92 protein-coding genes, 1 tRNA gene and 1 pseudogene (2 of these 94 only partly in view) are annotated in these 115343 nt (G+C 63.3%); 31 read left to right on the top strand and 63 right to left on the bottom strand.

All coding sequences use genetic code 11. The features are described from left to right. From BUQ73_RS21795 to BUQ73_RS21805, 3 genes are all read right to left on the bottom strand, one after another. Positions 1–1068, bottom strand: partial view of a TonB-dependent siderophore receptor gene (locus tag BUQ73_RS21795; RefSeq protein ID WP_079229638.1) — the start only. Its footprint begins 1362 nt before the window's first position; 1068 of the gene's 2430 nt are visible here — the first part of the coding sequence; the start codon lies at positions 1066–1068; the stop codon falls past the left edge of the window. 107 nt (positions 1069–1175) lie between these two features. After that, positions 1176–2138: a FecR family protein gene (locus BUQ73_RS21800; protein ID WP_079229639.1), complete on the bottom strand. Its 963-nt coding sequence runs from the start codon at positions 2136–2138 to the stop codon at positions 1176–1178. 20 nt (positions 2139–2158) lie between these two features. Further along, positions 2159–2644, bottom strand: coding sequence for a sigma-70 family RNA polymerase sigma factor (locus BUQ73_RS21805; protein WP_079229640.1), 486 nt, complete (start codon positions 2642–2644; stop codon positions 2159–2161). Positions 2645–3149: 505 nt separating this feature from the next. Here BUQ73_RS21805 and BUQ73_RS21810 point away from each other — a divergent pair. Next, positions 3150–4313 (top strand): type III PLP-dependent enzyme, encoded by a 1164-nt coding sequence (locus BUQ73_RS21810; protein ID WP_025337787.1) that lies wholly within the window; start codon positions 3150–3152, stop codon positions 4311–4313. Positions 4314–4502: 189 nt separating this feature from the next. Here the strand turns inward: BUQ73_RS21810 and BUQ73_RS21815 are convergent, their stop codons facing one another. Together BUQ73_RS21815 and BUQ73_RS21820 are read right to left on the bottom strand one after the other, a co-directional pair. Next, on the bottom strand, positions 4503–5270 hold the full coding sequence (locus BUQ73_RS21815) for a tetratricopeptide repeat protein (RefSeq protein ID WP_079229641.1): 768 nt from the start codon (positions 5268–5270) through the stop codon (positions 4503–4505). Between the two features lie 3 nt (positions 5271–5273). Then, on the bottom strand, positions 5274–5954 hold the full coding sequence (locus tag BUQ73_RS21820) for a Fe2+-dependent dioxygenase (RefSeq protein WP_079229642.1): 681 nt from the start codon (positions 5952–5954) through the stop codon (positions 5274–5276). A gap of 222 nt (positions 5955–6176) precedes the next feature. Between BUQ73_RS21820 and BUQ73_RS21825 the strand changes: the two genes are divergently transcribed. Next, the gene (locus BUQ73_RS21825) at positions 6177–8480 is read left to right on the top strand and encodes a TonB-dependent receptor (RefSeq protein WP_079229643.1); all 2304 of its coding nucleotides are present in this window, start codon (positions 6177–6179) and stop codon (positions 8478–8480) included. A gap of 102 nt (positions 8481–8582) precedes the next feature. Then, complete coding sequence (locus BUQ73_RS21830) at positions 8583–11138, top strand: PepSY domain-containing protein (RefSeq protein ID WP_079229644.1); 2556 nt, start codon at positions 8583–8585, stop codon at positions 11136–11138. A gap of 150 nt (positions 11139–11288) precedes the next feature. On the opposite strand, the gene BUQ73_RS21835 is transcribed toward BUQ73_RS21830, so the two are convergent. From BUQ73_RS21835 to trmJ, 21 genes are all read right to left on the bottom strand, one after another. Next, complete coding sequence (locus BUQ73_RS21835) at positions 11289–12080, bottom strand: amidohydrolase (protein ID WP_027920267.1); 792 nt, start codon at positions 12078–12080, stop codon at positions 11289–11291. Further along, positions 12068–13216, bottom strand: a complete 1149-nt coding sequence (locus BUQ73_RS21840; RefSeq protein WP_079229645.1) for a pyridoxal phosphate-dependent aminotransferase — start codon at positions 13214–13216, stop codon at positions 12068–12070. Before BUQ73_RS21840 ends, BUQ73_RS21835 begins: the two co-directional genes overlap by 13 nt. Before the next feature lie 211 nt (positions 13217–13427). Next, a complete protein-coding gene (gene der, locus BUQ73_RS21845; RefSeq protein ID WP_079229646.1) occupies positions 13428–14891 on the bottom strand; it encodes a ribosome biogenesis GTPase Der in 1464 nt (487 codons plus the stop codon). Positions 14892–15007: 116 nt separating this feature from the next. After that, on the bottom strand, positions 15008–16150 hold the full coding sequence (gene bamB / locus BUQ73_RS21850) for an outer membrane protein assembly factor BamB (RefSeq protein ID WP_079229647.1): 1143 nt from the start codon (positions 16148–16150) through the stop codon (positions 15008–15010). Continuing rightward, positions 16151–16792: a tetratricopeptide repeat protein gene (locus tag BUQ73_RS21855; protein WP_079229648.1), complete on the bottom strand. Its 642-nt coding sequence runs from the start codon at positions 16790–16792 to the stop codon at positions 16151–16153. It lies immediately after the preceding gene. Between the two features lie 39 nt (positions 16793–16831). Further along, the gene (gene hisS, locus BUQ73_RS21860; protein ID WP_079229649.1) at positions 16832–18121 is read right to left on the bottom strand and encodes a histidine--tRNA ligase; all 1290 of its coding nucleotides are present in this window, start codon (positions 18119–18121) and stop codon (positions 16832–16834) included. Positions 18122–18145: 24 nt separating this feature from the next. Then, complete coding sequence (gene ispG, locus BUQ73_RS21865) at positions 18146–19255, bottom strand: flavodoxin-dependent (E)-4-hydroxy-3-methylbut-2-enyl-diphosphate synthase (protein WP_027920273.1); 1110 nt, start codon at positions 19253–19255, stop codon at positions 18146–18148. 3 nt (positions 19256–19258) lie between these two features. Further along, positions 19259–20281 (bottom strand): RodZ domain-containing protein, encoded by a 1023-nt coding sequence (locus BUQ73_RS21870; protein ID WP_079229650.1) that lies wholly within the window; start codon positions 20279–20281, stop codon positions 19259–19261. Continuing rightward, entirely contained in the window at positions 20278–21039 is a 762-nt protein-coding gene (pilW, locus tag BUQ73_RS21875) for a type IV pilus biogenesis/stability protein PilW (protein ID WP_027920275.1), read from the bottom strand. The genes BUQ73_RS21870 and pilW overlap by 4 nt, the downstream gene beginning before the upstream one ends. A 13-nt stretch (positions 21040–21052) precedes the next feature. Then, on the bottom strand, positions 21053–22198 hold the full coding sequence (gene rlmN / locus BUQ73_RS21880) for a 23S rRNA (adenine(2503)-C(2))-methyltransferase RlmN (RefSeq protein WP_079229651.1): 1146 nt from the start codon (positions 22196–22198) through the stop codon (positions 21053–21055). Between the two features lie 28 nt (positions 22199–22226). Continuing rightward, positions 22227–22652 (bottom strand): nucleoside-diphosphate kinase, encoded by a 426-nt coding sequence (gene ndk, locus BUQ73_RS21885; RefSeq protein WP_008092560.1) that lies wholly within the window; start codon positions 22650–22652, stop codon positions 22227–22229. Positions 22653–22742: 90 nt separating this feature from the next. Then, positions 22743–22943: a Fe-S cluster assembly protein IscX gene (iscX, locus tag BUQ73_RS21890; RefSeq protein WP_027920277.1), complete on the bottom strand. Its 201-nt coding sequence runs from the start codon at positions 22941–22943 to the stop codon at positions 22743–22745. 10 nt (positions 22944–22953) lie between these two features. Beyond that, complete coding sequence (gene fdx, locus BUQ73_RS21895) at positions 22954–23295, bottom strand: ISC system 2Fe-2S type ferredoxin (RefSeq protein ID WP_027920278.1); 342 nt, start codon at positions 23293–23295, stop codon at positions 22954–22956. A gap of 3 nt (positions 23296–23298) precedes the next feature. After that, positions 23299–25161, bottom strand: a complete 1863-nt coding sequence (hscA, locus tag BUQ73_RS21900) for a Fe-S protein assembly chaperone HscA (protein ID WP_079229652.1) — start codon at positions 25159–25161, stop codon at positions 23299–23301. Between the two features lie 42 nt (positions 25162–25203). After that, positions 25204–25725 (bottom strand): co-chaperone HscB, encoded by a 522-nt coding sequence (gene hscB / locus BUQ73_RS21905; RefSeq protein ID WP_027920280.1) that lies wholly within the window; start codon positions 25723–25725, stop codon positions 25204–25206. 8 nt (positions 25726–25733) lie between these two features. Beyond that, complete coding sequence (gene iscA, locus BUQ73_RS21910; RefSeq protein ID WP_027920281.1) at positions 25734–26057, bottom strand: iron-sulfur cluster assembly protein IscA; 324 nt, start codon at positions 26055–26057, stop codon at positions 25734–25736. A 35-nt stretch (positions 26058–26092) separates the two neighbouring features. Next, on the bottom strand, positions 26093–26479 hold the full coding sequence (gene iscU / locus BUQ73_RS21915) for a Fe-S cluster assembly scaffold IscU (RefSeq protein ID WP_007929523.1): 387 nt from the start codon (positions 26477–26479) through the stop codon (positions 26093–26095). A 46-nt stretch (positions 26480–26525) separates the two neighbouring features. Beyond that, positions 26526–27740: an IscS subfamily cysteine desulfurase gene (locus BUQ73_RS21920; protein WP_027920282.1), complete on the bottom strand. Its 1215-nt coding sequence runs from the start codon at positions 27738–27740 to the stop codon at positions 26526–26528. Positions 27741–27784: 44 nt separating this feature from the next. Next, on the bottom strand, positions 27785–28276 hold the full coding sequence (iscR, locus tag BUQ73_RS21925) for a Fe-S cluster assembly transcriptional regulator IscR (RefSeq protein ID WP_008092572.1): 492 nt from the start codon (positions 28274–28276) through the stop codon (positions 27785–27787). A gap of 179 nt (positions 28277–28455) precedes the next feature. Further along, a complete protein-coding gene (gene cysE, locus BUQ73_RS21930; protein WP_079229653.1) occupies positions 28456–29241 on the bottom strand; it encodes a serine O-acetyltransferase in 786 nt (261 codons plus the stop codon). A gap of 3 nt (positions 29242–29244) precedes the next feature. Further along, positions 29245–30015: a tRNA (cytosine(32)/uridine(32)-2'-O)-methyltransferase TrmJ gene (trmJ, locus tag BUQ73_RS21935; protein WP_079230606.1), complete on the bottom strand. Its 771-nt coding sequence runs from the start codon at positions 30013–30015 to the stop codon at positions 29245–29247. A gap of 151 nt (positions 30016–30166) precedes the next feature. Here trmJ and suhB point away from each other — a divergent pair, with 151 nt between their 5' ends. Next, a complete protein-coding gene (gene suhB, locus BUQ73_RS21940; RefSeq protein WP_016393981.1) occupies positions 30167–30985 on the top strand; it encodes an inositol-phosphate phosphatase in 819 nt (272 codons plus the stop codon). Between the two features lie 96 nt (positions 30986–31081). Here suhB and BUQ73_RS21945 read toward each other — a convergent pair whose 3' ends face one another. From BUQ73_RS21945 to queA, 6 genes are all read right to left on the bottom strand, one after another. Then, positions 31082–31624: a glycine zipper 2TM domain-containing protein gene (locus BUQ73_RS21945; RefSeq protein WP_079229654.1), complete on the bottom strand. Its 543-nt coding sequence runs from the start codon at positions 31622–31624 to the stop codon at positions 31082–31084. Positions 31625–31743: 119 nt separating this feature from the next. Then, positions 31744–32652 carry a protein translocase subunit SecF gene (gene secF / locus BUQ73_RS21950; protein ID WP_079229655.1) on the bottom strand — a complete coding sequence of 303 codons (909 nt, stop codon included), beginning with the start codon at positions 32650–32652 and terminating at the stop codon, positions 31744–31746. Between the two features lie 10 nt (positions 32653–32662). Next, entirely contained in the window at positions 32663–34525 is a 1863-nt protein-coding gene (secD, locus tag BUQ73_RS21955) for a protein translocase subunit SecD (protein WP_060485345.1), read from the bottom strand. A 64-nt stretch (positions 34526–34589) separates the two neighbouring features. Further along, positions 34590–34925, bottom strand: coding sequence for a preprotein translocase subunit YajC (yajC, locus tag BUQ73_RS21960; protein WP_027920288.1), 336 nt, complete (start codon positions 34923–34925; stop codon positions 34590–34592). A 42-nt stretch (positions 34926–34967) separates the two neighbouring features. Further along, positions 34968–36083 (bottom strand): tRNA guanosine(34) transglycosylase Tgt, encoded by a 1116-nt coding sequence (gene tgt / locus BUQ73_RS21965; RefSeq protein ID WP_162144435.1) that lies wholly within the window; start codon positions 36081–36083, stop codon positions 34968–34970. Positions 36084–36097: 14 nt separating this feature from the next. Then, positions 36098–37147, bottom strand: a complete 1050-nt coding sequence (gene queA, locus BUQ73_RS21970; protein ID WP_079229656.1) for a tRNA preQ1(34) S-adenosylmethionine ribosyltransferase-isomerase QueA — start codon at positions 37145–37147, stop codon at positions 36098–36100. A 108-nt stretch (positions 37148–37255) separates the two neighbouring features. Between queA and BUQ73_RS21975 the strand changes: the two genes are divergently transcribed. The 3 genes from BUQ73_RS21975 (at position 37256) to BUQ73_RS21985 (ending at position 38883) form a co-directional block, all read left to right on the top strand. Further along, positions 37256–37340 (top strand) — tRNA-Leu (locus tag BUQ73_RS21975). A gap of 337 nt (positions 37341–37677) precedes the next feature. Continuing rightward, positions 37678–38325 carry a trypsin-like peptidase domain-containing protein gene (locus BUQ73_RS21980; RefSeq protein ID WP_027920290.1) on the top strand — a complete coding sequence of 216 codons (648 nt, stop codon included), beginning with the start codon at positions 37678–37680 and terminating at the stop codon, positions 38323–38325. 78 nt (positions 38326–38403) lie between these two features. Next, on the top strand, positions 38404–38883 hold the full coding sequence (locus BUQ73_RS21985; RefSeq protein WP_079229657.1) for a GNAT family N-acetyltransferase: 480 nt from the start codon (positions 38404–38406) through the stop codon (positions 38881–38883). Positions 38884–38886: 3 nt separating this feature from the next. Here the strand turns inward: BUQ73_RS21985 and BUQ73_RS21990 are convergent, their stop codons facing one another. Both BUQ73_RS21990 and BUQ73_RS21995 read right to left on the bottom strand, forming a co-directional pair. After that, positions 38887–39183: an addiction module antidote protein gene (locus tag BUQ73_RS21990; RefSeq protein WP_079229658.1), complete on the bottom strand. Its 297-nt coding sequence runs from the start codon at positions 39181–39183 to the stop codon at positions 38887–38889. After that, positions 39180–39476: a type II toxin-antitoxin system RelE/ParE family toxin gene (locus BUQ73_RS21995; RefSeq protein ID WP_079229659.1), complete on the bottom strand. Its 297-nt coding sequence runs from the start codon at positions 39474–39476 to the stop codon at positions 39180–39182. The genes BUQ73_RS21990 and BUQ73_RS21995 overlap by 4 nt, the downstream gene beginning before the upstream one ends. A 225-nt stretch (positions 39477–39701) precedes the next feature. Between BUQ73_RS21995 and BUQ73_RS22000 the strand changes: the two genes are divergently transcribed. Further along, on the top strand, positions 39702–40592 hold the full coding sequence (locus BUQ73_RS22000) for a bestrophin family protein (protein ID WP_079229660.1): 891 nt from the start codon (positions 39702–39704) through the stop codon (positions 40590–40592). A gap of 30 nt (positions 40593–40622) precedes the next feature. On the opposite strand, the gene phnE is transcribed toward BUQ73_RS22000, so the two are convergent. Genes phnE through BUQ73_RS22020 form a run of 4 tightly spaced genes read right to left on the bottom strand, consistent with a single transcriptional unit; the run spans position 40623 to position 43856 of the window. Further along, positions 40623–41390 (bottom strand): phosphonate ABC transporter, permease protein PhnE, encoded by a 768-nt coding sequence (gene phnE / locus BUQ73_RS22005; RefSeq protein ID WP_079229661.1) that lies wholly within the window; start codon positions 41388–41390, stop codon positions 40623–40625. Continuing rightward, entirely contained in the window at positions 41387–42214 is an 828-nt protein-coding gene (locus BUQ73_RS22010) for a PhnE/PtxC family ABC transporter permease (RefSeq protein ID WP_079229662.1), read from the bottom strand. The genes phnE and BUQ73_RS22010 overlap by 4 nt, the downstream gene beginning before the upstream one ends. Then, on the bottom strand, positions 42208–43005 hold the full coding sequence (locus BUQ73_RS22015) for a phosphonate ABC transporter ATP-binding protein (RefSeq protein ID WP_079229663.1): 798 nt from the start codon (positions 43003–43005) through the stop codon (positions 42208–42210). The genes BUQ73_RS22010 and BUQ73_RS22015 overlap by 7 nt, the downstream gene beginning before the upstream one ends. Further along, the gene (locus BUQ73_RS22020; protein ID WP_079229664.1) at positions 43002–43856 is read right to left on the bottom strand and encodes a putative selenate ABC transporter substrate-binding protein; all 855 of its coding nucleotides are present in this window, start codon (positions 43854–43856) and stop codon (positions 43002–43004) included. The genes BUQ73_RS22015 and BUQ73_RS22020 overlap by 4 nt, the downstream gene beginning before the upstream one ends. Before the next feature lie 126 nt (positions 43857–43982). Between BUQ73_RS22020 and selD the strand changes: the two genes are divergently transcribed. Then, positions 43983–45017 carry a selenide, water dikinase SelD gene (gene selD / locus BUQ73_RS22025; protein WP_079229665.1) on the top strand — a complete coding sequence of 345 codons (1035 nt, stop codon included), beginning with the start codon at positions 43983–43985 and terminating at the stop codon, positions 45015–45017. Continuing rightward, on the top strand, positions 45017–46138 hold the full coding sequence (gene mnmH / locus BUQ73_RS22030) for a tRNA 2-selenouridine(34) synthase MnmH (protein ID WP_079229666.1): 1122 nt from the start codon (positions 45017–45019) through the stop codon (positions 46136–46138). Before selD ends, mnmH begins: the two co-directional genes overlap by 1 nt. Positions 46139–46292: 154 nt before the next feature. Here the strand turns inward: mnmH and BUQ73_RS22035 are convergent, their stop codons facing one another. From BUQ73_RS22035 to hmpA, 15 genes are all read right to left on the bottom strand, one after another. Beyond that, positions 46293–48797: a TonB-dependent siderophore receptor gene (locus BUQ73_RS22035; RefSeq protein WP_079229667.1), complete on the bottom strand. Its 2505-nt coding sequence runs from the start codon at positions 48795–48797 to the stop codon at positions 46293–46295. 81 nt (positions 48798–48878) lie between these two features. After that, a complete protein-coding gene (locus BUQ73_RS22040) occupies positions 48879–49841 on the bottom strand; it encodes a FecR family protein (RefSeq protein WP_079229668.1) in 963 nt (320 codons plus the stop codon). Continuing rightward, positions 49838–50365: a sigma-70 family RNA polymerase sigma factor gene (locus tag BUQ73_RS22045; RefSeq protein ID WP_079230607.1), complete on the bottom strand. Its 528-nt coding sequence runs from the start codon at positions 50363–50365 to the stop codon at positions 49838–49840. Before BUQ73_RS22045 ends, BUQ73_RS22040 begins: the two co-directional genes overlap by 4 nt. 147 nt (positions 50366–50512) lie before the next feature. Further along, entirely contained in the window at positions 50513–50893 is a 381-nt protein-coding gene (locus BUQ73_RS22050) for a lysozyme inhibitor LprI family protein (protein WP_079230608.1), read from the bottom strand. Between the two features lie 11 nt (positions 50894–50904). Next, a complete protein-coding gene (locus BUQ73_RS22055) occupies positions 50905–51444 on the bottom strand; it encodes a hypothetical protein (protein ID WP_079229669.1) in 540 nt (179 codons plus the stop codon). A gap of 11 nt (positions 51445–51455) precedes the next feature. Beyond that, positions 51456–52019, bottom strand: coding sequence for a GNAT family N-acetyltransferase (locus BUQ73_RS22060; RefSeq protein WP_079229670.1), 564 nt, complete (start codon positions 52017–52019; stop codon positions 51456–51458). Between the two features lie 362 nt (positions 52020–52381). Continuing rightward, on the bottom strand, positions 52382–52765 hold the full coding sequence (locus BUQ73_RS22065) for a YkgJ family cysteine cluster protein (protein WP_079229671.1): 384 nt from the start codon (positions 52763–52765) through the stop codon (positions 52382–52384). Positions 52766–52915: 150 nt separating this feature from the next. Continuing rightward, positions 52916–54124: an alanine transaminase gene (gene alaC / locus BUQ73_RS22070; protein ID WP_079229672.1), complete on the bottom strand. Its 1209-nt coding sequence runs from the start codon at positions 54122–54124 to the stop codon at positions 52916–52918. A 337-nt stretch (positions 54125–54461) separates the two neighbouring features. Continuing rightward, a complete protein-coding gene (cyoE, locus tag BUQ73_RS22075) occupies positions 54462–55349 on the bottom strand; it encodes a heme o synthase (protein WP_079229673.1) in 888 nt (295 codons plus the stop codon). An 11-nt stretch (positions 55350–55360) separates the two neighbouring features. Next, complete coding sequence (gene cyoD, locus BUQ73_RS22080) at positions 55361–55693, bottom strand: cytochrome o ubiquinol oxidase subunit IV (protein ID WP_027920307.1); 333 nt, start codon at positions 55691–55693, stop codon at positions 55361–55363. Continuing rightward, positions 55693–56316, bottom strand: a complete 624-nt coding sequence (cyoC, locus tag BUQ73_RS22085; RefSeq protein ID WP_027920308.1) for a cytochrome o ubiquinol oxidase subunit III — start codon at positions 56314–56316, stop codon at positions 55693–55695. The genes cyoD and cyoC overlap by 1 nt, the downstream gene beginning before the upstream one ends. Positions 56317–56319: 3 nt before the next feature. Then, positions 56320–58338, bottom strand: a complete 2019-nt coding sequence (gene cyoB / locus BUQ73_RS22090; RefSeq protein ID WP_027920309.1) for a cytochrome o ubiquinol oxidase subunit I — start codon at positions 58336–58338, stop codon at positions 56320–56322. Positions 58339–58341: 3 nt separating this feature from the next. Then, complete coding sequence (cyoA, locus tag BUQ73_RS22095; RefSeq protein ID WP_027920310.1) at positions 58342–59286, bottom strand: ubiquinol oxidase subunit II; 945 nt, start codon at positions 59284–59286, stop codon at positions 58342–58344. A 558-nt stretch (positions 59287–59844) separates the two neighbouring features. Then, positions 59845–60351: a disulfide bond formation protein B gene (locus tag BUQ73_RS22105; protein WP_060486057.1), complete on the bottom strand. Its 507-nt coding sequence runs from the start codon at positions 60349–60351 to the stop codon at positions 59845–59847. Positions 60352–60664: 313 nt separating this feature from the next. Further along, the gene (gene hmpA, locus BUQ73_RS22110; protein ID WP_079229674.1) at positions 60665–61843 is read right to left on the bottom strand and encodes an NO-inducible flavohemoprotein; all 1179 of its coding nucleotides are present in this window, start codon (positions 61841–61843) and stop codon (positions 60665–60667) included. A gap of 155 nt (positions 61844–61998) precedes the next feature. Between hmpA and norR the strand changes: the two genes are divergently transcribed. From norR to BUQ73_RS22185, 15 genes are all read left to right on the top strand, one after another. After that, positions 61999–63552: a nitric oxide reductase transcriptional regulator NorR gene (gene norR / locus BUQ73_RS22115; RefSeq protein ID WP_079229675.1), complete on the top strand. Its 1554-nt coding sequence runs from the start codon at positions 61999–62001 to the stop codon at positions 63550–63552. 194 nt (positions 63553–63746) lie between these two features. Next, positions 63747–75776: a BapA/Bap/LapF family large adhesin gene (locus tag BUQ73_RS22120; protein WP_079229676.1), complete on the top strand. Its 12030-nt coding sequence runs from the start codon at positions 63747–63749 to the stop codon at positions 75774–75776. Positions 75777–75839: 63 nt separating this feature from the next. After that, a complete protein-coding gene (locus BUQ73_RS22125; RefSeq protein ID WP_079229677.1) occupies positions 75840–77273 on the top strand; it encodes a TolC family outer membrane protein in 1434 nt (477 codons plus the stop codon). Beyond that, the gene (locus BUQ73_RS22130; RefSeq protein ID WP_079229678.1) at positions 77270–79438 is read left to right on the top strand and encodes a type I secretion system permease/ATPase; all 2169 of its coding nucleotides are present in this window, start codon (positions 77270–77272) and stop codon (positions 79436–79438) included. The genes BUQ73_RS22125 and BUQ73_RS22130 overlap by 4 nt, the downstream gene beginning before the upstream one ends. Next, positions 79435–80619, top strand: coding sequence for an HlyD family type I secretion periplasmic adaptor subunit (locus tag BUQ73_RS22135; RefSeq protein WP_079229679.1), 1185 nt, complete (start codon positions 79435–79437; stop codon positions 80617–80619). The genes BUQ73_RS22130 and BUQ73_RS22135 overlap by 4 nt, the downstream gene beginning before the upstream one ends. Positions 80620–80840: 221 nt before the next feature. Next, positions 80841–81740, top strand: coding sequence for a chemotaxis protein (locus tag BUQ73_RS22140; protein WP_079229680.1), 900 nt, complete (start codon positions 80841–80843; stop codon positions 81738–81740). Positions 81741–81838: 98 nt separating this feature from the next. Beyond that, positions 81839–82150: a hypothetical protein gene (locus BUQ73_RS22145; protein WP_079229681.1), complete on the top strand. Its 312-nt coding sequence runs from the start codon at positions 81839–81841 to the stop codon at positions 82148–82150. Then, positions 82147–82881, top strand: coding sequence for a YkgJ family cysteine cluster protein (locus BUQ73_RS22150; protein ID WP_079229682.1), 735 nt, complete (start codon positions 82147–82149; stop codon positions 82879–82881). Before BUQ73_RS22145 ends, BUQ73_RS22150 begins: the two co-directional genes overlap by 4 nt. A gap of 473 nt (positions 82882–83354) precedes the next feature. After that, a complete protein-coding gene (locus BUQ73_RS22155; RefSeq protein WP_079229683.1) occupies positions 83355–84518 on the top strand; it encodes an efflux RND transporter periplasmic adaptor subunit in 1164 nt (387 codons plus the stop codon). After that, positions 84515–87607 carry a multidrug efflux RND transporter permease subunit gene (locus BUQ73_RS22160; protein ID WP_079229684.1) on the top strand — a complete coding sequence of 1031 codons (3093 nt, stop codon included), beginning with the start codon at positions 84515–84517 and terminating at the stop codon, positions 87605–87607. Before BUQ73_RS22155 ends, BUQ73_RS22160 begins: the two co-directional genes overlap by 4 nt. Before the next feature lie 9 nt (positions 87608–87616). Beyond that, a complete protein-coding gene (locus BUQ73_RS22165; RefSeq protein ID WP_079229685.1) occupies positions 87617–88291 on the top strand; it encodes a heavy metal response regulator transcription factor in 675 nt (224 codons plus the stop codon). Beyond that, a complete protein-coding gene (locus BUQ73_RS22170) occupies positions 88266–89660 on the top strand; it encodes a heavy metal sensor histidine kinase (RefSeq protein ID WP_079229686.1) in 1395 nt (464 codons plus the stop codon). The genes BUQ73_RS22165 and BUQ73_RS22170 overlap by 26 nt, the downstream gene beginning before the upstream one ends. Before the next feature lie 334 nt (positions 89661–89994). Continuing rightward, positions 89995–90216, top strand: coding sequence for a hypothetical protein (locus BUQ73_RS22175; protein ID WP_060512429.1), 222 nt, complete (start codon positions 89995–89997; stop codon positions 90214–90216). 204 nt (positions 90217–90420) lie between these two features. Beyond that, the gene (locus BUQ73_RS22180; RefSeq protein ID WP_079229687.1) at positions 90421–91752 is read left to right on the top strand and encodes an OprD family porin; all 1332 of its coding nucleotides are present in this window, start codon (positions 90421–90423) and stop codon (positions 91750–91752) included. A 202-nt stretch (positions 91753–91954) separates the two neighbouring features. Further along, positions 91955–93451 carry a sensor domain-containing diguanylate cyclase gene (locus BUQ73_RS22185; protein ID WP_079229688.1) on the top strand — a complete coding sequence of 499 codons (1497 nt, stop codon included), beginning with the start codon at positions 91955–91957 and terminating at the stop codon, positions 93449–93451. On the opposite strand, the gene BUQ73_RS22190 is transcribed toward BUQ73_RS22185, so the two are convergent. After that, a complete protein-coding gene (locus BUQ73_RS22190; RefSeq protein WP_079229689.1) occupies positions 93448–93924 on the bottom strand; it encodes a ferritin-like domain-containing protein in 477 nt (158 codons plus the stop codon). The genes BUQ73_RS22185 and BUQ73_RS22190 overlap by 4 nt on opposite strands. Before the next feature lie 202 nt (positions 93925–94126). On the opposite strand from BUQ73_RS22190, the gene BUQ73_RS22195 reads away from it, so the two are divergent. Further along, the gene (locus tag BUQ73_RS22195; protein WP_079229690.1) at positions 94127–94348 is read left to right on the top strand and encodes a DUF3820 family protein; all 222 of its coding nucleotides are present in this window, start codon (positions 94127–94129) and stop codon (positions 94346–94348) included. A gap of 104 nt (positions 94349–94452) precedes the next feature. Here BUQ73_RS22195 and BUQ73_RS22200 read toward each other — a convergent pair whose 3' ends face one another. Genes BUQ73_RS22200 through ptsP form a run of 3 tightly spaced genes read right to left on the bottom strand, consistent with a single transcriptional unit; the run spans position 94453 to position 99980 of the window. Beyond that, on the bottom strand, positions 94453–96183 hold the full coding sequence (locus BUQ73_RS22200; protein WP_079229691.1) for a PTS fructose-like transporter subunit IIB: 1731 nt from the start codon (positions 96181–96183) through the stop codon (positions 94453–94455). Then, positions 96180–97127, bottom strand: a complete 948-nt coding sequence (gene pfkB / locus BUQ73_RS22205; RefSeq protein WP_079229692.1) for a 1-phosphofructokinase — start codon at positions 97125–97127, stop codon at positions 96180–96182. The genes BUQ73_RS22200 and pfkB overlap by 4 nt, the downstream gene beginning before the upstream one ends. Beyond that, entirely contained in the window at positions 97128–99980 is a 2853-nt protein-coding gene (ptsP, locus tag BUQ73_RS22210) for a phosphoenolpyruvate--protein phosphotransferase (RefSeq protein WP_079229693.1), read from the bottom strand. Between the two features lie 297 nt (positions 99981–100277). Here ptsP and cra point away from each other — a divergent pair, with 297 nt between their 5' ends. The 3 genes from cra (at position 100278) to BUQ73_RS22225 (ending at position 106795) form a co-directional block, all read left to right on the top strand. After that, positions 100278–101273 carry a catabolite repressor/activator gene (gene cra, locus BUQ73_RS22215; RefSeq protein WP_079229694.1) on the top strand — a complete coding sequence of 332 codons (996 nt, stop codon included), beginning with the start codon at positions 100278–100280 and terminating at the stop codon, positions 101271–101273. 2 nt (positions 101274–101275) lie between these two features. Then, positions 101276–102052, top strand: a complete 777-nt coding sequence (locus BUQ73_RS22220) for a TatD family hydrolase (protein WP_079229695.1) — start codon at positions 101276–101278, stop codon at positions 102050–102052. 90 nt (positions 102053–102142) lie between these two features. Continuing rightward, the gene (locus BUQ73_RS22225) at positions 102143–106795 is read left to right on the top strand and encodes a hypothetical protein (protein ID WP_079229696.1); all 4653 of its coding nucleotides are present in this window, start codon (positions 102143–102145) and stop codon (positions 106793–106795) included. Positions 106796–106859: 64 nt separating this feature from the next. Here BUQ73_RS22225 and BUQ73_RS29025 read toward each other — a convergent pair whose 3' ends face one another. The 5 genes and pseudogenes from BUQ73_RS29025 to BUQ73_RS22245 form a co-directional block, all read right to left on the bottom strand. Further along, a complete protein-coding gene (locus BUQ73_RS29025) occupies positions 106860–107789 on the bottom strand; it encodes a methyl-accepting chemotaxis protein (RefSeq protein WP_416171833.1) in 930 nt (309 codons plus the stop codon). After that, positions 107766–108839 (bottom strand): annotated as a pseudogene (locus BUQ73_RS29030) (methyl-accepting chemotaxis protein); the annotation flags it as partial. The gene BUQ73_RS29025 and the pseudogene BUQ73_RS29030, both read right to left, overlap by 24 nt. Before the next feature lie 280 nt (positions 108840–109119). Further along, positions 109120–109950: a regulatory signaling modulator protein AmpE gene (ampE, locus tag BUQ73_RS22235; protein ID WP_079229698.1), complete on the bottom strand. Its 831-nt coding sequence runs from the start codon at positions 109948–109950 to the stop codon at positions 109120–109122. Then, positions 109947–110519 carry a 1,6-anhydro-N-acetylmuramyl-L-alanine amidase AmpD gene (gene ampD / locus BUQ73_RS22240; RefSeq protein WP_079229699.1) on the bottom strand — a complete coding sequence of 191 codons (573 nt, stop codon included), beginning with the start codon at positions 110517–110519 and terminating at the stop codon, positions 109947–109949. The genes ampE and ampD overlap by 4 nt, the downstream gene beginning before the upstream one ends. A gap of 89 nt (positions 110520–110608) precedes the next feature. After that, on the bottom strand, positions 110609–112753 hold the full coding sequence (locus BUQ73_RS22245; RefSeq protein ID WP_079229700.1) for a DUF1631 domain-containing protein: 2145 nt from the start codon (positions 112751–112753) through the stop codon (positions 110609–110611). Positions 112754–112997: 244 nt separating this feature from the next. Here BUQ73_RS22245 and nadC point away from each other — a divergent pair, with 244 nt between their 5' ends. Next, complete coding sequence (gene nadC, locus BUQ73_RS22250) at positions 112998–113846, top strand: carboxylating nicotinate-nucleotide diphosphorylase (protein WP_079229701.1); 849 nt, start codon at positions 112998–113000, stop codon at positions 113844–113846. A 55-nt stretch (positions 113847–113901) separates the two neighbouring features. Here the strand turns inward: nadC and trxB are convergent, their stop codons facing one another. Further along, positions 113902–114864: a thioredoxin-disulfide reductase gene (gene trxB / locus BUQ73_RS22255; protein ID WP_008097075.1), complete on the bottom strand. Its 963-nt coding sequence runs from the start codon at positions 114862–114864 to the stop codon at positions 113902–113904. Between the two features lie 311 nt (positions 114865–115175). On the opposite strand from trxB, the gene cysZ reads away from it, so the two are divergent. Continuing rightward, on the top strand, positions 115176–115343 hold the 5' portion of the coding sequence (gene cysZ, locus BUQ73_RS22260; RefSeq protein ID WP_079229702.1) for a sulfate transporter CysZ. The gene runs 597 nt beyond the window's last position; 168 of the gene's 765 nt are visible here — the first part of the coding sequence; its start codon is at positions 115176–115178; its stop codon lies off the right edge, out of view.

Here is a 115343-nt window from a genome sequence, read left to right on the forward strand (position 1 = left end):
GGCCTGGGTCAGGCCGCCGGGCATGTCGGCACGGCCATCGTAGTAGTGAAAGTTGAGCCAGAACTCATCAACGTCGGTCGGCGCCCAGTGAGTCTTGAGGATGACGTCGTCGATGTCGTTGCCATTGTTGCTTTCGCGATAGCCATTGCCGTTCACGCCGGTGTACAGCAAGGCCACGCCCATGCCGTTGTCGGCAGTACCGCCGACGAAGGCAGACTCGGTGTGTTTCCAGCCGCCGTGCTGGGAAGTTTCCAGCGTGGTGGACAGTTCAGCCGAAGCCTTTTCGGGAATCGCGCGGGTGACGAAGTTGATCACCCCGCCGACGTTCTGCGGGCCATAGCGCACCGAGCCTGCACCGCGCACCACATCAATGCTGTCGAGGTTACCCGAGGAGATCGGTGCCATCGACAGCTGCGGCTGGCCATACGGCGCAAAAGCCGCAGGAATGCCATCGATCAGCACGGTCGAGCGCGGCGACAGGCGCGAGGTCAGGCCACGCACGCCAACGTTCAGCGACAGGTCACTGCCACCGGTACCGTTGCTGTCCTGCACCTGTACGCCAGGGATACCGCGCAGCACGTCGCGCACGTTCATCGCACCCTTCTCCACCATCGCCTCGCGGCGCACCACGGTGCGCGCGCCCGGGTGGTTCTGCACCACGGCCTGGTCGGCATCGCCAAGCCAGTCACCGACCACCTTCACGTCGGTGGGCGCCAGCTCCAGGCTGCCGGTGGTGAGCGTGCCGGCCGGCTGGGCCGGCTTCACCACTACCGTGTCTTCGGACTTCTCATAGGTCAGCCCGCTGCCCTGCAGCAATTGCTGCAGGGCTTGCTCGGGCGCCAGGTTGCCGGACACTGCCGGGGCCTGCTTGCCGGCTACCAGTTCAGGGCTGAAGAACAGTTGCAGATTGGTCTGCTGGCCAAGTTGGCTCAGCGCCGAGGCCAATGGTTGGGCCTGGATCTGGATCGCACTGCCGGCCTGCTCGGCCTGGGCGTTGACGGCTGCGGTGCTGACCGCCAGGGCCAGCGCCAGTGCGCTCAGGCGTGGAAAAGGTTTGTTGTTGTTCACGTCGTCGAAACATCCTGAAGAAGGAATAAACGCCAACTGCATGCAAATCGAAATGCTTGGCAGTTGCAGCTGGCGGGGAAGACGAACGAGCGGAAAAAAACCTGAATCTATTTCGCGATTATTTCGCGGGAGCCGTCTTCGTGGGCCTTGATCGCCACTGGCAGGATGCTCGGCAAGGCGCGCAGCAGAGCGTCTGTGTCGTCGATGCTGAAGGTGCTGGACAGGCGCATCTGGGCAACCTTGCCAGGTGCCACGCGCAGTGGCTGAGCACGGTAGCGCGACACTTCGGCCACCACTTCGGCAAGGCTGGCGTTGTCGAACACCAGCTTGCCCTGGCGCCAGGCAGTCAGTGTGGCGGCGTTGACCGCATAAGGCGCGGCAACCTGGCCGTGCGCATCAATGTAAGAGCCCTGGCCTGCGCCCAGCTGTGCCAACGAAGTATCGCTGCCCTGAACACGCACCGAGCCCTGCTCGACCGCCACCCGGGTAGCGGCCGGGTCCAGGCGCACATCGAAGCGGGTGCCGGTCACGGTCACGTTGCCTTGGGCGGTCTGGACCACGAACGGGCGGCTGCTGTCGTGGGCGACGATGAACATCGCCTCACCTGCGTTCAACTGAATGTGTCGGCGGCCTGGGCTGAAATCGACTTGCAGCTGGGTGGCGCCGTTGAGCTCAAGGTGCGAGCCATCTGGCAGCTCGACCTGGCGACGCTCGCCGAGGGCAGTCTGCAGGCTGCCCTGGTGATTGAGTTGCTGGTAGTGCCAGCCCGTCCAGCCCAGCCCCAGCGCCACCAGCGCCACACAAGCCGCCAGCGCCTGGCGCAACAGGCGCCGCCGCGGCAACTGGCGCACCGGGTCCGGCTCGCACAGCGCTTCGAGGCGCTGGCGCGGGATCAACTCTGCCGCGCTCCACACCGCGGCCAAGGCATCGTACTCGGCACGATGGCTGGGGTGGGCGGCAAGCCACGCACGTAGCTGCTTTTGCAGCGCGGCATCGCGCGGCGCGTCCTGCATGCGGACGAACCATGCGGCCGCCTGCTCACGGACGGTCTCGGAACCGTGCTGTTTCATGGGAAAGGTCTCCTGACTCATCATGCCGACACATCCAGGTGCTCACGCAGATGCCGGAGCGTGCGAATCATATACTTTTCGACCATGTTCTTGGTCAAACCCATGCGCTCGGCGATCTCGGCCTGGCTCAGCCCTTCGAGCTTCTGCCAGATGAACACCCGGCGGCAGTTCAGCGGCAACTCGGCCAGCGCCCGCTCGACGCTGTCGGCCAGTTCCAGGGCGTGTACGTAGGCTTCCGGATCGTCGCTGGCGGCCACGCCTTCGTCGAAGGCTTCCAGCGCCAGCGCCTGCCGCCGGTCCTCACGGCGGAAACCGTCCACGGCGATGTTGCGGGCGGTCTGGTGAAGGTAGGCACGTGGCTGCTCGACCTGCTCGCGCGGGTTTTCCAGCACCCTTACAAAGGCATCGTGGGTGAGGTCCTCGGCCTGCTGACGACTGCGCAGCTTGCGCGTCCAGGTGCCGATCAGCTCATGGTAGTGGTCGAGGAAGCCTTTGTGTCCGGACACGTTCGGGGTCGTCAGGGAGGCGGATGAGGGTGCGAATAGTAATGTTTCTCATCAAAACCAGCAAATCCGCCAGTCGGTAACAAAAAATTTATGACTGATTTCATGTACGCGAGTACCAGGAAATGTGGCCATAAATATGAACACCTCTAGCCCCTTTGCGGGTAAACCCGCTCCCACAGAAAATGTAAAAACCCTGTGGGAGCGGGTTTACCCGCGAAGGGGCCAACACGCTCCATTCCACAATTTTTTACGCTTGAAACACTGTGGGGAACATCAGGCGGTCATGTGAGTCGGTTATTCAACGGGTAGGGTGCCGATCCACGACGATCGCACCCGGATTGCCTGTTGATTCTGCATTCTTCACGCCCTAAAGTGCGCGCCGAACGTCCATGCTGGAAACGATCCATCCGGCTCAAGTACTGAGTAGGCGAACCAAAGTGGGGATACGGAGGACGTTCAGTTTGCAGCCACTTAATCTTTCAGTTTGCCCATGGAGTCCCTGAGCATGTCGATCCAGGTCGAAGACTATTTCGCGCGTGACACCTTCCAGAAAATGAAGGCGTTCGCCGACAAGCAGGAAACCCCGTTCGTACTTATCGACACCCAGATGATCAGCCAGGCCTATGACGACCTGCGCGCCGGTTTCGAGTTCGCCAAGGTGTACTACGCGGTCAAGGCCAACCCGGCCGTCGAGATCATCGACCTGCTCAAAGAGAAAGGTTCGAGCTTCGACATCGCCTCGATCTACGAACTGGACAAGGTCCTGGGTCGTGGTGTCAGCGCCGACCGCATCAGCTACGGCAACACCATCAAGAAGTCCAAGGACATCCGCTACTTCTACGAGAAGGGCGTGCGCCTGTACGCCACCGACTCGGAAGCCGACCTGCGCAACATCGCCAAGGCCGCGCCGGGCTCGAAGGTGTACGTGCGTATCCTCACCGAAGGCTCGACCACTGCCGACTGGCCTCTGTCGCGCAAGTTCGGCTGCCAGACCGACATGGCCATGGACCTGCTGATCCTTGCCCGTGACCTGGGCCTGGTGCCATACGGCATCTCCTTCCACGTTGGCTCCCAGCAGCGCGACATCAGCGTATGGGACGCGGCCATCGCCAAGGTCAAGGTGATCTTCGAGCGCCTGAAAGAAGAAGACGGCATCGAGCTGAAGCTGATCAACATGGGTGGCGGCTTCCCGGCCAACTACATCACCCGTACCAACAGCCTCGAGACCTACGCCGAAGAGATCATCCGCTTCCTCAAGGAAGACTTCGGTGACGACCTGCCGGAAATCATCCTCGAACCAGGCCGTTCGCTGATCGCCAACGCCGGTATCCTGGTCAGTGAAGTGGTGCTGGTCGCGCGCAAGTCGCGCACCGCTGTCGAGCGCTGGATCTACACCGACGTGGGCAAGTTCTCCGGCCTGATCGAAACCATGGACGAAGCCATCAAGTTCCCGATCTGGACCGAGAAAAAAGGCGAAGCCGAAGAAGTGGTCATCGCCGGCCCGACCTGTGACAGCGCCGACATCATGTACGAGAACTACAAGTACGGCCTGCCGCTGAACCTGGCCATCGGTGACCGCCTGTACTGGCTGTCGACAGGCGCCTACACCACCAGCTACAGCGCTGTGGAATTCAACGGCTTCCCGCCGCTGAAGGCTTACTACCTGTAACGCGAAACGGGGCCGAAAGGCCCCGTTTTCGTTTGTGCTCTGCTTAAAGCCTCTGTACCCCCTGTAGGAGCGGCCTTGTGTCGCGAAAGGGCTGCGAAGCAGCCCCAGGATCTCAGCTTAAAGTCACAAATTGCCGGTGCTGCTTCGCAGCCCATTCGCGACACAAGGCCGCTCCTACGCCTGACGGTGTCAACCGGTCAGAATGGAGCGGTCTTCGCGCCTTTCGATCTCTTCGGCATACCGCGCCACGAAGGCCATCAACACCGGCCCCGCGCCCTGCAAGGTAACCAACGCAGCGCGCAGGAAGTTCATGTTCCCCTCTACTCTCGCCTGCTCTAGCCACTGCCCAGCCTCGGCCAGTTGCCCACGCTCAACCAGCACCATCGCCAGGCTGAACATCCCGCGAAAATCCCCCGCCTCGGCCGAACGCCTATACCAACGTACCGCCCGCACCGGGCTCGGCGCGGTGGCGATGCCATGCTCCAGGTAGCGCCCATACAGGTTCATCGACTTGGCATGGCCCATTTGCGCGGCCTTCTCGTAACAGGTCAGCGCCTGGGCCTGATTGGCCGGCAGCCCGCGCCCGGTGGCCAGCAGGTTGCCCAGGTTGTACATCCCCCAATCCAGCCCGGCGTCAGCCGCCAGAGCATAGTGAATGGCCGACTGCGCCAGGTTCACCTCGCCACCCCAACCATGTTCCAGGCAACGACCGAGCATGTTGTGCGCCATGGCACTGCCGCCCTGTGCGGCAATACCGAACCAGCGCCGGGCAACATCGGCATCCTGCTCGATGCCACGGCCATCGAGCAAAATCTGCCCGAGCAGCAACTGCGCCTCGACCATGCCCTCCCCCGCCGCCGCCAGAATCGCCTGGGCCGCCTTGCCGGGGCTGTGTTCCAGCATGGCCTGCAGGCCGGCAGCATCCACCACTTCTTCACGACGCAGTTGATAAGACATGGCTCAGACCTCGGCCCAGCGGCGCAGCAGGTTATGGTAGGTACCGGTCAGTTGCAGCAACGACGGATGGTCCGGCACGTCGGCAGTGAGTTGCTGGATGGCATTGTCCATCTCGAACAGCAGTGCCCGCTGGCTGTCCTCGCGCACCAGGCTCTGGGTCCAGAAGAACGCTGCGTAACGCACGCCACGGGTCACCGGGTTGACCTTGTGCAGGCTGGTGCCGGGGTAAAGCACCAGATCACCGGCTGCCAGCTTGACCTGTTGCACACCATAGGTGTCCTGGATCACCAGCTCGCCGCCATCGTAGCTGTCCGGGTCGCTGAGGAACAGCGTCGAAGACAGGTCGGTGCGCACTCGCTCCGCACTGCCCTTGGGCTGGCGCAGGGCATTGTCGATGTGGAAACCGAAATTGCCGCCCTCGCGGTAGCAGTTGATCAGAGGCGGGAACACCTTGTGCGGCAAAGCCGCCGACATGAACCGCGGGGTTTGCCACAAGCGGTCGATCAACGCGCTGCCAATTTCCTTGGCCAGCGGGTGCCCTTCCGGCAACTGCAGGTTGTGCTTGGCCTTCGCCGACTGGTAACCGGCAGTGACCTTGCCGTCGGCCCAGTCGGTCTGCTCCAGCGCCTCGCGGATACGGGCCAGTTCATCGGTGTCGAACAACCCTGGAATATGAAGCAGCATGGCGGCGGCACCGTTAAGATCTGTAAAGGCGTCAATGATATTGATTCCCTTTTACGCTACACAAGCCCTGCTTGTGCCTTAGACGATTCAGCGTCAGTAAAACGTAAAGAGAATTTGTAAAGATTGTAAATTCTTAGCGAATGGTAACGAGTCTCAATTGTGCCTTACAAATCCTTACATTAACATCCGCGGCCTTAACACCCTTGGGGAAGGCCTACAACAATGCGTCACGTACCATCTGCAGTGAGCTCACCACGCCTGATCGTCTCGGCCATCGGGGTCGCCCTGAGCGCTTCCGGCGCCTACGCCGCCGACCCGGCCACCAGCAATGCCGTCACCCTCGACGCTACCAGCGTCAATGGCAAGGCAGAGCAGGCCAGCACCGATTACAAGGTCGAAAAGGCCTCCTCGCAGAAGTACACCGCACCGTTGGTGGACACCCCGCGTTCGGTCACCGTAATCCCGCAGCAAGTGATCAAGGACACCAATGCCCTGACCCTGCAGGACGCCCTGCGCACCGTACCTGGCATCACCTTCGGTGCCGGTGAAGGCGGTAACCCGCAAGGCGACCGCCCGTTCATCCGCGGCTTCGACGCCCAGGGCGACACCTACCTGGACGGCGTGCGCGACACCGGCGCCCAGACCCGCGAAATTTTCGCCATCGAATCCGTTGAAGTGGCCAAGGGCCCGAACTCGGCCATCGGCGGCCGTGGCGCCGCCGGCGGCACCATCAACCTGGTGAGCAAGCGCGCACACCTGGGCAACTCGCTCGACGGCGCCTGGACCTGGGGCAGCGACCAGACCCAGCGCTACACCTTCGATGGCAACTACCAGTTCAGCGACACCGTTGCCGGCCGCCTGAACCTGATGACCCACGAAAGCAACGTCGCCGGCCGCGACAAGGTCAACTACGACCGCTGGGGTATTGCCCCATCGCTGGCCTTCGGCCTGGGCACCGCGACCCGCGTCAACCTCGACTACTACCACCTGGAAAGTGACGACCTGCCAGACTCGGGCATTCCGTACAGCATCCCGACTGCTGGCAGCGCCGCGCGTACCTCTGCTCACCCGAGCAAGCCAAACGACGGTGGCGACAGCGACAACTTCTACGGCCTGACCGACCGCGACTTCCGCAAGAGCCGCGTCGATATCGCCACGTTCGCCATCGAGCACGACCTGACCGACTCGCTGACCATCAAGAACACCTTCCGTCACGGCAACAGCATGCAGGACTACATCCTGACCCAGCCCGACGACAGCAAGGGTAACGTCAACAATGGCAGCGTCTGGCGCCGCGCCAACACCCGCGTTGGCAACACCGCCACCACCACCAACCAGACCGACCTGTATGGTGATTTCTACCTGGGCGGCATGAAGAACAGCTTCTCCACCGGTATCGAGCTGAGCCGTGAAGAAAGCGACCGTGAAACCTACGACGTCGACACCAACACCAAAGGTTCGACTGCAACCACCTGCAACCCTGGCTTGATCGGTGCCAACAGCGGCTACAACTGCACTTCGCTGGGCAACCCGAACCCGGATGATCCGTGGAACGGTGCCATCTCGCGCAACTACGCTGGCACCAACACCAAGAGCAACACCCGGGCCATCTACGTGTTCGATACCCTCGAACTGTCGCCACAGTGGCTGCTGAACATGGGCCTGCGCTACGACCACTTCGACACTCAGTACCGTGGCTACAACGCCAACGGCAGCACTGCGGTGAACAGCAAGGGCATCGCCTCCAAAGGCAAGGACACCAGCGAGTTCGTCACCGGCCAGCTGGGCCTGGTATGGAAGCCGGCCGACAACGGCAGCATCTACGTTTCCTACGCCACCTCCGCCACCCCACCCGGTGCGATGCTCGGTGAAGGCATGGAAGGCAACCCCCTGGGTAACACCACCGATCGCAGCGGCAACCTGCTGAGCAGCGACATGGAGCCGGAAGAAACCACCAACTACGAAATCGGCACCAAGTGGGACCTGCTCAACGAGCGCCTGTCCCTGGCCGCTGCGCTGTTCCGCACCGAGAAGGAAAATGCCCGCGTCCAGGTGAACACCACCACCTACGAAAACGTCGGCGAAACCCGCGTGCAGGGCATCGAGCTGTCGGCCAGCGGCAAGATCACCGACAAGTGGCAGGTATTCGCCGGCTACACCTACATGGAAGCGCGCCAGATCGACGGCGGCCCGCTGGGCAAGGCCAACGATGGCAACCAGCTGCCGAATACGCCGAACAACAGCGCCAGCCTGTGGACAACCTACTCGATCACGCCGAAGCTGACCGTCGGTGGCGGCGCCTTCTATGTGGATGACGTGTACGGCAGCGTGGCCAACACCACCATGGTCGACAGCTACGTACGCTACGACGCCATGGCCGCCTACAAGCTGACCAAGAACGTCGACCTGCAGCTGAACGTGCAGAACCTGACCAACGAGGTGTATTACGACAAGGCCTTCTCCACCCACTTCGCCAACCAGGCGGCCGGGCGGACGGCATTGCTGACCACCAGCGTCCACTTCTAACGAAACACCGCCGAGCCCCGTTCATACCTGTGAGCGGGGCTTTTGCGTATCAAGGCATAATGCACGCCGCGCGGTCTGTGGCAGCTACACAAGGTGAGAGATGTGGTGAAGAAGACGCTGTTCCAACTGCACTGGTTCTTTGGCATCACCGCTGGCCTGGTGCTGGCCTTGATGGGCATCACCGGGGCGCTGTACTCGTTCCAGGAAGAGCTGCTGCGCGCCTTCAACGCCGATGTGCTCAAGGTCGAGGTGCGTGCCGAGGGCGTGCTGCCACCGGGTGAGCTGGTGCGCCGGGTCGAAGCCGAGCAAGGCGACAAGGTGTCGATGCTGTGGGTGGACGTACGCGAAGGCAACGCCGCGCGGGTGTTCTTCACCCCGCCACCGGGTGAACGCCGCGGCGCGCTGCGCTACGCCGACCCGTACACCGGCGAGCTCAAGGGCGAGGCGGCCGGGCAGGGCTTCTTCAACCTGATGCTGACCCTGCACCGCTTCCTGGCCATGGGCGATACGGGCCGGCAGATCACCGGTGCCTGTACCCTGATGCTGGTGTTCTTCTGCCTGTCCGGCCTGTACCTGCGCTGGCCGCGCAAGGCCCTGAACTGGCGCACCTGGCTGACCCTCGACTGGGCCAAGAAAGGCCGCGCCTTCAATTGGGACCTGCACGCCGTGGCCGGTACCTGGTGCCTGCTGTTCTACCTCCTGTTCGCACTGACCGGGCTGTTCTGGTCCTACGAATGGTACCGTTCGGGCCTGAACAAACTGCTGTCTGACGAACCCACTGCCGGGCAGCAGCAGAAGCGTGGCGAAGGCCGTGGCCGCCATGGGCCACCCAAGGTCGACAAGAATGCGCCGCCACTGGTGGTCGACTACGACGCCATCTGGGCCAACCTCAAGGACGTTGCCGGCCCGAGCCTGGCCATGTACAACCTGCGCCTGCCACCTGCGGGCGGCCAGCCGGCCAACCTGTTCTACCTGCTCGAAGACGCCGCTCACCCACGCGCGTTCAACACCCTGGTGCTCGACCCGGCAACTGGCCAGGTCAAGAGCCAGGACCGCTACACCGACAAGTCCTTCAAGGCGCAGCTGCTGCAGAGCGTCTACGCCCTGCACGTCGGCGAATACTTCGGCCTGCCGGGGCGCATCATCGTCACCATCGCCAGCCTGACCATGCCGCTGTTCTTCGTCACCGGCTGGCTGCTGTACCTCGACCGCCGACGCAAGAAGCGCCAGGTACGCGCCGCCCGCAGCAACGTCGACGGCAACCAGGCCAGAGGCGACAGCTGGCTGATCGGCTTCGCCAGCCAGAGCGGCCTTGCCGAACAACTGGCCTGGCAGAGCGCCGGGCAGTTGCAGGCCGCCGGCTTGCCTGTACAGGTACGCGCCCTGGCCGATCTGGGCGAAGAGGACTTGCGCCAGACCCGCCGTGCCCTGTTCGTGGTCAGCACCTTCGGCGACGGTGAGGCGCCCGACAGTGCCCGTGGCTTCGAGCGCAAGGTCCTCGGCCAGCCGTGGGCGCTGAACAACCTCAGCTACGCCCTGCTCGCCCTGGGCGACCGCCAGTACCCGCACTTCTGTGGTTTTGCCCGGCGCCTGCAGGCCTGGCTGGGTGATCGTGGTGCCAGCAGCGCGTTCAGCCCCGTGGAAGTGGACAATGCCGACCAGGCCGCACTGCAGCAGTGGCAGCAGGAGCTGGCGCAACTGACCGGCGCTCAACCGGTAAGCGCCTGGCAGCCGCCGAGTTTCGGCAACTGGACGCTGGTGCAACGCGAACTGCTCAACCCAGGCAGCCAAGGTCAACCGGTCTACCTGCTGGGCCTGCGGCCTGAGCAACCGGCCAGCTGGGAAGCCGGTGACCTGGTGGAAATCCTGCCTCTCAACGGCCAGTCACGGATCGATGCGTTCCTCCACGGTATGGCACTGGACGCCAAGGCCAGCGTGCACGTCGACGGCCTGCAGGAAAGCTTGAGCCAGGCACTGGCTGGCCGCCAGCTGCCGAGCCGTCGCGATCATCTGCTTGGCTTGCAGCCGCAGGCATTGGTCGATGCGTTGGTGCCAATCGGCAGCCGCGAATACTCGATTGCCTCGATTGCCAGCGATGGCGTACTGGAACTGATCGTGCGCCAGGAGCGCCATGCCGATGGCAACCTCGGCCTGGGGTCCGGCTGGCTGACCGAGTACCTGCCACTCAATGGCACCTTGAACCTGCGCCTGCGCCGCAACAGTGGCTTCCACCTGCCCGAGGCCGCCGCCCCGATGATCCTGATCGGCAACGGCACCGGCCTGGCTGGCCTGCGCAGCCTGATCCGGGCCCGGATCAATGCGGGCGAGCAGCGCAACTGGTTGCTGTTCGGCGAGCGTAACCGGGCAAATGACCTGCTGTGTGGCGCCGAGCTGCAAGGCTGGCTCGACAACGGCGACCTGGCACGGCTGGACCTTGCGTTCTCGCGGGATCAGGCCGAAAAAGTGTATGTGCAGGATGTGTTGCTGCAGCACGCCGAGGAATTCAAGCGCTGGGTGGCGGACGGGGCTTGTGTGTATGTCTGCGGCAGCCTGCAAGGGATGGCTGCGGGGGTGGATGCGGCGCTCAATGGCATGCTCGGGGAAGACGCTGTGCAGCAGCTGATCGAGGATGGGCGGTATCGGCGGGATGTGTACTAAATAGCAGCACTGATCTTTGTGGGAGCGGCCTTGCGTCGCGAAAGGGCTGCAAAGCAGCCCCTGGATTTCAGCACATCTGCAAATATTGATGGGGCCGCTTTGCGGCCCTTTCGCGACGCAAGGCCGCTCCCACAATGGGCCAGTCTGGGTTCAATGCAGCTCGAAGGTATCGGCATCCAGGTTGGCCGGGAACTTGGTCCGGTAGGCCGCCAGTTCCACCGCACTCAACACCGCAGTAAACACCCCGTCCGCCTCCCCTGCACTGAGCAGGCTCTCACCCTGGAAGTCCAGCACCTGGCTGTCCCCGGAATAGGCAAAGCCCTTGCCATCGGTGCCCACTCGGTTCACTGCAGCCACATAGCACAGGTTCTCGATACCCCGCGCCGGCAGCAGCCGGTTCCAGTGCTGGCGGCGTGCCGCTGGCCAGTTGGCGGTGTACAGCAACAGGTCGGTGTCCTGGGCATCACAACTCCACACCGGGAAGCGCAGGTCGTAGCAGATCAGCGGGCGCACCCGCCACCCCTTGACCTCGAACTGCACCTGGCGCTCACCCGGGGTGTAGTGCTTGTGCTCACCCGCCATGCGGAACAGGTGGCGCTTGTCGTAGTGCAGGATCTCGCCATCCGGCCGCGCCCACAGCAAGCGGTTGCGGTGGCTGCCGTCGGCGGCCTGGATGATCACGCTGCCGGTAATCACGGCATCAATGCGCTTGGCCTGGGCCTTCAGCCATTTGTACGTCGGCCCGTTCTCGGGCTCGCAGAGGGTTTCCGACTGCATGGAAAAACCCGTGGTGAACATCTCCGGCAGGACCACCAGGTCGGCGCCACGGGCCTGGTCAAGCAGCACCTCGAAATGCGCGTAGTTGGCCTCACGGTCATGCCACGCCAAGGTGGTCTGGACCAGGGCGACTTTCAGGTTGGGCAGTGCACTCAGATCGCGCATAGTTTTTCCGCTGCCTGACGCAGCGTCTCCTCACGTTTGGCAAAGCACAGGCGCACCAGGCGTTGCTCGGGGATAGGTTGCTGGTAGAACACCGACACCGGAATGGTCGCCACACCGTGCTCGCGGGTGAGCCACAGGGCCATGTCGACATCGTTCAGGTCCGGGCGGATCTGCGAGTAGTCCACCAGCTGGAAATAGGTGCCCGCCGTGCGGGTAAAGCTGAAACGCGAGCTCTCCAGCAGGTCGCAGAACAGGTCGCGCTTGGCCTGGTAGAAAGCCGGCAGCTCATCGATGTGCTCCGGGTGCTCGGCCATGAAATCGGCCAATGCGCACTGCAGGGGCGTAACGCCACAGAAGTTGACGTACTGGTGCACCTTGCGCAGTTCGGCGCTCAAGGCCGGTGGGGCGATCACATAGCCGGTTTTCCAGCCGGTGACGTGGTAGGTCTTGCCGAACGAGCTGATGACGAACGCCCGCTGGTAGAGCTGCTCATGGGCCAGCACGCTGGCATGGCGCACGCCGTCATAGACCAGGTGCTCGTAGACTTCGTCGCTGATCAGGTAGATGTCGCGGTCGGCGATCAGCCGGGCCAGCTGCTCGAGGTCTTCACGGGTAATCAGCGCGCCACTGGGGTTGTGTGGCGAGTTGAGGATCACCATCCGCGTGCGCGGGCTCAGAGCATCGCTGAACTTCTGCCAGTCGATACGGAAGTCGCCGTCGCTCAGTTGCACATGCACACAACGCCCGCCCGCCAGCTCCACGGAGGGCTCGTAACTGTCGTAGCAGGGATCGAAGACGATCACCTCGTCACCGGGGTGGATCACCGCCTGGATGGCACAGAAGATCGCTTCGGTGGCGCCTGGGGTGATGGTCACTTCCTGGTCGGCATCGACTTGGGCGCCATACAGCCGGGCGACCTTGGCTGCCACCTGCTGGCGCAGGGCCGGCAGGCCGGTCATCGGCGAGTACTGGTTATGCCCGGCGGCCACGTGCCGGCCGACTGCATCGAGCAGCGCCTGCGGGCCGTTGAAGTCGGGGAAACCCTGGGACAGGTTGAGCGCGCCGGTCTGCACGGCGAGCTGGGACATGGTGGTGAAGATGGTCGTGCCGACATTCGGCAGTTTGCTGCGGATCATGGAGCCCTCTTTCCTGGGGTGTATCCGGCACGGGGTGGAGTCCGAGCATAGCGGATCGAGCGGTCAGGAAAAAGGTTGAAACAATAGGGGGATTGCGCTGGATCAAGAGGCCCATTCGCGGGTAAACCCGCTCCCACAGGTACTGCACTGAGCTCAGGAGCAGCGCTATCCCTGTGGGAGCGGGTTTACCCGCTAAGAAGTCGACTCGGAATCAGCGCTTGTCGCGGCGCTTCTTCTCGGCCTTCTTGTGGTGCGACATCAGGCGGCGCTTCTTGTTGACCTGGCGATCGGTGAGGGTGTTCTTCTTGCCCTCGTACGGGTTCTCACCGCCCTTGTACTCGATGCGGATCGGCGTACCGACCAGCTTCAGCACACGGCGGTAGGTGTTTTCCAGGTAACGCGAATAAGATTTCGGAATCTTCTCGGTCTGGTTGCCGTGGATCACGATCAGCGGCGGGTTGGCACCACCGAGGTGGGCGTAGCGCAGCTTGATGCGGCGGCCATTGACCAGCGGTGGCTGGTGCTCGCTGACGGCATCTTCGAGGATTTGCGTCAGGCGGCTGGTCGGCCAGCGGGTGACCGCCGACTTGAACGCAGCCTGTACCGACTTGTACAGGTGGCCGACGCCGGTACCGTGCAAGGCGGAGATGAAGTGGATGTCGGCGAAGTCGACGAAGAACAGCCGGCGCTCCAGCTCGGTCTTCACGTAGTCACGCTCGCCCGACTCCATGCCATCCCACTTGTTCAGGGCGATGACGATGGCGCGGCCGGCTTCCAGGGCGAAGCCCAGCAGGTTGAGGTCGTGGTCGACCACACCTTCGCGGGCATCCATGACAAAGATCACCACGTTGGCGTCCTTGATCGCCTGCAAGGTCTTCACCACCGAGAACTTTTCGACTTCCTCGTGGATCTTGCCGCGCTTGCGCACACCGGCGGTGTCGATGAAGGTGTACTTCTCGCCATCACGCTCGAACGGGATGTAGATACTGTCTCGGGTAGTACCCGGCTGGTCGTACACCACCACGCGCTCTTCGCCGAGCATACGGTTGACCAGGGTCGACTTGCCCACGTTCGGGCGGCCGATGATGGCGATCTTGATGCCATCCTTCTCGCTCGGGCCTGGGATACGTACCGCTTCCTCGCCTTCGGCGACTTCGGCGTCGAGCGCTTCCTCGACCTGGTCACGCGGGATGTGACCGAGCACCGACTCCATCAACGCGTTGATGCCACGGCCCTGGGAACCGGCCACCGGAATGGCGTTGCCCATGCCCAGCGGCGAGAACTCGGCGCGAGCGACGTCGGCGTCGATGTTGTCGATCTTGTTGGCCACCAGGATCGCCGACTTGTTGCGCTTGCGCAGGTGCTCGGCAATCATCTGGTCGGCAGCGGTCATGCCGGCGCGGGCGTCGACCAGGAACAGCACATAGTCGGCTTCTTCGATGGCCATGAGCGACTGCTCGGCCATCTTCTCGTCCATGCCCACCTCGTCACCGGTGATACCGCCGGTGTCGATGAGGATGAAGGAACGACCCTGCCAGCTGGCATCACCATACTGTCGGTCACGGGTCAAACCCGACAAGTCACCGACGATGGCATCGCGGGTCTTGGTCAGGCGGTTGAACATGGTGGATTTGCCGACGTTCGGGCGGCCCACCAGGGCGATTACGGGAACCATGCGGCTCTCCACTCTTGAATTCTTGAAAATGCAAAGGCCGCTGCAAGGCAGCGGCCGGAGTTCGGGCGGCGTGTCCTACGCCGCGGCCTGAAGCCGCCAAGGCTTCAAGCATAGCTTCAGCGGATGGTCAGTGCCTCGAGCTTGCCGCTGTTGCCAAAGACGTAGATGGTGTCGCCGACCACAAGTGGGCGGGCACGCAGGCCATCGCTGTCGATACGCTCACGGCCGACGAAGCGGCCATCGACCTGGCTGAGCAGGTGCAGGTAACCCTCGAAGTCGCCTACAGCCACGTAGCTGGAGAACACTTCAGGCGCCGTCAACTGACGACGGGCCATCGAGTCGTTGCTCCACAGGGCGCTGGAAGAGCGCTCGTCGACACTTTCAACGGTGCCGGTGGCTTCACTGACATAGACGTTGCCGTAACCCTGGGCGACACCCACGTAGCTGGAGGCATCACGCTGCCACAGCACACGGCCGCTTTCCAGGTCCAGGCCCGCGACGCGGCCCTGGTAGGTGCTGACGTACAGGGTACCACCGGACAGCAGCAGGCCGCCGTCGATATCGACCACGCGGTCCAGCTCGGAACGGCCCTGCGGGATGGCCACGCGGCTTTCCCACACCGGTACGCCGTTGTTGATGTCCACCGCTACCACCTTGCCGGTGGACAGGCCGGCGACAGCCAGGCGGTTGGTGGCGATCGGCGCGCCGGTGCCACGCAGGGTCAGCACGGCCGGGGTGTTTTCGTAGATCCAGCGGCGGTCGCCAGTGGCGGCATCCAGGCCGATCAGGCGGTCGTCCTGGGTCTGCACCACCACAACGTCACCGTTGTTGGCAGGCGGAGCCAGCACTTCACTGGTGACGCGCGCCTTCCAGCGCTCTTCACCGGTGCTGGAATCCAGGGCGATCACTTCGCCCTTGAGGGTGCCGAGCATGACCAGGCCGTAGCCGACACCGACCGCGCCGGAAACCGGCTTGTCCAGGTCCTTTTTCCACACCACGTCACCGGTGATGCGGTCGAGGGCGAAGACTTCGCCGTTGACGTCGGAGGCGTAGATACGGTCGTTCTCGATCGCCGGTACCAGGGTGTTGTAGGTTTCGCCCTGGCCGTCACCGATCGAACGGCTCCACTGCTTCTTCAGCACCACTTCCTCGGTGAACTTGGTCAGCTCGGCCGGAGGCAGTTCCTTCTTGCTGTTGCTGCTGCAACCTGCGGCCAGCACGGCCAGGCTCAGCACTGCTGCTTGTTTCCAACCGATCACTTACGCGTCCCCTTTGGCCAGGTCATCCAGCTTCAGTTGCAGGCCACCGACCGCTGCTTCGTCAGACAGCGCGGCCTTGGCTTTTTCGTAGGCACTGTGGGCATCGTCGCCGCGACCCAGTTGCACCAGCAGGTCACCCTTCAACTCTTCACGGCTGGCCAGGAACGCCTTGTCAGCGTCGCCGTCGAGCAGCTTGAGGGCCTCTTCGGCCTTGTTCTGGGCGGCGAGCACGCGTGCCAGGCGCTGGCGCGAGATTTCACCCAGGGTGACGTCGGCCGGCTTGTCCAGCACGCTTTTCAGCTCGGCAGCGGCGCCGTCGAGCTTGCCGCTCTCGACCGCGACCTTGGCCACGAACAGGCTGCCGTACTGGGCGTACGCAGTACCGCCGAACTCGCTCTTGAGCTTGCCGGCCAGTTCCGCGACCTTTGTCGCGTCCGGCTGGCCGTTCGGCGTCAGGCTGGTCTCAAGCAAAGCCTGATACAGCTGCGAGGCACCTTGCGACTGGTTGCTCTGGTATTTGTGCCAGGTGTTCCAGCCCAGCACCACCACGCCCGCCAGCAGCGCGCCAGTCAGCAGCGGCTTGCCGTTGCGGTTCCACCAGTCCTTGACCCCTGCCAGGTCATCATCATCGGTACTCGACACCCCAATACTCCTTTTCGCCTATTCGCTTGTTGAACCGCGTTACGCCTGAGCGATCGCGGTTTCCAGGTGCTCAGCCAGAGCATCCCAGGCAATGTTCTGTTGTTCGCCCTGACCACGCAGGGGCTTCACGCCGATCTCTTGCTTGGCCAGTTCGTCGTCGCCAAGGATCAGCGCGAACAGCGCGCCGCTCTTGTCGGCCTTCTTGAATTGGCTCTTGAAGCTGCCGCCACCGGCGTTGACCGCCAGGCGCAGGCCCGGCAGGCGATCACGCAGGCCTTCGGACAGGCGCAGGCCGGCCAGCTCTGCCTGCTCGCCAAAGGCGCACAGGTAGACGTCGATGGTGCGGTTGATCGACTCGGGGACCTTGCCGAGGGTTTCCAGCAGCAGGATCAGGCGCTCGATACCCATGGCGAAACCGACGCCAGTGGTCGGCTTGCCGCCCATCTGCTCGACCAGGCCATCATAACGGCCGCCGGCGCAGACGGTGCCCTGGGCGCCGAGCTTGTCGGTGACCCACTCGAACACGGTCTTGCTGTAGTAGTCCAGGCCACGGACCAGCTTGGTGTTGATCACGAACGGGATGCCGGCGGCGTCGAGGCGAGCCTTGAGGCCCTCGAAGTGCACGCGGGAATCTTCGTCCAGGTAGTCTTCCAGCTTCGGTGCGCCGACCAGCACCGCCTGGGTGCCCTGGTCCTTGCTGTCGAGGATGCGCAGCGGGTTGCTCTTGAGGCGGCGCTGGCTGTCTTCGTCGAGCTGTTCCAGGCGCGCCGAGAGGAACTCGACCAGCGCGTCACGGTAGCGGGCACGGGCTTCGCTGGTGCCCAGGCTGTTGAGCTCGAGCTTGACCGCGTCCTGGATGCCCAGCAGGCCCCACAGGCGCCAGGTCAGCATGATCAGCTCGGCGTCGATATCCGGGCCGTCCAGGTTGAACACTTCCACGCCAATCTGGTGGAACTGGCGATAGCGGCCCTTCTGCGGGCGTTCATGGCGGAACATCTGGCCGATGTACCAGAGTTTCTGCACCTGGCCGTTGCCGGTGATGCCGTGCTCCAGCACGGCGCGCACGCAGGCGGCGGTGCCTTCCGGGCGCAAGGTGAGCGAATCGCCGTTGCGGTCCTCGAAGGTGTACATCTCTTTTTCGACGATGTCGGTGACTTCACCAATCGAGCGCTTGAACAGCTCGGTGAACTCGACGATCGGCGTGCGGATCTGGCTGTACCCGTAGGTGTCCAGCAGGCCGGCGACGGTGCCTTCGAAGTAGCGCCAAAGCGGCGACTGCTCTGGCAGGATGTCGTTCATGCCACGGATGGCTTGCAGCGATTTGCTCACGAAAAGTCCTTACGAATCTGTGTGTCAGCTGCGGGCGATCAGCGCCGCGTCAGCCTCGACCTTTTCGGCCGCTTTCTGGCGGATGAGCTTTTCCAGCTCATCGACCAGGTTGTCATTGGTCAGTTTCTGCGCCGGCTTGCCGTCGATGTAGACCAAGTTCGGCGTACCACCGGTAAGCCCCACGTGGGACTCCTTGGCTTCACCAGGGCCGTTGACCACGCAACCGATCACCGCCACGTCCAGCGGCACCAGCAGGTCTTCCAGGCGACCTTCCAGCTCGTTCATGGTCTTGACCACATCGAAGTTCTGCCGCGAGCAGCTCGGGCAGGCGATGAAGTTGATGCCACGCGAACGCAGGTGCAGGGACTTGAGGATGTCGTAGCCGACCTTCACTTCCTCGACCGGGTCGGCCGCCAGCGAGATACGGATGGTATCGCCAATGCCTTCGGCCAGCAGCATACCGAGGCCGACAGCGGATTTCACCGTCCCCGAGCGCAGGCCACCGGCTTCGGTGATGCCCAGGTGCAGCGGCTGGATGATCTGCTTGGCCAGCAGGCGGTAGGCTTCGACGGCCATGAACACGTCGGAGGCCTTGACGCTGACCTTGAAGTCCTGGAAGTCCAGGCGGTCGAGGTGCTCGACGTGACGCAGGGCCGATTCGACCAGCGCGGCCGGTGTCGGCTCGCCGTACTTCTTCTGCAGGTCCTTTTCCAGCGAACCTGCGTTGACGCCGATGCGGATCGGGATACCGCGGTCGCGAGCCGCATCGACCACCGCGCGCACACGGTCTTCACGGCCGATGTTGCCCGGGTTGATGCGCAGGCAATCGACGCCAAGCTCAGCCACACGCAGGGCGATCTTGTAGTCGAAATGGATATCGGCAACCAGCGGTACGCTGACCAGCTGCTTGATCTTGCCGAACGCCTCGGCGGCGTCCATGTCTGGTACCGAGACACGCACGATGTCGACGCCGGCATCGACCAGGCGCTGGATCTGCGCCACGGTGGCCATCACATCGTTGGTGTCGGTGTTGGTCATGCTCTGCACCGCGATGGGGGCATCACCACCCACCGGCACATTGCCGACCCAGATTTTGCGGGATTCGCGACGTTTGATCGGAGATTCGCCGTGCATGACTTACTGTCCCAACTTCAGGCGAGCGGTCTCGCCACTGGTGAACGGGGCAACATCGACGGCCTGGCCGTTGTAGCTGACCTGGGCGCCACGGGCAAAGCCCAGACGGACCGCGAATGGCGGCTTGCCGGTCAACTCGAGGTTGTCCCCCTTGCGCTTGATGGCGCTGAACAGCACCTTGCCGTTGCCATCGGACACCTGGGTCCAGCAATCGGCGGTGAACTGGATTGCAACCTTGGCGCTGCCGGCCGGCACGGCCGCGGGGGCGGCAGGCTCGGCGGCGGCAACGGCTGGCACGCTGGCAACGGGTGCGGCCGGTGCCACCGGTGCGGCAGGGGCCGGAGCTGGCGCGGCAGCATGAGCCGGTGCCTGCTGAACCGGAGCCTGCTGAACCGGAGCAGGAGCAGTGGCGGCCGGAGCGGCTTCGCTGGTGGTTTCGGCAGCCGCCTCGGCGGGGGCCTGTTCCAGCGGCAGCGGCGCGCTCTCCGGCTGCTGGCCTGCCGTCACGGCCTGGTCTTCTGGCTCATCCAGCGGGTGGATCTGGGTGGTGCCATCGGCGCTTTCGACTTCCACATGCTCGAGGGCGATCTTGGCCAGGTCCTTGCCTTTCATGCTGCCCTGGTCCTGCCACCAGATGAAGCTGCCGCCTACCACGGCGACCAGCAGCAACAGGGTGACACCGCGCATGATGTTGTGCGACAGCCGCACCGGCTCTTCGATACGCCCCAGCGAATGCACTTCGCTGCCTTTGGCGTGGGTGCCGGTGTACTGGTCGAAGGCTTCGACCAGCGGTGCCTGGTCCATGTCCATCAATTTGGCGTAGGCGCGGATATACCCACGAGCGAAAGTGTGCCCGGGCAGCTTGTCGAAGGCGCCGGTTTCCACGTGGTTCAGCGAACTTACGGTGAGGTTGAGCTTGCGGGCCACCTCGGCTTGCGACCACTCGCGTTTCTCGCGGGCCTGGCGCAACAGCTCACCGGGGTTCTGGCCAGTCGCTGCTGCTACTTCGGGATGCGCGGCTTTCATCGTTGCTCCGACAGGTATTGCTGATATTCCGGCGTACCGGGATAAAGTCGTTGTAATTGCTGGCCCAGATCGGCCAGGGTGCCCTGCTCGTCGAATACCCGGGCAAGGCGGCTGCCCAACAGAAGGCTACGGGCGTTGTGATCGCTCAACTGGCTGAAACGATCGTAGTAGTCACGGGCCGGCACATAATGCCTGTTTTCGTAGGACAACTCAGCCATTTCGAGCAACGCTCTGGGCTGGCGCCGGTCAAGTTGCAAGGCCTTGGTGAGGTACGCCTGTGCCTGGTCGCGGTCGTCGAGCCTCAGGGCCGTCAGGCCAAGGTTCTCGTATACCCGCGAACGTTCAGGATACAGGGTATCGGCACTGGCAAGGCGAAACATCTGCTCGGCTTCGGCAAAACGTTGCTGAGCATATAGGAAACTGCCGTAATTGTTGCGAATTCGCGTGTCGCCCGGGCGGGAAGCCAGCGCTTTCTTGAAGTGCGCCTCGGCAAGGGCAGGCTCACCTTCGGCCTGGAACACCAGGGCCAGAGCCGTGTGGGCGTCGGCATCCCCGGCATCCAGCGCCAGGGCCTTGCCCAACGGGACCTTGGCGTGTTGGGTCAAACCTTGTTGCAAATAACCCAGGCCAAGCTGCGTGTATGCACGCCCTGCCTCCGTTCGCCCCTGGCGGTTGGCCAGGGGGTCGCTCGCGCCGCCCGACACGCAGCCGGCCAGCAGCGAAAGCGCAAGGATCGACAGCGCGGCGCGCAGGCTCATGGCAGGGCCGGGCTCAGTGGCGCACGGCGCTGTCTTGCAGCTCGGCGTCAGCGGACAGCTGGCGGACGGCGATGTAGCGCTCGCTGCGGCGGGTGCGGTCGTTGACCTGACCGACCAGCTGACCACAGGCGGCGTCGATGTCCTCGCCACGGGTGGTACGGGTGGTGACGTTGAAACCACCGTGGTGCAGCAGGTCCTGGAAACGGCGGATCGCGTTGTTGCTCGGCCGCTCGTAGCCCGAATGCGGGAACGGGTTGAACGGGATCAGGTTGATCTTGCACGGTACGTCGCGCAGCAGTTCGATCATCTGTGCCGCATGCTCAGGCTGGTCGTTGACGTCCTTGAGCAGGGTGTACTCGATGGTCAGCACACGCTTGCCACCCAGGGTCGACATGTAGCCCATGCACGATTCGAGCAGCATCTTCAGCGGGTACTTCTTGTTGATCGGTACCAGCTGGTTGCGCAGTTCGTCGTTCGGCGCGTGCAGCGACAGCGCCAGGGACACGTCGATGTGCTTGGCCAGTTCGTCGATCATCGGCACCACGCCCGAGGTGGACAGGGTGACGCGGCGCTTGGAAATGCCATAGCCAAGATCTTCCATCATGATCTTCATCGCGGCGATGACATTGTCGAAATTCAGCAGGGGCTCGCCCATGCCCATCATCACCACGTTGGTAATCGCGCGGTCGATCTTGGCAGGGACAGTCCCGAAGGATTTGTTCGCAAGCCACACCTGGCCGATCACTTCGGCGGCGGTGAGGTTGCTGTTGAAGCCTTGCTTGCCGGTGGAGCAGAAACTGCAATCCAGGGCGCAGCCGGCTTGCGACGAGACGCAGAGCGTACCGCGGTCGTCGGTGGGGATGTAGACGGTCTCGACGCAGCTGCCGGAGGCAACGCGGACCACCCACTTGCGGGTACCGTCGGCGGAAATGTCTTCACTGACCACTTCCGGGCCCCGAATTTCGGCAACGGCCTCAAGCTTCTCGCGCAGGACCTTGCCGACGTTGGTCATGGCAGCGAAATCGTCGACGCCAAAATGGTGAATCCACTTCATCACCTGGCCAGCGCGAAAGCGCTTCTCCCCGATCGAGTCGAAGAACTGTTCCATTTCCTGCAGGGTCAGCCCCAACAGGTTGATTTTGCCGGTAGATGTCGTCATGGATTCACCTTCACCCTTAAGCTTTCGCTTAGCGAGTGGTTACCTCGGTAGCAGCGAAGAAGTAAGCGATTTCGCGAGCAGCAGCAGCTTCGGAGTCCGAACCGTGAACGGCGTTGGCGTCGATCGACTCAGCGAAGTCAGCACGGATGGTGCCGGCAGCAGCTTCTTTAGGGTTGGTAGCGCCCATCAGCTCACGGTTCAGAGCGATGGCGTTTTCGCCTTCCAGAACCTGAACAACGACCGGACCGGAAGTCATGAAGGCAACCAGGTCACCGAAGAAGCCACGAGCGCTGTGCTCGGCGTAGAAGCCTTCGGCTTCGGCTTTGGACAGTTGCTTGATTTTCGAGGCAACGATTTTCAGGCCAGCTTCTTCGAAGCGGGTGGTGATCTTGCCGATTACGTTCTTGGCAACGGCGTCAGGCTTGATGATCGAGAAAGTACGTTGAACAGCCATGGAAAACTCCAGAATATTGAGTGTTACGAAAAATTAAACCCGCGAATTATACGCGGGTTCCAGGGGATTGCCTAACCTGCAGCGTCACGCTTAGTCGGCTTCTTCGATCCAGGCCGCCTGGATGGCCTCGAGCACTTTCTCACCGCCACGTGACGGATCGTCGCTGAACTCTGGCAAGGCCAGCACCCAACGGTGCAGATCGACGAAATTCACATATTTAGGATCGACGTCCGGCTTGCTTTCTGCAAGCTGGATGGCGATCTCAAGTACATCAATCCATTTCAGGCTCATCGGGCAAACCTCAGTGCGGCGCTTCGGCAGCGTGGTTGAGCGTATATTTGGGCAGCTCGATGGTGAGATCGTCCTCACCGACGATCACCTGGCAAGCAAGGCGCGATTGCGCCTCCAGGCCCCAGGCCTTGTCCAGCATATCCTCTTCCAGCTCATCGGCTTCCTCGAGCGAGTCGAAGCCTTCGCGCACGATGCAGTGGCAGGTGGTGCAGGCACACACGCCGCCGCACGCGCTTTCCATCTCGATGTGGTGCTCGTGGGCCAGTTCCAGGATGTTGGTCCCTGGCTCCACCTCTACCACCAGCCCGTCCGGGCAGAACTTCTCGTGCGGCAGGAAAATCACCTGGGGCATCGGTTACTCCTCGATCTCATTCAGGTTGCGCCCGGCCAGTGCGGCTTTGACCGTCGAATCAAGGCGACGGGCGGCAAAAGCATCGGTCACCTGCGACAGACGCTTGGTCTGTTGCTCGATGGCCGCGCCATCGGTGCCGCTGAGCAAATCACGCAATTCTTGCATCTGGTACTCGATGGCCACCCGCTCATCTTCGCTGAGCAGGCGCTCACCGTCGGCGTCCAGGGCACCTTGCACCGCTTCGAGCAGGCGTTCGCCGTCGACCTGGTGCTCGCGCAGCTGGCGCGCCTGCTTGTCGGAGCCTGCGTGCTCGAAGGAATCCTTGAGCATACGAGCGATCTCGCCGTCGGTCAGGCCATAGGATGGCTTGACCTGGATGCTGGCTTCAACGCCCGAACCCAGCTCGCGGGCAGCAACGCTGAGCAGGCCGTCGGCATCGACCTGGAAGGTGACGCGAATCTTCGCGGCGCCGGCAACCATGGCCGGAATGCCACGCAGCTCGAAGCGCGCCAGGGAGCGGCAGTCGCTGATCAGCTCGCGCTCACCCTGCAGGACGTGGATCATCATGGCCGACTGGCCATCTTTGTAAGTGGTGAATTCCTGGGCGCGGGCCACCGGAATGGTGGTGTTGCGCGGGATCACCTTCTCCATCAGCCCGCCCATGGTTTCAAGGCCCAAGGACAGCGGGATGACGTCGAGCAGCAGCAGTTCGCCACCTTCGCGGCGATTGCCGGCCAAGGTGTCGGCCTGGATCGCGGCGCCTATGGCCACGACCTGGTCCGGGTCGATCGAGGTCAGCGGAGTGCGGCCAAACAGCGCGCCTACGGCTTCACGCACACGAGGCACGCGGGTCGAACCACCGACCATCACTACTGCCCCCACCTCTTCCAGCTCGACACCGCTATCGCGCACGGCGCGACGGCAGGCTTTCAAGCTGCGGGCAACCAGGGGCTCGATCATGGCCTCGAAGGCGGTGCGGCTCAGCTCGCCCTGCCAGGCACCATGGCTGACACTGACGCTATCAACATCGGTCAGGGCCTCTTTGGCAGCGCAAGCGGCCTGCAGCAACTGGCGCTGGGTGGCCGGGTCGAGATCAGCGGACAGGCCAGCCTGTTCGATGATCCAACCCGCGATGGCGTGGTCGAAATCATCGCCGCCCAGGGCAGTATCGCCACCGGTAGCCAACACTTCGAACACACCGGCGGTCAGGCGCAGAATGGAAATGTCGAAGGTACCGCCACCCAGGTCATAGATGGCCACCAGGCCTTCGGCGTTCTGATCCAGACCATAAGCTACGGCAGCGGCGGTCGGCTCATTGAGCAGGCGCAGCACGCTCAGGCCGGCCAGGCGCGCGGCATCTTTGGTGGCCTGACGCTGTGCGTCGTCGAAATAGGCCGGCACGGTAATTACCGCGCCTACCAATTCACCACCGAGGGTGGCTTCGGCGCGCTCGCGCAGCACCTTGAGGATGTCGGCGGACACTTCCACCGGGCTTTTCGGCCCTTGGATGGTGTCGATGAATGGCATGTGCGACTCGCCGCCGATGAAGCGGTACGGCAGTTGCTCACCGAGCTGCTTGACGTCTGCCAGGCCACGCCCCATCAGGCGCTTGACCGAGAGAACGGTGTTCAGCGGGTCGCTGGAGGCCGCTTCACGCGCGGCCAGGCCGACTTCGTTGTGGCCAGCCAGGTAACGCACCGCCGACGGCAGAATGACGTTGCCCTGCGCATCAGGCAGGGGCTCGCTGCGACCGCTGCGTACGGCAGCGACCAGAGAATTGGTGGTACCCAGGTCGATCCCCACCGCCAGGCGACGCTGGTGCGGCTGAGGGCTTTGACCGGGTTCGGCGATCTGCAGTAGGGCCATGCTTATCTGAATACCTTAGGCGTCATCACGGGCGACACCGGGTTAATCGTCGAGGCGCTCTTCGAGTTGGCGCACTTCTTGGGCGAGCTTGTCGAGGAACTGCATGCGGCGCATCAGGCGCTCGGCCTTGTCGCGCTCGGCAGGCACATCCCAGCAGGCGGCGAAATCCTCGTTCAGCGTGTCCTGAGCGGCCTTCAGGCGCTTCTTGAACACGGCCACGCCATCGAGGTCGGCTTCGTCCTGCAGCTCTTCCAGCTCTTCGCGCCACTGCATCTGCTGCAACAGGAAGTCAGGGTCATGGACCGTGACCTCCTGGGGCACTTCGTGGCCACCGATTGCCAGCAGATAGCGGGCACGGCGCGGCGCACTGCGCAGGGTCTGGTAGGCGTCGTTGAGGGCCGCGGACTTTTCCAGCGCTACCCGCTGCTCGCGCTCGGAAGCGTCGGCGAAGCGGTCCGGATGGACCTCACGGGCCAGCTCGCGATAGCGAGTGGCCAGTTTATCGAGGTCTAGGCGGAAACAGGGCTGGAGGTCAAACAGAGCGAAATGACAAGGAGTACCCACGGCCAGCCTCAGACGTTGAAGCTTTCGCCGCAGCCACACTCACCGCGCACGTTGGGGTTGTTGAACTTGAAGCCTTCGTTCAACCCTTCCTTGACGAAGTCCAGCTCGGTGCCGTCGAGGTAGACCAGGCTCTTGGGATCAATGATCACCTTGACGCCATGGTTCTCGAATACCTCGTCTTCTTCGGCCAGCTCGTCGACGAACTCCAGCACGTAGGCCAGGCCCGAGCAGCCGGTGGTGCGCACGCCCAGGCGAATGCCCTCACCCTTGCCGCGCCCGTCGAGGGAGCGGCGAATGTGGTTGGCGGCGGCTTCTGTCATGCTGATAGCCATCGGAACTCCTTGACTCTTACCTTGCAACGGGCGGCTTAGATCAAGCCTTTCTTCTGCTTGTAGTCGCGAACGGCTGCCTTGATGGCATCTTCGGCGAGTACCGAGCAGTGGATCTTAACTGGCGGCAACGCCAGTTCTTCCGCCAGCTGGGTGTTCTTGATGGTTTCGGCTTCGTCCAGGGTCTTGCCCTTCATCCACTCGGTGGCGAGGGAGCTGGAGGCGATGGCCGAACCGCAGCCGTAGGTCTTGAACTTGGCGTCTTCGATGATGCCTTGCTCGTTGACCTTGATCTGCAGACGCATCACGTCACCGCACGCAGGGGCGCCGACCATGCCGGTACCGACATCCGGGTCTTCGGCGTTCATCTTGCCGACGTTGCGTGGGTTTTCGTAGTGGTCGATGACCTTTTCACTGTATGCCATGGTGCAATTCCTTCCTCATCAGGGAGCCGCTCTTGCCGGCGACTGCTTAGTGGGCGGCCCACTCGATCTTGGAGATGTCAACGCCGTCTTTGTACATGTCCCACAGCGGCGACAGCTCACGCAGTTTGTTAACGGCCATGCAGACTTGCTGCGCGGCATAGTCGACTTCTTCTTCAGTGGTGAAGCGGCCGAAGGAGAAGCGGATCGAGCTGTGCGCCAGCTCGTCGTTGCGGCCCAGAGCGCGCAGTACGTACGACGGCTCGAGCGAAGCGGAGGTACAGGCCGAACCGGACGACACGGCGATGTCCTTCAGGGACATCAGCAGCGACTCGCCTTCGACGTAGTTGAAGCTCAGGTTCAGGTTGTGTGGCACGCGGGCAGTCTTGCTGCCGTTGACGTACAGCTCTTCGAGGTCCGAAACCTGCTTGAAGAAGCGGTCGCTCAGTGCCTTGATGCGCACGTTCTCGGCGGCCATTTCCTGCTTGGCGATGGCGAAAGCTTCGCCCATGCCGACGATCTGGTGGGTCGGCAGGGTGCCCGAACGCATGCCGCGCTCATGGCCACCGCCGTGAATGATGGCTTCCAGGCGCACACGCGGCTTGCGGCTGACGTACAGCGCGCCGATACCTTTAGGGCCGTAGACCTTGTGCGCAGAGAACGACATCAGGTCGACCTTCAGCTTCTGCAGGTCGATTTCGACCTTGCCGGCCGACTGGGCGGCGTCGACGTGGAACAGTACGCCGCGCGAACGGGTCAGTTCACCGATGGCGGCGATGTCGTTGATCGAGCCGACTTCGTTGTTCACGTGCATCAGCGAGACCAGGATGGTGTCGTCGCGCAGGGCGGCTTCGACCATGGCCGGGGTGACGATGCCGTCTTCGCCCGGCTCCAGGTAGGTGACTTCGAAACCTTCACGCTCGAGCTGGCGAGCGGTATCCAGGACCGCCTTGTGCTCGATCTTGGAGGTGATGATGTGCTTGCCCTTGGTCTGATAGAAGTGCGCCACGCCTTTCAGGGCGAGGTTGTCGGACTCGGTGGCACCGCTGGTCCAGACGATTTCGCGCGGGTCGGCGTTGATCAGCTCGGCAACCTGACGGCGGCCGTTCTCGACCGCTTCTTCGGCCTTCCAGCCGAATACGTGGGAACGCGAGGCCGGGTTACCGAAGTTGCCGTCGACCAGCAGGCAGTCGGCCATCTTCTGGGCGACACGAGGGTCGACCGGCGTGGTAGCGGAGTAATCGAGGTAGATCGGCAACTTCATGGGTATCTCCTATCAGGCGGTGGCGTCGCTCGTCACTGCAAAGGTCAGTCGACGGCGGACGTCTCAATCTTGTCCAGCTGGGCGGTACGGCCTGCGACACGCCGCAGGTCCTGGCGCTGGGCGACTTCCTGCACCTCACGGCGCATGACGAGGTCGGCCAGGCTGATGCCGCTGAGGAATTCGTGGATCTGCTGGCTGAGGTCGCACCACAAGTGGTGGGTCAGGCAGGTGTCACCGGCATGGCAATCCCCGAGGCCCTGGCAACGGGTGGCGTCGACCGATTCGTTGACCGCGTCGATGACCTGGGCCACCTGGATGGTTTCCATGCCGCGCGACAGCTGGTAGCCACCGCCCGGACCGCGCACGCTGGAGACCAGACTGCTGCGGCGCAGCTTGGCGAACAGCTGTTCCAGATAAGAGAGGGAAATGCCCTGGCGCTCGGAAATGTCGGCCAAAGACACCGGCCCATGCTGCGCGTGCAGTGCCAGGTCGAGCATGGCAGTGACGGCGTATCGGCCTTTGGTAGTCAGTCGCATGGCTAATGGGTACCACGGGAGTTACGGGATGTGTGCGAGTATGCGATTCCCGAGCATTTAAGTCAACTATTAGACCTACTGCTTTAGTCGGGTTTGCATCAGGGAGGCGGGCGCGATTGTAGCAGCAAAGGGGCGTGAGCACACGCCCCATATGTCAGTACGACTTCAGCGCGGCGCAATCAATGCGACTGAGTGTCGCGCTGGGCAGCCTGGCTTTCGACCGCGAAGTCATCCTCCGGCAGCTTCGGCAGCTCCTTGGCGCAGTAGTCACTGCCCATCTTGGTCAGTGCCCCGCACATGCCCTCCAGGCGCTCGTCGACGGCCTGCAGGTGGTCGAGCATCTGGCCGATGGCGCGAGCCACCGGGTCAGGCATGTCGCCACTGACGCCATAGGCATCGAAGCCGATCTTTTCGGCCATGGCCTTGCGCTTGGCCTCGACTTCGCTGTCTTCGCTCTTGACGATGATCCGCCCCGGGATACCCACTGCAGTGGCACCCGCCGGCACCGCCTTGGTCACCACCGCATTGGAGCCGATCTTGGCCCCGGCACCGACAGTGAACGGACCGAGCACCTTGGCGCCCGCCCCCACCACTACACCGTTCTCCAAAGTCGGGTGACGCTTGCCTTTGTTCCAGCTGGTGCCACCCAGGGTCACGCCCTGATAAAGGGTGACATCGTCGCCGATCTCGGCGGTTTCGCCAATGACGATACCCATGCCGTGGTCAATGAAGAAGCGCCGACCAATGGTCGCACCGGGGTGGATCTCGATACCGGTCAGCCAACGACCGAAGTTCGACACCAACCGTGCCAGCCACTTGAAATCGCGCTTCCACAGGGCATTGCCCAGCCGGTGCAACCAGATGGCGTGCATGCCGGGGTAGCAGGTCAGCACCTCGAAGGCGTTGCGCGCCGCCGGGTCTCGATGGAATACGCTCTGGATATCTTCACGCAGACGTTCGAACATCTGTCAGTCCTTCCTTTTATGCGGCTCGCCCCGGACGACCTTCTGGGTCTCGGTGAGGATGCCGCGCAAAATGCTCATTTCCGAACGATTGACCGAGCTGCGCCCATACAGCCGGCGCAGGCGCGGCATCAGGTGCTTGGGCTTCTCAGGGTCGAGGAAGCCGATGTCCACCAGGGTTTTCTCCAGGTGTTCATAGAACAGCTCCATTTCGTCCATGGTCGCCAGCTCGTTGCTGCGCAGCGAGTTGGCGTCGAACTTCTCGACTTTCGAAGGCGTACCTTCGGCTGCCAGCCAGGCCATGCGCACCTCGTAGGAGAGCACCTGGACTGCGGCGGCAAGGTTCAGCGAGCTGAAGTCGGGGTTCGAGGGAATGTGCACGTGGAAGTGACATCGCTGCAGTTCTTCGTTGGTCAGGCCGGCGTGTTCGCGCCCGAACACCAGGGCGATCTCTTCACCGCCGCTGGCATGCTCCACGGCCTTGGCCCCGCACTCGCGCGGGTCGATCAACGGCCAGGGGATGCTGCGCTCACGGGCACTGGTGCCCATGACCAGGTTGCAGCCGACCAGCGCCTCTTCAAGGCTGTCGACCACCTGGGCACTGGCCAGGATGTCGTCGGCGCCCGAGGCGCGGGCGGTGGCGTCGCCGGACGGGAACTCTTTTGGCTGCACCAGCACCAGACGCGACAAGCCCATGTTTTTCATGGCACGCGCAGCGCCGCCGATGTTGCCGGGGTGGCTGGTATTGACCAGAACAACACGAATATTTTGCAGCAAGGTGTTGTGCTCACAGATGCAGGTTTGGGGGAAATCGATCTTACAGAACCGACCAGCGTAACGCCATGAAAGCAAATGTGACACTTCTGCCGCCAAACTTTTCTGCTAGAATGTTCGGCTTTCTTCTTTAACATCTCCAGGTGACCCGCCCATGCAGCCTATGCTGAATATCGCCCTGCGCGCCGCTCGCAGCGCCAGTGAACTGATTTTCCGCTCCATCGAACGCCTGGATAGCATCAAGGTCGACGAGAAAGAGGCCAAGGACTACGTCTCCGAAGTGGATCGCGCCGCCGAGCAGAGCATCGTCAACGCCCTGCGCAAGGCCTACCCGAACCACTCCATTCAAGGTGAAGAAACCGGCCTGCACGCCGGCACCGGCGAAGAAGGCAAGGACTACCTGTGGATCATCGATCCGCTGGACGGCACCACCAACTTCCTGCGTGGCATCCCGCACTTTGCTGTCAGCATCGCCTGCAAATACCGTGGCCGCCTCGAGCACGCCGTGATCGTCGACCCGGTTCGCCAGGAAGAATTCACCGCCAGCCGTGGCCGTGGCGCCCAACTCAATGGCCGCCGCCTGCGCGTCAGCTCGCGCACCAGCCTGGACGGCGCCCTGCTGGGCACCGGCTTCCCGTTCCGTGACAACCAGATGGCTGACATGGACAACTACCTGGGCATGTTCCGCGCCCTGACTGGCCAGACCGCCGGCATCCGCCGCGCCGGCTCCGCCAGCCTGGACCTGGCCTACGTGGCCGCCGGCCGTTTCGACGCCTTCTGGGAGTCGGGCCTGTCCGAGTGGGACATGGCTGCGGGCGTGCTGCTGATCCAGGAAGCCGGCGGCCTGGTGAGCGACTTCAACGGTGGCCATGACTTCCTCGACAAGGGCCACATCGTTGCAGGCAACATCAAGTGCTTCAAGGCCGTATTGACCGCTATCCAGCCGCACCTGCCAGAGCACATGAAGCGCTAAGCGCGGATTGCAGGCAAAAAAAAGCACCCCTCGGGGTGCTTTTTTTATGCCTGTGCTTACTGCCCGGCTTCGCCCCCTGTAGGAGCGCAACTGGTTCTACTGCCCGGCTTCGCTGAGGACCAACTTGCCATTCTTGTCCAACGGAATGGTCGAACCTGGCTCGCGATCCATCTTCACTTGGCCAACCTGGTCGCCAATGGTGTATTTGACGTTGTAGCCCACTACCTTTTCGCTGATGTCATTGACCGTGTTGCAGCGGGTTTGCGTGGTGGTGTAGGTGTCACGCTGCTGCATGCCCTCCTGCACCTTGTTACCGGCATAACCACCACCGACCGCACCGGCCACGGTGGCGATCTTCTTGCCAGTACCGCCGCCGATCTGGTTACCCAGCAAGCCGCCAGCCAGAGCACCCACTACAGTGCCGGCGATCTGGTGCTGGTCCTTGACCGGCGCCTGACGCGTGACGGCAACGTCCTTGCAGACCTCGCGTGGAGTTTTGACCTGTTGCTTGATCGGTTGCACGTCGGTGACCTGGGCATATTCAGGCCCCTTGTTCACCAAGCTGTAGGTGGCGACAGCACCTCCGGCAGTAACACCGACAGCACCCAGCACAGCGCCTACGAGCATTGATTTGTTCACATGAACCTCCTGTTTTACCTGCAGGGGCTAACCTGCTTTCTCCCAGCCTTGGAGCAAAAAAAAAGGCGCGAGTTCAACACTCGCGCCTTTTTTGCCGCCGAACGGCGTAGGACTAGTCCTTAAGGACGGTCATCCACACCTTCGTTTTTCACCGGCGGGATCAGGTCTTCGCTGTTCAGGTTCAGCCAGATCAGTACCACGTTGGCGATGTAGATCGACGAGTAGGTACCGGCCATGACACCGATGAACAATGCCAGGGAGAAGCCGAACAGGTTGTCACCACCGAAGAACAGCAGCGCGGCGATCGCCAGCAAGGTCGACACCGAGGTGGCGATGGTGCGCAGCAGGGTCTGGGTGGTCGAGACGTTGATGTTCTCGATCAGCGAGGCCTTGCGCATCACGCGGAAGTTCTCACGCACCCGGTCGAAGACAACGATGGTGTCGTTCAGCGAGTAGCCGATGATCGCCAGCACCGCCGCCAGCACCGTCAGGTCGAAGGTGATCTGGAAGAACGACAGGATACCCAGGGTCACCACCACGTCGTGGATCAGCGAGACGATCGCGCCCACGGCGAACTTCCACTGGAAGCGGAACGCCAGGTAGATGAGGATGCCGCCCAGTGCCAGGAGCATGCCGAGGCCACCCTGGTCGCGCAGCTCTTCACCCACCTGCGGGCCGACGAACTCGACACGCTTGAGGGTGGCCGGGTTGTCGCCGCCGGCCTTCTGCAGGGCCGCGCCAACCTTGGCACCCAGCTGCGGGTCATCGCCCGGCATACGCACCAGCAGGTCGGTGGTGGCGCCGAAGCTCTGCACCACGGCCTCGTGGAAGCCGGACTCGACCAGCTCGGCACGGACCGCCTTGAGGTCAGCCGGGCGCTCGTAAGTCAGCTCGATCAGCGTACCGCCGGTGAAGTCCAGGCCGAAGTTCAGGCCCTTTTGCCACCAGCTGAACAGCGCCAGCACGGTGAGGAGCACGGTAACGGCGAACGCGACATTGCGCACGCCCATGAAGTTGATGGTTTTCATCGCAGCTCCCTCAAACCCACAGCTTCTTGATGTCACGCCCGCCGCAGGTCAGGTTGACCATTGCACGGGTCACCATGACGGCGGTGAACATCGAGGTGAAAATCCCGAGGGACATGGTTACCGCGAAGCCCTTGACCGGGCCGGTTCCCATGGCGAACAGGATGCCGCCGACCAGCAGGCTGGTCAGGTTGGCGTCGATGATCGCGGTGTAGGCGCGGTTGAAGCCTTCGTGAATGGCGCGCTGCACCGACATGCCGGCATTAAGCTCCTCGCGGATACGCGAGAAGATCAGCACGTTGGCGTCCACCGCCATACCCATGGTCAGCACGATACCGGCAATACCAGGCAGGGTCAGGGTCGCGCCCAGCAGCGACATCAGCGCCAGCAGCAGCACCATGTTGCCCGCCAGGGCGATGGTGGCGATCACGCCGAAGCCGCGGTAGATGGCGATGATGAACAGCGAGACGAACAGCATGCCCCACAGCGACGCATCGATACCCTTGGTGATGTTGTCAGCACCCAGGCTTGGGCCAATGGTACGTTCTTCTGCGAAGTACATCGGCGCGGCCAGACCACCGGCACGCAGCAGCAACGCAAGTTCCGACGATTCACCCTGGCCGTTCAGGCCGGTAATACGGAACTGGCTACCCAGCGGCGACTGGATGGTCGCCAGGCTGATGATCTTCTTCTCTTCCTGGAAGCTCTGTACGGCAACGTCCTTCTCGACACCGTCGACTGTCTGCTTGACGTAGCGAGTGACCGGCTTCTGTTCGATGAAGATCACCGCCATGCTGCGGCCGACGTTGCTGCGGGTCGCGCGGCTCATCAACTCGCCACCGTGGCCATCCAGGCGGATGTTCACCTGCGGACGGCCATGCTCGTCGAAGCTGGCCTGGGCGTCGGTAACCTGGTCACCGGTGATGATCAGGCCACGCTCGACGGCAGCGGAACGGTTGCCTTCACGGAACTCGAAGACCTCGGTAGTGGCCTTGGAAGCACCCGGCTCGGCGCCGAAGCGGAACTCCAGGTTGGCGGTCTTGCCGAGGATACGCTTGGCTTCAGCAGTGTCCTGCACGCCTGGCAGCTCGACCACGATGCGGTTGGCACCCTGGCGCTGCACCAGCGGCTCGGCCACACCCAGCTCGTTCACACGGTTGCGGACAGTGGTCAGGTTCTGCTTGATCGAGTATTCGCGGATCTCGGCGACTTTCGCCTGGGTCAGCGCCAGACGCAGCACGGCAAGCTCGTTGCGCTCGGTGGTGGTCAGGTCGAAATCATTGAAATTCTTGCGGATCAGGGCACGTGCCTGTTCGCGGGTAGCATCGTCAGCGAAGCCCAGCATCACACCGCCATCCTGCTGCGGCAGGCTGCGGTAGCGGATGCGCTCTTTGCGCAGCAAGGTCTTGACCTCGCCTTCGTAGACTTTCATGCGGGCGCTCATGGCCTTGTCCATGTCCACTTCCAGCAGGAAGTGCACACCACCGGACAGGTCCAGGCCCAGCTTCATCGGGCTTGCACCCAGGTTACGCAGCCACTGCGGGGTAGTCTGGGCCAGGTTCAGGGCCACGACGTAATCATCGCCCAGTGCCTTGCGCACTACATCCTTGGCTGGCAGTTGATCTTCCTGGTTGGTCAGGCGAATCAGCCCACTGCCCTTCTCACCCAGGCTCGCGCCCTTGACGGTGATGCCGGCATCGACCAGCGCCTTGCTGACGCGATCGAGGTCGGCCTGCTTGACCTGCAGCGCCGAGCTGGCACCGCTGATCTGCACCGCCGGATCATCCGGGTAGAGGTTGGGAGCGGAATAAATGAAACCGATCGCCAGTACCACCAGGATCAGTGCGTATTTCCACAGAGGGTATTTGTTCAGCATCACGCCGCCCGTTCAAGACGCGGGGCGCTTTGCGCGCCCCGACTGGAAAAATGAAACCGGTAACTCAGATAGCCTTGAGCGTACCTTTTGGCAGGGTTGCCGCGATGGCACCCTTCTGGAACTTCAGTTCGACGGTGTCGGAAACTTCCAGGACCACGAAGTCATCGGAAACCTTGACGATCTTGCCGGCGATGCCGCCGTTGGTGACAACTTCGTCACCTTTCTGCAAGTTGCTCAGCAGGTTCTTCTGCTCTTTGGCACGCTTGGACTGCGGGCGCCAGATCATCAGGTAGAAGATGACCAGGAAACCGACCAGGAAAATCCACTCAAAGCCGGTGCCGGCTGGGCCAGCGGCAGGTGCTGCAGCGTCCGCGTATGCGGCGGGGATCAAGAAGCTCATTGGGCACTCCTAATGTAATTTTCTAATAATGGATGCGAACAGTCAGTCCAAAGGCGGCACAGGCAGCCCGCGCTTGGCGTAGAAGGCGTCGACAAAGGCGGCCAATTTACCCTGTTGAATAGCCTCGCGTAAACCGGCCATCAAGCGCTGGTAATGGCGCAAGTTGTGGATGGTATTCAGCATGCTGCTCAGCATTTCGCCGCACTTGTCCAGATGATGGAGATAAGCGCGGGAGAAGTTGGTGCAGGTGTAGCAGTCACAGGTCGGATCCAGCGGCGAATCATCATGGCGATGGAACGCGTTGCGGATCTTGATCACCCCTGTATCGACGAACAGGTGGCCGTTGCGCGCGTTGCGCGTGGGCATCACGCAGTCGAACATGTCGACGCCGCGGCGCACACCCTCAACCAGATCTTCCGGTTTGCCTACCCCCATAAGGTAACGAGGTTTGTCAGCCGGCATCTGGGCCGGCAGGTAGTCGAGCACCTTGATCATCTCGTGCTTCGGCTCACCCACCGACAGGCCACCGATGGCCAGGCCGTCGAAGTCGATGTTGACCAGCGCTTCCAGCGAGCGCATGCGCAGGTCCTGGTACATGCCGCCCTGAACGATACCGAACAGCGCCGCGGTGTTGTCACCGTGGGCATTCTTCGAACGCTGGGCCCAGCGCAGCGACAGCTCCATGGAGGTGCGCGCCACGTCGTGCTCGGCCGGGTACGGCGTGCACTCGTCGAAGATCATGACGATGTCCGAGCCCAGGTCGCGCTGTACCTGCATGGACTCTTCCGGGCCCATGAACACCTTGGAACCGTCGACTGGCGAGGCGAAGGTCACCCCCTCCTCCTTGATCTTGCGCATGGCGCCCAGGCTGAACACCTGGAAACCACCGGAATCGGTGAGGATAGGGCCTTTCCACTGCATGAAGTCGTGCAGGCCGTTGTGCTTCTTGATCACCTCGGTACCCGGACGCAGCCACAGGTGGAAGGTGTTGCCGAGGATGATCTCGGCGCCGATGGCCTCGATGTCACGCGGCAGCATGCCCTTGACCGTGCCATAGGTACCGACCGGCATGAACGCCGGGGTCTCGACCGTGCCACGGGGGAAGGTCAACCGGCCACGACGGGCCTTGCCGTCGGTGGCCAGCAGTTCGAACGACATTCGACAGGTGCGACTCATGCTTGATCCTCTGGGCCGCGTGGCGCCGGATTGCGGGTGATGAACATGGCATCACCGTAACTGAAGAAGCGGTAACCGTTGTCGACCGCTGCCGCGTAGGCAGCCATGGTCTCGGGGTAACCGGCGAAGGCCGAGACCAGCATCAGCAGCGTGGACTCCGGCAGGTGGAAGTTGGTGACCAGGCAATCGACCACATGGAAGGGCCGGCCCGGATAAATGAAGATGTCGGTGTCACCGCTGAAGGCCTTGAGCACGCCATCGCGCGCTGCGCTCTCCAGCGAGCGCACGCTGGTGGTCCCGACCGCGATCACCCTGCCGCCACGGGCGCGGCACGCCTCGATGGCGTCGACCACATCCTGGCTCACTTCGAGCCACTCTTTATGCATGTGGTGGTCTTCGATCTTGTCGACCCGCACCGGCTGGAAGGTGCCAGCACCCACGTGCAGGGTGACGAAGGCGCGCTCGACACCCTTGGCAGCGATCTTCTCCAGCAGCGCTTCGTCGAAGTGCAGGCCGGCAGTTGGCGCGGCCACGGCACCGGCACGCTCGGCGTACACGGTCTGATACCGCTCACGGTCGGCGCCCTCGTCCGGGCGGTCGATGTAGGGCGGCAGCGGCATATGGCCGACGCGCTCGAGCAACGGCAGCACTTCTTCGGTGAAACGCAGCTCGAACAACGTGTCATGGCGGGCGACCATCTCGGCCTCGCCACCACCATCGATGAGGATCACCGCGCCTTCTTTAGGCGCCTTGCTGGCACGTACATGGGCCAGCACGCGGTGGCTGTCGAGCACACGCTCGACCAGCACTTCCAGCTTGCCGCCGGAGGCTTTCTGGCCAAACAGCCGCGCCGGAATCACCCGGGTGTTGTTGAACACCATCAGGTCGCCCGGCTGCAGATAGTCGAGCAAATCCGGGAATTGCTTGTGCGCCAGCGCCCCACTCGGCCCATCGAGGACCAGCAGACGGCTGCCATGGCGCTCTGCCAGAGGGTGGCGGGCGATCAGGGAATCGGGGAGTTCGAAGGAAAAATCGGCGACGCGCATGATGATGTTCGGGTTCGACAGGGCCGGGAAGTTTAGCCCAATGCGTGAAAATTGACCATGAAAGCCGATTGACCGACCAAGAGCACCTCTCTATACTGCGCGCCACAAGCCCTGATGGCGGAATTGGTAGACGCGGCGGATTCAAAATCCGTTTTCGAAAGGAGTGGGAGTTCGAGTCTCCCTCGGGGCACCAAGATCCAGAAAAAACCGACCTTATGGTCGGTTTTTTTGTGCGCGTAATTCAGCGCTGAACGGGACCCAGCCGAGCGGGTTTACCGCGACCAGCTCAAGCGTCTTTATCCGCGCAAGTCTTTCAGGCTGCCAATTTTGACGCCAACCCAATGGCCTGGGACCGGTCAGGCATCCGAGCATTCAATTGGCGGCAGCCCTGATAATGGCCATAAGCTGTCATTCGTCGGTTATATGCCGAAAGTATTGATAGCGTAATATCACTTCGCCATATTGCGCTCCCGTTATCCATGACCACCGCGTGCCCCATGAACAAAACCGCGCCCTGTCTGGCAGCAATGATGCTGCTGAGTGGGTGCAATGGAATGCCAACCGCATACGTTTCAAACCCCGTCTACGACCAGGCTTTTGTCGTCACCTCCGGTGCCCCCCTGCCGATGCTGCTGATGGCCACCGCCATCCAGTGGAACGAAGACTACGCCGTCACCGCCAAGCACACGCCGTTCCTGCCCAATGTTGTGCATGAAGGGCTGGGTGACGTGGTGTTCTTCAAGCACAAGGCCAGCAAGGTGCCGCAGTGGCGCCAGTTCGTGCCGGGCGAGTCGGTCACTGCGGTCGGCTTCAACAGCTTCATGATGCCGGTGCAAGGCAAGGGCCGTACGCTCGACTCGTTGGTGCGCCTTGAAGGCACGCCGGGAAGCGTCTTCTATTCGGTGCATGACGGCCCGATCACCAAAGGCATGTCTGGCGGCCCCGTGTTCGCCGACGACGGCAAGGTGGTCGGCATGAACGTCGCTTTCATTTCCAAGGACGGGATCAATGCCCGCAACCGCCCAGACCTGGCCGACAAGGCGCGGGTCAGCGTGTTCATGTCGTATAGCGAAATCGACAAGGAATGGCGCCGCTTCCAGTATCTGGCACACAAGGGCAAGCCGCACAGCGCGCCTGCTGCGATCAAGGGTTATGTGGCGGTAGCCAGCAAGCCTTGATCCAACGTGCGGGCGATCATGATACGGTGGCGGTCGCCACCGATGATGTGGCCAGCCCATTCACGCAAAGGACTTGCCATGCACCTTGTCCACCGCCCCGTCCAACCCAGCGACATCCCGGCCATCTGCAGCTTCGCGCAAGGCCCGGATGAGCTGTTCTACATGTTTCCCAAAGCCACCTACCCGCTCACACCCGTGCAATTGAGCGACGCCATCGCCCAGCGCAGCGGTTCGACCGTGGTCGAGGGCGATGGCCTGGTGCTCGGTTTCGCCAACTTCTACAAGGCCGAGCACGGCGGTATCTGCGCCCTCGGCAACGTGGTGGTAGCACCCGCCGCTCGCGGCCGGGGCGTGGCGCGTTACCTGGTGCAATGCATGGTCGACCTCGCCCGTGAGCAGTTCGCGGCGCGGGAAGTCTGGGTGTCGTGTTTCAACCACAACACGGCGGGTCTGCTGCTTTATCCACAGCTTGGCTTCGTACCTTTTGGCATCGAGGAGCGGCAGGATCAGGATGGCAAGCGGGTGGCCTTGGTGCAGATGAAAAAACAGATAAGTTGATTATCAGCGTGAAACAACGTGGGGCTGGGCGAAAAGGTCTACCCCAAGAGCACGTATGACCTTCAGCACGGTATCAAAGCGAGGCTTTGCTCCGGGGCTCAGCGCCTTGTAGAGGCTCTCTCGACCCAGCCCGCTTTGCGCCGCAATCTGAGTCATACCCTTGGCACGGGCTATATGACCAAGCGCACGAATGATTTCAGCGGTATCCCCATCAGCCAGCACCTGACTCAGGTATTCACTCACCGCCTCATCGCTATCGAGCAATGCCGCCATGTCGAAAGGAATAATTTCTTCTTTCATTTCAGCTCCTTAGCTAGTTGCTTGGCCTTTAGGATGTCGGCGCTCTGTGAGGATTTGTCTCCCCCTGCGAGCAACAGCAACACCCGCTTTCCTCGGTAGATAAAGTAGACGCGGTAGCCCGCAGATACGTTGATGCGAAGCTCACACAAGCCGTCACCAAGTGACTTGCAATCCCCAAGATTGCCCGTAAACGCTCGCTCGATCCTACGGGCAATCGCGAATTTGGCACGCTCATCTTTCAAGGCTGACAACCACAAGCCAAAACTCTTCGTTTGTTCGACAACATAGATCATGTTTGCGCCCAAATAGTATCCTCTTGGATACACTCTTTATCAAGTTTTGGAAGCGCCCCACTCTGCCCTGTCCTTAGCAATACACAATTCAGCAGTGTCCTCGATGGCTGTAAGCTTTTTCTCTACACGTCAATCGACAAAATCTCTTGCAACATCCAACTCCGAACCATTGCCAATCTTCGACGTCCGATCCCGCATCCCCCCCGGCTTTTCGAGGCAGCCCGCGTGAAAGACGTCATCGCCCGCAAATACCGTCTAGTCGTCAAGACCTTCGGCTACATCGGCTGGTCGCTGTTCTGGCTGCTGCTGTGGGACGTGCTGGTCACCATCGACTTCATGCTGTTTTTCAACAGCAAGTTCACCCTGCCGCTGATCCCGCTGACCTTGCTGGGTTCGGCGCTGGTGGTGCTGGTGAGCTTTCGTAACAGCAGCGCCTACAACCGCTGGTGGGAAGCGCGAACCTTGTGGGGAGCACTGGTGAACAGTTCGCGCAGCTTCGCCCGGCAGACGCTGACGCTGATCGATGACCCGCAGGACGGGCTGAACCCGGTGAAGGCGACCTTGCTGCGCCGGCACATCGCCTATGTGAACTGCCTGGCAGCGCATTTGAAGGGCGAGTCTTGCCCGGACGAACTGATGGCGTTCATCCCGCCGGGAGAGTTCGAGCGGCGTAACCGTTCGAACAACTTTGCCAATGACATACTCAGCGGCTCGGCGGCATTACTGGCACGGGAATACCAGGCCGGCCGGCTGGACAGCATTCGCCTGGCGCGGCTGGAGTCGACACTGGTGGACCTGTCCAATGCCCAGGGCGGCATGGAGCGTATCGCCAATACGCCGCTGCCCTACCCTTACGTGTATTTCCCACGGCTGTTCATCACGTTGTTCTGCCTGATCGTGCCGGTGGGGCTGGTGGAGTCGCTGGGTTGGTTCACACCGCTGGCGTCGACGGTGGTGGGCTTCATGCTGCTGGCGATCGAGCGGATCGGGACTGATTTGCAGAGTCCGTTTCGCTTCAGTGAGCATCAGATCCAGATGGATACGATTTGCGAGACCATCGAGAGGAATCTGGAATCGATGCAGCGGGAAGCTCAGTGTGGGGAGCTGGTGCAGTGAATGGGGCTGCTTTGCAGCCCCGGCTATCTGTCAGGCCCGCACATACCGCTGGCGCAACACGTCACTGAAGGCATCCACCAGCAGCACCAATACCAGCATCGCCATGATCACTGTGCTGGCCTGCGCCTCCTGGAACAGGCTCAAGGTGGTATAGAGCATCTGCCCCAGCCCGCCTGCCCCAACAAAGCCCAGCACACTGGCCATGCGAATGTTGTTCTCCCAGCGGTACAGGCTGTACGCCAGCAATTGGGGCCACAAGTTCGGCAAGGTTCCGAAACAGAAAGCCGCCACCTGCCCCCCGCCCTGCAGGCGAATCGCCGCGGCGGGTTCTGCCGGCGCATTCTCAAGCGCCTCGGCAAACAAACGCCCTAATACTCCTGACGTGTGAAGCGCCAAGGCCAAAGTACCGGCATTGGGCCCCAGGCCCGCCGCCAGCACCGTCAATGCGGCCCATACCAACTCTGGAATCGCCCGCAAGGCATTGAGCAGCAAGCGCGCCAGAGACTGCAGCGGCCAACCGAAGCGCCCCGCCGCCGGCAACGCCAACAGCATGCCGAGGGCCATGGCCAGCAGCGTGCCCAGGCCCGACATGGCCAGCGTTTCCAGTGCTCCGCGCCCCACCGCCTGCAGGTGCTCGCCGGACAGGTCCGGATGCAGGAAGCGCGCAGCGTACTCACCCATCTGCCCCAGCCCGCCATCGCCCACCAAGGCATGCAGGTCCAGCTGCAGATAACCGAACGACGCCACCACCGCCGCCATGATGGCAATGATCACCAGCAGATTGATCACCCGGTTCATGCCAGCCTCCCGCGCAGGAAGCGGCTGAGCAGGTCAGCCAGCAACACCAGGCCGAGGAACGCCAGCAGCATGCTCGCCACCTCGCCCCCGGCAAACATGCGCATCGACAGGTCGATCTGCTGCCCAAGCCCGCCGGCACCGACAAAGCCCATCACCACCGAAGCGCGCACGGCACATTCCCAGCGGTAGACGGTGTAGGACACCACCTCCGCCGACGCACTGGGCAGGATGCCGTAGAAGAATGCCGCCAACCGGCCACTGCCGGCCTGCAGCAAAGCATGCGCCGGGCGCTGGTCGACCGATTCGAAGATCTCCGCGTAGACCTTGCCGAGCATGCCGCTGTAAGTAATGGCGATGGCCAGTACCCCAGCCGTTGGCCCCAGGCCCACGGCCCGCACGAACAGCAGCGCCCACACGATCTCCGGCACGCTGCGCAGAAAAATCAGCAAACCGCGAACGGGCAGGCGCAACAAGCGCGACCACGGCCCTGCCCGGCCTCCACGGGAAGCGGCGCGCAGTGACAGCGCGCGGCTCGCCAGCAGGCTGGTCGGGACCGCCAGCAACAGCGCCAAGGCCATGCCGGCAGTCGCCACGGCCAAGGTCTGCAAGGTGGACTCGTACAACAACTGGAGGAATTCGGCACTGTGCGCCGGCGGCCAGAAGGCGCTGGTGAAGCTGGCGATCTGCTGACGGTTTTCTGCCTGCAGCAAAACGCCAGGGTTCAGCTCGCTCAACTGCAGCCCCGGCCACAGCACGGCCAACGCCAGCAAGGTCAACAGCAACCGCGGCAACGCGGCCGGGTCGCGGGCGTCGGCCTTCAGCATCGCGGAATCTGCACAGTCAGGGTCGGCCCTTGGGCTTGCGCTGGCGAGCCCAGTTGCTCGTTGGCGTACAGTGCATCCAACATTGGCCCGGTCACCGCCTCGGCCGGGCAGTCGAACACTACCTGCCCCTCACGAATACCGATCACCCGCGGAAAGTGCGCCAGCGCCAGGTCCACCGCATGCAGGCTGGCCACCAGGGTCACGCCATTGGCCTGGGCATGGCGATTGAGCAGTGCCAGGCTGTGGTCGGCCAGCACCGGGTCCATGGCCGACACCGGTTCGTCGGTCAACAGCACTTCCGGGCGCTGGTACAACACCCTGGCAATGCCCACCCGCTGCAACTGGCCACCGGACAACTGCCCGCACTGAACGAACAGCTTGTCGGCCAGGCCCAGCTCGGCCAAGGCTTGGCGCGCCCCCGGCACATCGGTCGGATATACCAGGTTGAGCAGGCCACGCAAGATGCCCCACTGCCCCAGGCGCCCCGCCAGAACAGCCGTCACCACACGCTGACGGGGAGGCAATGGCGGTGCCTGGTGCACCAGGCCGATGCGCGCGCGCAGGCGTTGGCGCGCCCCGGCAGACAGCGCCCAAGGTTGCTCACCGAACAGCTCCAGGTGCCCGCTGCTGGGCTGCACGGCGGTGGCCATCAGGTGCAGCAGGCTGGACTTGCCGGCCCCCGAGGGGCCGATGATCGCTACCCGCTCACCCTTGGCGATGCTCAGGCTGATCGAATCGAGCGCGCGGACCTGGCCGTGGCGCAGGCCGGCGCCGTGTACATGAATAGTCACTTGAGCAGGCCGGCCTCACGTGCGGCTTGCTCGGTGCCCACATAGTTTTCGGGCTTGGTCTCGATGAAGCGGCTGGCCGCCTGCAGGTCGAGAATCGCCTTGTGCTCCGGGTTGGCCGGGTCGAGGTCGAGGAAGGCTTTCTTGATTTTCTCTTTCAGCGCCGGGTCCATGTTGCCGCGCACGGTCCAGTTGTAGTCGTAATAGGTCGGTGTGGTGGCAAACACCTTCACCTTGCTGGTATCGACCTTGCCGGCATCGACCAGCTTCTGCCAGACGCTGGCATTGAGTACGCCGCCATCGACCTTGCCGGCCTGCACCCAGGCGACTGTGGCGTCATGGGCACCGGAATAGGCCACGCGGCTGAAGTAGCTCTCTGGCTTGATGTTGTCTTCCTTGAGCATGAAGTAGCGCGGCATCAGGCTGCCCGAAGTGGACGAGATCGAACCGAAGGCAAACGACTTGCCCTTGAGGTCGGCCAGGCTCTTCACTGCCGGGTTGGCGGTGATGAACTTGGAGGTGAACTGGGCGTCCTGCTCACGCTGCACCAGCGGCGTGGCGGTTGGGTCTTTCAGGTGCACCTGGACGAAGGTGAAGCCACCCAGCCAGGCCATGTCCAGGCGGTTGCTGGCCAGCGATTCGACTACCGCCGGATAGTCGGCCACCGGCACGAACTTCACCTCCATGCCCAGTTGCTTGGACAGGTACTCGCCCAGTGGCTTGAACTTGCGCAGCAGTTCGGTCGGCGCTTCGTCGGGGATGGCACTGACCCGCAAGGTGTCGGCAGCCTGGGCAACTACGGCACAGCAGGACAGCACGAGGCCGGCGGCGAGCGCCAGGGGGCGTTTGAGCATGGGAGTTCTCCGGTTCAATAGCGGGGAAAGTGCCGACAACACGCCGACGCTGGGAATTATAAGAGCCACAGGCGCAAAGGCCAGCTTTGCTACAATCGCGCAACAAATTGATCCCCTGAGGTGCATATGAGCGAGCCAATTCGCCTGACCCAGTACAGCCACGGTGCCGGCTGTGGCTGCAAGATCTCCCCCAAGGTGCTGGATGTGATCCTCGCCGAGAGCGGCGCCCAGGCCCTGGACCCGAAGCTGTGGGTGGGCAATGCCTCGCGTGACGACGCCGCCGTGTATGCCCTGGACGACGAGCGCGGGGTGGTATCGACCACCGACTTCTTCATGCCGATCGTTGATGACCCCTATGATTTCGGCCGCATCGCCGCAACCAACGCAATCAGTGACATCTATGCCATGGGTGGCGACCCGCTCATGGCCATCGCCATCCTCGGCTGGCCAGTCAACGTGCTGCCCCCGGAAGTCGCCCGCGAAGTGATCCGCGGTGGCCGCGCCGTGTGCGCCGAAGCGGGTATCCCGCTGGCCGGCGGCCACTCCATCGACGCCCCCGAGCCGATCTTCGGCCTGGCCGTCACCGGTGTGGTCAGCAAACGCCACCTCAAGCGCAACGACACCGCCACCGCCGGTTGCCGCCTGTACCTGACCAAGCCACTGGGCATCGGCATCCTCACCACCGCCGAGAAGAAGGCCAAGCTGCGCGAGCAGGACCAGGGCCTGGCACGCGACTGGATGTGCACGCTGAACACCCCGGGCAGCCGCTTTGGCAAGCTCGATGGGGTCAAGGCGATGACCGACGTGACCGGTTTCGGCCTGCTGGGCCACCTGGTCGAGCTGGCCGAGGGCAGCGGCCTGACAGCACTGCTGGACTACGCCGCCGTGCCGCGTCTGCCAAGTGTCGACCATTACTTGGCCGAGGGCTGCATCCCTGGCGGTACCCTGCGCAACTTCGACAGCTACGGGCACAAGCTCGGCACGCTGACCGACGAGCAGAAGCACCTGCTGTGCGACCCACAGACCAGCGGCGGCCTGCTGGTTGCCGTCACTGCCGAAGGTGAGGCCGAGTTCCTCGCACTGGCCGCCGAACTGGGCCTGAACCTGTCGCCGATCGGCCTGCTGGTCGAACGACAGAGCCACGCGGTCGAGGTGAACTGATGCGCCCCGACTGCACCGACTTCCGCCAGTTGTTCCTCGACGATGCGCCGATGATGGACATGCGCGCGCCGATCGAATTCGTCAAAGGTGCCTTCCCCGGTACCGTCAACCTGCCGCTGATGACTGACCAGGAGCGGCAGAAGGTCGGTACCTGCTACAAACAGCAGGGCCAGGCTGCGGCCATCACCCTCGGCCACCAGCTGGTCAGCGGCGCGACCAAGCGCGAGCGCCTGCATGCCTGGGCCAGCTTTGCCAAGGCCCACCCTGATGGTTACCTGTACTGTGCCCGCGGCGGCCTGCGCTCGCTGATCGTGCAGCAATGGCTGCGCGACGAAGCCGGCATCGCCTACCCGCGCATCAAGGGAGGCTACAAGGCCATGCGTACCTTCCTGCTGGAAACCACCCAGCAGGCCGTCGAGCAATGCGACTTCGTCCTGGTCGGCGGCCTCACCGGCACCGGCAAGACCGATGTGCTGCACCAGTTGAACAATGTGCTCGACCTCGAAGGCCACGCCAATCATCGCGGCTCCAGCTTCGGCAAGCGTGCCACCGGCCAACCGGCGCAGATCGACTTCGAGAACAAGCTGGCCATCGATGTGCTGAAGAAGCGCGCCCGAGGCATCGAACAGTTCGTGCTGGAAGATGAAGGCCGCATCGTCGGCAGTTGCTCGGTACCGCTGGAGCTGTACCAGGGCATGCAGCAGTACCCGATGGTGTGGCTGGAGGACAGTTTCGAGAACCGCGTGGAGCGCATCCTGCGCGATTACGTGATCAACCTGTGCGCCGAGTTCGTCGATGTGCATGGCGAGGAAAATGGCCGCAGGCTGTTTGCCGAGCGCTTGCTGCAGAGCATGGCCAATATCCACAAGCGCCTGGGTGGCGAGCGCTTCCAGCGCTTGTCCACAATCCTGGGCGAAGCGCTGGACGAGCAGCTGCGCAGCGGTGCGGTGGACCTGCACCGGGGCTGGATCGAAGGGCTGCTCAAGGAATATTACGACCCGATGTATGCCTACCAGCGCGAAGCCAAGGCCGAGCGGATCGAGTTCGCCGGAGATGGCGTGGAAGTGCGCGAGTACCTCAAGGCCCGCGCTCTGCGCGAACCAAAGCCCCAATCAGTCTGACAGGCTGGCGCGAATAGTGTGGGAGCGGCCTTGTGTCGCGAAAGGGCCGCAACGCGGCCCCAGCAATCTGTGCATTTGCGCCAAAATCCTGGGGCTGCTGCGCACCCCTTTCGCGACACAAGGCCGCTCCCACAAGAAGCGCGCAGGCTCAGCTTCAGTACGTGCCGCGCAGGGTCACCATGAAGTTGCGCGGTTCGCCGTAATAGTTGCCATAGGTCGAGGTCCCGACCGTCTCGTAGTATTTCTTGTCGAACAGGTTGTTGCCGTTGAGCGTCACGTTCCAGTGGTCGTCGACACGGTAATCGAGCAACGCGTTCCAGATCGCATAACCGCTCTGCTGGTAGTCGAACGCCACCGTCTGCCCGCCCGTCACAGCCGTCCCGCTGGTGTATGTCGCGCTCTGTACCTGCACCCCGCCACCCACCTTGAAGTCGCTGAACACGCCCGGCAGGCGGTAGGTGGTGTACAGCTTGAACAGGTGCTTCGGCATTATCGTGCTCAACGGCGTGTCGGCACTGCGGTTGCGGTTGAGGTTGAAGGTGTAGCCCCCGACCAGCATCCAGTCCGGCAACAGCTCGCCGGACACTTCCATGTCCACGCCCTTGCTCACCACCTTGCCGGTGGACACGTAGCAGCAACTGCCCGAGAAGCCGGCATAGCTGAAGTCGTAGCTCGGGTCCTGCACCGCCTCGTTTTCGCGGGTGGTGTAGTACAGCGCGACACTGGTGTTCAACGCACCGTCGAACAGTTCGCCTTTGAGCCCGGTTTCGTAGGTTTTGCCGGTCATGGGCTCTAACGGCCCACCAACACCCTCGGGCCCTGCCAGCTTGCTCGACTGCGGCTTGTAGATTTCCGCGTAGCTGGCATACGCCGACCATTGATCGTCAAGGTCGTAGACCAGCCCGGCAAATGGCGTGACCTTGGTGCCGATGCGCTGCTCGGGGCTGGAAACACTCACCGGCGTGGTCAGCGCGTTGGTGTAGGTTTGCCAGAAGTGGAAGCGCTGCGCACGGGCGCCGACGATCAGGTGCAGCGGTTCGGCCAGCTGCAGGCGCAGGCTGCCATACAGGCCGTACTGGCGCTGCGCGTTGGGGTTGTAGTCGCGCTTGTACTCCAGCGCGCTGCCCGGGTCATCGAACACCGAGTTGTCGGGGTCGAACAGATTGGCCGGCGAACCCGCAGCAGCGTATGGCGCAGTGCCCTGCCAACGGCTGTCGATTCGCTGGTAGTCAGCACCGAACACCAGCTCATGGTCCAGGCCAAAGGCCTGGAAGTGGCCGGAGAGGTTGCCGTCGTACAGCTGCTGTTCGCTCTGCTGGCGCACCCAGGTGCCGTACCAGGTCGCCCCGGTGCCGGTGGTGGCATCGACCGCATTCAAGGTCGTGGCGCTTTTGAACAACCCGAGGTCCCAGGTGTTGGTGTAGCTCAGGTTGAGCTTCCAATCGTCGTTGATACGGTGGTCGATCTTGGCGAAATACTCACGCGCCGTGGCGTCGAGGTACGCCCAGTTCTTGGTCAGGCCGGTGTGCCGGGGCAGGTTCAGATCGGCCCCGTTGCTGTAACGGGGCAGCGAGTTATTGGTGCCGTTTTCGTGAGACTTGTTGTAGCGCGCGCCGAAGGTGAGCAAGGTATCGTCGGTGACGTCCGCTTCTAGCACGCCATAGGCCAGGGGCTTTTCAGTGGCGCGGTTATCCACGAAATACTGGCGATCAGTGTTGGCCAGCACCAGGCGTCCGCGCAGGCGGCCATCCCAGCCCAGCGGGCCGGACAGGTCGACCTCCTGGCGGTAGTTGTCCCAGCTGCCGGCCGAAAGGGTCAGCTTTAGCTGGTTGAAGGCGGTGGGCCGCTTGCGCACCAGGTTGATGATACCGCCCGGGTCGCCAGAGCCACCGTACAAGGCCGCCGTTCCACGCAGGACCTCGACGTGGTCGAACTCGGCCATGTCGAAGATGTTCGAAGAGTAGAACGAGCCCATCGCAGTGCCCAGTGACTGCGGCGCGGCGCCATCGATCTGCACGTTCTGGATGCTGAAACCGCGCGAGATGAAGTCCTGGGTCCGGAAGGTGGTGCTCTGGGTGACGATGCCAGGCGTGACTTTCATCGCCTGGTTGATATCGGTGATCTGCTGGTCCTCGATCAGCTGGCGGGTCACCATCGACACCGATTGCGGCGTCTGGCGCAGGCTGGTGGGGCTCTTGGAGCCTACGCTGACCAGGCCCGGAGCATAGGAGCCGGTGTTTTCCGTGCTCTCGCCCATGCCCTGCCCGGCCACTGTGGTGGCGCTCAGCTCCATGACCTCGCTGCCGGCTGCCGCCTGCGGCTCGGCCACCAGGCGGTAGCCGTTGCCGCTGCGCTCGCTGCGGTAGCCGCTGCCGGCCAGCAGCACGGCAAAGCCACTGTCGACCGAGTACAACCCCTGCAAGCCGGCACTGCGCCGGCCGGCCAGTGCTTCAGACGGGAACGCCAGCGGCACGCCGGCTTGTTGGGCATATTGCCCGAGCACTTCGGCCAGGTTGCCCGCCGGTACATCGAAGTGGCGGCGGGCGGCTTCCTCGGCCACCGCCGGCAGGGCCAGAGCAGGCAGCGCCAGGCCGGCGCAGGCCAGGCGCAGGCACAAGGCCAGCGGGCTGAGAGAGGGTTGGCCAGGGAATCGGCGCATGATCGAACGGCTCCTTTTGCTGATCTTTATCGGTTGGCCTCTTGTTTGACGGGCCATGCCGAAAATGCGGAACCGTAATGATCAATTTGCCTGCGGCACGCGCTCGACCGTGGTCCACCAGCGGCCAAAGCCACCAATACGGATCGGCAGTGCTTCGGCCAAAAGACGCAAGGCGCGTTCGCTGTCATCCAGTGGCAGCACGGCGGAAACCCGCAAGCCCTGCATGGCTTGCCGGTCAAAGCGCAAAATACCCCGACGTTGCGCGGCAAGCGCATCGAGCACCTGGTCCAGCGGTACGCCATCAGCCACCAACTGGTGCTGCTGCCAGGCCTGCTCCACGCGTTGCGGGTCGACGGCCGGCAACGCTCCCAGGCCATCGCGAGCCACCCAGACGCGCTCGCCACGCCTGGCCACCCTCTGATCACTCGACACCGCGCTACGCACCTCAACACGGGATTCGAGCATGGTCAGCTCGCTACGCTGACCGGTATGACTGACCACAAAGCGGGTGCCCAAGGCACGGAAACTGCCTTCCTCGGTCAGTACCAGCAACGGCCGATCGCAGTCATGAGCCACCTCGATGAGAATTTGCCCCTTGCGCAGCAGGATGCGCCGCTCGCTGGGGGAGAACTGCACATCCACCAAAGAGTTGCCGGCCAGGGTGATCCGCGACCCATCGGCCAGCGTTTCGCTGTGCCACTGGGCGGGCGCGGTGTGCAGGTCGGCGAACCAGGCCTGGGGGGTGACGCCGGCAAAGGGCAAGGCACCCAGCAGCGCTGCAGTCAGGGCCAGGCCGAGTAGCGTACGGCGGCTGACCGAGCTGCCCTGCGACGCCACTTTGAGCGCAGCAGCCACGGGCCGACGCTGCTGGCGCAGGCCCTGCAACTGGCTGATCACGCCCTGCATGCGATGCAAGGTCGCCTGGTGGCGGGGGTCGGTATTCAGCCAGGCTTGCAGCTCGGCATGTTCCTGGGCGTCCAGGTCACCCTCGCCCAGGCGCAACACCCACTCGGCGGCCTGCTCTTCGATGGACCCGGTGTTCACGGCTCGGCGTAATCCAGCGAACGGTGGCAATGCACCAGGGCCTGCGCGAGGTACTTGCGGACCATGCGCGTGGAGATCGCCAGGCGCTCGGCGATCTGCGGTTGGCTCAGTTCGTCCAGGTAGTAACAGACAAAGGCCTCACGCGCCTTGCTGTGCAAGCCCTCCAGCAGGAAGGCAATCTGTTCGAGGGCTTGCAAGGTGATATGGATCTGTTCCGGCGACTGGTGCCCTTCCAGGGCTTCGGCGGCCAGTGCCAGCTCTTGCAGGTAGGCCTGTTCGATCTGTTGGCGACGGACCCGGTCGATCAGCAGCCGCCGCGCCGTGGTGCTGAGGAAGGCACGGGGCTCGCGCATGTTCAGCAGCGCATCGCGCGAGGCGAGGATGCGCACGAACGTGTCTTGAGTCAGGTCGGCGGCACTGTGCGGGCAACGCAGCTTGCGCCGCAACCAGCCGAACAACCAGCCATGGTGCTCGCTGTACAGCTGTTCAAGCGGATACGGGCTCGGCGTGTCGGCTGTAGGCATGGGCATCGCGACGCAAGTGAGAATTGTTAACGAATAGTAGCTATTCGCCTACTCACTCTGCAACCGCAATGGCCGCCATACTGCCAACACGCCCAGTTGCAGGAGCGCCCCGGCAAAGCCGCTCCTACAGTAACTGCGTCAGCGCCATCAGTGCCCGGGACTGAGTATTCGCTCCAGCTCCGCCGCACGCTCGCGGGTCATGTCCAGCACACACATGCCGCCCTCCAGCTGCGCCATGGTCCCGCCACTGGCCTGCACATGGAACTTGCAGTTCGCATCACGATAGGCGATCCACTGTCGCTGCACATCGCGCAGGCTCTTCTGCGGCCCGCTCTCGAGCTTGCCCACCAGTTGCTTGTAGACCCTATTCAGGCGCTGGTCCTGAAGCTGGGTCTCCGCCTGGATGCAACTGCTCATGGCCACCGTGCTGGAGGCCTTGTCCATGCACTGGCTGTAAGCCGGCGAGTTGTCGTCGGCCAGCGCCATTGGCGCCAAAAAGGCCAGGAGCATCAGATACCGTGTGTTCATCGCAAATCCCTTCATAGCGTCTGTACCGGCTCTGGCGGCATCAGCACCTTGCCCGGTTCGAATTGCAGCGATGGCATCTGGGTCGCCGCATAAGCGGTCACGGCCAACGCCGCGATCAGGGCGACATCCAGCCAGTTCCAGGACGGCACATCGTCACTGCTGCGCGCGACCCAGCACTGCCAGGCCTGGCCAGCACAGAACACCGCGATCGCCGCCAGCCACAGGTAGAAGCCGGCGCCGAAGCCGGTGCGGTGGGAGAATTCATAGCTGATGTTATCCGGCAGGCGTTCGATACCAAAGCTGCTGGCAGCCAGGTACAACGCACCCAGCCCCAGCAGCAAGGCCAGCCGGCGCAGGCGCCGATGGCAGATGATGGCTAACGCCAGCAGCGGGTTGGCAAACCACTGGAACATCCCGAAGGGAATGCCCCAAGGGCCATACAAGAACATCTGCAGCGCCGGCATGTGCCTGCCGGCGCTCATCAGGGCACCGTCGAAGGCCAGGCTGAGCAGGTACAGGGCTAGGCTCAGGCTCAGGTAGAACGCCGGCAAGCGGGATACATTCATGCTACAGGCGGTTCGAGCAGCAGGCCGTAGATGCCCGAGTCGGTCAACTCGCCCGCCACGCACCAACGCGCCCGCAACGTGCCTTCGAGGACGAAGCCCTGCCGTTCGAGGGTGCGTGCAGAGCCTTGGTTGCGTGGGTCGATCTCGCCTTCCAGACGGCGCATGTGCAGGGTATGGGCGATGTAGTCGATGAAACAGGTCAGCGCTTCGTCCATGTAGCCCCTGCCCTGTACGGCGCTGGCCAGGCAGTAGCCGATCTCGCCACGGCGCGAGACATCGTCGATGTTGAACAGCTGGACCATGCCGATCAATTCGCCATTGTCGCGGCGGTACATGCCCAGCTTGAGCTGGTCGCCATTGGTGTAGGCTTCGCGGTCGGCAGCCAGGGCGCTCTCGGCTTCGGCCAGGTCGTGCCAGGGGGCATGGTGCCAGTAACGCATGACCTCGGGGTCGGCCATGATCGTCAGCCATTGCGCAGCGTCGGCGTGGCGCATCGGGCGCAGCTGCAGACGCGGGCTGTCTAGGCAGAGGTCAGTGGGGAAACTGCGGGGTGGGGTCACACCGGATCTCCTGTCCATTGCTGGGGAGATGACAGTTTAACGTTATGTGGGGGGCTGCGGGTGTATGTCTTGGGATGTGTGGTGGGGCGGAAACCGAGCGCCGCCCGCGCGGCGCATCGCGGATAAATCCGCTCCTACATTTGTTGCAACGTGCCGAACCTGTTACGCCATGGTGGCCTGCCTTGGCGCATGACTTGAGCCGTGCAAACCGGCTGACAACCATGGCCTCACAGGCATGGCCACGTTGCAACAAATGTAGGAGCGGATTTATCCGCGATGCGCCGCGCGGGCGGCGCTCGGTCTCAAGAGCGCTGCATCTCTGTGGGCGCCCCACTACAGGTGCCGCAGATAGCGAAACTGGCTCAGGCCACCTCGGCCCCATCATCGGGCCAATGCGGCTCGTTGGCCCCCGGCGGGGTCAGTGGCGGCAGCCCATAGGCCGCCCGCGCATCGTCACAGCTCGGGTTATGCACCCCACCCTCCCACGATGCCTCGAACTCGCGGCACGGGCTGGAACGGTTGGCGTAGATGGTACACGCCACTTCGGTGCCGATCTCGCCCTGCAGGCTCACGCAGCGGCAAGGTTTGGCGTCGGTGCCGATCATGGCAACACGGGTGGGGTTGATCTGTACCACCAGGTCGTCCGGCACAAGGCCGCCGGCAGACTGGCATTCGCCCCAGAAGAAGGACACACGGAAATACCCGCAGCAGGCGCCGCAGTCAAGGCAAGGGTTGTATTCGGACATGATGGCACGGAGGGAAGGTTGTTGTTATCGGGCTTGGCCCGCGCGCCATTTGTAATCGAAGCCAGGTCGGCTGAGAAGAGGGGTAATGCAAAAATAGTTTGCCGTTGATCCGGCAGGCCCGGGCCCGCCGAAGCGGGCCCGGGTGCAGCATCATTTCTGGATCAATCCATCGGCGCGGAACATCTGGCGAATACCGCGAATCGCCTGGCGAATCCGGTCCTGGTTCTCGATCAGGGCGAAGCGCACATGGTCGTCGCCATAGTCACCAAAACCGATGCCCGGCGACACGCAGACCTTGGCCTCGGCCAGCAGTTTCTTGGCGAACTCCAGCGATCCCAGGTGCGCGTACTGTTCCGGGATTTTCGCCCACACATACATCGACGCCTTGGGGTTCTCGACCATCCAGCCCAGCTCGTGCAGGCCCTTGACCAGCAGGTTGCGGCGCTGGCGGTACTGCTCGGCAATATCGCGTACACATTGCTGGTCGCCTTCCAGCGCGGCGATGGCGGCCACCTGCAGCGGGGTGAAGGTGCCGTAGTCGTGGTAGCTCTTGATCCGCGCCAGGGCACTGACCAGCTCGGGGTTGCCGACCATGAAGCCGATCCGCCAGCCGGCCATGTTGTAGCTCTTGGACAGGGTGAAGAACTCCACCGCGATGTCCTTGGCGCCCGGCACCTGCATGATCGATGGGGCCTTCCAGCCGTCGTAGACGATGTCGGCGTAGGCCAGGTCGTGCACCACCAGTACGTCGTACTGCTTGGCCAGGGCCACCACGCGCTCGAAGAAGTCCAGCTCCACGCACTGGGCAGTGGGGTTGGACGGGAAACCGAGAATCATCATCTTCGGCTTGGGGATCGATTCGCGGATCGCCCGTTCCAGCTCGTTGAAGAAGTCCACGCCCGGTACCAGCGGCACGGAACGCACCTGGGCGCCGGCAATCACTGCGCCGTAGATATGGATCGGGTAGCTGGGGTTGGGCACCAGCACCGTGTCGCCCTGGTCGAGGGTGGCGAGCATCAGGTGCGCCAGGCCCTCTTTCGAGCCGATGGTGACGATGGCTTCGCTTTCCGGGTCGATGTCGACCTCGTAGCGCTCCTTGTACCAGTTGGAGATGGCCCGGCGCAGGCGCGGGATGCCGCGTGAGGTTGAGTAGCCATGGGTGTCTTCGCGCTGGGCAACCTGCACCAGCTTCTCGACGATATGCGGCGGAGTCGCGCCATCGGGGTTGCCCATGCTCAGGTCGATGATGTCCTCGCCACGGCGGCGGGCAGCCATCTTGAGCTCGGCAGTGATGTTGAAGACGTAAGGGGGGAGACGATCGATGCGCGCAAAGCGGCGCGGCGAACCTGGATTGGCCATGGTTTCCTCTGCAGACGTAAGCGCCCGGAACCGTCCGAGCGACGCTGGCCGCTGCGGCGGCCTGGATCAGAAGATAGTGCCGAAACAGGATGCTTGTAAAGGACAATTTCCTGTTTAGTTAGATGTTTTCAGAATTATTTATTGAAAATCAAGGATCTATGTTTTCAGGCCAGGCCTCTTCGCGGGCAAGCCCGCTCCCACAGGGACCGCGCCACATTCAATGCTGGCACTTCACCTGTGGGAGCGGGCTTGCCCGCGAAGAAGCCAACCCCTGAAATCGCAGGCATAAAAAAACCCGGCACAGTGGCCGGGTTCTTGAGTGAAGCACTCGCCTCGATCAGCGCGCGTAGGTCATCAGCACGTCTGCAGCGGTCTGGCTGTCCACACCCATCATCACGCTCAGGGCAGTGACAGTGAGGATCGAGAAGCCAAACACCTTGCGGGCCCACTTGCTGTCGTCTTCAGCCTTGTAGCCACCCCAGGCCATGTACAGCCAGTACAGGCCCATGGCTGCTGCCACGGCCAGGTAGCCGAGGCCGGCGTAACCGCCGAGGGTGAGCATCAAGGTAGCGAGCAGGAAGGCCAGCACGTACAGCACGATCTGCTTCTTCGCTGCAAGGACACCACGTGCCACCGGCAGGACCGGAATGTTGGCAGCGCTGTAATCCTTGAAGCGGAAGATTGCGATGGCGAAGCTGTGCGGCATCTGCCACAGGCTGAACATCACCAGCAGGGTCACTGCAGCCAGGTCGAAGCTATTGCTTACGGCGCAGTAGCCGATCACCGGAGGCATGGCACCGGACAGGCTGCCGACCAAGGTGCCGTGCACCGATTTGCGCTTCAGCCAGAGGCTGTAGAAACCAACGTAGACCACGAAGCCTACAGCTGCGCAGAACGCCGACAGCGGGTTGGCCTGGACATACAGCAGGCTGAAGCCCGCCACCCCGAGGAGGGTGGCGTAGACCAGCGCGAGGGTCAGCGACATGCCGCCCTGCACCATGACGCGGTTCTTGGTGCGCTCCATCTTGTGGTCGATGTCACGGTCGATGCAGTTGTTGAACACGCATCCGGACGCCACCACCAGCGAAGTACCGATCACCACCGCCAGGAACAGGGCGAAATCCACATGGCCCTTCGAGGCAAGGAAGAAACCGCCTGCCACGGAAAGCACGTTACCGAAAATGATCCCCGGTTTGGTGATTTGGATAAAGTGCTTAACGGACATGCAGTCTTACCTCACTTGGCCATCATTTCGAAGTGGATGCTGAACATGATCCACAGCGACAGGCCGACCAGCAGAGCGATTACCAGCGCGGTGAACAGGAACGTCGACACATTGGAGCGCTGCTCTTTCGAGCGGTCCATGTGCAGGAAGTACACGAGGTGTACCACTACCTGAATCACAGCCATGGCCACGATGATCAGAACGGTCAGGTTCTTCGGCAGGCTTGGCGACATGGCCAGGCCGAACGGGATCGCGGTCAGGATGATCGACAGGATGAAGCCGATCATGTACGACTTGACGCTGCCGTGGTTACCTTCGTGATGAGTGTCGTGTGCGTTAGCCATTACAGAACTCCCAGCAGGTAGACGACGGTGAATACGCAGATCCAGACCACGTCCAGGAAGTGCCAGAACAGGCTCAGGCAGCTCATGCGGGTCTTGGCGGTCGGCGTGATGCCGTGCTTGTTGATCTGGTACATCATGATTGCCATCCAGATCAGGCCGGCGGTCACGTGCAGACCGTGGGTACCTACCAGGGCGAAGAAGCCCGACAGGAAGCCACTGCGGGTCGGGCCGAAGCCTTCGCCGATCAGGTGATGGAATTCATAGATTTCCATCGCGATGAAGCCTGCACCGAACAGGAAGGTCACAGCCAACCAGCCCAGTACGCCAGCTTTCTTGCCGTCGAACATCTTCAGCATGGCGAAGCCGAAGGTGATCGAGGACAGCAGCAGGAACAGCGTTTCAACAGCTACGAAGTCGAGCTGGAAGATGTCGTGACCCGACGGGCCGCCGGCAAAACTGCCGGACAGCACCGCGTAGGTGGCGAAGAGCGACGCAAACAGGATGCAGTCGGTCATCAGGTACAGCCAGAAACCGAGGACGGTCATCTGGCCCGAGTCGTGGTGGTGGTCATCGTGAGCATGGTCATGACCATGCGCGCCACCGTGGATTACTTGACTGGACATTGATTACACCCGTTCAAACGATTCGACACGTGCGCCGGCAGGCAGAGCACCTGCTTTGGCCAGCGCTTTGAGACGCTCGCCTTCGATGCGCGCCACTTCTTCGGCCGGAACCATGTAGCCCTGGTCGTCACGCGCAGCGTGGCGAACGAAGACCGCGATGGTTGCCAGCAGGCTCGCGCCAACCAGCCACCAGATGTGCCAGATGAAAGCGAAGCCGAAGACAGTCAGGAACATACCCATGAACAGACCGGTAGCGGTGTTGTTCGGCATGTGGATCGCTTCGTACTTGCCCGGCACCTTGTAGGCAACGCCGGCTTCCTTGGCTTCGTTCCAGCAGTCCAGGCCAACTTTCTCAGGCATGTGGGCGAAGTTGTAGAACGGAGGTGGCGACGAAGTCGACCATTCCAGGGTACGGCCGCCCCATGGGTCGCCGGTCACGTCCAGGTTCTGCTCGCGATCGCGGATCGAAACGACGATCTGGATCAGCTGGCAAGCGATACCGAACAGGATCAGCACGGCGCCGACAACGGCTACGTACAGGTAGGGTTCCCACAGTGGGTTGTCGGAGTGGTTCAGACGACGGGTCATGCCCATGAAGCCCAGGGCGTACAGCGGCATGAACGCTACGTAGAAGCCAGAGATCCAGAACCAGAATGCAGCTTTGCCCCACTTCTCGTTCAGCTTGAAGCCGAACGCTTTTGGCCACCAGTAGGCGAAGCCGGCGATGTAGCCGAATACCGCACCACCAATGATCACGTTGTGGAAGTGAGCAATTACGAACAGGCTGTTGTGCAGGACGAAGTCAGCACCTGGAACAGCCAGCAGAACGCCAGTCATGCCACCGATCGAGAAGGTGATCATGAAGCCCAGGGTCCACAGCATCGGTGCGGTGAAACGCACACGGCCCTGGTACATGGTGAACAGCCAGTTGAACAGCTTCACACCAGTCGGAATGGAGATCAGCATCGTCGCCAGGCCGAAGAAGGTGTTGACGCTGGCGCCGGCACCCATGGTGAAGAAGTGGTGCAGCCATACAGCGAAGCCCAGAACGGCAATGGCGCCCGATGCGTAGATCATCGAGTGGTGGCCGAACAGACGCTTGCCGGAGAAGGTCGAAGTCACTTCCGAGAACACGCCGAAGGCCGGCAGGATCAGGATGTAAACCTCGGGGTGACCCCACGCCCAGAACAGGTTGACGTACATCATCGGGTTCCCACCAAGCTCGTTGGTGAAAATGTGGAAGTCCAGATAACGGTCAACAGTCAGCAGAGCGAGTGCAGCGGTCAGGATCGGGAACGAAGCCACGATCAGCACGTTGGCCCAGGTGCAGGTCCAGGTGAAGATCGGCATGTCCATCAGCTTCATGCCAGGTGCGCGCATCTTCATCACGGTGACGAGGAAGTTCACGCCGGTCAGTGTCGTACCCAAGCCTGAGAGCTGTAGCGCCCAGATGTAGTAGTCGACACCCACCCCAGGGCTGTACTGAATGCCCGCGAGCGGCGGATAGGCAACCCAGCCGGTCTTGGCGAATTCACCAACGCCCAGCGAGATGTTGACCAGCAGCACGCCTGCCAGCAGCAGGTAGAAGCTCAGGGAGTTCAGGAACGGGAAGGCAACGTCACGTGCACCGATCTGCAGAGGAACCGCGAGGTTCATCAGGCCGGTGAAGAACGGCATCGCCATGAAGATGATCATGATCACACCGTGAGCGGTGAAGATCTGGTCATAGTGTTCAGGCGGCAGGTAGCCTTCGGAGCCACCGGTAGCGGCAGCCAGCTGAGTACGCATCATGATGGCGTCGGCGAAGCCGCGCAGCAGCATGACCATCGCGACGACGATGTACATCACCCCGATTTTCTTGTGGTCGACGGTGGTCAACCACTCGGTCCACAAGTAGGTCCACTTGCGGAAATAGGTGATAGCACCAACGACAGCAATACCCCCGAGCGCGATCATGGCAAGCGTCACCATGACTATCGGCTCGTGGAAGGGTATCGCCTCCAGGGTTAATTTACCGAACATCTCTTACTCCTCTGCACCGGCAGCTGGTTGCATACTCGATTCCACACCCTTGGTTGTGGCCAGATCTTTGCTGCCTGCTTCTTCGTGGACCGGCTTGCCGCGGTTCATGCCTTCGTACTTGTCGACGATGGTCTGGAACAGCTCTGCTGGTGCCTCGCTGTACAGCGCGACTGGGTTGTATTCGCTAGGCTTGGCCAGGGCTTCGTATTCGGCCTTGCCCAGTTTCAGTGGCGACTGCTTCACTTCGGCGACCCACTTGTCGAAGTCTTCCTGAGAGGTAGCAGTAGCCTTGAATTTCATGCCGGTGAAGCCAGCGCCGCTGTAGTTGGCACTGATACCGTCGAACTCGCCGTTTTCGTTGGCGATCAGGTGCAGCTTGGTGGTCATGCCGGCCATGGCGTAGATCTGGCCACCCAGGCCCGGGATGAAGAACGAGTTCATCACGGCGTCGGAGGTGACGCGGAAGTTGACCGGGGTGTTAGCCGGGAAGTTGATCTTGTTGACCGTGGCAATGCCCTGTTCCGGGTAGATGAACAGCCATTTCCAGTCCAGCGCGACCACGTCGATCTGAATCGGCTTCACGTCCGAATCAAGCGGACGGTACGGGTCCAGCTTGTGGGTCGACTTGTAGGTGACGTAACCCAGGGCGATGATGATGATGATCGGGATGATCCACACCGCGGCTTCGATCTTGGTCGAGTGCGACCAGTCTGGGGTGTAGGTGGCAGCCTTGTTGGAAGCACGGTACTTCCAGGCGAACGCCACGGTCATGATGATGACCGGAATGACCACCAGCAGCATCAGGCCGGTAGCGATCAGGATCAGGTTCTTTTGCTCAATGCCGACCTGACCTTTCGGGTCGAGCAGGGTCCAGTTGCACCCACTGAGTAAAAGCATGCCTAAAAAGGGCAATATGCCAAACAGTCTGGGGTAACGCTTTTTACTCATCTCACGACCTCTAGATCAGCTTGCTTCAATGCAATTTGTGTTTTGGTAGCCAACACTTCGTCCTGCCAAGTGCGGCATTTCGCGCCCGTACTCGCTCCTGCCCGGGTCTGACTGCAGGACCTTGGCGAAAAGCGTGTTAGCGGTGCTTATGGTTTCGTAGGCAACAGGCCTGTACTTCAGACCAAGTCCATTTGGTGCGGGAAAACGCGGAGGGGGGTCCGCCCGGTATCGCCGTTGGGCGAAACTTGACGAAGTCAGCAAAAAGGAGCGCTGGGGCTTCCTTCAATCCTGCGACTCGCAAGCAGTGCCGAACGGAAATTGGGGGCGATTGTAGATAGGTCGCAAACCCTTGACTATGACTTATTGAGCAACAGTCCTTTACAGAATCCGTAACAATAGCACTCTACAAATCAACTTCGCGACAGTTTGTCGCACCCCGCTTGCTAGCCCTCAAACCCGCATTTTGCAAGGCTTTGAGGTTGATCTGGAGCAAGCGGGAGAGGACTTTTCGCTCTTCTCATCCGGTGTAAAAGACCACACCGAAATCGGGACTTATGTCTAAGACTGGCGCCGGTTGCGGTAGATGCCGAACGGTACCAGGATGGCGGTCAGGACGAACGCCACCAGTGCCCACTGCGCCAGCGACAAACCGAGGATCGGTGGGTACGGCGTGCTGCAGAAGCCATCGACCTGGAACGCCAGCGGCCAGAGCTTGGCCAGGGGCAGGTCGTCGACGATCGGCTGCAGGGTATCGATGCCGCAACTGACCATGGGGTTGGCGAGTATATACACATGGTTGCCAGCCGCAATGATTCCGCCGATTGCGCTGAGCACCACCAGGCCCTCGAACAGGGTCAGGCTGCGACGCCCGGGCATGGCGGCGGCAATGAACGCGAAGATGGCTATAAAGAGCAAGGCATAGCGTTGCAGGATGCACAACGGGCAAGGTGCCTCGCCCAGTACCACCTGCATGTATAGCGCTCCGCCGATCAGGGCGAGGCAGATCACCCCCAGCAGCACCAGAAAGCGCCGTTCGCGGTTCAGGCGCAAGGATTGTTCGTTCATTGCCGATTCCTTCGATGGATAGATGGCAGCGTGGTCCGCCCGCCTGAATGCGATTCTACACGCAGGCATGGCCCATTAGCGTGTCGAGGTGGCGGCGAGACAGCACTGCGCAGGGCTATCCGGAGATGCTGAGACCGGCTGCAGTAACGTCGGTTCAACGTCGGCCGGTAAAAAAGCGGCTGCCCGGGTGCCGCGCAGGGGCAAGCCCCTCGACACCCGGGAGTGAAGGATACAGTGATTAAAGGAGGATTAAAGATGAAAGGTGCCGAGGCACCCTTCATCTTTCCTTATATATAAGCCGCGCCTGGAACAGTTATTCCAGGGCAGCCGCCGGGCCGAAGAACTCGTAACGGCTCTGCTGCTCTGGCACACCCAGGCCCTTCAGCTGGCGCTTGACCGCCGCCATGAAACCTTTCGGCCCGAGGAAGTAGGCGTCCACATCGCGCTCACGCGGCAGCCACTCACCCAGCAGGTCCTGGCTCAGCAGGCCAACCGCGTCGGCATTCTGCGCACCCTCTTGCTCGGCATAGCAGTAGAAGCGCTTGAGCTGCGGGTGGCGCTCGGCCAGGCCATCGATCCAGTCGCGGAACGCGTGCACCGCACCGTTACGTGCGCAGTGAATGAAATGCACCGGGCGCTGGGTCTTCAGGGCCGCTTCGAGCATCGCCAGGGTCGGGGTAATGCCAACACCTCCGCTGATCAGCACCAGTGGCTTGTCGCTGGCCGCCAGGGTGAAGTCACCCGCTGGCGGGAACAGCTGCAGGGAATCTCCCACCACCAGCTCATCATGCAGGTAGTTGGAGACCTTGCCGCCCTCCTCGCGCTTGACGCTGATGCGGTACCCCTGGCCGTCGCACAGGGCCGACAGCGAGTAGTTGCGGCGCTGCTCGGCACCGTCAATGAACAGCTGCAGGCCGATGTACTGGCCTGGTTCGGCCTTGAGCACTGGCTGGCCATCCACCGGGGCAAAGTAGAACGAGGTGATCTCGCTGCTTTCCTGTTCGCGACGGGCCAAGCGGAATTCGCGGGTTCCGCGCCAGCCGCCGGCGGCCTCTTCCTTCTGTTTATAGAGGTTTTCTTCGGCACCGATGAGGATGTCGGCCAGCTGGCCATAGGCAGCGGCCCAGGCGGCGATGACTTCAGGCGTGGCGATTTCCTTGCCCAGCACTTCTTCGATGGCTCGCAGCAGGCAGCTGCCGACGATCGGGTAGTGTTCCGGCAGAATCTGCAGGGCAACGTGTTTGTTGATGATCTGGCCGACCAGGCCACCTAGCTGTTCAAGCTGGTCGATGTGCCGGGCATACATCAGCACGCCATTGGCCAGCGCCCGCGGCTGGTCGCCACTGGCCTGGTGGGCCTGGTTGAACAGCGGGCGTACCTCTGGGTACTCGCTGAGCATCATCTTGTAGAAGTGGGTGGTCAGGGTTTCACCACCGGTTTCCAGCAGGGGGACAGTGGCTTTGATGATTGCACGTTGTTCGGCATTAAGCATTTGCGACAACTCCTGAGCCTGAGGCTTGAAAAGGTTGCCCTTGTAATTACAGCAATCGTGCCAACTATTTTCCCTAATGAAATCAATGCATTGGATAACATCATGTCAAAATGACCCGACCAAGCGTATAGTCAGATCGACCTACAGGAGTCCATATGACTACAAAGCCATTGCTCACTACCTTGCTGCCGCTGGTCAGCGACCTGTCCCGCGATCTGCCCGATCAGGAGCGCTACCGCCGCTTGCTGCAGGCCATGCGCGGGCTGCTGCCCTGCGATGCCGCGGCGCTGCTGCGCCTGGATGGCGAATGGCTGGTGCCGTTGGCCGTCGATGGGCTTTCGCCCGACACCCTTGGCCGTCGCTTCAAGGTCAGCGAGCACCCGCGCTTCCAGATCCTGCTCAGCCGCCCGGAACCGACACGCTTTGCCAGCGACTCCGAGCTGCCCGACCCTTACGATGGCCTGGTCAACGCCCCTGACGCCGACCTTGAAGTGCACGACTGCATGGGCTGCCCGCTGATGGTCGACGAGCGCCCATGGGGCCTGGTAACCCTCGACGCCCTCACCCCCGGCCAGTTCCAGAGCCTGGAGCTGGACGCCCTGCAGGCCTTCGCCAGCCTGGCCGCCGCCACCGTGACCGTGGCCGAGCGCATCGAGCACCTGGCCCTGCGCGCCGAGGACGAGCATCAGCGCGCCGAGGTGTACCGCCAGGCCAGTGGCCAGGACAAGGAACTGATCGGCCAGAGCCCGGCGCACAAACGGCTGCTGGAGGAAATCCGCCTGGTTGGCGGTAGCGACCTGACGGTATTGATCACCGGCGAGACCGGCGTCGGCAAGGAGTTGGTGGCCATGGCCCTGCACCAGGCCAGCAACCGCGCAAACAAGCCTTTGGTCAGCCTCAACTGCGCCGCCCTCCCCGATACCCTGGTGGAAAGCGAACTGTTTGGCCATGTGCGTGGTGCCTTCACCGGTGCTCACGGCGAGCGCCGCGGCAAGTTCGAGCTGGCCAACGGCGGCACGCTGTTCCTCGATGAAGTGGGCGAATTGCCGTTGACCGTTCAAGCCAAGCTGTTACGTGTACTGCAGAGTGGCCAGCTGCAACGCCTGGGCTCTGACCGCGAACACCGCGTCGATGTACGTCTGATCGCTGCCACCAACCGCGACCTGGCCGCCGAGGTACGGGAAGGCAACTACCGCGCCGACTTTTACCATCGCCTGAGCGTATACCCGCTACAGGTACCACCATTACGCGAACGTGGGCGTGATGTGGTACTTCTTGCCGGTTACTTCCTCGAACAGAACCGATCACGCCTTGGTTTGAACAGCCTTCGGCTGAGCAGCGACGCGCAGGCAGCACTGCTGGCATATGACTGGCCGGGTAACGTGCGCGAGCTCGAACACTTGATCGGTCGCTCGGCCCTCAAGGCCATGGGCCAGCACCCGGAGCGCCCACGGATCCTGACCCTGGAAGCCAGCGACCTCGACCTGCGCGCCGCTCAGCCTGCAACAGTTGCCGCCCAGGCTGATGCCACACTGGCCACAGCGCCCATGCCTGCGGGTGGCCTGCGCGAAGCCGTGGACGATTACCAACGCCAGGTGATCGATACCTGCCTGCAACGCCACCAGGAAAACTGGGCAGCAGCGGCCCGCGAGCTCGGCCTGGACCGTGCCAACCTGAGTCGCCTGGCTCGTCGCCTGGGGCTTCGCTGAGCCACATTTACTAAAGGACTATCCGTAAAGCCATCTGGTGGCAATCTGCTGGGCTGCTATATCTCCCTAATCTCCGGTTACGCGGCTGTTTCTCGGCCACGCTGCGCGCGAAACGTTCCGTCAGACGGCCGAGTTGCGCCAGCCAAGGATCACGAAAGTCGATCCCGCGTAGCGAAAACCAGCAGGGAGCACACATGGACAACATCGTCGTCGCCGACAAGCAATCCGCCGTAGCCACCCAGAATGCCTGGGGCAACATCACCCTCAACAGCCCAGGCGTCGTGCAGATGCCCGTCGCCCCCGACCAGGTGGCGACCGTCACCCGGCGTGGTCAGGACCTGATCGTCACGCTCAAATCCGGAGAAAAGGTTACCGTCGGCAACTTCTTTGCCGTGGACCAGGCAGGTGTTGGCAGCGACATGGTTTTCGTCGGCGAAGACGGCACCCTGTGGCACGCCAACTATGACACGACGGCTTTCACCGGCTTCACCTTCGACGAAGTGGCCTCGCTTGACGAGCTGGTGGCCGGCATCGGTGTCGCCGGCGCCGGAACCTCGACCTTTGCAATCGCCGGCCTCAGCCTGCTGGGTGTTGGCGGCGTGGCAGCAGCTGCAAACAACAGCGGTGGCAGTGGTGGCGGTGGCGGTGGCGGCAGCGAGCCGGGCGACACCACGCCACCGGCCACGCCCATCGACCTGCTGGTTTCGCCTGATGGCCTGCGCCTGAGCGGCCGTGGCGAAGCGGGCGCCAGGGTGAATGTGTTCGATTCCGCAGGCAACCTGATCGGCACCGGCACGGTGAATGCCGATGGCAGCTTCGATGTCGCCCTCAATACCCCACAGGCCAATGGCGAAAACCTCGGCGTCTCGCTGACCGACGCGGCAGGCAACACCTCGCAGTCTGGTGCAGTCACCGCGCCGGATATCACTGCGCCGACAGCACCGACGGATCTGGCGATCAACGAGCAAGGCAACACCCTCACCGGCCGCGCCGAGCCGGGCTCCACCGTGCAGGTGCGCGGTGCCGACGGCACCGTTCTGGGAAGTGCCGTAGCCGGTGCCGACGGCCAGTTCAGCGTCACCTTGCAGCCGCCGCAGACCGACGGCCAGGCCTTGCAAGTAACAGCCACCGACGCTGCCGGCAACGCCTCCGGCGCCACTGCCATCACCGCTCCGGATGACGGCGTCGGCAACCCGCCCGATACCACGCCACCAGATGCCCCGACCGGCCTGGCGATCGGCCAGGCCGGCCAGCAACTCACAGGCCGCGGCGAACCCGGCACCACCGTGCAAGTGCGCGATGCAGCCGGCAACCTGATCGGTAGCGGCGTAGTCGGTGCCGATGGCAACTTCGACGTCACCCTGACCCCGGCCCAGGCCAACGGTGAAGCACTGGACGTTCGCCTGGTCGACGCCGCAGGCAACATCTCCCCGCCCCTGCAGTTCGACGCCCCGGACATCACCCCACCGGCCGCACCAGCCAACCTTGCCGTCAGCCCCGACGGTACCGTGGTCACGGGCCGCGCCGAGCCTGGCAGTACCGTGCGCGTGCTGGCGGCCGATGGCACCACGGTGCTCGGCAGCGTCGTGGTCGGCATGTCCGGTGAGTTCAGCATCACCCTCGCTCCACCTCAAGTTGACGGGGAGCAGCTGCAGGTCACAGCAACCGATGCTGCCGGAAACACCTCCACCGCCGGCAGTGTCACCGCCCCGGATGTCGATACCGGCGGCGGTGACACAACCCCACCGCAGCCCGCCAGCGGCCTGGTCATCAGTGGCGATGGCCGTACTGTTTCGGGCCGTGGCGAGGTTGGCGCCACGGTCACCGTGCTCAACGATCAAGGCCAGGTAATAGGCACCGGCACCGTCCAGCCGGACGGCAGTTTCACCTTGCAACTGACCTCGCCAGTGACCGATGGCTCGGCGCTGCAGGTCACCCTGACCGATGCAGCTGGCAACGTCTCGACATCAAGCCCGCTGACAGCCCCTGATCTGCAGGCCCCGGGGCAACCCACCGAGCTCTCTCTGAGCAATGGCGTAACGCTCACCGGCAGAGGCGAGCCCGGCGCCCGGGTCGAAGTGCGCGACACCGACGGCAACCTGATCGGCAGGGGCATCGTCGGCCCGGATGGCAGCTTCAGCCTCACCCTCAACCCGGCGCAGGCCGATGGCGAGCACCTGGCCATCAGCGTCACCGATGCCGCCGGCAATACCTCTGCGCCGCTTGAGTTCACCGTACCGGACACCACTGCGCCGGCGCTCATCAGCAACGTCATAGTGGGCGCTGGCAGCCTGGTCATCAGTGGCCGCGGCGAACCGGGCGCCACGGTAGAAGTGCACGGTGCGAACGGTGCCGTCATCGGCACTGGCGTGGTATCAGCCAACGGCACCTTCCTGGTCAACCTCGACGGCCCGGTCAGCGCCGGTGAATCCATCGTACTGGTGCAGACCGACGCCGCCGGCAACCCTTCGCAACCTCTCACCGTCATTGTCCCCAACGCTGCCGTACCGGAAGGCCCTGGTGGGCTGGTGCTGGCCGCTGACGGCGCGTCCATCAGCGGCACCGCCCCGGTGGGCAGCCGGGTGGAAGTGCACGATGCCAACGGCACGGTGATCGGCAGCGTGCAGGTGGGCAACGATGGCACCTTCACCATCACCCTCAACCCGGCCCAGGCCAATGGCGAACTGCTCGACGTGGTGGCCATCGACGCCAATGGCAACAGTTCATTGCCGGCCCAGATCCTTGCACCGGACATCACCCCGCCGAACCAAGCCAGCGACCTGCACCTGGGGGCCGACGGCGTGACCTTGACCGGTCGTGGCGAGGCCGGTGCCACGGTGCAGGTCACCAACGCCCGCGGTGACGTGCTGGGCACTGGCGTGGTCGGTGCCAATGGCACCTTCACCATTACCCTCAATTCGCCACAAACCGATGGCCAGCAACTTGACGTAGTACTGCGTGACGCTGCCGGCAACAGTTCTACCGCCACCATCACTGCGCCCGACCTGGACGGCCCGCTGCAACCTGCCGGGCTGGCCGTCGACAGCACTGGCCTGCACCTGACCGGCCAGGGCCAGGCTGGGTCGATCGTCACCGTACGCGCGGCGGACGGCACCGTGCTGGGCACCACCACCGTCAGTGCCGACGGGCGTTTCGACGTCACCCTCAACCAGCCACAGCGCAATGGTGAAAGCCTGTCGGTCGAAGCCACCGACAGCCAGGGCAACAGCGCCGGGCCGGTCACTTTCACCGCACCCGACACCACCCCACCGCAAACCGTCGGCACACCGATTATCGACGGCACTGGCACCACAGTCAGCGGCACCGGGGAACCTGGCGCCACCGTTACCGTACGCGGCCCCGATGGCAGCGTCCTCGGCACCGCCGTTGTGGGCGGCAATGGCAACTTCGAAGTCACCCTCGCCACACCGCAGACCAACGGCCAGGCGCTTACGGTCGAGCAACGCGACCCTACCGGCAACATTTCGGCCGCCGTCGATCTGCCAGCGCCCGACAGCACACCGCCGGCCATCACCAGCGACCTGGCGTTGTCCAGCAACGGTACGCAACTTACCGGCAATGGCGAGCCCGGCGCGCAGGTACAGGTCACCGGCGCCGGCGGTGTCGTCCTCGGCACCGCCACGGTGGAAGCCGATGGCAGCTTCCGCGTGACCATCGACCCACCGCAGCTCAACGGCCAGACCCTGACCGTGATCCAGACTGACGGCGGCGGCAACCCCTCCCCGGCCAACACCGTGACCGCCAACGACCTCGAAGCACCTGCGCCGGCACATGACCTTGGTTTGAGCGCCAATGGCAGCGTGCTCACGGGTCAAGGTGAGCCCGGCGCCACCGTGCAAGTGCGCGATTCGGCCGGGCAACTGCTCGGTGATGGCGTCGTTGATGGGGACGGCAACTTCAGCATCACGCTGTCGCCAGCGCAGACCAGCGGCGAAACCGTGTCGGTCCTGCTTATCGACGCCGCCGGCAACATCTCGCCTTCGGCGCCCTTCACCGCTGACGATACCAGCGGCCCGGCCGCCCCGGGCAACGTGCAGGTGAGTGCCAACGGCACGCTTGTGCAAGGTACCGGCGAAGCCGGCGCGACCGTGGAGGTGCGCAACGCTGCAGGCGATCTGCTGGGCAGCGTGGTGGTGCCGGCCAACGGCACCTTCAGTGTGGCATTGAACCCACCGCAATTGGACGGCCAGACCCTCGACATAACCCAGACCGACACGCACGGCATAGCCTCCGGCGTCACCCAGGCCACCGCACCGGACCTGACTCCGCCCGCGCAGCCTACGGACCTGGCAATCACCCCCGATGGCCTGGCGCTCACAGGCAACGCACCTGGCGCAGCTTCGGTCACCGTGATCAGCGCGACTGGCGTCGAAACCACTGTGGCGGTCAACTCCGACGGCAGTTTCAGCGTGCCGCTGGCGCCCGCCCTGCTCAACGGCGAGACGGTGACCGTGGTGGTTACCGATGCTGCGGGCAACGGCACCGAGCCGACCATCGTCAGCGCAATAGACAGCACACCACCCGCACCGGCCACGGGCGTCGCCGTCAGCCCCGATGGCGGCACCATCAGCGGCACCGCCGAACCCGGCACCACGATCATCGTGCGCGACGGCAGTACCGAGCTGGGTACTGCCACGGTCGGCCCAGACGGGACATTCGTGGTCCAGGTCACCCCGCCGTTGGCTTCTGGCGACAGCGTGCAGCTGGTGGTCCATGACAGCGGCAACAACGAAACCGCCATCACCGTGAACGGCCCCAGTGGCAGCGAGCTCGCCGCGCCGAGCAACCTTGCCATCAGCGCCGACGGCTTCCAGCTGATTGGTCAAGGCACCGTTGGCTCACTGATCACTGTCACTTCCGGCGGCACCACGTTGGGCACTGGCACGGTTGGCAGCGACGGTTTCTTCCGCATCTTCTTCGCCAATGCCCAGCTCAACGCACAGACCCTGAGCGTCAGTGCCCGCGCTTCGGCCGGCGGCAACCCGTCGGTGCCTGCCACCATCGTGGCGCCGGACACCACCCCACCCGACGCGCCAACCCAGCCTGTCATCAACCGCAGCGGCAGCACGGTCACCGGCCATGGCGAAGTGGGCGCGACCGTGACCGTGACCGATGCCAGTGGCACCGTCTTGGGTACAGGCATCGTGGGCAGCAACGGCCTGTTCAACGTTACCCTGGTGCCAGCGCAAACCAACGCACAGAACCTCACCATCACCCAGGCCGACGCTGCCGGTAACGTCTCGCTGGCGGCAACCGTGCAGGCCCCCGACCTGCAAGCCCCGGATGCCGCCACCGGCCTGAGCCTGAACAGCGCCGCCACCGTGGTCAGCGGCCAGGGCGAAGTAGGCGCATTGGTGACCGTACGCGATGCCAGTGGCGCCATCCTGGCCACCGGTACGGTCAACCAGAGCGGCCAGTTCCAGATCACCCTGCCCAGCGCGCAAACTACCGGCAGTGCGCTGCAGGTCACCCTCAGTGACGCTGCCGGCAACGTGTCCGGCCCGGCCAGCCTGGCAACCCCGGACCGCACGCCGCCAGCAGCAGTGAGCAACCTGCTGCTCAGTGCCGATGGCCGGCAATTGTCTGGCAGCGGTGAAATCGGCGCCACAGTGCAGGTACGCAACGCCGCCGGCACGGTGCTCGGCACCGCCATCGTAGGCGCCGATGGCCGCTTCACCGTCACCTTCGACACCCCGCAAGCCACTGGGCAAGCCATTGGCGTAAGCCAGCTGGATGCCGCTGGCAATGCCTCGCCGGCCGTGAACGTCGTCACACCGGACCTCACCCCGCCTGCCGCATTGACCAATGTCGTGCTCAACAACAATGGCGTGACCTTGACCGGCCTTGGCGAAGCCGGCGCCACCGTCACCGTACGCGGCCCGGACGGCACCATCATCGGCACCGGCCTGGTGGCTGCCAATGGCAGCTTTACCCTCTCGCTCACCAGCGCGCAGATCAATGCACAGCACCTGAGCGTGACCCAGACAGACGCCAGCAACAACACGTCGACCGCCGTCGCTGTCATCGCACCGGATCACACCCCACCGGCAGCACCCACTGCACTGGCGTTGGCGGCAACAGGCCTGCAACTGAACGGCAGTGCCGAGGCCGGTAGCACAGTCACCGTGCGCGACGCTGCAGGCAATGTGCTTGGCACCGCCGTGGCCAACGCCAACGGCACCTTCCAGGTCACCCTGAGCAGTGCCCAGACCAACGGCCAGACCTTGCAGGTCACGGCCACCGATGCGGCAGGCAACGTATCGCCCGCCGCGCCCTACACGGCTGCCGACACCACACCACCGGCGGCAGTCGCCAACCTGGCAGTGTCGCCCGATGGCACCACCCTGACGGGCACTGGCGAAGCCGGTGCCACCGTCACTGTTCGCGCACCAGGCGGCTCTTCGCTGGGCACCGCCACGGTGGGCAGCGACGGGCGCTTCACAGTGACACTTGCACCGGCCGCCACGACCGGCGAAAGCCTCAGCGTGGTGCAGACCGATGCGGCACAGAACGCCTCACCTGCACAAAGCGTCACCGCACCGGGCGAGCTGGCGCCAGACGCCCCTGGCAACCTGGTACTGTCCGCCGATGGCCTGGTAGTCACCGGCACCGCCGCGCTGGGCAGCACGGTCAACGTGTATGGCCCTGGCGGCGTGTTGCTGGGCTCCGCGCCGGTCGGCAACAACGGCACCTTTACCGTCAACCTCGGCAGTGCCCAGGCCAACGGTGAGCTGCTGCAGGTGAGCGCGGTAGGCACCGACGGCAGCGCCTCGCTGCCGGCCAGCCTGCAAGCGCCGGACACCACTGCGCCGCAACCCCTGAGCAACCTGACGTTGTCCAACGACGGCCTGGTGCTTACCGGCCGCGGCGAGCCAGGTGCCACGGTGACCGTGCTCGGCATTGGTGGGGCCGACCTGGGCACCGCCGTGGTCGGCGCCGATGGCAACTTCAGCGTCAACCTCGCCACCGCGCAGGTCAACGGTGAACGACTCAGCGCCGCGCAGACAGACGCTGCCGGCAACGAATCCAACAGCGTCAACCTCACCGCGCCAGACATCACTGCACCGAATGCACCGGGCAACCTGGCGTTTGCCGCTGGCGGCAGCCTGCTCAACGGGACCGGCGAAGCCAATGCCACCGTAAAAGTCGTCGCTGCCGACGGCACCGTGCTGGGCACCGCCACGGTGATGAGCAACGGCAGTTTCCAGGTCACCCTCAACCCGCCACAGGCCAACGGCCAGGCCTTGCAAGTGGTGCTGACCGATGCCGCCGGCAACCAGTCCAACGCCACCAGCATCGCCGCGCCTGACACCACGCCACCGGCTGCGCCCACCGAACTGGCCATCGCCAGCGATGGTGCGACCATTACCGGGCGTGGCGAGGCCGGTGCCACGGTGACCGTGACCAACCCGGCCGGCCAGCAGATCGGCACGGCCCTGGTCGACGCCAGCGGCCACTTCACCCTGACCCTCAACCCAGCCCTGGGCAACGCCGAGCTGCTCAGCCTCACCCAGACCGACGCTGCCGGCAACGTGTCGGCAACAGCCACGCTGCAAACCCCGGACTTCACCCCGCCAGACATCCTCACCAACGTGGCCATCCATGCCGACGGCAGTGTGGTCAGTGGCCGCGGTGAGCCCGGTGCGACAGTCACCGTGAACAACGCTGCGGGTGTGCAACTGGGCACCACCACGGTGCTCGCCGACGGTAGCTTCCGCGTCGAGCTCACCCCTGCGCAGATCAACCAGCAGGTGCTGTCGGTGCAACAGGCCGACCCACCCGGCAACATCAGCCAGCCAGTCACAGTCAATGCTCCAGACCTGACGCCGCCTGATGCGGCCCTCGGCCTGCGGCTCAACGCGGCCGGCGACCAGCTCGGCGGTACCGGTGAAGCCGGCAGCACCGTGCGCGTGTTCGCCGGCACTACCGAGATCGGCACGGCCACGGTGGGAGCGAACGGTACCTTCGTGGTCAACCTGAGCTCGGCGCAGCTCAACGGCCAGCTATTGCACGTGACCCTGACCGATGCCAGTGGCAACGTCTCGCCGATCAGTTCGGTGACCGCCATCGACATCACACCGCCGGCCACCGTGGTCGCCAGTCTCAACGCCAGCGGTACGCAACTGATCGGTACCGGTGAGGCTGGCGCGCACGTCACCGTGATGGATAGCAAGGGCAACCTGATCGGCCAGGGCACCATCGACCCCGACGGTGCCTTCGTGCTCAATCTGAGCTCCGCGCAGATCAACGGCCAGGTGTTGACGGTGATCGCCCAGGACGCCACCGGCAACCCGTCCGCACCGCTGCAACTGACCGCATCCGACCTGACTCCGCCAGCGCAGCCCAGCAACCTTAGCCTCACCGGCAACGGCACGCTGCTGTCCGGCACGGCTGAAGCGGGTAGCGTGATCACCGTGCGCAACCCTGCCGGCACCGTGGTCGGCACCGTCACGGTACCAGCAGGCGGCGAATTCACCGTCACCCTGAGCCCGGCGCAGAACAATGGCCAGTTGCTGACTGTGGTTTCCACCGACAGCGCTCTCAACACCTCGCTGCCGGCCGAATACCAGACCACCGACACCTCACCGCCCGGCGCCGTCACCAACCTGGCCATCAACACCGACTACAACGTGCTCACCGGGCGTGGTGAAGCCGGCGCGACCGTAACCATCAGCTTCGGCGGCCAGGTGATTGGTACCGGCCTGGTCAACAGCGGCGGCAATTTCTCGATCACCCTGTCACCGGCACCCGGTTCGGCGGCCACCCTGGCAGTGACCCAGACCGATGCCGCCAGCAATACCTCAGCGGTGGCGAGCTTTGTCACACCGCTGGTGCCACCACCGGAGCCACCCTTCAATGTGGTACTGGCTGGCAACGGCCTGACCCTGACGGGTACCGCTGCCACCGGCTCGTCGATCCGCGTCTACGACGCCGCTGGCAACCTGATCGGCAGCGGTTCGGCCAATATCGGCACCGGTAGTTTCTCGATCACCTTGAACAGCGCACAGCTCAACGGCCAGCACCTGTCCGTGACGTCGGTGTCGCTGCTCGGTGGCGAATCGCAACCGGTGTTCATCACCGCAACCGATATCACCCCGCCGGCCAACCCGCTGGTCACCGGGCTGTCGGCCAACGGCCTGTTGCTGACAGGTACCGGTGAAGCCGGTGCCACGGTGACCGTGCGCGATGCCAGTGGCAACGTGCTTGGCAGCGGACTGGTCAACGGTGCAGGCGAGTTCAGCATCAACCTCAACGGTGCCCAGCTCAACGGCCAGGTGCTGAGCCTGAGCCAGACCGATGCCGCACTGAACGTGTCTGGCACCACCAATTACACGGCGCCGGACACCCAGGCCCCGCTGGCGCCGACCAACCTGGTCATCAACGGCGCCGGCACCGTGCTCACCGGTAACGGCGAGCCGGGTGCGACCGTGACCGTGCAAGGCCCAGGCGGCGCCCTCGGCAGCGCCATCGTCCAGCCCAACGGCACCTTCAGCATCACCCTGACCAGCGTACAGAACGATGGCCAGGCACTCGTGGTGCGCCAGTCCGACGCGGCTGGCAACCAGTCCGGCAGCACCGGCATCACAGCACCGGACACCACCCCGCCGACCGCGCCAGTGGCCGCCATCAATGCCAACGGCACTTCGGTCAGCGGCTCGGGCCAGATCGGCAGCACGGTGACCGTACGCAACAGTGCCGGCACCGTCCTTGGCACTGCCACGGTAGGCAGCAACGGCCAGTACGTGGTCAGCCTGAGCACCGCGCAAATCAACTTCCAGGCGCTGAGCGTCACCCTCACCGATGCCGCCGGCAACACCTCCACAGCCACCGCCCTGACCGCCCCGGACCTGACCCCGCCGGCCAACGCCAGCAACCTGGTGATCAGCAGCGACGGCACTACCCTCACCGGCACCGGCGAGGTCGGCGCCACGGTGACTGTGCGCAGTGCCGGCGGCACCGTACTGCAGACTGCCGTGGTGCAGGCGAACGGCACCTTCACCGTCACCCTGAGCCCGGCCCAGGATAACGGCCAGGTGCTGTCGGTGACCCTGACCGACCCACGCAACAACGTCTCCGGCAACGTCAGCATCACTGCACCGGACGTCGACGCCAACGCCCCGGTAATCGCCAGCAACAACCTGGCCACGGCCACCGTCAACCTGGCGCCCGTCACCGCCACCACCACTTACACCGACAGCTTCACCACCCTGTTGTCGGGCTTCAGCAAGACCTACACCTGGACGGTGGCGGCCGGCACCACGGTCGACCCGACCCTGACACTGACCACCAACAGCGTGCTGGCGCTGCTCAACAACTCCACCTTCACCCTGCAGGTGAAGAACGCCGCCGGCGCCTGGGTGACCATCGCCACCGGCAACACCCAAGGGCTGCTCGACCTGATCGTGCTGCCGCTGGGGCTGCAGGTCGACATTGGCAAGCTGCAGGCCGGCGACTACCGCTTGACCGTGGCCAGCGGCGGCATCGGCCTGGTGACCCAGGTCACCACCAACCTGGACATCGAGGCCACCAGCCTTACCCAGTTCACCGGCACCGGCACCGCCACTTCGGGTAACGTGATCACCGACCCTGGCACCAATGGCGTGGTCGACTCCCTCGGCCCGGACAGCGGCGCCGTGTTGAAGGTGCTGATCAACGGTACCTACGTGACGGCGGCCAGCGGTGCGGGCACCACGGTGCAGGGCCAGTACGGCACCTTGGTGATCCATGCCGACGGCAGTTACACGTACACGCCCAGCGGCAGCCCGTCGAGCGTCGGCAAGGTCGATGTGTTCAGTTACGAGTTGGTGCACCCGAACGGGCTGACTGCCACCGCCAATCTCTACGTGCGCATCGACAGCCCGCAGGCCACGGAGATCTGGAACGACGGCAACCTGGGCGCGCCGGCCACCGTGGTGGATGCGGTCAATGACGTCGACAGCAGCCATGTCACCCTGGCCAACCGGGTCGACAGCAGCAGCGCCACCCTTGGCTCGCTGAGCCTGCCGCTGATCGGCTCGCGCTCGGCCACCTACACCACCACGGTGGCCGCCGACACCACGGCCAACCTGCAAGTGGTGGTCAACTCCACCAACCTGCTGGGCCTGCTCAACGGCACGACCATCCAGCTGCTCAAACTCAACCCGGCCACCGGCCAGTACGTGCTGGTGGAAACGGTCAACGGCGGCTCGCTGATCAGCCTGCTCGGAGGCGGTGCTGGCTATACCTTCCAGAATCAGGGCGCGGGCACTTACCACATCGTGGTCAGCGCCGGCGGCATCGGCCTGGCCAGCTCGATCACCACCAGCCTCAACACCACCACCACGCACCTCACCGAGTTCGTGGTCAGCAGCGCCACGGTGGCCAGCGGCAACCTGATCACCGACCCTGCCGGTACCGACAACCTGGGCTCGGCACTGACCGTGCTGAGTGTGCTGACAGCCGCCAACACCTTCACTATCCCTGGCTACAACGGAGTCAGCGTGGCCGGTACCTATGGCACGCTGCTGGTGCACGCGGACGGCAGCTACACCTACACCCTCAACAGCGGGCTGACCTCGGCGGTGATCGGCCAGCACGATACCTTCACCTACGAACTGACCCACCCCAACGGCACCACCGACACCGCCACGCTCACCGTCAACCTGGACAACGCCGCCAGCATCACCACGTTCTCCGCACTGGTGGCCGACACCGCTGACGACAGCGTGACGCTGGCCAGTGTCGCCGCCACCGCGTCCAGCGAAGTGCTCGCCGGCACCGATGGCAACGACCACCTGGTCGGCAGCCACGGCGGGCACATCACCCTGGAGGGCGGCGCTGGCAACGACATCCTCGAAGTGGTCGACCAGAATTTCGCCAGCGTCGATGGCGGCACCGGTACCGACACCCTGCTGTGGGGCGGTGGCGATACCAGCATCGACCTGGGCACCCTGGCCGAACGTATCCACAACATCGAGGTGATCGACCTCAACCACACCAGTGCGGTGGCGCTGACCCTCAACCTGGCAGACGTGGTGGCAATCACCGAAACCGGCAACGACACGCTGATCATCAAGGGGGATGACAAAGACTCGGTGCACATGACAGACAACTGGGCCCTGGTCGGAAACCAAACTGTCGATGGCATCGACTATAACCAATACACGGCCCAGGAAGATCCGAGTCACCACCTTTGGGTGCAGAACAGCATCCATGTCGTCTGAGGCCGCTGCACTCCGCCGGGCACACCGCCCGGCGGCAAGGGAGAACAGTAGTAAGGGAATTACGTGAAGCGAAGCAGTCCGCTGTCACCGCTGTGGCTGGGAGCCTTCGGGCTCCTGGTGTTGAACATGAACCCGGTTGCCCAGGCAGCCGATGACATAGACCCCAGGCTGCGTACCATCGGCCCGTCTTTGATGCGCGACGCGCCCGAAGCCATTCCCGCCCGCCCGCCTTCCGGCCAGGCCGCCAGCAATGGCGACCGGCTGGGGCTGGCCGAGGCGGTGCTGACCGCCGCGCAGTGGCATCCGAGCATCGCCGAAGCAGTCGGCAACCTGTACAAGCAGGGCGAAGGCATCAACGTCGCCCGTGCCGGCTACTACCCGCAGATTTCCGGCGGTATCCGCACCGGCTATGACACCGGCTACGGCGGAGACCGCAACAGCCAGGCGCTGAACCTGTCGCTGAAGCAGATGCTCTACGACTTCGGCAAGGTCGACAATGCCGTCAGTGCCGCCCAGGCCGCCGCTACCCGGGCCCAGGCCAATATCCTGCTGGTGGTCGACGACCTCGCCCGTGATACCGCCTACGCCTGGATCGAAACCCGCCGCTATGAACAGTTGATGGTGATTGCCCGCGACCAGATCCGGGGCGTCGGTGACATTGCCGGCATGGCCCGCCAGCGCAGCGACATGGGCGCCAGCACCCGCTCTGATGTGGTCCAGGCCGAGTCACGGGTGGAGGGCGCCCGCGCCACCCTCGAGGAATACCAGTCGCAGTACGAACGCTGGCGTTCGACCCTGGCCGAACTGCTTGGCCGGGTGGCACCGCCGGCCCTGGCCGAAGAGTCGCCACCGGAGCTGAACCAGGCCTGCAAACGCTCCACAGGCGGTAGCGACCGGTTGCCGGCCGTGCTGATGGCCCTGGCCTTGCGCGCCCAGTCCCAGGCTGAACTGGCCCAGGCCAAGGCTGAAGCCTACCCCACGCTGTCGCTGCAACCGCAGGTCAATCACTACCTGGACAACGACTACAACCGCGACAACCGAAGCCTGGACCGCACCCAGGCCGGCATCTACCTGAACGTCGAAGTGCCCATCTACCAGGGCGGTGCCATCAGCGCCCGCAGCCGCGCCGCTGGCCATGCCCTGAGCGCCGCGGACTCCGCTGAAGACGCCGCACGCCTGCAGGCCCGCCGCGGCCTGGCCGAAGCCATGGCGCAGACGTCCGGGCTGGGTCGGCGCCTGAACTCGCTGGAAGCGCGCCAGACCAGCATCCAGGAAGCACGTGAACTGTACGGCCGGCAGTACCTGGACCTGGGCACCCGCCCCTTGCTCGACCTGCTCAACGCCGAGCAGGAGATCTACCAGTCACGCTTCGAACTCGCCGGCACCCGTTCCGACCTGCTGCGCCTGGATGTCGACTGCCTGTACAACTCCGGCGCCCTGCGTACCGCCTTCGGGCTGGAAGGGCGCAACCTGCAAGGGGTGGAAATCGAGCCATGAACGATACCGTCAAGCTGACCCAAGCCGGTCAGGAGCAGAACCCGGAGCAGGCGGTGGTGCATCGGCCCGACCTGGGGCCCTGGCTGGAAGTGATGTTGCAGGTCGCCCATCACTATCGCCTCGATGTCTCGCCCCAGCGCATTCGCCTGGCAGCGGTCGAGGATGCACGCCCGCTGGATGAAATCCTCCGGCACATGGCGCGCCAGGCCGGCCTGACCCTGCGCTTCGTGCGCTATGACGCCAAGGCCCTGCGCCAGTGGCGCACGCCACTGGTGCTGGAGCTGGACGACGGTCAACTGGCCACGGTCGAAGCGGTGACCGAGGAGAACGAACTGGCCGTGGTCTTCGCCGGCGACCAGCGCCTGACCTCGCGCCTGCCCCGCGAGGCGCTCGAAGGGCGCATCAACCGCGTCGCGCTGATGCGCCCGGCTCGGCCGCTGCGCGATGTGCGCACCGACGACTACACCGCGCCCTACGATCGCCACTGGTTCACCCGCATCGTGCTGCGCGACCTGCGCCCGTACGGTCAAGTGATGATCGCCTCGCTGGTGGCCAACGTGCTGGCCCTGGCCGGGGTGCTGTTTTCGATGCAGGTATATGACCGGGTGATCCCCGCCGAGTCCTTGCCAACCCTGTACGTGCTGTTCGGGGGCGTGGTGCTGGCGCTGGTTTTCGACTTCAGCATGCGCCTGCTGAGGTTGAAGGTCACCGACCTGCTGGGCAAGCGTGCCGACCTGCGGGTGTCGGACCTGGTCTACGGCCATGCGCTGCGCCTGCGCAACTCGGCACGGCCGAAATCCACCGGCTCGTTCATCTCCCAGTTGCGCGAGCTGGAGTCGATCCGCGACCTGATCACTTCGAGCACCGCAACGGCATTGGCCGACTTGCCGTTCTTCCTGTTGTTCCTGCTGGTGTTCTGGCTGATCGGTGGGGTACTGGTGTTCATTCCGCTGGTGGCGCTGCTGGCCATGGTCATCCCGGGGCTGCTCGCGCAACGGCGCCTGGCGGTGCTGGCCAATGCCTCGATGCGCGAGTCATCGCTGCGCAACGCCATGCTGGTGGAAAGCATCCAGGGCCTGGACGAGATCAAGGCGCTGCAGGCCGAAGCGCGCTTCGAGCGCCAGTGGAACCAGTACAACGCCGCCTGCGCGCACACCAACCTGCGCCTGCGTACCCTGACCAACGGCCTGGTGACCTGGACCCAGAACGTACAGGGCGCAGTGTTTGCCGTGGTCATCGTGATCGGTGCGCCGATGGTGATTGCCGGTGACCTCACCACCGGTAGCCTGGTGGCGGCCTCGATGCTGTCGTCACGGATGATGGCGCCGCTGGCGCAGCTGACCCATGTGCTGACCCGCTGGCAGCAAGCCAAGGTGGCCCTGCAGGGCCTGGACAAGCTGATGCAGTCACCGGTCGATCACCCTGAAGGCGAAGCCCGCGTGCATTTGCCGGCGATCCGTGGCGAATATGCGCTGCGCCAGGCCAACTTCCGCTACAGCCCCGAAGCCCCACCGGTGCTGAATATCGGCCAGCTCGACATCCAGCCCGGCGAACGCATCGCCGTGCTCGGGCGCAACGGCGCCGGCAAATCGACCCTGCTGCAGGCGTTGGGCGGTGCCATGGACCTGAGCCAGGGCGAAGTCAGCCTCGATGGCATCGCCATGAACCACCTCGACCCGGCCGACCTGCGCCGTGACGTCGGCCTGCTGGCCCAGTATGCCCGGCTGTTCCACGGCACCCTGCGGGAAAACCTCACCCTCGGTGCCGGCCAGGCCAGCGACCAGGAGCTGGTGGCTGCACTGGCCGCCACCGGTGCGCTGGAGTTCGTCCGCCACCTGCCCAAGGGCCTCGACCACCTGATCCTCGAAGGAGGCCAGGGCCTGTCCGGCGGGCAGCGCCAGGCCCTGGTGCTGTCGCGTCTGCTGGTGCGCCAACCGCAGGTGCTGCTGCTTGACGAACCCACCGCCTCGCTTGACGACGTCACTGAACGCAAGCTGCTGGATAACCTCGAACGCTTCTGCCAGGGCCGCACGCTGGTGATCGCCACCCACCGCCTGAGCGTGCTGCAGCGCGTGGACCGCATCATCGTGCTGGACGGCGGGCGCATCGTCATCGACGACAAACGCGACGCCGCCCTGGCCAAGCTGCAAGGAGCGCAGGCATGAGCAACCACGAACTCCCCGCGTCCTACCTGGATGGCCAGGACGACCAGGCTGTACTGCGCGCCGGCCGCGTCATCACGACTTGCGCAATCATGCTTGCTGCGTTCCTGGCCTGGGCAGCCTGGTTCGAGGTGACTGAGGTGTCCACCGGCACTGGCAAGGTGATCCCCAGTTCACGCGAGCAGGTGATCCAGTCGTTCGAAGGCGGCATCGTCGCCGAGATGAACGTGGCCGAAGGCGACCTGGTCGAACGCGGCCAGGTCCTTGCCCAGCTCGACCCGACCAAGACCGCCTCCAGCGTTGGCGAAAGCGAAGCCAAGTACCGTGCGGCCAAGGCCAGCGTGGCGCGCCTGCGTGCCGAGGTCACTGGCAAGCCGCTGAGCTTCCCTGAGAGCCTGCGTGACTCGCCCGACCTGATCGATGCCGAGACAGCGCTGTACGAAACCCGCCGCCGCGGCCTGGAGCAGACCTTGGCCGGTATCGAGGATTCGCTGCGGCTGGTGCGCGCGGAACTGAAGATCACCGAGAACCTGGCCAAGATGGGTGCCTCCAGCCGGGTCGAAGTGATCCGCCTGAACCGCCAGCGCTCGGAGCTGGAACTCAAAGCCAACGAGGCACGCTCCGAGTACCTGGTGCGGGCGCGCGAAGAGCTGGCCAAAGCCAGCGCCGAAGCCGACAGCCTGTCGGAAGTGATCCGTGGCCGCAGCGATTCGCTGACACGCCTGACCTTGCGCTCGCCGGTGCGCGGCATCGTCAAGGACATCGAGGTCAACACCCTGGGCGGCGTGGTGCAACCCGGCGGGCAAGTGATGAAAATCGTGCCGATGGACGAGCGCCTGCTGATCGAAACACGCATCGCCCCGCGGGACATCGCCTTCATCCACCCCGACCAGGCAGCCAAGGTCAAGATCAGTGCCTATGACTATTCGGTGTATGGCGGGCTGGACGGCAAGGTGGTCGGGATATCCCCGGATACCCTGCAGGATGAGGTGAAACCGGAGATCTACTACTACCGGGTGTTCATCCGCACCGAGCAGGACAGCCTGACCAACAAGGCCGGCAAGCACTTTGCGATCGTGCCCGGGATGATTGCCACTGTGGACATCCGCACCGGTGAGAAGACCATCCTCGATTACCTGATCAAGCCACTGAACCGGGCCCGGGAAGCCCTGCGCGAACGGTAATTTGCGCTGAAATTGAGGGGGCGCTTTGCGCCCCTTTCGCGACGCAAGGCCGCTCCCACAGGTACTGCACAGCATTCAAGGCAAATGGAGTACTTGTGGGAGCGGCCTTGCGTCGCGAAAGGGCTGCAAAGCAGCCCCATACTCTTGCACTGCAGTTTGGCTAAAGCCCAAGCAACTCAGGCCGATAACCCGGCATCCCCTGTTTCCCCACGAAGGTCACCATGGCCACGCAAAATGCCCGCGCGGACTCGCTGTCGCTGCTGCTGTTCACCCTGCGCAGCGGCAAGCTGATGGCAATCAACCTGCTCAAGGTCAGCGAAATCATCCCCTGCCCGCCGCTGACCAAGCTGCCCGAATCGCACCCGCATGTGAAAGGCGTGGCGACCTTGCGCGGCAACTCGCTGTCGGTGATCGACCTGTCCCGTGCCATCGGCGAACGCCCGCTGGCCGACCCGGACGGTGGCTGCCTGATCGTCACCGAGATCAGCCGCTCGCGCCAGGGCCTGCACGTGCAGGCGGTGAGCCGCATCGTCCATTGCCTGAGCACCGACATCAAGCCGCCGCCGTTCGGCTCGGGCAACCGTTCGTTCATTACCGGCGTGACCCGGGTCGACAACACCCTGGTGCAGGTGCTGGACATCGAAAAGGTCATCCACGGCATCGCCCCGCCCGAGCCGGAGCCACAGCCTGGCGAGCTGAGCGAGGAAGACGCCAGCCTGCTGGCCGCCGCCAACATCCTGGTGGTCGACGACAGCCAGGTGGCGCTGCAGCAGTCGGTGCACACCCTGCGCAACCTCGGCATCGACTGCCACACCGCACGCAGCGCCAAGGATGCGATGAACGTGCTGCTGGAACTGCAGGGCACCGCGCAGGAGATCAACATCATCGTCTCGGACATCGAAATGTCCGAGATGGACGGCTATGCCTTCACCCGCACCCTGCGTGAGACGCCAGACTTCCAGCACCTCTACGTCCTGCTGCACACCTCGCTGGACAGCGCCATGAGCAGCGAGAAGGCAAAGCTTGCCGGGGCCAATGCGATCCTCACCAAATTCTCCTCGCCTGACCTGACCGACTGCCTGGTGACGGCGGCACGGACCGTGGTATTTGCCGAACGCTGAAGCACGTGTTGTTATATTCAGCGACAAACTCCCTGGCTTGCTGCCAGGGATGACTCGGGCATAATTCGCGCCCCTCGGATGATTTCCCGGAACCGCGTATGAAGTATTTCAGCTCTCTCCTGATCGCCTGCGCCCTGTTCAGCGGTGTCGCCCAGGCTTCCAGCAGCCAGGCCTGGAACGAGCAGCGCCAGCAGATGCTCAAGGCCTGCCTGAAAGCCAGCCAGTTCAAAGATGCCCACGCCCGTGGCAAACCGGCGGAATTCGATGATCAGGTCGGTATCAGTGCCCTGCTGATCGAAGGGGTTTATCCACAGAAGCACATGCAGCAACGCAGCGGCACCGAGCTCTGCCTGTACGACCGCAAGCAGCAGCAGGCCTACATCAGCGAATGGAACCCTGACGCGAAGTGAACGACAGCCTGCGTTTTGCCTGTACCGGTTGTGGCAAGTGCTGCACCGGCCACCATGTGCCGCTGACCTTGAACGAGGCACGGCAGTGGGCGACGGCCGGTGGCCAGGTGATCGTGTTGATCGAAGCCTTCGTGACCGATGGGCCAGGCATGCCTGCGGAGCAACGCGAACATGTGTTGCGCCGCTCTTTACCGGTGCCTTGTGGCGGCAGCGAAGCACGCGTTTCGGTGACCTTTGCCGCGTTCAACCCGGGGCGCTGTCGCAACCTCGACGACAACGACCTGTGCACCATCTATGAAAGCCGACCGCTGGTCTGCCGCATCTATCCGGTAGAGATCAACCCGCATATTCCGCTGCGCCCGGAGAACAAGGACTGCCCGCCCGAAGCGTGGGAGCAGGGGCCCGAGCTGATCCATGGCGCACTGCCGGTGGACCCGGCGCTAGCGGCGCTGGTGCAGGCTTCGCGGCAGGCGGACCGCGACGATATCGCGGCCAAGGTGGCCATCTGCGAGGCGCTGGGGATGACCACCAGCGCGCTCAAGGGCAATGGGTTTACCGCTTATCTGCCTGAGATGGCGGCCTTTGTTGGGGCGCTGACGCAGCAGCCAGCTGAGACCGGGACCCGGTGGACGTTGCACGTGGAGCAGCCTGAGCTGGTGGATGACTTGCAGGCGCTGGGATTGCAAACCACTGCCGAGGCGCCGGTCTACTATGCCTTTATCGGGTTTTAGGTAAGCGGGCTTGGCCATTGGGTTGGATGGCATCAGGGCTACCAGATGCCTGCCACAACATCTTCAGCGCCTGTGAGATCGAGCGCCGCCCGCGCGGCGCATCGCGGATAAATCCGCTCCTACATTTGTTGCAACGTGGCCATGCCTGTCAGGCCATGGTTGCCTGCCTTGTTTGCAAGACTCAAGACATGCGCCAAGGCTGGCAACCATGGCGTTACAGGTTCGGCACGTTGCAACAAATGTAGGAGCGGATTTATCCGCGATGCGCCGCGCGGGCGGCGCTCGATTTCAGCATCACCACAAAAATCAAGTCAGGCCCCCCAATGCCCACAATAACCTCCAGCCAGGCCCCCAGTCCCAACCCCAACCTGTCACCGCTGTCAGCCAGCTGTCACGCTGTCGACCCGGTCACAGCGCTATAAGCTTCAATACAGACCTCCGTTTCCCACCCCTTGGCCAAGGTGCCCGCGCCGATGCGACGTCCTTCTCGTTCCGTACTTCTCGCCGCGTTGGCGCTGCTCGCCCTGGTGGCCCTGGGCGTCTGGTATGGCCAGCGCCAACAGGCCACCACGCCGCACGCGCAAGCGGCGATTCCGGTGCGCGTGGTCAGCGTCGCCCAGCAGGACGTGCCGCGCTACACCAGCGCCATCGGCTCGGTGCTGTCGCTGCACAGCGTTGAAGTACGGCCACAGGTCGAGGGGGTGCTGACCCAGGTGCTGGTCAAGGAGGGCCAGTGGGTGAAGGAAGGCGACCTGCTCGCCACCCTGGATGACCGGGCGATCCGCGCCAGCCTCGACCAGGCCCGAGCCCAGCTCGGCCAGAGCCAGGCGCAGATCCAGGTGGCCGGCGTAGACCTCAAGCGTTACCGCCTGCTGAGCACTGACGATGGCGTGTCCAAGCAGACCCTCGACCAGCAACAGGCGCTGGTCAACCAGCTGCAGGCCACGGTCAAGGGCAACCAGGCGGCCATCGCCAATGCCGAAGTGCAACTGTCGTATACGCAGATCCGCTCGCCAGTGACCGGGCGCGTCGGCATCCGCAATGTCGACCCCGGCAACCTGGTGCGCAGCAGCGATACCCAAGGCCTGTTCAGCGTCACCCAAATTGACCCGATCGCCGTCGAGTTCGCCCTGCCGCAACAGATGCTGCCGACCCTGCAGGGCTTGCTCAAGGCGCCAACCGCTGCGCTGGTGCAGGCCTACATGGACGCTGATGGCGAACGCAACCTGCTCGGCGAAGGCCACCTGGCACTGATCGACAACCAGATCTCGGCCAATACCGGTACGGTGCGGGTCAAGGCCGAATTCGACAACAAGGACGGCCGCCTGTGGCCGGGGCAACTGGTTACCATCCGCCTGCGCACTGCGGTCGAGGAAAACGCCCTGGTAGTGCCGCCGCCAGTGGTGCAGCGTGGCATCGACGGGCACTTCGTCTACCGCCTTGACGGTGACAAGGTCACCAGCGTGCCGGTCAAGGTGCTGTACCAGGACAGCGGCCTGAACATCATCGCCGGGGTAAAACCGGGCGAGCGCCTGGTGCTCGACGGCCAGTCGCGGCTCAAGCCCGGCTCGCGGGTCGAGGTCACCCCGGACGTACCGCCACCGGCGGAAATGGCTGACCGCAGGAGCCAGCCATGACTACCCGCAACGGTATTTCGGCGTGGTGCATCGACCACCCGATCGCTACCCTGCTGCTGACGTTCGCCCTGGTGCTGCTCGGCGCCATCGCCTTCCCGCGGTTGCCAGTGGCACCGCTGCCTGAAGCGGACTTCCCGACCATTCAGGTCACCACCCAGCTGCCCGGTGCCAGCCCGGAAACCATGGCGTCTTCGGTGGCCACGCCGCTGGAAGTGCAGTTCAGCGCCATCCCCGGCATGACCCAGATGACCAGCAGCAGCGCGCTGGGCTCGACCACCCTGATCCTGCAGTTCACCCTCGACAAGAACATCGACACCGCCGCCCAGGAAGTCCAGGCGGCGATCAACACCGCCACCGCCCGCTTGCCCCAGGACCTGCCCAACCCGCCGACCTGGCGCAAGGTAAACCCGGCCGACAGCCCGGTACTGGTGCTCACCGTCAGCTCCGCGCAGATGCCCGGCAATGACCTCAGCGACTACGCCGAAACCCTGCTGGCGCGCCAGCTCAGCCAGATCGAAGGGGTCGGCCTGATCAACATCACCGGCCAGCTGCGCCCGGCCATTCGCGTGCAGGCCCAACCGGAAAAACTCGCCGCCATCGGCCTGACCCTTGCCGATGTGCGCCTGGCTATCCAGCAGACCAGCCTCAACCTGGCCAAGGGCGCACTGTACGGCGAGCACAGCGTCTCGACCATCGCCGCCAACGACCAGCTGTTCCACCCCGAGGACTACGCCAAACTCATCGTTTCCTACCGCAACGGCGCACCAGTGCACCTGCAGGACGTGGCCAAGGTGATCAACGGCGCCGAGAATGCCTACGTCAAGGCCTGGTCCGGCGACCAGCCAGGGCTCAACCTGGTGGTGTTCCGCCAGCCCGGCGCGAACATCGTCGACACCGTTGACCGGGTGATGGCTGCCCTGCCCAAGCTGCAGGAAATGCTCCCGGCGTCGATCGAAGTGTCGGTATTGCAGGACCGTACCCAGACCATCCGCGCCTCCTTGCACGAAGTGGAGCTCACCCTGATGATCGCCGTGGCCCTGGTGATCGGGGTGATGGCGCTGTTCCTGCGCCAGTGGTCGGCGACCCTGGTGGTATCCAGCGTGCTCGGCGTGTCGCTGATCGCCAGTTGCGCCCTGATGTATGTGCTGGGCTTCAGCCTCAACAACCTCACGCTGGTGGCCATCGTCATCTCGGTGGGCTTCGTGGTGGACGACGCCATCGTCGTGGTCGAGAACATCCACCGCCACCTGGAGGCCGGCGACGACAGCCGCACGGCAGCGCTCAAAGGTGCAGGCGAGATCGGCTTCACCGTGGTGTCGATCAGCTTCTCGCTGATCGCCGCATTCATCCCGCTGCTGTTCATGGGCGGTGTGGTCGGCCGGCTGTTCAAGGAGTTCGCCCTGACCGCCACCTCGACCATCCTGATTTCGGTGATGGTGTCGCTGAGCCTGGCACCCACCTTGTGTGCCTTGTTCATGCGTCGCCCGCCCGGCGAGCAACACGGCGGGTTTGGCGAGCGCCTGGTGAAGTGGTACGAAAAAGGCCTGGATCGTGCTCTCGCCCACCAACGCCTGACCCTGGGCGTGTTCGGCGTGACCCTGGCCCTGGCCGTCGCCGGTTATGTCGGCATCCCCAAAGGCTTCTTCCCGCTGCAGGACACCGGCTTCATCCTCGGCACCACCGAGGCGGCGGCGGATGTGTCATACCCCTCGATGGTCGAGAAGCACCTGGCGCTGGCAAAGATCATCGGCGACGACCCGGCTGTGCAGGCTTACTCCCATTCGGTGGGGGTCACCGGCAGCAACCAGACCATCGCCAATGGCCGCTTCTGGATCGCCCTCAAGCCTCGTGGTGATCGCGACGTGTCGGCCAGCGAGCTGATCGACCGCCTGCGGCCGAAACTGGCCCAGGTGCCGGGCATCGTCCTGTACATGCGTGCCGGCCAGGACATCAACCTCAGCTCCGGCCCGTCGCGCACCCAGTACCAGTATGTGCTCAAGAGCAACGACGGCGTGGCCCTGAACCTGTGGACCCAGCGTCTGACCGACCGCCTGCGGGAAAACCCGGTATTCCGTGACCTGTCCAACGACTTGCAACTGGGCGCCAGCGTCACCCGCATCGACATCGACCGCCAGGCTGCGGCACGTTTCGGCCTGACCACCACCGACGTCGACCAGGCGCTGTACGATGCCTTCGGCCAGCGGCAGATCAGCGAGTTCCAGACCGAAACCAACCAGTACAAGGTGATCCTCGAACTGGACGCCAGGCAGCGCGGCAAGGCCGAGAGCCTGAACTTCTTCTACCTGCGCTCGCCACTGACCAACGAGATGGTGCCACTGTCGGCCCTGGCGCATGTCGCCGCACCGAGCACCGGGCCGCTTTCGATCAGCCATGACGGCCTGTTCCCGGCGGCCAACCTGTCGTTCAACCTGGCCCCCGGCGTAGCCCTGGGCGACGCGGTGAAGATCCTCGAACGCACCCAGCGCGAACTGGGCATGCCGGACTCGATCAGCGGCAACTTCCAGGGCGCGGCCCAAGCCTTCCAGAGTTCGCTGTCGAGCCAACCGTGGCTGATCCTCGCTGCGCTGGTGGCGGTGTACATCATCCTCGGCGTGCTCTACGAGAGCTTCGTCCACCCACTGACCATCATCTCCACCCTGCCCTCTGCCGGCCTGGGTGCGTTGATATTGCTCTGGGCCATGGGCCAGGACTTCAGCATCATGGGCCTGATCGGCGTGGTGCTGCTGATCGGTATCGTCAAGAAGAACGGCATCCTGCTCATCGACTTCGCCCTGGAAGCCCAGCGCCATCATGGCATGACACCCGAGCAGGCGATTCACCAGGCGTGCCTGACGCGTTTCCGGCCGATCATCATGACCACCCTCGCCGCCCTGCTCGGCGCGGTGCCGCTGATGTTCGGCTTTGGCGCCGGCGCCGAACTGCGCCAGCCGCTGGGCATCGCGGTGGTTGGCGGGCTGCTGGTAAGCCAGGCGCTGACGCTGTTCACCACCCCGGTCATATACTTGGCCCTGGAGCGCCTGTTCCACCGCCGCCAGGCCGCCCCAGCGGCGGCGCCAAGTGCCAGCTAGGACAAGACCATGCGTGTGCTGATCATCGAAGACGAAGAAAAAACCGCCGACTACCTGCATCGCGGCCTGACCGAGCAAGGCTTCACCGTCGACCTGGCGCGGGACGGCATCGACGGCCTGCACCTGGCCCTGGAAGGCGATTATGCGGTGATCGTGCTCGATGTAATGCTGCCGGGCCTGGACGGCTACGGCGTGCTGCGTGCACTGCGTGCGCGCAAGCAGACGCCGGTGATCATGCTCACCGCCCGCGAGCGCGTCGAAGACCGCATCCACGGCCTGCGCGAAGGCGCCGACGATTACCTGGGCAAACCCTTCTCGTTCCTCGAACTGGTCGCCCGGCTGCAGGCCCTGACCCGCCGCACCAGCAGCCACGAGCCGTTGCAGATCCAGGTCGGCGACCTGTGGATCGACCTCATGGCGCGCAAGGCCAGCCGCGCCGGCCAGCGCCTGGAGCTGACCGCCAAGGAATTCTCGCTGCTCAGCGTGCTGGCTCGGCGCCAGGGCGAAATCCTCTCCAAGACCGCCATCGCCGAGCTGGTCTGGGACATCAACTTCGACAGCGACGCCAATGTCGTCGAAGTGGCCATCAAGCGCCTACGCGCCAAGCTCGACGGGCCGTTCGACAACAAGTTGCTGCACACCATCCGAGGCATGGGCTATGTCCTGGAAAACCGTGCCGCTTAATTCCATCGCCCTGCGCCTGTCGACGCTGTTCATCCTGGTGGCGCTGGGGGTGTTCGTGCTGATCGGTTCGGCGCTGTATCGCCAAGTCGACCGCAGCCTCGACCTGCTGCCGGCAGCGGAACTGGATGCGCGCTTCAGCGTGCTCGAGTCCACCCTCAACCGCTTCGGCACACCTGAGCACTGGGCCAAGATCAACAACAAGCTCAACCTGCTCAGCGAGGAAGACAAGCGCATCCGTTTCTGGGTGGTCAGCAGCAACCCGGCCTACGAATACGGCCACCCCAGCGAACTGGTCCGCGCTTTTGGCGAAGGCCCGCAAGGCATGCGCGACCTGCGCCTGCCTGACCGCCTCTACCCCTACAAGGTGCTGGTCAGCGAACTGCCGGCTCTGGGCGAGCGCCCGCCGCTGCGCTTTTTGATCGGCATCGATACCGAAACCTTCTGGCAAGCCCAGCACAGCTTGCTGGTGGCCATTGTCGGCCTGGCTGTGCTCGGAGTGCTGCTGGCTTCGATTCTGGGTTACTGGGTAGCGCGCATTGGCCTGCGGCCGCTGCTGGCGCTGTCCGTCGAGGCCCAGGCGCTGGCGCCGCCACGCCTGGACGGGCGCCTGCAGACAGCGGACCTGGCGCCGGAACTGGCGCAGTTCGCCGGTGCATTCAACGCCGCGCTGGACCGGGTCAGCCAGGCCTATTCACGGCTGGAAGCGTTCAATGCCGACGTCGCCCACGAACTGCGCTCGCCATTGACCAACCTGATCGGCCAGACCCAGGTCGCCCTCACCCGTGGGCGCAGCGCCGAGCATTACTTCGAAGTGCTGCAATCGAACCTCGAAGAGCTGGAGCGCCTGCGCAGCATCATCAACGACATGCTGTTCCTCGCCAGCGCCGACCAGGGCAGCAAAGCCACCGCCCTGACCCAGGCCTCTCTGGCCGAAGAGGTGGCCACCACCCTCGATTACCTGGACTACATCCTCGAAGACGCCCAGGTCAGCGTCACCGTCAGTGGTGATGCCCAGGCGCCCATCGAAAAGGCCCAGTTGCGCAGGGCCTTGATCAACCTGCTGAACAACGCCGTGCAGCACACGGCGCCGAACCAGGTGATCGAGGTGCAGATCGAGGCTGGGCCGGAACAGGTCTGCATTGCCGTAAGCAACCCAGGGCCGGCCATCGAGGATGCGCACCTGCCGCTGTTGTTCGAGCGTTTCTACCGGGTGGATGCGGCACGCAGCAACAGTGGTGGCGGCAACCATGGGTTGGGCCTGGCGATCGTCAAGGCGATCGCGCTGATGCATGGCGGTGAGGTTTTTGTGCGCAGCGCGGCCGGCGCCAATACCTTTGGTATGCGTTTGCCCATTCTGAAGCCTGCATAGTCCCTTCGGTGGCAACAACCAGAAAAGCTTGCGCAATCCCTGTGGGAGCGGCCTTGTGTCGCGAAAGGGCCGCGAAGCGGCCCCGACGATCTACGCAATGTCGCGAATCCCGAGGCCGCTTCGCGCCCTTTTCGCGACACAAGGCCGCTCCCACAGTGGACTGCGCAAGCTGTCTACTACGGGGGTTTCCGGCCAAAGTCTAATTGCCTTTTCAGCGATCATTACTTTTTGCGCAACAGTGCTTATCGCTAAAGACGCTGTTTCCGCGGCACTTTAACGACTAACTTTGCCCCCGTCCTCATAGCACTTGCACCGCAAGAAGGTAGATTTAAACATGTCCAACAGTATGGGTATTGCCAGCGTTTTCGTTCTGTCGTCCCTGTTGTTGTCGCCCCTGGCCATGGCCGAAGAATCCCCGGCTTTCGTAGCCCGCACTGCAGAACTTGCCGCTGTTCACCAGGACTCCCGCGAAGCCCTGGCACACAAGGCCGACGCCGGCAAAGACGCAGAACAGACAGCTTCGAAAGTTTCCAGCGACGCCAATGCCGATAGCTGATCGCGCGCCGCACCTGCTCCAGTTTTCCCTTGGCTACGCCATGGGCACCGTTGGTGCCGATATGTTAGCCTTTTAAAGCCGCTGCCAATCAGCGGCTTTTTTTATGTGCTCTAACTATCAGCCCCGCCGTAACGTACACCTATAAAAAGACGCACATTCAAAAATAAAAACTGCCCCACCGTCAGACCAAAGGAGCTAACACCGGTGCCTTCCGCGTTTCGTTTTACCCCGCTGTTCATTGCGTTGACTGCAACGATCCCTTTCGCCGCCCAGGCAGATGAAGACAAGGCTGATGGCTTCATCGAAGGTTCGTCCTTCAACCTGCACTTTCGTAATGCCTACTTCAACCGCGACAACCACAACGCCGGCGTGCGCGACACCCGCGAGTGGGGCCAGGGCGCGGTCGCCCGTTTCGAGTCCGGCTACACACCGGGCGTAGTCGGCTTCGGCCTCGACGCCCACGCCATGCTGGGCCTGAAGCTCGACGGCGGTGGCGGCCATGCCGGCACCAGCATCCTGCCCGAGCACATCAAGGACAACGGTGAACTGGGGGCCGCCCCGCACTCGTTCTCCACCGCTGGTGCAGCGGTCAAGCTCAAGGCATTCGACACCGAATTGAAAGCCGGTGACCTGTTCATCACCAACCCGGTGATCGCCGGCGGCGAAACCCGCATGCTGCCGCAGACCTTCCGTGGTGTGAGCCTGACCAACCACAGCGTCGACGGCCTGCTGCTCGAAGGCGGCCAGGTCAGCTTCACCCACCCGTACAACCAGAGCGGCCACCGTCGTATCGACACCTACTACGGCGACATGGACGGCCAGACCAGCAAGCACCTGAACTGGGCCGGCGTGTCGTGGAGCGGCACCGAGAACATCACCACCAACCTGTACGCGGCCGAGCTGAAGGACGTCTGGAACCAGTACTACGCTGACTTCGACTACACCTACGTGGTCAACGACCTGGTCAGCCTCAACCCGGGCGTGCACTTCTATCACACCCAGGACACCGGCCAGTCGCTGCTGGGCAAGATCGACAACAACACCTACAGCGTGCACTTCACGGTCAACGCCGGTTACCACAGCGTCACCGCCGCCTACCAGCGGGTCAACGGCAACACGCCGTTCGACTACATCAACCTGGGTGACAGCGTTTACCTGGACAACTCGCGCATGTACTCGGACTTCAACGCCCCGAACGAGCGTTCTTGGAAGCTGCAGTACGACTACAACTTTGCCGGTGTCGGCATCCCGGGCCTGAGCACTTCGCTGTCGTATTCGCGCGGTGAAGCGGACCTGACCAAGGCCACCCAGGACACCACCCACTACGACTACTACCGCGCCGATGGCAAGAACGCCATGCACTGGGAGCGGGACCTGGACGTGAAGTATGTGTTCCAGGAAGGCGACCTGAAGGATCTGGCGGTACAGCTGCGCTATGCCACCCACCGTGGCAGCCAGGGTTATGCATCGATCGACAGCAACAGCGACAACGATGAAGTGCGGGTGATCGTCGATTACCCACTGAACATCTTCTGATCTGAGACCGCTGGCGAGGGCTTCGCCCTCGTTTCGCGACACAAGGCCGCTCCTGCAGGGATCCCGTAGGAGCGGCCTTTTGTCGCGATTGGGCTGCAAAGCAGCCCCCTTACGCATTTCCGTCGGACAAATGTTGTCCGACAATCCACGCTTCCCTAGAATGTCGCCCGCCGCAAATGGCCCTGCCTCAGCAGTAGCGCGCATGCCCACTCGATCTTCGCGTTTCGCAGTCTACAGGTCGCACCCCGAGCTGATCCTCAACCTGGGCAGCTGCCTTGCCGTGCTCGCCATCGTGGCCATCGTCAGCTACCTGCTGGCCCGCGAGCGCGACAGTGTCGAGCAATCGGCCATCCGCTCCGCGAACAACATCGTCCAGCTGATCGAAAGCGACATCCTGCGCAATGTCGAACTCTACGACCAGTCGTTGAAAGGCCTGATCTGGGCAGTCAGCCGCAAGGAGCTGCCAGAGATCTCCGGCCCATTGCGCCAGCGCCTGCTGTTCAATGAAGCCTTTGTCGACCGCAAGCGCGGAGATGTGCTGTGGCTGGACAAGCAGGGCAATGTGGTCGGCGACTCCAACAACCCCGTGCCGCGCAAGGCCAACTTTGGCGATACCGGCGTTTTCCAGGCTCACCTGCATGACCCGAACCTCGGTTTGCTGGTGGGCCCGCCTTTCAAGGCCAAGCTGGGCGACATGGACTGGTGCATCAGTTTCAGCCGGCGCATCAACGGCCCGCAGGGCGAATTTGCCGGGCTGGCCGCCGGCGCCCTGCGCCTGTCGTATTTCAGTGAGTTGTTCCGCCGCCTGGATATCGGCGCTGAAAGCAGTATCAACCTCTTCAATACCAGCGGGCAGCTCCTCGCACGGGAACCTGCACGCCCACAGGATCCGGCAATCGGCACCTATTACGGCGAACGCCCCAACTTCAAGCGCATCCTCAGCGAGCACAGCGGCAGCTTCACCGCGCGCTCTGGCAGCGCCCCTTCCCAGCGCATGTACACCTTCGCCCGGGTCGCCGACCTGCCACTGATCGTGCTGGTGGTGCATTCCGCCGACGAGGTGTTCCAGTCATGGCGGCGCACAGCGATTCTGGTCAGCGTCGCCACGGGGGTGTTGTGTATCGGGATTCTCTGGCTGACCCTGCTGCTGGGCCGGGAGTTGCGCCGCCGCCACGAAGCTGAACAGGGCCTGGCGACCCTTGCCGCGACCGACAGCCTGACCGGCCTGGCCAACCGCCGCCGCTTGGACCAGGTGCTGCGGCTGGAATGGTCACGCGCCCAACGTAACCGCCAACCGTTGGCGGTGCTGATGGTGGATGTGGACCATTTCAAGGCCTTCAACCAGCGCCATGGACACGCCGGTGGCGACCACGCCTTGCGCGAGGTGGCCAGCACGCTGGAGCTGTGCATCCGCCGCCCGGCGGACCTCGCAGCACGCTATGGCGGTGAAGAGTTTCAGGTGATCTTGCCGGAAACGGAACTAAGCGGCGCGCTGTTGCTCGCCGAGCGTATTCGCGCCCAGGTCGAGGCCCTCGCGCCATTCGCAGACGATGCCCACTCGGTCACGGTGAGCATTGGTGTCAGCGTCTACATCCCCGGCACCCAGCAAGACCTTGCACAGGTCTTGGGCGCCGCGGATGAGGCGCTCTACCGGGCCAAGGCCAATGGCCGTAACCGGGTAGAGGGGCCAACCGACTAGGAACGGGCGCGGGCGGCGTTGCGCAGTGCCTTCACCTGGTCGTGGTTACGTTGCACGCCCTGCAATTGTTTCTCGACCAGGGCATAGCTCGGATCGCTGGCCATACGGCCCAGCTTGACCAGTTTCTCGCGTGCTTCCTTGTAGGCCTTGAGGGCATGATCTTCGCCGCGCTCCACCTCATTGAGCACCGCTTCTTCATCCTTGCCGGTGACCATCGACTTGAGGTTTACCCAGCCACGGTGCAGGTCACCGCTGATGCTGGTGGACGTTTCCGGGTCACCGCCCAGGCGGCGCACTTCGCTTTGCAACTCGCTGGCGGCGTTGGCGCATTCGCCGGCACGCTGTACGAAAAACGCCTTCAGTTCGGGGTTTTTCACGTCATCGGCCGAGGCTTTGAAGCCTTTTTCGCCATCCTTGCTGTACTCGACCAGGTCGTTAAGCACATCGATCACGTCTTTGTTGGGATTGCTCATGGCACAAACTCCTTGGCAGGTGGTAGTCATGTATACCGGAGCAGCCTTCATGCCAAGCCACGTGATTAAATTAAATCCTTTAAAAACAATTAGTTACGCCATCCACAGCAAAGCTGGATAACGGCGTTATGCATGATTGCCGCTTGGGGGCTCGTGCAGATTGCAGTATGGTCGGCGCTCATTCACTGCCCAGGCTTCGTCGATGAAACCGGAAATGCTCGAACTGCTGGTGACCCGCACCATGCCCTTTGGCAAATACCAGGGGCGGATCATTGCCGACCTGCCGGGCGATTACCTGGCCTGGTTCGCCCGCAAGGGGTTTCCGGCGGGTGAGCTGGGGGGGTTGCTGGCGTTGATGCACGAGGTCGACCATAACGGCCTGGGCGACCTGTTGGTGCCATTGCGGCAAAAACATCGGCGTTAGCCTGTACTGGCCTCTTCGCGGCTAAAGCCGCTCCTACAGGGACCGCGCTATCCCTGTAGGAGCGGCTTTAGCCGCGAAAGGGCCAGCAATACCAACAGAAGGCTTCAACCCTTCACTGGCGCAACGGCCAACTCCACCCGCTCGCTCTTCTTGATCACGGCATACACCACCGCCGTCACCAGGCTGCCCGCCACAATCGCCAACAGATAAAGCAGTGCATGGTTGATCGCATTGGGGATCAACAAAACGAACAGCCCGCCATGGGGCGCCATCAGCTTGCAGCCGAAGTACATAGACAGCGCGCCGGTCAAGGCGCCACCGGCAATGCTCGCCGGGATCACCCGCAGTGGGTCTTTCGCCGCGAACGGGATGGCCCCTTCGGAGATGAAGCACAACCCCAGCGCCAGCGCCGCCTTGCCCGCTTCACGCTCGCTTTGGGCAAACTTGCGCCGGGCCAGGAAGGTGGCGATGCCCAGGCCGATCGGCGGCACCATGCCGGCGGCCATGGTCGCCGCCATGGGCGCATAGCTGGAAGATGCCAGCAGCCCCACCGAGAAGGCATAGGCCGCCTTGTTGATAGGCCCGCCGAGGTCGACACACATCATCCCGCCCAACAGCAGCCCGAGCAGGATGGCGTTGGTGGTGCCCATGCTGTCGAGGAAATGCGTCAGCCCTTCGAGCATTGCCGCCACCGGCTGGCCGACCACGTAGATCATCACCAGGCCGGTGAACAGGCTGGCCAGCAGCGGGATGATCAGGATCGGCTTGAGCGCATCCAGGCTGCTTGGCAAGCGTGCCCAGCGGGCGATGGCCTTGGCGCTGTAGCCGGCGAGGAAACCGGCGACGATACCGCCGATGAAGCCGGCACCCAAGGTGCTGGCCAGCAGGCCACCGATCATCCCCGGCGCCAGGCCCGGGCGGTCGGCGATGGACCACGCGATGTACCCCGCGAGCAGCGGCACCATCAGCTTGAACGCAGCCTCGCCGCCGATCTGCATCAGTGCGGCCGGCAAGGTGCCAGGCTGCTTGTAGGCCTCGATGCCGAAGACGAACGACAGGGCGATCAGCAAGCCGCCGGCCACCACCATTGGCAGCATGAACGAAACACCGGTCAGCAAATGCTTGTAGACGCCAGCCTTTTCAGCCTTGGTGGGCGTTGCAGAGGCAGCGTCCGCAGCACTTTCGACCTTGGCCTCGGCCAGGGCCTTCTCCAGGGTCACGCGTGCCTGCTTGAGGGCGATACCGGTACCACAACGGTAGATACGCTTGCCGGCAAAGCGTGCTGTCGGCACCTCGATGTCAGCAGCCAGCAGCACCACATCGGCATCGGCAATGGCCTGGGCCGACAGCGGATTGCGTGCACCAACCGAACCTTGGGTCTCGACGGTGAGCTGGTAGCCCAGCTGCTGCGCCGCCTGTTGCAAGGCTTCGGCAGCCATGAAGGTATGCGCCACGCCGGTCGGGCAGGCGGTGACCGCAACAATGCGTACAGCGGTTGAAGGCGCCGCACTGGTCGCTTGCACAGCCAGCACTTCGGCCTTGCCCTGCGCCTCGTCGAGGAAGCCCTCACGGTCCGCCAAGGCCTGCGCCGGGGTGCTCTGGTACAAGCGCTTGCCGGCGAAACGGGCAAGGTCCACCGGGCCGGTGCTGACCACCAGAATCCAGTCGGCCTCGGCGATCTGCGCAGGGGTCAGCTGGCGCTCGGGATGCTCGGCATCCTGCACTTCGACACTGGTGCTCCAGCCGCGGCGCTGGGCGGCAGCCGCCAGCAGGCGGGCACTGAGCACGCTGGACACCTGGCCGTTGGGGCAGGCGGTGACAATGGCGATGTTCATCGGCAACCCTCTTGTTGTTCTATCAGTTGCACGGCGGCTTCCAGTTGCGCGAGCTGCTCGCGGTCACAAATGCCGAAGCCGACCTGAGTCACGGCCTGTGCAGCGATGGCCGTGGCGCGGCGCAAGGTCTGTTGCGGGCATTCCGCTGCCAGCAGGCCATGGACCATGCCGGCGACCAGCGAATCACCGGCACCCACGGTGCTGGCAACCCGCACTTGCGGCGGCCGCGCCTGCAGCGCCAGCCCGGCAGCAAACCAACTGACGCCTTGCTCGCCCGCCGAAACCACCACATGTTCGATACCGCCGGCCAGCAGTTGCTCGGCAGCGGCGCGCTGCTCGGCGGCGGTCTGCACGGCCAGGCCCAGCACTTCTCCTAGCTCTTCGGTATTGGGTTTGACCAGCCAGGGGGCACTCTGCAAGCCAGCACGCAACGCGTCCCCACTGCTGTCGAGGGCCACTTTCAGCCCCTGCGCCCGCAACTGTTCGAGCAACTGGCGGAACCATTCGGGGCTGACCCCACGCGGCAGGCTGCCGGCCACGACCACCGCGTCGTGCCCGGGCGCCACCTGCGCCAGGCGCTGCAGCAGTTCGGCGCGCGCGGCGTCGTCGACCTCCGGCCCCAGGCCGTTCACATCGGTCACCCGGCCATCAGCCTCGACCAGCTTGAGGTTGCTGCGGGTTTCACCGGCCACGCGCACGAAGCAGTCGGCAAAACCGCGTCGGGCGATCAGCGCCTCGAACGGCTGCAGGTTGTCGCGGCCGAGAAAGCCCCCGACAGTTACGCTATGACCCAGATCGGCCAGCACTTGGGCCACGTTCAGGCCTTTGCCCGCTGCGTGACTCTGCTGGTCGTGGGCACGGTTGACGTGCCCTGGGCGCAAGGCGTCGAGGCTGACGGTGATGTCCAGCGCCGGGTTCAGGGTCAGGGTCAGGATCTTGGCCATTCAGTAACGCTCCACCAGCGCGCGAACCGCCGCGGCGCTGTCCTGTTGCAAGGCCTCGCGCGCCAGGGCGCGGGCCGTTTGGTGATCTGCCTGGCGCACCAGGGCTTTGACTTCGGCAATGCTGCGGGCGGCCACGCTCAGCTCGTCCACATCCAGGCCCAGCAGCACGGCCACCGCCTGCGGGTCGGCGGCCAGTTCGCCACAGACGCCGACCCATTTGCCCTCGGCGTGGGCCGCGCGCACGGTCATGTCGATCAGGCTCAGCACCGCCGGGTGCAAGCCGTCGGCCTGGGCAGACAAGCTCGGGTGGCCACGGTCGATGGCCAGGGTGTACTGGGTCAGGTCGTTGGTGCCGATGCTGAAGAAGTCCACTTCACGGGCCAGCTGCGGCGCCAGCAATGCAGCGGACGGCACTTCCACCATGATCCCGACCTGCAGGTCGGCGACCGGGATTTCCTGGCGCAGGCGCTCGACCATGGCGCGCGCCTCACGCCACTCGTGAATCTGCCCGACCATGGGGAACATGATGCGCAGGGGCCGCTGATCGGCGGCCCGCAGCAAGGCACGCAACTGCTCTTCCATGATCTGTGGGCGTTGCAGGGTCAGGCGCACACCGCGCACGCCGAGGAACGGGTTTTCCTCGGCGGCGATCGGCCAGTACGGCAACGGCTTGTCGCCGCCCACATCGAGGGTGCGCACGACCAGTGGCCTGCCACCGAGGCCGTCGAGCACACGGCGGTACTCCGCTTCCTGGGTGGCCACGTCAGGTGCCTGCGAATGGGCCATGAAGATCAGCTCGGTGCGCAGCAGGCCAACCCCTTCGGCGCCCTGCTCCACCACCTTGTCGATACCGCTGCTCTCGCCAATGTTGGCGAAGACTTCTACGGCATGACCATCGCGGGTCACTGCCGGCTCATGGCGCCTGGCCCAGGCAGCTTGAAGGCGTTTTTCGCGCTGGTCGCGCTCGGCCAGCGCGCGTTGTAATTCATCAGCCGGTGGTGCAACGCTGACCACGCCGCGCTGGCCGTCGAGCAGCAGCGGCGTGCCGGAATCGAGCAGCAGAATCGCCGCGCCCGCACCAACCACGGCCGGGATGCCCAATGCACGGGCGACGATCGCACTGTGCGCCGTGGCACCGCCGTGGGCCGTGACGATGCCAGCGACACGGGCCGGGTCCAGGCGGGCGACATCGGAGGGGCCAACCTCGCCCATGACCAACACGTAGGGTTGCTCCGGTTCGGCCTGGGCCGCCACGCCGCACAACTGGGCCAACACCCGGCGGCCAATGTCGCGCAGGTCGGCAGCGCGCTCGGCCAGCAGGGCATCGTGCAGCGCTTCCTGCTGGCGGGCAGCCGCTTCGATCACCGCCATCCACGCCGCCGCCGCACTTTCGCCGTGGGCCAGGCGTGCCTCGACATCGTCGCTCAAGGCCGGGTCGGCGAGCATTTCCTGGTGGGTGACGAAGATCTCGCCAATCGACTTGTCGCTGCGCTGTACCAGCGCCTGCAATTCGCCATGCACGGCCGCCAGCGCGTCACGCAGCTTCAGGCGCTCCTTGGCCGGCGACTCACCGCGCAGCGGGTAATCGATATCACGCTCGGCGCAAACATGCGCCGGCCCGCTGGCAATACCCGGGGATGCACTGACGCCCTGGACCCGGCTGCCCGCAGCGGGCACCTGGAGTGCCGTGGCCGCGTTGGCAGCACTGGCTGTGGCAGTTTGCACCAGCGGCACGACCTCTTCGCCCAGGCCTTGTTCGATGGCTGCCAGCAGTACGGGCAAGGCATCGCCGGCAATCGCCGGTTCAGCACTCAGCTCAAGTTCCTGGCCATGCCGGGCGCCGAGGCTCAGCAGCTTGCTCAGGCTCTTGATCGACACCGCTGGCTGCGCACTGTCGAGCACGCGCACACGGATTTCACCCTCGAAGCCCTTGGCCAGTTGCGCCAAAACCTTCGCCGGGCGGGCGTGCAGGCCATGCGGGTTGGCCAGCACGATCCGCGCACTGGGCCAGTCAGCCGGTGCCTCACCGCCCAGCACCTCAAGTACCGCACGGCTGCTGGTGGCCTGGTAGAGCGTTTGCCCGCGGCCTTCGATCAGCACTTCGCACAGGCGCTCGAGCAGCGCCTGGTGGGCGGCCCCCAGGCTGGCCAGGCAGAACAGACCATTGAGCGGCTGGTCGTGATAACGCAGTGGCTGCTGCGGAGTAATGAAGGCCAGGCCAGGCTGTCGCACCTGGCGCTCGCTGTGCAGCCACCACAGGCCCTCGCCCAACGGCAGTGGTTCGGCCTGTTGCAGCACGGCAGCGAAGCCGCTGTCGACACAACCGGCGCGCTGCAGCAGGCGGGCGCCGCGCCAGGCCAGCTCATCAAAATCGTCAGCAGGCAGGTTCAGGCCAACCAACTGCGCGTCCAGCGCCAGTTCCTGTGGCGCGCCTTGCAGCAGCTTGAGCAACGCCTCGGCAGAGCTGGCCCGGCGCAATGCCTCGGCCAGGTCGGTCTCGCCGAGCGCGCGGGTCAGCAACTGCAGCAGGCGCAAGTGTTCATCGGAACGGGCTGCGATGCCGATGGCCAGGTAGACCCTCTGCCCATCGCCCCAGTCCACACCTTCGGGGAACTGCAGCAGGCGCACGCCCGTGGCAAACACCAGTTCGCGGGTCTGCGGGGTGCCGTGAGGGATGGCGATGCCCTGGCCAAGGAACGTCGAGCCTTGCGCTTCGCGCGCCTGCAGGCCTTCGAGATAACCTTCGGCAACCAGGCCGTCGGCTACCAGCTGATCCGCCAACAGGCGCAATGCCTCGGCCTTGTCGGCGGCCTTCTGGCCCATGGCTATCTGCCCTATGGCGAGCTCGAGCATGACCTTCTCCTTTTGCAGCCCCAGCTTGGTTTTGATGCCGGGTACTGAGGTATTGTTGTGATATTCACAGAATCAGCCAGTTCGACAGCCTTGCACGGGCGGCAGTCGAGGCAGAAAAATTAATAGCTGAAACGTTTAATCTGACCAAGCGGCCACGTTACTCGATAATCTTCCGAGGAAAAAGCCCCATCCTGTCGGACAATTGCGACAATGGTCGCCTGCGCATCGCGGCCAACCCGGGTCAAACTACCCGGTCCTGGTTCCGTAGCCAGTCCCGGTAATAACAAGGAAAATTCGGTGAAACTCAGCGATATCGCCCGTCTGGCCGGTGTGTCAGTGACCACTGCCAGTTATGTCATCAACGGCAAGGCCGAACAGCAGCGCATCAGTAACAGCACTGTCGAGCGGGTGCGCGCGGTGGTCGAGGCCCATGACTTCACCCCCAACCCGCAAGCAGCCGGCCTGCGCAGCCGGCACACCCGTACCTTGGGTTTCATTCTCCCGGATCTGGAGAACCCCAGCTATGCCCGCATCGCCAAACAGCTCGAGCAGGGCGCGCGCGCCCGTGGCTACCAGCTGCTGATCGCCAGCAGCGACGACCAGCCCGACAGCGAGCGCCAGCTGCAGCAGCTGTTCCGCGCCCGCCGTTGCGATGCCCTGTTCGTCGCCAGCTGCCTGCCGCCTGAGGACGACAGCTATCGCGAGCTGCAGGACAAGGGCCTGCCAGTGATCGCCATCGACCGGCGCTTGAACCCGGCACACTTCTGTTCGGTGATCAGCGATGACCGCGATGCCAGCCGTCAGTTGGCCGACAGCCTGCTGGCTACAGCCCCGCGCAGCATCGCACTGATCGGTGCACGCCCGGAGCTGTCGGTAAGCCAGGCTCGCGCCGGCGGTTTCGACGAAGCCATGCAAGGCTTCGACGGCGTGGTCCGCCGCTATCAGGGCGAGTCCTTCAGCCGCGAATGCGGCCAACGCCTGATGCAGCAACTGATCGACGAACAGGGCGGCCTGCCGGATGCCCTGGTGACCACCTCCTATGTGCTGCTGCAAGGTGTGTTCGATACCTTGCAGGCGCGCCCGGCCGATTCGCGCCAGCTGCAGCTGGGCACCTTCGGCGACAACCAGTTGCTCGACTTCCTGCCATTGCCAGTCAATGCCATGGCCCAGCAGCACGGCCTGATCGCCGCCACCGCGCTGGAGCTGGCCCTGGCCGCGATCGAGGAAAAACGCTACGAGCCTGGCGTGCACGCCATTGGCCGCACGTTCAAGCAACGCATCACAGCGGCCTGATCATGCGCCTGATCGACACCCACACCCACCTGGACTTCCCCGATTTCGACGCCGACCGCCCGCGCCTGCTGGCCAACGCGGCGGCGCGCGGGGTGGAGCGCATGGTGGTGCTGGGGGTGTATCAGGCGAACTTCCAGCGGGTGTGGGACCTGGTCTGCAGCGACAGGCGCATCCATGCGGCGCTGGGGTTGCATCCGGTCTACCTGGAGCAGCATCGCCCCGAGCACCTGGTGCAATTGCGCGAGTGGCTCGAACGCCTGCGCAGTGACCCGAGGCTTTGTGGTGTAGGCGAATTCGGCCTGGACTACTTCGTCGAAACGCTGGACAAGCCGCGCCAGCAGGCACTGTTCGAAGCACAGTTGCAGATGGCGTGTGATTTCGAGCTGCCAGCCCTACTTCACGTGCGCCGCAGCCACGCCCAGGTGATTGCTACGCTCAAACGCTACAAGCCGGCACGCGCTGGGATCATCCATGCCTTCGCGGGCAGCTATGAAGAAGCCCGTGAGTACATCAAGCTCGGTTTCCGGCTTGGACTGGGCGGTGCCGGGACGTGGCCGCAGGCACTGCGATTGCGCAAGACCCTGCCGCGCTTGCCGCTGGAGAGCATCGTGCTGGAAACCGACTCGCCGGACATGGCGCCGGTGATGTTTGCCGGCGAGCGCAACAGCCCCGAGCATCTGCCCGAGATTGCTCAAGCGCTGGCAGACCTGATGGGGATCGAAGCCCTGCAGCTTGCTCAGGCGACCCACCGAAACGCCTGCGATCTGTTCGGCTGGTAGTAGTTAGATAGCCAGCTCCAGCTGGCGCGATGCGCTCCAATCACTCCTGCACCCACAGGCTCACAAGAGCCGTCGCTACAGGAGCCGTTCATGCCCAGCCAATACCTTTACTCACCTGATCAACACTCAACAGCCTTGCATGATGCGCAGAGTTATAACGATCAAACGGTACTTGCGATCATCGGCGCCAACCTCGACAACTATTTCGGCCCGCTGGACGCCACTCAAAGAGCACGATACTTCGAGTTGGGGCAACAAGCCTCTTCGCTGCAGGCCACCATTGCCAAGTCGCTCTCCGACTGCATGGAAGCCTTTGATCGCGAGGGTCTGAAAAAACTCGAAGATACCCTGAGGCCACTGGCGCCGGAACTTCATGACCCCCAGAGCTGGCACTTCCATACCACCATCATCGAGGTTTCACCGCGTTTTGCGAGGGCCCTTGACCCGCACAGTCCTAGAGAACGTATTCAATCATTCACACTGTGGGAAGCGGCCAGGCTCGACTTGTCCAAGGTCTATCCACCGTCGTATCAAAACAGCTATCTGGAACACAGTTACATCAGCCGCGATCCCCTGGGTAGACGAGAGCAGAAAACCGTACTGAGTGCTGACCGTTTCGAGCGCCATGCGCATGCGCTGGATCTTGGATCGGACTTGCAAGCACGCCTTGATAACGTCATGGACGAGGGGTTTCGCAAGCAACTGACCCATTACCATCGAGCGCTTTACGAACTGGCCGGGCTGGATGCGCTTCGTCAACAGCAAGGCCACGGCGTCGACGCCCAAGCCTGGTTGATGCTGCGCCCCCTGTTCAACGAGCTTCGTCCAGCCTGGACGCAATACCAAATGAGCTTCAGCGGCAATGCAGCGCCGCTACCTTTCTTCACGCACAAACTGCCCATATCTTCGACAACCCACGCAGCCGTCAGCTATTTCCCGAACCGTGCAGGCGCGGCGCTGCGCCTGCATTTCAACGAGCAATCGGCCGTAGATGATTTGCTGGACGAGTTCAAAGCGCGACCGAATGAGCAGTGGTTCCTGGAAGCATTGACTCAGGACACACAAAGCGCCCTGCAGCGTCACGTCAATACACCCGTGGAAGATCGGGAAACATTGAGCTGGATCGACCAGCAACTGTACGACCTGCTAGGCCAGGGCACTTCACCGCTCGATAAAATCAAAATCAGCGTGCTTTCCAGCGGGCTCACGCTGGGTGACGGTTTGCTTGAACAGCATCTCGAACGGCTCAAGGCCAACCTCTCGTCTGCAGCTGTGACACTGCGCGATCGACGCTGGAAAGCGTTCAAGGACTACTCGAGCATCATTCTCAGCGAGACCGTGGGGCTGCTCACCATTGCCTTACCCGGCGGTGTGTTGGGCGTGAACCGGTTGATGTTGACGGCGACCCTTGGCAGCCTCGTCTATCAGGCCATCAATGCGGGCATCGCCCTGAGTCAAGGGGACCGCGCAGACGCCGTGCAGGCTTTGGCCGATATTTCCGATCTGATCATCACTGGCCGGCTGCAGACGGTGGGCGCCAAACTGTCCAGACGCCGAGCCCGCCAACTGGTCCATTCACTCAGTAACCCTACGGCCAATACCCGCAGTGGGCAGCGGACGCTGCAATGGCACAACGTCGACAGCATGCGGCAGGGGCTGGCCCAGCAGGCACTTGAAGTCAGCGACCTGTCCGATGCACAACTCCTTCATCGCCTCATCCCTGGCGACGTACCTGCAATCGAACCTGCGCGAGCTCAACGGCTGATGCAGTTGGCCGATATCAACCGCCAGCAACTGGAGTCGATCTGGCGGGCCGAAGAACATGCGCCCTGGCAATTGCTGCATGTTCTGCAGCACGATTTCGCTGACGTGGCCCCCGTGATTCCCGACAACCAAGGTACTCTGAGCAAGCGGTTTCCCGGGCTCTCCCAAACCGCTTGCAACTACCTCCATGAGCGTCACCCAGCCTTGCGAACGCTGGCACCAGATGCAGTACTTTCCCACGAACAGTTGCAGTCCATTTTGCTGGTTCACAATGAGCAACGGGTAATGGACGCAACCTTGGCGTTTGATTCGGGCGCCCCTACGGCAATCAGCAAAGACAGTGAAGCGCTTTTCTGCGCGATGCTGCTCATTCAGCCTGCCTGGCCTGAGAAGCTGGGCATTCATGTCTATCGCGGCTCAACGGACTTCAGCGGATACGTCGTACCTGGTACAGAGAAGGTTGCCAGCTATGGGCTCGACGGTGCCGATACGTTCATTTCACTCTACCGCTCCGCCACGCGTTACGCAGGCTCCTTTTATACCAATGACCCCCTGCAAGTCGACGCCGGTCAGATAGGCCTGAGCCACGCGGTCCTGCGTACATTGAATGATGAACAACGCCGTGCACTGGGTGTTGATGTCTGGGGAGGGGCCGAACTAGCCAGCAAACTTGGCCAGCAAGCGTTGGACCAGCGCTGGGAACTTGCCGGTCTATTGCCACAAACCGACCACTACCCACTTGGCCCGACACGACTCGCCCCTTTTCGCCAGACACCGGCACTGGAGGGCATCAAGCCTGGCGACGATGGCATCTATGCCTTGAATGGCAAATGTTTCATTGCCATCGGTGAGGGTATCTACCAAGTTTTGCACGACAGGCAAGCCTCATCTCCCGCGCAGGCCGTATGGCGCATTGTACGCCCGCAAGACCCGGTGGCCGACGCGCCGGACAATGTCTACGTAGCCTCTCGCCCAGGTCGCAGCGAACCGGTAACCCTGGTTGCCGGCAGTGGCTGGCAAGGGGTTATGGTCGGTGGGTTGGGCGGTGGCGGGCGGGGCAAGGGCTCAAGGCTCGAACAACTGAGGGCCAAGAATCAAAAAGAGAGGGAACGCGCAGAAAACGCCAAAGAAGAAGGGGGGGCGAGTACCTACTCAAGCATAGCCAACAAGATTAACGTACTTGGCACCAAAATCGAGGCTTTCGACAGACTGGAACCGACTGTTATCAAATTGTCGACAGAGCCCACAGGACGGGAAACGGCCAGAAAAAAGTATATGGAGCATTATCAAAATCTGAGTACCTACATAGCGCTGGTGGAAAAAAACAAAGCCGAGCTCAGGAAGACCCAACCCACGCTGGATTTTCATGAATACTTAAACCCGCACAGAGTGACGCAGATACACTGCCTGAATAAAGCGGCCACGTTAATTGAGGCGGACTTGATCCACCAGTTAGACGTGCACAACCTGGATGTTAATCTGCGGCCAGGCCCGGAGGTTTTGAGCAATGATTCCAACGCGTTGAGTGATTTCCGCAAGAGCCAAGCCTTATGCCTGGAGGCGTTCACCCGCAGGCTTCCAATCACCCAGGCGCACGAACAGACACTTGAAAAAATCAACCGCTCGATATTGAGCGACGCGCAACAGAAAGTGATCGCACAGCAGCTACCGGCATCACGGGATCTGCTTCTGGACATCGTATCGTTGCGCAGCCTGTTATTGTGCGTCAGCGACACCACCGACCTGCAGGTTCCTTTCACCTTCAACATCGAACCCAAACTACTCGCCAATCAGTTCAACCACGCCGCGCGATTATTCAACCGTCTCGATGAAACGCCCCTGTTGAACAGGTTTGCGCTCCTGGCAGATATTGCCGAACAACTTGATCGCGTGAAAAGCGGGTTTGAGCTGCTCAAGGCCGACTACCCTGCCCTCGTTGAACCCAGAAACGAACAGCATCTTACCGCGTGCATCGAGATCGTCAGCGACTGTCACAACCTGTGCGATGAGCAGCTGAAACTGTGGCTAAAAGAAAATCAGGACAGCCCTTCATCTTCCAAAAACCTGGAGCACATTGATTTCGATTTTCTGCCTGCGAGCACATTGCTCCCCTCTGCCTCGCAGCCTTCGACACACCGCAAAAAACGCATTATCGGCGTCAAACGTCATGGCCATTACCGATTGATCCAGGCAGAACAACGGGGCGATGATGGCAATGACCTGATTATGCTTGGTACCGACGAGACAGCCACGCCACGTCAGGTTTCACGCACTGCGCAAGGGGCATGGCAGGTCACGCTCCTCGCACCACAGCGCACGCTGCAACAACTGGACGGCGCAGCAACACAGAAGCTCGAGGGTATCGACCAGATGATCCAGCGTGCGACGTCCAATGCTCAGCGTAAAGACGTCATCGCCGCCAATATCTGTGAACCCTTGCATGACCGAGCGGATGAATTGGCCGCGCTGGTCGCACAATATGACAAGCAGGGCATACAGTCCCCCCTCGATCAGGCAAGGCAAGACCGACGCCAGCAGCTCGTTCAGCACGTGACTGAACTGCGCCAGCTGGCGCAAGAGATCACCCTGACCATCTACAAGAACCCGCAAAAACCCAATGCCGACTATTTGACCTATCTGATCGAGCATCAGCAGGTACAAGTACGCAAGCTCACCACAACCAGGTTGGTGATAGGAAAGGGCAAAAACAAAAACCACATGGACCGGTACGTAATCACCGACCTGCAACGCAATCCCTTGTGGGCAGCCCACTTCCATTACCCTGCCGCAGACACCCCTCGCGAGCAGTTCGCCTACCGCAGTGGTCACCTCAAGACACTGGATGACGAATCAAAAGGCGTCAACTTCCAGCGGGAACTCGAACAGCGAGGGTTGAAGGTGCATCAGATATTGCGCGTCGAGGTACCGACTCGGCTTGCTCAGGCTTTGTTCAAGCTTGCCGATGAGGGCCAAGGGTAGCCCACCCACCGCTACAGCCCGGGTACGAAAACGCCGCAAATAACGCGGCGTTGTTCAATAAAGACTATACCCGGAATCCACCCATCAATGCCTTGAGCGTTGAGACCTGGTCGAGCAATACCCGGCTTACGCTTTCGGTGTGGCATGCCCCCTGTGCGCTGTCCTGTGCTGCCCGGTTGATCGCGACGATGTTGCGATCGATGTCATGGGCCACCGCCGTCTGCTGCTCGACCGCCGCGGCGATCTGCTGGTTCTGCTCGACAATGCCACCCACCGCTCCAAGGATATTGCCCAGCGCCTGCTGCACCTGGCGCGCTTCATCGACAGTGCCCGCAGCCATCTGATGGCTGCTGCCCATCGCCCGCACCGCCTGCTCCACGCCATCGCGCAGGCGCTGGATCATCTGCGCGATCTGCGCGGTGGAGTCCTGGGTACGCCGAGCAAGGGTACGCACTTCATCGGCCACCACGGCAAACCCACGCCCCTGCTCACCGGCCCGGGCGGCTTCGATGGCCGCATTCAATGCCAGCAGGTTGGTCTGCTCGGCAATGCTGCGAATCACCTCCAGCACCTGGCCAATCGCCTGGCTGTCGTCGGCCAGCCGATTGATTGCCAGCACGGTCTGGTCGATTTCTTCGGCGAGGCGGCCGATGCTGTCTTGCTGGCTGGCCACCAGGGTGCGGCCATTGGCGCTTTCCAGGTTGACCTGTTGCGCGCCGTTCGCCGCCAGCGCGGCACTGCGTGCCACTTCCTGCGCGGTGGCGCTCATCTGGTTCATCGCCGTGGCCACCTGTTCGATCTGTTCACGCTGGCCACTGACCGCCTGGTTGCTCCGCGCCGACACCGTCAGCACCTGCCCGGCCTGCTCTTCGACTGCCACCACGGTACGCCCGACCTGGTCGATCAGGCCACGGATGCGGCGTACCGTTTCGCTGAAACCTTGGCCCAACTCGCCCAGTTCATCGCGGCTGTGGGCCTGGAAGCTGACCGTCATGTCACCCGCAGCCACTTTGTCCATGGCACCGCCCAGCCGGCGCAATGTGGCCCGGGTCGACACATAGAAACCGCCATACAAGTACAGGATCAGCACGAAGACAGCAGCCAGCACCGTGCCCAGGGCGAGCATGCGCAAGCGCTGCTCGGCCAGGCGCTGTTGCAACTGTTCTTGCAGATGCGCAAGCACAGCGTCGTTCAGCCGATAGGTCGGCGCCATCAGTTCGCTGACCTGCTGATAGAACACCGGCCAGGGTGTATCGAGGGTCTCCGCCACCACCACTTGCTCTTCGAACAGCGATGCGGCCTGCCTGACCGTCGCCTGGCTGGTATGTGCAGCCTCCGCCAGGCCGGCCTTGGCGCCACGGTCCGTGGCAAGGGCGTCTTCCAGGCGCAGGGCATAGTCGGCCGCCAGGCGGTCAAGGCGTTGCAGCAGGTCTTCGAAACGGGCGCTGCCAGAGGAGTCGATGAACCCCCTCCCCAGCGCAATGGCGCCCATGGCCCGGCCTTCCCCCAGCGCCTGGCTGACCTGCGCCGTGGCGACCCCAAGCAGCTCGCTCAACTGACGCACCGAAGCCTGGCTGTCCTGGCTCAGGCCGGATTGGCTCACCACCTGCTTGCCCAGCATCTGGGCCTGGGCCAGCAGCTTGTCGAACAGTGCAGCCTTGTTTTGCAGCGACGATTCCGCCCGGGCGCTGGTAAATGCGCCAGCCAGTTCTTCGAGTTTGCCTTGGGGTACTGCCTCATCCCCTTGCAGGGTGTGCAACTGGGCCTGGACCTTGTCCTGCAACGCAGCGATGCGCGCCTCCAGATCTCCGCCCTGGCTTGACTGGCCGAGCACGGCATTGATCTGCAACAGGTTGCCCAGCGCCTCCAGGTCGGTGCGAAGGTTCAGGCTGTCAGCCAGCGGAGCTATGCCCTGCAACTCAGCGCGGGTGGCGTGAAACTGCTGATAGGCGTCGCGCACCAGATAAAAGCTGGTGGCCAGCATAGGCAGGAAGAACAGGATGCTGATGAGGCTGAACTTCTGGCCGAAGCTCAGCCTGTTCATCAATGCGATGGCCGGGTAGAGCACACGCTTCACGGGGCACCTCCATGGATTCTTGTTGTTCTGCAGAGATAGCACTAGGCCACTTGTATAACGCAGATCGAATCGGAGGTTTGTAACTTAAGGTTAACCAAAGGCCGCGAATGCCTTTGTAGGAGCGGCCTTGTGTCGCGAAAGGGCTGCGAAGCAGCCCCAGCGATATATGCATAACGGCTGAAATCCAGGGGGGCCGCTTCGCAGCCCTTTCGCGACACAAGGCCGCTCCTACAAAGGCCGCAACCTACTACATCAAGACTGTCCACAGGGCGAAGCCTGCATACCACAACACGGCACAACGCAGCAGCAGCTCCCACAGGCTGTCCAGTCGCCCCAACCCGCGCTGGGCATCTTCTTCCTCGGGAATGTCATCGGCAATGCGCCCGACCCTGGCCACCAAGTGCCCGGCGCTGATGTGCCAGTTGAGCAACTCGTGCAACATCACCCGCGTCACCGCGACGAAATTGCCGACCAGCGCGAAGCTAATGGCCAGCACCCGCACCGGCAGCCAGTCCATGACATGCCGCAGCTGCTCGGCACGGGCCTTGAGCGCAGGCTGGCGGCTATGTTCTGCCGTCAGCGCCAGCAGGCGGTAGGCCAGCGCCGCGCCGGGGCCAAGCACGAAGTACCAGAAGATCACCGCGAAAAAGCTCTGATAGGCCTGCCACAACAGGTAACCCTGCACACGCACCAGCAAGCTGTGCGGCTCGTCGGCTGCCAGGCCCAGGTCGCGTTCGGCTACATGCAGTGCAGCCTGGTCGTCGCCACGCCGCCAGGCATCGCGCAATGGCCCGAGTGAAGCCTTGGCATCGCCGCGCCCCAGGCTGTAGATCACCACCAGCAAGTGCAGCGGCAAGGCCAGCAAACCATACGCCACCGGGTCCAGTACGTGCAGCAACAGCACCAACACGGCCACCGGCGCCAGCACCAGGATCGCCAGTGTCCACCAGGGGTGGACCTTGCCACTGCGCTCCAGGCGCACCAGTTCGCCCAGGAAGAAACCGTCCCGTTGTACCTGATGGCGCAGCGCAGAGAACTTCTCTACCCACAGCACCAGTATCAGCACCAGAAAACTCATGCGTTGTCCTCGTTGTCCTTCACGGCCTTGCGGTAACGCGCCCAGTCGAACGCCGGGCCAGGGTCGGTCTTGCGCACCGGGGCAATGTCACTGTGGCCCTGGATACGCTCAAGGTCGATCACTGGCCAGGCGGCCTGGATCTGCCGGGTGAGTTGCTCCAGAACGGCGTACTGGGCATCGGTATAGGGCAGATCGTCAGTGCCTTCCAGCTCGATCCCGATGGAAAAGTCGTTGCAGCCTTCGCGCCCGTCAAAACTCGACACGCCGGCATGCCAGGCACGGTCAAGCAAAGACACGAACTGAGTCACCGCCCCATCGCGCTCGACGAACAGGTGGGCCGAGACGGTCAGGTGGCTGATGCTGGCAAAGTAAGGGTGTTCGTTCGGGTCCAGGCGGTTCTGGAAGAACTGCTGCACCTTGCCGCTGCCGAAGCAGGCCGGCGGCAGGCTGATGTTGTGGATCACCAGCAGGGAAATCGCTTCACCCTCTGGGCGGGCGTTGAAGTTCGGCGAGGGGCAGTGGGTGATTCCGTTTCCGTGGAACCAGCCAGTGGCACGGTCCAATTGCATGGGGCAGATCCTGAAAAGCGCCGGTACAGAACTGCAGTATGCCTTGCGCGCGGGGCGCTGTGCATGTGAATGATTGTAATGCTGCCGGCTCAATCCACCTGCTGCTGACGCAGGCCATCAAGCACGGCTTGCAACGCCCGTTCGAACAGCAAGCCATCATCCAGCAACCGTGCCGCACCGCGATGCAGCGCCTGCGCCAGCGCGACAGAGCTCCATTCACGCACCTTCATGCCGGTGCGGTTGGCGAAGACCAGCCGGTCACTGCTGTCGATGCGTGCGATCAGCTTGCAGCGCAGCGGCTCGTCGTCATCGAGCATTTCTACCCAGGTGCCAATGCGCAAGCGCTGCACCAGGCGCAGCTCTGCCGCTTGCTCATCGAGTTGACGCAGCGGTGCGCAGGCGGACTCTTCAGCGATGGCGAGCACGATGTCCTCGGCCACCAGGACTTCGGCCAGTTCATCGCTGCCAGCTGGCCATGCCGCCCCTTCGCACGCGCGCAAGTGCAGCTGCTCCAGTTGCTGGAAGAACCCGCGAGTAGCCGCCGAATCCAGCGCCACGCTGGCCAGGCCTTCACGCAGGGCCTTGAGCAGGCCTGGCACTTGCTGCAGCAATACCTGCGGCGGCTGATGCGGGGCAATGCTGGCGAGCAGGGTATCCATGGTGGCCAGCGCCTGCTGCCAGGCCTGGGACGCCTCGCCCTGCTTGAGCCAGGCCATCAACAGTACCTGGCCCCAGGCCTGGACCAGCATGTGCACCACCACCTGCGGCAGCATGCGCCCGCGCAGGCGCTGGTTGAGCGCTTGCTGCACCTGCTGGCGGGCCTGCAAGGCACGGGCGCGGCCCTCTTCGGCGTCGCGCGTGCGCTGCTCCAGCAGTTCGTTGCGCCGACGCTCGTCCTGGCTGAAGGCAAGGAAGTCCTCCAGCAGCTCGGCGAACAGCGCGATGTCTTCGGTGAAGTCATTGAGCAGGCGCTGGACGATGCGCTCGACACGAAGGTGCAGGCTGTCGCGCAGGCCCGCGCTGCCGGTCTCCCAGCCAATCGCGGCAGCAGCAATCTCGTTGAGCAGGCGCCGTGCCGGGTGGCTGGCTCGGCTAAACAGGCCTTTGTCCAGCAGCGCCACCTTGAGCAGCGGTATATGCAGGCGAACAAGCAGTGCGCGCAGGCTCAGCGGCAGGTTGTCGTCGGCTGCGATGTAGGCGAACAGCAGGCCTACCAGGTTGATCATGTCCTCGTCGGCACAAGCGATGCGCCGGCGGGTACCGCTGCGCACGCTGACCCGCAGCAGCAGTTGCTCAAGCTGCTGGCCCAGGTCGAATTCGTCATCGTCGGTCGTGGCCGGCACATAATGTTGCAGGTGTGAAAGCAACCGCAACAAGTCGGCGGTGCTGATCGGCTGGGCGCTGGCGGCGGCTTGCAAGCGCGGGGCGATCTGACCTCGGCACGGCGCCAACAGGCCTTCCAGCGAACGCATGAAAGCTTGCCCGGCACTGTCTGCGCCCAAGGCATCAGGCTCGCGGGTGGCCGACATGCGCCGCGCACTCAAGCGGCGGTCCTCGGCGCGCCGCCGCGGCGCTGGCTGCAGTTCCGGCATCACGCCCGCGGCGGCCAGCAACTGGTTGGCCTCGGCATAGAGCACATCGATGTCACGCAGCACATAGCGCTCGAACAGCTTCAGCAAGATCAGCTTGACCCGCAGCCCCACGCCAAGGTTGCGCCCGGCATCGAGGAAGTAGACACACAGCGCCGCAGGCCCGAACGGGTTCTGCTGTTCGTCGAAACTGCGCGCGAGCAGGCACTGCAAGCGCACGCCCAGTTGCTCGAGGGCGACGCCATCACGGGACAGCACACGTGCGACCATGCCGTCGACAGCGACAGCACGTTCCATTTCTGCCTTGCCTTTCGCCGCTTGCTGGCCCAGCGGGTCGAACTGGCCGATGCGAGCGAAGGTGTCGTAGAAGATATCGAGAAAGCCACGCTCAATGCTCTTGCGCTTCAGGCGCAAGTCACGCATGGCCTCGAAGTACAGGTTCTGGTCGACGCGATCGGCTGCGCGGTCGGCCATTTCGAACAGCATATCGTCGGCATTGTCGAACAGCGCCTGCAGGCCTTGTCGCAGTTGCAGGGCCGCCTTGTCACGCACTTGCAGCAGCAACACCGGTAGGCAAGGTAAAGGCGTGCGTGCGCCTCGTTCCATGGCGGCAGCCAGGGGCACCACCTTGCCTTCTTTATGCATCCCGGACTCCTTGCTGGGTGACGTATTCGATAGGGCGATAAATCGTCAAAGCTATGACGCCAAATGTTGGGCGCCATTATCGGTAAAAATACCGGCAGCTACCAGCTTTCTTCACCGGCGGGTAAGTGACTCTGTTTTCAGGCAAATGCTCATATGGCCTGACCAATGGTCACTCGTAAGGCAGCTGTACACGGCGCCGCCCCCCTGCCCTATAATCGCCGGCATCTAGCTTGTGGAGCCGACCATGCCGAACCTACGCCTTGCCGACCTGACCGCCGAGATCGAAGCCAATGTGCGCCGCGCACTGCTGGAGGACATCGGCAGCGGCGACATCACTGCGCAGCTGATTCCGGCCGAGCGCCTGGCCAAGGCCACCATCATCACCCGCGAAGACTGCGTGATTGCCGGCACTGCCTGGGTTGATGCCGTGTTCCGTCAGCTCGACCCGCGCGTGGCCGTGCACTGGCAGGTGGCCGATGGCGAGCGCGCCACTGCCAATCAGCCGCTGTTCCACCTAGAAGGCCCGGCGCGTTCGCTGCTCAGCGGTGAGCGCAGCGCACTGAACTTCCTGCAGCTGCTGTCGGGGGTGGCTACCCGGGCGCGTTTCCTCGCCGACCTGGTCGAAGGCACCCAGGTGCAGTTGCTCGATACCCGCAAGACCCTGCCAGGCCTGCGCCTGGCGCAGAAGTACGCGGTCACCTGCGGTGGTTGCCACAACCATCGCATCGGTCTGTATGACGCCTTCCTGATCAAGGAAAACCACATCGCTGCCAGCGGTGGCGTGGCCGAGGCAGTGGCGGCGGCGCACCGCATAGCCCCCGGCAAGCCGGTGGAAATCGAAGTGGAAAGCCTGGATGAACTGCGCCAGGCGCTGAATGCTGGCGCCGACATCATCATGCTCGACGAGCTGACCCTGGATGAAATGCGCGAAGCGGTACGCATCACCGCTTGCAAGGCCAAGCTGGAAGCCAGTGGCGGGGTCAATGAAACCACCCTGCGGGTGATTGCCGAGACCGGTGTCGACTACATCTCGATTGGTGCGATGACCAAGGATGTGAAGGCCGTGGACCTGTCGATGCGCTTGAGCCTGTGATTGAATCGCAGGCATGAAAAAACCGGCCAGATGGCCGGTTTTTTTGTCACCCGAATCAGAACGAGGCGTTGGCCAGGCCGTCCAGGTAGCGCTCGACGTCCAGTGCCGCCATGCAGCCGGCGCCGGCCGAGGTGATGGCCTGACGGTAAACGTGGTCAGCCACGTCGCCAGCAGCGAACACGCCCTCGACGTTGGTGGCAGTGGCGTTGCCTTCACGGCCGCCGTTGACCACCAGGTAGCCGTCCTTAAGGGTCAGCTGGCCTTCGAACAGCGAGGTGTTCGGGGTGTGGCCGATGGCGATGAACACGCCGTCGACCTTGATTTCGTCGCTGCTGCCGTCGTTGTTCTTCAGGCGCGCACCGGTCACGCCCATGTTGTCGCCCAGCACTTCGTCCAGGGTGGCATTGAGCTTGAGCTCGATCTTGCCTTCGGCGACGCGGGCGTTGAGCTTGTCAACCAGGATCTTCTCGGCGCGGAAGGTTTCGCGGCGGTGCACCAGGGTCACCTTGCTGGCGATGTTGGCCAGGTACAGCGCTTCTTCCACGGCAGTGTTGCCGCCGCCGACCACCGCGACTGGCTTGTTGCGGTAGAAGAAACCGTCGCAGGTTGCGCAGGCCGAAACGCCCTTGCCCATGAACGCTTCTTCCGACGGCAGGCCCAGGTAACGGGCGCTGGCGCCAGTGGCGATGATCAGCGCGTCGCAGGTGTACTTGCCGCTGTCACCTTGCAGGGTGTAGGGCTTGTTGGCCAGGTCGACGGCGTTGATGTGGTCGAAGACGATCTCGGTCTCGAAACGCTCGGCGTGTTCCTGCATGCGCTGCATCAGGGCCGGGCCGGTCAGGCCGTGGGGGTCGCCCGGCCAGTTGTCGACTTCGGTGGTGGTGGTCAGCTGGCCACCCGCCTGCATGCCGGTGATCAGCAGTGGCTTGAGGTTGGCGCGGGCGGCGTAGACCGCGGCGCTGTAACCGGCAGGGCCGGAACCGAGGATGATGACGCGCGAATGACGTACTTCAGACATGTCGAACTCCTGTCGAGCGGGCCGCAGGGGCCGCCAGCTGGAAATTAAAAAGGACCCACGCAGCACTTGGGGAAGGCTACAACGCGCAGGCCCAGAAAGCGGAAAGTTGAGCGCACTGTAGCGAGGTGGCAAAGATTAAGGAAATATCCTTCGACAATCCACCTCATAGGCATCCTCTATCTGCGAATTTCACCTGCGCAAACGGCCCTGGCACATTTGTTACAGCCGGTTTCTTCATGTCCGCCTGCCTTTCGTCGGCGCGGCAAACTCGGTAAGGTCAGCGCGTTTTCCCTTCTCTGCGGAGTATCCCGATGCAAGCCCCTGTCCTCTCTGGCCCCCAGTACCTGCGCGAAGGCCTGAAACTGGTGCTGAGCCCCAACCTGCGGATGTTCGTGCTGCTGCCGCTGGCGATCAACCTGCTGCTGTTCGGCGGCCTGATCTACTTCGCCGGCCACGAATTCAACCTGTGGCTCGACGCC

The organism is Pseudomonas putida (assembly GCF_002025705.1).
Lineage (GTDB): Bacteria > Pseudomonadota > Gammaproteobacteria > Pseudomonadales > Pseudomonadaceae > Aquipseudomonas > Aquipseudomonas putida_J.

Excerpts from the sequence above, each read along its gene's own strand:
- BUQ73_RS21800 (WP_079229639.1), bottom strand. The coding sequence starts at position 2,138 with ATGAAACAGCACGGTTCCGAGACCGTCCGTGAGCAGGCGGCCGCATGG.
- BUQ73_RS21810 (WP_025337787.1), top strand. The coding sequence starts at position 3,150 with ATGTCGATCCAGGTCGAAGACTATTTCGCGCGTGACACCTTCCAGAAA.
- BUQ73_RS21815 (WP_079229641.1), bottom strand. The coding sequence starts at position 5,270 with ATGTCTTATCAACTGCGTCGTGAAGAAGTGGTGGATGCTGCCGGCCTG.
- BUQ73_RS21820 (WP_079229642.1), bottom strand. The coding sequence starts at position 5,954 with ATGCTGCTTCATATTCCAGGGTTGTTCGACACCGATGAACTGGCCCGT.
- BUQ73_RS21825 (WP_079229643.1), top strand. The coding sequence starts at position 6,177 with ATGCGTCACGTACCATCTGCAGTGAGCTCACCACGCCTGATCGTCTCG.
- BUQ73_RS21835 (WP_027920267.1), bottom strand. The coding sequence starts at position 12,080 with ATGCGCGATCTGAGTGCACTGCCCAACCTGAAAGTCGCCCTGGTCCAG.
- BUQ73_RS21840 (WP_079229645.1), bottom strand. The coding sequence starts at position 13,216 with ATGATCCGCAGCAAACTGCCGAATGTCGGCACGACCATCTTCACCACC.
- der (WP_079229646.1), bottom strand. The coding sequence starts at position 14,891 with ATGGTTCCCGTAATCGCCCTGGTGGGCCGCCCGAACGTCGGCAAATCC.
- ispG (WP_027920273.1), bottom strand. The coding sequence starts at position 19,255 with ATGCACGGCGAATCTCCGATCAAACGTCGCGAATCCCGCAAAATCTGG.
- BUQ73_RS21870 (WP_079229650.1), bottom strand. The coding sequence starts at position 20,281 with ATGAAAGCCGCGCATCCCGAAGTAGCAGCAGCGACTGGCCAGAACCCC.
- pilW (WP_027920275.1), bottom strand. The coding sequence starts at position 21,039 with ATGAGCCTGCGCGCCGCGCTGTCGATCCTTGCGCTTTCGCTGCTGGCC.
- rlmN (WP_079229651.1), bottom strand. The coding sequence starts at position 22,198 with ATGACGACATCTACCGGCAAAATCAACCTGTTGGGGCTGACCCTGCAG.
- ndk (WP_008092560.1), bottom strand. The coding sequence starts at position 22,652 with ATGGCTGTTCAACGTACTTTCTCGATCATCAAGCCTGACGCCGTTGCC.
- iscX (WP_027920277.1), bottom strand. The coding sequence starts at position 22,943 with ATGAGCCTGAAATGGATTGATGTACTTGAGATCGCCATCCAGCTTGCA.
- fdx (WP_027920278.1), bottom strand. The coding sequence starts at position 23,295 with ATGCCCCAGGTGATTTTCCTGCCGCACGAGAAGTTCTGCCCGGACGGG.
- hscA (WP_079229652.1), bottom strand. The coding sequence starts at position 25,161 with ATGGCCCTACTGCAGATCGCCGAACCCGGTCAAAGCCCTCAGCCGCAC.
- iscA (WP_027920281.1), bottom strand. The coding sequence starts at position 26,057 with ATGGCTATCAGCATGACAGAAGCCGCCGCCAACCACATTCGCCGCTCC.
- iscU (WP_007929523.1), bottom strand. The coding sequence starts at position 26,479 with ATGGCATACAGTGAAAAGGTCATCGACCACTACGAAAACCCACGCAAC.
- BUQ73_RS21920 (WP_027920282.1), bottom strand. The coding sequence starts at position 27,740 with ATGAAGTTGCCGATCTACCTCGATTACTCCGCTACCACGCCGGTCGAC.
- iscR (WP_008092572.1), bottom strand. The coding sequence starts at position 28,276 with ATGCGACTGACTACCAAAGGCCGATACGCCGTCACTGCCATGCTCGAC.
- cysE (WP_079229653.1), bottom strand. The coding sequence starts at position 29,241 with ATGTTCGAACGTCTGCGTGAAGATATCCAGAGCGTATTCCATCGAGAC.
- suhB (WP_016393981.1), top strand. The coding sequence starts at position 30,167 with ATGCAGCCTATGCTGAATATCGCCCTGCGCGCCGCTCGCAGCGCCAGT.
- secF (WP_079229655.1), bottom strand. The coding sequence starts at position 32,652 with ATGAAAACCATCAACTTCATGGGCGTGCGCAATGTCGCGTTCGCCGTT.
- secD (WP_060485345.1), bottom strand. The coding sequence starts at position 34,525 with ATGCTGAACAAATACCCTCTGTGGAAATACGCACTGATCCTGGTGGTA.
- yajC (WP_027920288.1), bottom strand. The coding sequence starts at position 34,925 with ATGAGCTTCTTGATCCCCGCCGCATACGCGGACGCTGCAGCACCTGCC.
- tgt (WP_162144435.1), bottom strand. The coding sequence starts at position 36,083 with ATGTCGTTCGAACTGCTGGCCACCGACGGCAAGGCCCGTCGTGGCCGG.
- queA (WP_079229656.1), bottom strand. The coding sequence starts at position 37,147 with ATGCGCGTCGCCGATTTTTCCTTCGAACTCCCCGATTCCCTGATCGCC.
- BUQ73_RS21980 (WP_027920290.1), top strand. The coding sequence starts at position 37,678 with ATGCTGCTGAGTGGGTGCAATGGAATGCCAACCGCATACGTTTCAAAC.
- BUQ73_RS21985 (WP_079229657.1), top strand. The coding sequence starts at position 38,404 with ATGCACCTTGTCCACCGCCCCGTCCAACCCAGCGACATCCCGGCCATC.
- BUQ73_RS21990 (WP_079229658.1), bottom strand. The coding sequence starts at position 39,183 with ATGAAAGAAGAAATTATTCCTTTCGACATGGCGGCATTGCTCGATAGC.
- BUQ73_RS21995 (WP_079229659.1), bottom strand. The coding sequence starts at position 39,476 with ATGATCTATGTTGTCGAACAAACGAAGAGTTTTGGCTTGTGGTTGTCA.
- phnE (WP_079229661.1), bottom strand. The coding sequence starts at position 41,390 with ATGAACCGGGTGATCAATCTGCTGGTGATCATTGCCATCATGGCGGCG.
- BUQ73_RS22010 (WP_079229662.1), bottom strand. The coding sequence starts at position 42,214 with ATGCTGAAGGCCGACGCCCGCGACCCGGCCGCGTTGCCGCGGTTGCTG.
- BUQ73_RS22020 (WP_079229664.1), bottom strand. The coding sequence starts at position 43,856 with ATGCTCAAACGCCCCCTGGCGCTCGCCGCCGGCCTCGTGCTGTCCTGC.
- selD (WP_079229665.1), top strand. The coding sequence starts at position 43,983 with ATGAGCGAGCCAATTCGCCTGACCCAGTACAGCCACGGTGCCGGCTGT.
- mnmH (WP_079229666.1), top strand. The coding sequence starts at position 45,017 with ATGCGCCCCGACTGCACCGACTTCCGCCAGTTGTTCCTCGACGATGCG.
- BUQ73_RS22035 (WP_079229667.1), bottom strand. The coding sequence starts at position 48,797 with ATGCGCCGATTCCCTGGCCAACCCTCTCTCAGCCCGCTGGCCTTGTGC.
- BUQ73_RS22045 (WP_079230607.1), bottom strand. The coding sequence starts at position 50,365 with ATGCCTACAGCCGACACGCCGAGCCCGTATCCGCTTGAACAGCTGTAC.
- BUQ73_RS22050 (WP_079230608.1), bottom strand. The coding sequence starts at position 50,893 with ATGAACACACGGTATCTGATGCTCCTGGCCTTTTTGGCGCCAATGGCG.
- BUQ73_RS22065 (WP_079229671.1), bottom strand. The coding sequence starts at position 52,765 with ATGTCCGAATACAACCCTTGCCTTGACTGCGGCGCCTGCTGCGGGTAT.
- alaC (WP_079229672.1), bottom strand. The coding sequence starts at position 54,124 with ATGGCCAATCCAGGTTCGCCGCGCCGCTTTGCGCGCATCGATCGTCTC.
- cyoE (WP_079229673.1), bottom strand. The coding sequence starts at position 55,349 with ATGTCCGTTAAGCACTTTATCCAAATCACCAAACCGGGGATCATTTTC.
- cyoD (WP_027920307.1), bottom strand. The coding sequence starts at position 55,693 with ATGGCTAACGCACACGACACTCATCACGAAGGTAACCACGGCAGCGTC.
- cyoC (WP_027920308.1), bottom strand. The coding sequence starts at position 56,316 with ATGTCCAGTCAAGTAATCCACGGTGGCGCGCATGGTCATGACCATGCT.
- cyoB (WP_027920309.1), bottom strand. The coding sequence starts at position 58,338 with ATGTTCGGTAAATTAACCCTGGAGGCGATACCCTTCCACGAGCCGATA.
- cyoA (WP_027920310.1), bottom strand. The coding sequence starts at position 59,286 with ATGAGTAAAAAGCGTTACCCCAGACTGTTTGGCATATTGCCCTTTTTA.
- BUQ73_RS22105 (WP_060486057.1), bottom strand. The coding sequence starts at position 60,351 with ATGAACGAACAATCCTTGCGCCTGAACCGCGAACGGCGCTTTCTGGTG.
- hmpA (WP_079229674.1), bottom strand. The coding sequence starts at position 61,843 with ATGCTTAATGCCGAACAACGTGCAATCATCAAAGCCACTGTCCCCCTG.
- norR (WP_079229675.1), top strand. The coding sequence starts at position 61,999 with ATGACTACAAAGCCATTGCTCACTACCTTGCTGCCGCTGGTCAGCGAC.
- BUQ73_RS22120 (WP_079229676.1), top strand. The coding sequence starts at position 63,747 with ATGGACAACATCGTCGTCGCCGACAAGCAATCCGCCGTAGCCACCCAG.
- BUQ73_RS22130 (WP_079229678.1), top strand. The coding sequence starts at position 77,270 with ATGAACGATACCGTCAAGCTGACCCAAGCCGGTCAGGAGCAGAACCCG.
- BUQ73_RS22135 (WP_079229679.1), top strand. The coding sequence starts at position 79,435 with ATGAGCAACCACGAACTCCCCGCGTCCTACCTGGATGGCCAGGACGAC.
- BUQ73_RS22140 (WP_079229680.1), top strand. The coding sequence starts at position 80,841 with ATGGCCACGCAAAATGCCCGCGCGGACTCGCTGTCGCTGCTGCTGTTC.
- BUQ73_RS22145 (WP_079229681.1), top strand. The coding sequence starts at position 81,839 with ATGAAGTATTTCAGCTCTCTCCTGATCGCCTGCGCCCTGTTCAGCGGT.
- BUQ73_RS22155 (WP_079229683.1), top strand. The coding sequence starts at position 83,355 with ATGCGACGTCCTTCTCGTTCCGTACTTCTCGCCGCGTTGGCGCTGCTC.
- BUQ73_RS22160 (WP_079229684.1), top strand. The coding sequence starts at position 84,515 with ATGACTACCCGCAACGGTATTTCGGCGTGGTGCATCGACCACCCGATC.
- BUQ73_RS22165 (WP_079229685.1), top strand. The coding sequence starts at position 87,617 with ATGCGTGTGCTGATCATCGAAGACGAAGAAAAAACCGCCGACTACCTG.
- BUQ73_RS22170 (WP_079229686.1), top strand. The coding sequence starts at position 88,266 with ATGTCCTGGAAAACCGTGCCGCTTAATTCCATCGCCCTGCGCCTGTCG.
- BUQ73_RS22175 (WP_060512429.1), top strand. The coding sequence starts at position 89,995 with ATGTCCAACAGTATGGGTATTGCCAGCGTTTTCGTTCTGTCGTCCCTG.
- BUQ73_RS22185 (WP_079229688.1), top strand. The coding sequence starts at position 91,955 with ATGCCCACTCGATCTTCGCGTTTCGCAGTCTACAGGTCGCACCCCGAG.
- BUQ73_RS22190 (WP_079229689.1), bottom strand. The coding sequence starts at position 93,924 with ATGAGCAATCCCAACAAAGACGTGATCGATGTGCTTAACGACCTGGTC.
- BUQ73_RS22195 (WP_079229690.1), top strand. The coding sequence starts at position 94,127 with ATGAAACCGGAAATGCTCGAACTGCTGGTGACCCGCACCATGCCCTTT.
- BUQ73_RS22200 (WP_079229691.1), bottom strand. The coding sequence starts at position 96,183 with ATGAACATCGCCATTGTCACCGCCTGCCCCAACGGCCAGGTGTCCAGC.
- pfkB (WP_079229692.1), bottom strand. The coding sequence starts at position 97,127 with ATGGCCAAGATCCTGACCCTGACCCTGAACCCGGCGCTGGACATCACC.
- ptsP (WP_079229693.1), bottom strand. The coding sequence starts at position 99,980 with ATGCTCGAGCTCGCCATAGGGCAGATAGCCATGGGCCAGAAGGCCGCC.
- BUQ73_RS22220 (WP_079229695.1), top strand. The coding sequence starts at position 101,276 with ATGCGCCTGATCGACACCCACACCCACCTGGACTTCCCCGATTTCGAC.
- BUQ73_RS22225 (WP_079229696.1), top strand. The coding sequence starts at position 102,143 with ATGCCCAGCCAATACCTTTACTCACCTGATCAACACTCAACAGCCTTG.
- BUQ73_RS29025 (WP_416171833.1), bottom strand. The coding sequence starts at position 107,789 with ATGACGGTCAGCTTCCAGGCCCACAGCCGCGATGAACTGGGCGAGTTG.
- ampE (WP_079229698.1), bottom strand. The coding sequence starts at position 109,950 with ATGAGTTTTCTGGTGCTGATACTGGTGCTGTGGGTAGAGAAGTTCTCT.
- ampD (WP_079229699.1), bottom strand. The coding sequence starts at position 110,519 with ATGCAATTGGACCGTGCCACTGGCTGGTTCCACGGAAACGGAATCACC.
- BUQ73_RS22245 (WP_079229700.1), bottom strand. The coding sequence starts at position 112,753 with ATGCATAAAGAAGGCAAGGTGGTGCCCCTGGCTGCCGCCATGGAACGA.
- nadC (WP_079229701.1), top strand. The coding sequence starts at position 112,998 with ATGCCGAACCTACGCCTTGCCGACCTGACCGCCGAGATCGAAGCCAAT.
- trxB (WP_008097075.1), bottom strand. The coding sequence starts at position 114,864 with ATGTCTGAAGTACGTCATTCGCGCGTCATCATCCTCGGTTCCGGCCCT.